This window comes from Kitasatospora sp. CM 4170 (assembly GCF_032110285.1).
Lineage (GTDB): Bacteria > Actinomycetota > Actinomycetes > Streptomycetales > Streptomycetaceae > Kitasatospora > Kitasatospora aburaviensis.
This window is the reverse complement of record NZ_CP134877.1, coordinates 4,571,375-4,685,461: the sequence shown is the minus strand read 5'-3', so window position 1 is coordinate 4,685,461 and position 114,087 is coordinate 4,571,375. Positions and strand designations below refer to the sequence as shown.

The following is a 114,087-nucleotide window of genomic DNA, read 5'->3' as shown; positions in this document are numbered from 1 at the left end:
GAGCTGGAGCGGTTGTCGCTGCCGTTCACCGAGGACTCCATCCCCACCGAGGCGGAGCTGCGGATCGCCCAGGCCCAGCTGGTGGGCTGGCTGGAGGGGCTGTTCCACGGCATCCAGACCGCGCTGTTCGCCCAGCAGATGGCGGCGCGCGCGCAGTTGGAGCAGATGCGCCGGGCGCTGCCGCCCGGTCTGCACGGCGGTGACCACGAGGGCGACGACGGCGCCGAGGGCCGCGGTATCCGGTCCGGCCCGTACCTCTAGGGCGAACCCGTACCTCCGGGGCGAACAGGGGAACCGGCCCGCGCCCGCACCCGCGGGCGGGGCGCCCCGGAGGGCGGCCGCCCGGCCTCCGGCGCCGGAGTTGGGACGTACCGCCACGACCCGGCGCCGGGCGGACCGGCGCCCGCACCACCACCGGGTGACGGGTTGCGGCCCGGACACAGTGTCGGCCCTGCGCCGATCACTGTCGCCGCGAGCCGATACCCTGGGCCCCTGTCGCAGGGCGGGCGAGCGCCGCGACGGGGACGGGCGGGCCAGGGGGCCCGGCCCGCACCACGCAGGACCAGACCGAACGTCACGGTCGCGGCGGCACGGCCGCGCCGAGGGGGAGCAGAGGACCATGAGCGAGCACGGCAACGCGGTCGAGGGCCACTCCCTGGGCAACGGCAGGTACGTGCTGCAGCGGGTGCTCGGCGAGGGCGGCATGGCCTCCGTGCACCTCGCCTACGACAACGTGCTGGACCGCCAGGTCGCGCTGAAGAGCATGCACGCCGAGCTGGGCCGCGACGAGACCTTCAAGGAGCGGTTCCGCCGCGAGGCCCAGTCGGTGGCCCGGCTGGAGCACGCCAACATCGTCACCGTCTACGACAGCGGCGAGGACGTCGCCGCGGACGGTTCCAGCACGCCGTTCATCGTGATGCAGCTGGTCGACGGCAAGGGCCTGCGCGACGTGATCAACGAGGCGGTCGCGCAGTACGGCGCGGTGCCCACCGCCGAGGCGCTGCGGATCACCGTCGGCGTGCTGAACGCGCTGGAGGCCTCGCACGACCAGGGCCTGGTCCACCGCGACATCAAGCCCGGCAACGTCATGTTCGACCGCAAGGGCACCGTCAAGGTCATGGACTTCGGCATCGCCCGCGCGCTGGACAGCGGGGTCACGTCGATGACCCAGACCGGGATGGTGGTCGGCACCCCGCAGTACCTCTCGCCCGAGCAGGCGCTCGGCAAGCCGGTGGACGCCCGCTCCGACCTCTACTCGGTCGGCGTGATGCTCTTCGAGATGCTCACCGGCCAGCTGGTCTTCGACGGTGACTCGGCGTTCTCGATCGCCTACAAGCACGTGCAGGAGGAGCCGGCCGCGCCCTCCACGATCAACCGGGCGGTCAACCCGGCGGTGGACGCCTTCGTCGCCCAGGCGCTGCGCAAGGACCCGGCGCACCGGTTCCCGAGCGCGGTGGCGATGCGCGACGAGGCCGAGCGGCTGATCGCGGCGGAGAAGGGCGGCAACGGCAACCAGCTGGCCGCCAGCACCCCGCTGGTGATCACCGACGGCCCGCGCTCGGTGCACGCGGCGCCGCAGGCCCCGCACACGCCGCAGACGCCGCAGCCGCAGTTCCTCCAGCAGGGCGGGCAGCAGGGCTTCCAGACCCCGCCGCCGGCCTTCCAGACTCCGCCGCCGGCGTTCCAGACCCCGCAGCCCTTCCCGCAGCAGGCGCACACCCCGCCGCCGGCCTTCCAGACCCCGCCGCCCGCGTTCCGGACGCCGCAGCCCTTCCCGCAGCAGGCGCACACCCCGCCGCCGCAGCCGATGCCGATGCCCGCGCCGCCGTTCCAGCCGGCTCCGGCGTCCAACAGCGGCGGCTGCTCCACGGCCCTGGTGATCGTCGGCATCATCATCGGCGTGATCGTGCTCGCGATCGTCATCATCGCCATCGTGGTGACCAAGGCGGAGAAGGAGGGCACCACGAAGAAGACCACGCGGAGCGCCGAGCGGCCCGCGACCGTCCTGTACCTGGACGCCCCGACCGACCGGAATGGCCTGCTCTGATGCGTTCCGCCCGGATCGGGCGTGCTACGGGGGAAGGCCGAAGGCGGTAGCGTTCGGGGATACGAAGCGACAGGGCACCGCGATCCGAGCGAAGGCCCGGGGCGAGGAGCGATGGCACAGACGCATCAGCCGGACGACGACGAGGGTGCCTGGACGGCCGGCCCGGTCGGCGAGCCCCCGAAGGCGGGCGAAGCCGGTGGCGACGGTGCGACCACCGCGCTCCCGCCCTACGGCGGCGGCCCCCGGACGCCCGGCCGGGGCACCGCGGCCCCGCTCGGCACGGTCGGCGACGGCCGCTACCGGCTGACCCACCGGCTCGGCCGCGGCGGCATGGCCGAGGTGCTCGCGGCCCAGGACATCCGGCTGGGCCGCACGGTCGCGGTCAAGCTGCTCCGCGGCGAGCTGGCCCAGGACGAGATCGCCCGGCTGCGGTTCACGCGCGAGGCACACGCCGTCGCGGCGCTCAACCACCACTCGATCGTCTCGGTCTACGACACGGGCGAGGAGTACGTCGGCGACGAGTCGACGCCGTACATCGTCATGGAGCTGGTCGAGGGCCGGACCGTCCGCGAGCTGCTGGTGGACGAGGAGGCGCCGCCGGTCGACCAGGCGCTGATCATCATCGCCGGGGTGCTGGAGGCGCTCGCCTACAGCCACCGGCACGGCATCGTGCACAGGGACATCAAGCCCGCCAACGTCATCATCACCACCACCGGCGCGGTGAAGGTGATGGACTTCGGCATCGCCCGCGCGCTCACCGGCACCGCCAGCACGATGACCCAGACCGGCATGGTCATGGGCACCCCGCAGTACCTCTCGCCCGAGCAGGCGCTCGGCAAGCCGGTGGACCACCGCTCGGACCTCTATGCGGCCGGCTGCATGCTCTACGAGCTGCTGACGCTGCGCCCGCCGTTCACCGGCGACACCCCGCTCTCGGTGGTCTACCAGCACGTGCAGGACATGCCGGTGCCGCCGTCGCAGGCGAACGGGCGGGTGCCGGCGGCGCTCGACCACCTGGTGCTGCGCTCGCTGGCCAAGAACCCCGACGACCGGTTCCAGGACGCCGACGAGTTCCGCGCCCACGTCCAGCACGCGCTGCGCGAGATGCACGGCGCCGGCGGGGCCTGGGCGGCGGGCGCCGCGGCGGCCGGACTGGCGGCCGCGGGCCAGGGCCACAGCGGGGCGACCCCGGTGATCGGCACGGACGAGACCGCCGTGCTCGGCTCCGGTGCGTCCGGCGACGCGACGACGATGATGCCGTTCCCGCCGTCCACGTCGTCGCAGACCCCGTCCACGCCCTACCCGGGTGCCGGCGGACCGTACGGCGGGGCCGCCGACGGCCCGGGCGGCGACGGCGGCGACGGGAACGGCTCCGGGCGGCGGCGCGGCCCGTGGGGCTGGGTGGCCGGCGCCGTGGCGGTGCTGGTCGCCGCCGGGGCCGGCATCGGGTTCGCGCTGAGCGGCGACGGCGGCGACGGCGGGACGAAGCACGGGCCGACGCCCAGTGCGACGGTGTCGACCGCCACCACGACCGAGGCCGGGACGCCCACCACGGGCCCGTCCCCGACCACGGCGCCGACCACGCAGGCCACGCGGCGGCCGCAGCAGCCGACCGACAACACCTTCGGCGGCAACCAGAGCCAGGCGCCCACGGTGCCCTCCGGCAAGCACACGCCGACCTCCAGCGCGACCGCCACCGGGACCAGGTCGTCGTCGCCGTCGGCGTCGGCGACCGGGACCCCGACGGGCGGTGCGACCGGGACCCCGACGGGCGGTGCGACCGGCACGCCCACCGGTGGGGCGACGGCGACCCAGCCGCCGCCGAAGCCGACCTCGACCAGTGGTGGTGGCGGTGGCGGCGGCGCCAGCCCCACCATCCCACCGCTCGGCGGCTGACCGCCCGGGTCAGTTGGCGAAGGCGTCCAGGACCTGCTCGTACTCCTGGCACCACCACGCCAACTGGCCCGCCGAGGCGGGGTAGAGCGGGTCGGCCCGGTGGTCGGCCCGCTGGTAGCGCCACTGGAGCATCCAGAAGTCGTTGAGCCGCTCCCACCAGACCCGGTGCACCGCGGCGGCCAGGTGCTCCGCGGTGGCGGCCCCGGTGGCCCGGTAGGCCTGCGAGTAGTGCCGGACCCGGACCAGGTCGAGGACCCCGGTCGTCCGGTCGTTGAAGACCAGCGTGGCGGCGCGGACGGCCTCCTCCGCGCGCGGCTGGGGACCGAGCTTGTCCCAGTCCAGGACGGCCGTGATCCGGCCGTCCTCGTGCAGCAGGTTGAGCCCGTGGAAGTCGCCGTGCGTCCAGCCGGTGGGCGGAGCGGCCGTCGGCTCCGGCCGGCGGTGGGCGTGTTCGGCCAGGAGGTCCAGCCGTTCGTCGAGGCGCCGTTCCACCAGGGCGTCCAGCTCGCCGTACGGGCGGTGGTCGCGGGCGCGCAGCTGCAGTTCGCGGGCGAGCGCCGCGCTGTCGAGCGGGTCGGCGCTGCGGTAGCCGGCGGGTTGTGCGGCCGGGGCGCAGACCTCGTCGAGTGCGCCGTGCAGGTGCCCCAGCAGCGCGCCCAGTTCGTCGCACTGCGGCAGGGTGAGGTCGCCACCGTGCCGGTGTCGGCCACTCACCCAGGGGAAGAGCGCGAACAGCCGGCCGCCGAACGCGGCCACCGTGCCGGAGCGTTCGGCGCAGCCCAGCGGAGGGGCGACGGGCAGTCCGCGCGCGTGCAGCGCGCCCATCGCGCGGTGGTGGTCGGAGATCGCCCCGCGGTTGGCGGTGGCGGCGTCGACGTAGCACTTCAGGAAGTAGGTGCCGGCCTCGGTGGTCACCTGGTAGCCGCGGTTCAACAGGCCCTCGGCGACCGGCTCGGCGGTCAGCAGCCGCCCCACCCGGTAGCGGCGCAGGACCTCGGCGAGAGCGGCGTGCGGGACGGGCGGGCTGAGCGTCCCTATCGGGGGTGCGGAGAGGTCGGGGCGGGCCGGGGCACAGGCGAGGGTCTGGCTGAAAGTCACAGCCCGAGGTTAGGGCCACCTGGTGAGGGTCCTTGACAAAGCGTCAGCTGTGTGTATGCGACGGGGCCGGGTGGCGCGACGGGACCGGCCGGTGCTCCGGCCGACGCCGCGTCAGTGTTGCTGGTCGGCCTGGTGCCGGGCCACGAAGGCCGCGGCCTGGGTGCGCCGCTCCATGCCCATCTTGGCCAGCAGGCTGGAGACGTAGTTCTTCACGGTCTTCTCGGCCAGGTGCAGTTCGTTGCCGATCTGGCGGTTGGTCATCCCCTCGCCGATCAGGTCGAGGATGCGCCGCTCCTGCCTGGTCAGCTGGGCCAGCCGTTCGTCCTCCTTCTCGCCGCCGTCGCGCAGCCGGGCCAGGACCCGGCTGGTGGCGACCGGGTCGAGCAGCGACCGGCCGGCGGCCACGTCCCGGACGGCGGTGATCAGGTCGGTGCCGCGGATCGCCTTCAGGACGTAGCCGGAGGCGCCCGCCATGATCGAGTCGAACAGCGCCTCGTCGTCCGAGAACGAGGTCAGCATCAGGCACTTGATCTCCGGCAGCCGGGAGCGGACCTCGCGGCAGACCTCCACGCCGTTGCCGTCCGGGAGCCGGACGTCGAGCACGGCGACGTCGGGGTGGGCGGCCGGGATCCTGATCATGGCCTCGGCGGCGGTGCCGGCCTCGCCGACCACCTCGATGTCGTCCTCGACCGAAAGCAGATCGTGGACGCCCCGCCGGACCACCTCGTGATCGTCGAGCAGGAATACCCTGATTTGTCCGTTATCAGTCACGCGCAAAGCCTCCCATATCACCCTACAAAAGACCTCTCGCCCGCACCGGGCCGGGATCGTTATCCGGCCAGAGCGGTCAAAACCGATGCCGGTAACCCCCTTACGCGGAGGCCTCCGCCCGGATAACGTGCGCTGGTGTCCTGAAGGCGACCGAATTGAGAGCTGCGCCACACCCGCAGTTGTCGGAGCCCAACAAGTAGGACGTCCTAGCGCAAGGGCGCCAAGGGCTGCCGCTGGGTAACGTTCTCGTGAGGGACGCCGTCGGAACAGGATCACCACCAGCCTCGCAGCCGGTGCGCACACCCACGCGCGCCCCGCAAGGCGGTGACCGGACCGGTCACCGGCGACCCCGGGCGGCCGGACAGACCGAGGAGTGAACGTGACCGTCAAAAGCACGGCGAGGGCTCGCAAGAAGGCGGCCCCCGGCGTCCCTGACACCCTCCGCGCCACGGGTACGGACGCCCAGCCGGAGCTCGTACAGCTGCTCACCCCGGAAGGGGAGCGGGTCGAGCACAAGGACTTCCCGCTCACCACCACCCCGGAGGAGCTGCGCGCCCTCTACCGCGACCTGGTGCTGGTGCGCCGGTTCGACGCGGAGGCCACCGCGCTGCAGCGCCAGGGCGAGCTGGGCCTGTGGGCCTCGCTGCTCGGGCAGGAGGCCGCCCAGGTCGGGTCCGGGCGGGCCATGCGCACCGGCGACTACGCCTTCCCCACGTACCGCGAGCACGGCGTGGCCTGGTGCCGCGACGTGGACCCGCTGAACCTGCTCGGCATGTTCCGCGGCGTGAACCACGGCGGCTGGGATCCGAACGAGAAGAACTTCCACCTCTACACCATCGTGATCGGTGCGCAGACCCTGCACGCCACCGGTTACGCGATGGGCATCTCCAAGGACGGCGCGGACGACGCGGTGATCGCCTACTTCGGCGACGGCGCCTCCAGCCAGGGCGACGTCAACGAGGCCTTCACCTTCGCCTCGGTCTACAACTCCCCGGTCGTGTTCTTCTGCCAGAACAACCAGTGGGCGATCTCCGAGCCCACCACCACCCAGACCAAGATCCCGCTGTACCGGCGGGCCTCCGGCTTCGGCTTCCCGGGCGTCCGGGTCGACGGCAACGACGTGCTGGCCTGCCTGGCCGTCACCCGCTGGGCACTCGACCACGCCCGCAGCGGCAACGGCCCGGTGCTGATCGAGGCGTTCACCTACCGGATGGGCGCGCACACCACCTCCGACGACCCCACCCGCTACCGGATGGCCGAGGAGACCGAGGCCTGGAAGGCCAAGGACCCGATCATCCGGCTCAAGGCGCTCCTGGAGAAGGAGGGCCTGGCCGACGAGGAGTTCTTCGCCTCGATCGACGCCGAGAGCGAGCAGCTGGGGCTGCGGGTGCGCGAGGGCGTGCGGAGCATGCCGGACCCGGACCCGACCCTGATCTTCGACCACGTGTACGCGGAGCCGCACGCTCTGGTCGATGAGGAACGGGCCGAGTACCTGGAGTACGCGGCCTCCTTCGAGGCGGGGGAGAACCTCTGATGGCCGGTCAGCTCAGCATCGCGAAGGCGCTGAACGAGGCGCTGCGCAAGTCGCTGGAGAACGACCCGAAGACCGTCCTGATGGGCGAGGACATCGGCAAGCTCGGCGGCGTGTTCCGGATCACCGACGGTCTGCAGAAGGACTTCGGCGACGGCCGGGTCATCGACACCCCGCTGGCCGAGTCCGGCATCGTCGGCACCGCGATCGGCCTGGCCCTGCGCGGCTACCGCCCGGTCGTGGAGATCCAGTTCGACGGCTTCGTCTACCCCGCCTTCGACCAGATCGTCTCCCAGCTGGCGAAGATGCACGCCCGCGCCCTGGGCCACGTGAAGATGCCGGTCACCGTGCGCATCCCGTACGCCGGCGGCATCGGCGCGGTGGAGCACCACAGCGAGTCGCACGAGGCCTACTTCGCCCACACGGCCGGCCTGAAGGTCGTCACGCCGTCCAACGCGCACGACGCGCACTGGATGCTGCGCCAGGCGATCGAGTCGGACGACCCGGTGATCTTCCTGGAGCCGAAGCGCCGGTACTGGGACAAGGGCGAGGTCGGCGACGCGGCCGACCTGGACCTGCACGCCGCCCGGATCGTGCGCCCCGGCGCCGACGCCACGCTGATCGCCTACGGCCCGATGGTCAAGGTCTGCCTGGAGGCGGCCGCGGCGGCGGAGGAGGACGGCCGCCGACTGGAGGTCGTGGACCTCCGCTCGCTCTCCCCGGTGGACTTCACCACCCTGGAGGAGTCGGTCAAGCGGACCGGGCGCGGCATCGTGGTGCACGAGGCTCCGGTGTTCCTGGGCATGGGCGCCGAGCTGGCCGCCCGCCTCACCGAGAAGTGCTTCTACCACCTGGAGGCGCCGGTCCTGCGGGTCGGCGGCTACTACGCGCCGTACCCGCCGTCCCGGGTCGAGGAGGCCTTCCTCCCGGACCTGGACCGCGTGCTCGACGCCGTCGACCGCGCGCTCGCGTACTGAACCGGGGAGCGACCATGACCACCGAAGTCCGCTCGCTCCGCGAGTTCAAGATGCCCGACGTGGGCGAGGGCCTCACCGAGGCCGAGATCCTCAGCTGGTACGTCAAGCCCGGTGACACCGTCACGGACGGGCAGGTCGTCTGCGAGGTCGAGACCGCCAAGGCCGCCGTGGAGCTGCCGATCCCGTTCAACGGGGTCGTGGAGCAGCTGTTCTTCCCGGAGGGCGCGACGGTCGACGTCGGCACCGTGATCATCTCGGTCGCGGTGGCCGGCGAGGCCGGGGCGGCCGCCCCGGCGGTTCCCGCGCCCGCAGCCGCCCCCGCGCCGGCCGAGGCCGAGCCCGAGCCGGCCGAGCCGGAGCGGCGCGCGGTGCTGGTCGGCTACGGCCCGCGCACCGGCGGCACCCAGCGCCGGGCCCGGCGCACCACCACCACCAAGGTCGCCACCACGGCTCCGGCCGCTCCGGTGGCGCCCGTCGCCCCCGTCGCCCCGGCCCCCGCGCCGGTGGTGCCGGAGCAGCCCTCGGGCGAGCGGCCGCTGGCGAAGCCGCCGGTCCGCAAGCTGGCCAAGGACCTCGGCGTCGACCTGCGGGCCGTCACCCCGACCGGCCCGGCCGGTGTGATCACCCGCGAGGACGTCCACGCGCACGCCGCGGCCGCGGCCGCGGCCGTCGCCCCGGTGGCGGCCCCGGCCGCGCCCGAGGCGTCGGTGGCCGTGCCGGTCGCGGCGTCCGGTGCCGGCGACGTCCGGGTGCCGGTCAAGGGCGTCCGGAAGGCGACCGCGCAGGCGATGGTCGCCTCGGCGTTCACCGCGCCGCACGTCACCGAGTTCGTCCAGGTCGACGTGACCCGGACGATGAAGTTCGTGCGCCGGCTGAAGGAGAGCGGCGAGCTGGGCCGGGACGTCCGGGTCAGCCCGCTGCTGCTGGTCGCCAAGGCGCTGCTGGTCGCGATCAAGCGCCACCCGGAGATCAACGCCCACTGGGACGAGGCCGCCCAGGAGATCGTCATCCGCGGCCAGGTGAACCTCGGCATCGCCGCGGCCACCCCGCGCGGCCTGATCGTCCCGAACATCAAGGACGCGGGCGGCAAGACGCTCTCGGGCCTGGCGGTCTCGCTCGGCGAGCTGATCGACACCGCCCGCCAGGGCAAGACCTCGCCGGCCGACATGCAGGGCGGCACGATCACCATCACCAACGTCGGCGTCTTCGGCGTCGACACCGGCACCCCGATCCTCAACCCGGGCGAGGCGGCGATCCTCGCCTTCGGCGCGGTCCGGGAGCTGCCGTGGGTGCACAAGGGCAAGGTCGTCCCGCGTCAGGTGACCACCCTCGCGCTCTCCTTCGACCACCGCCTGGTGGACGGGGAGCTGGGCTCCAAGGTGCTGGCCGACGTGGCCGCGCTGCTGGAGCACCCGAAGCGCCTCATCACCTGGGGCTGACCGGCCCGGGAGACCGAAGAGGGGCCCTTCCCCCGCACCGCCGTGCGGGGAAGGGCCCTTCTCTTGCCGGGACCGGTCAGCGCTGGGGACGCAGCCGGCGCACGGCGATCATGACGCCGGCGCCCAGGGCCAGGACGGCGGCGGAGGCGGCGGCGAGGAGGCCGGTGGAGGCGTCCGCGCCGGTCTGGGCCAGCTCGGCGGTGCCGGCCGGCGCCGCCGTGGCGGGCGCGGCGGGGGCCACGGGGGCGGCCACGGCCTTGCCGCCGGCGGCCTGCGCCGGCGCGGTCTTGGCGGCGGCCGGCTGGGCGGGCGCCGGCTTGGCGGCGGCGGTCGGCTTGGCCGCAGGGGCGGCGGCCTTCGGGTGGGTGACCTGGACGGTGCGGAAGCCCCAGCGGCCCTGCTCGCCGTTGCCCGAGGAGGCGTCCGTCACCACGGCCAGCTCGTTCAGGCCCTGCGGGGTGTTCGGCGAGAGGGAGACCCGGAACAGCAGGTTGGCCGCCCGGCCGTCGGCCAGGCTCGTCCGCAGCGAGTTCAGGTCGGCGTCGAGCCCGTTGCAGCCGTGGTGGAGCTTGAGCGGCTTCCACGCGCCCTGCGTCATGACCTCGACCCGGACGTCCTCGGCCCGCAGGGAGGTGCCCCGCGTCATGCTCGCCAGACCGAAGCTCGGCTCGACCTTCGGCAGCTCGGCGCCGGTGAAGTTGGCCATCCCCACACCGAATTCGGTCCACGAGCCGTCGGCGCCGATGGTGGCGGCGAGGGGGGCCCGGAAGTCCGCGACGGGCGCGACCGCCTTGTTCGCGGCGCTGGAGTCGATCGCCGGCGGGGTGCCGTAGCGGATGTCCCCGCAGGCCCACGCGGCGTCGGTGGTGAGGATCTGCACACCGCCGGCCACGACGACGGTGGTGGCCAGGGCGGCGAGGGTACGGCGGCCGGAGAAGGCGCGGTCGTTCTTCGCAAAACGGTTGATAACGGACGTACGCATGACGTGACTCCCCAGGGTCATCGTTCTGACGGTGTGGTGGTGAAGACGACCGGCCCCGCTCCTGCAGAGTGGAAGCGCCCCCCGGCTCTGCCGGTCTCGCTCTCCGTGCCTTCATCCGTAAAGACGTCCATCCCCGCCGGGGGTTGCAGGTGGGTTCGGAAGTTTTTCGAGATTCTTTCGAGCGGCCCGCCGAGGGGGTCCCTTCGGGATACTGCCGGGATGGCAGAGGAGCTGATAACCCGTTCGAAGGACCGTCGTACCGATCCCGGGGAACGCCGCTCGCTGCGCCGGGACGCCTCCGTCCCGGCGCTGCTGGCCGGGCTGGTGTGCATCGTGGTCTCGTTCTCCGGGCCGCTGGTGGTGGTGCTCGCGGCGGCCGCCGCGGGGAGGCTGGACGAGGCCCACACCGCGTCCTGGATCTGGGCCGTGGCGATCGGCAGCGGGCTGACCTGTCTGCTGCTCAGCTGGTGGACCCGGACGCCGGTGATCACCGCGTGGTCCACCCCCGGGGCGGCGCTGCTGGTCACCAGCCTCGGCGAGTACCCGTACCGGGAGGCCGTGGGCGCCTTCCTGGTGAGCGCGGTGGTGGTGGCCCTCTTCGGGGTCACCGGGCTGTTCGGCCGACTGATCGCGGCGGTCCCGGCCGGCATCGTCAACGCGATGCTGGCGGGCATCCTCTTCTCCTTCGGCGCCGGGATCTTCGGGGCGGTGCACGGTGCGCCCGTCCTGGTGCTCGGCAGCTTCGCGGCGTTCCTGCTGGCCAAGCGGCTGGCGCCGCGGTACGCCGTCCCGGCCGCGCTGCTGGCCGGCGGGGTGCTGGCGGCCGCCACCGTCGGGCTGCCGCTGCACCTGGGCCCGGGCGGGCCGACCCGGCCGGTGCTGACCGTGCCCGCCTTCTCCGGGCCGGCCATGGTCGGCCTGGCGCTGCCGCTCACCATCGTCGCGCTGGCCTCGCAGAACGCCCCCGGCCTCGGGGTGATGCGGGCCTTCGGCTACCGGCCGGACGACCGGCTGCTGATCGGGGCCACCGGCGGGCTCTCCGTCCTGCTGGCGCCCTTCGGTTCGCCGGGGGTCAACCTCGCGGCGATCACCGCCGCCATCTGCGCCGGCCCGGAGAGCCACCCGGACCCGCGCCGCCGTTATGTCGCCGGGATGTCGGCGGGCGTGCTCTACCTCCTGGTCGGCAGCTTCGGGGGTGTGCTGGTGAGCCTGTTCACCGGCCTGCCGAAGGAGCTGATCGCGGTGGTCGCCGGGGTGGCGCTGCTGGCCTCGCTCCAGGGCAGCCTGGCCACCGCGGTCGCCGAGGAGCGCGGCCGGGACGCCGCGCTGGTGACCTTCCTGGCCACCGCCTCCGGAATGAGCCTGTTCGGCATCGGCTCGGCGTTCTGGGGCCTGCTGCTCGGCCTCGCCACCCACCTGGTGCTGGAGGTGCGCCGGGGCGGCTGAGGTCACGGTCCGTGAGCGCGGTCCAGATGGTCGGACTCATCGGTATGACCGGGGTGATCCTGGTTGTTCGGCCAGGTCGGTGACTTTTTCGCCGGACCGGAGGGGAGACGCGCCGGGCCGGGTACGTCTTCGCGTCCACCACCCGGGCGACGCCGGGTGACCGGATCCCCGAGGACGCACCCCGTATGCCGCCTGGCAACCCTGGCCGTCTCGTCCGGAGTCTGGCCGCGCTCGTGCTGGTGTCCACCGCCGTACTCCCGGCCGCCCTGGAGCTGGCCGGTCCCTCGCCGTTCGGCGTGATCGGCCCCGGCGCCCCCGCCGACCGGGCGGTGCCGCCGCACACCGCCCAGCGCGCCGACCTGCGCGCCGGCGGGGCCGCCCCGACCGTCGACATAAGGCGGACCGGTGACCCGGCCAATCGCATCACCCTGGTCCTGCTCGGCGACGGCTACACCGCCGACGAGCAGGACCTCTTCCGCCAGCAGGCCGACCGGGCCTGGCGGGCGCTGATGGAGATCGAGCCGTTCCGCAGCTACCAGGGCTTCTTCAACATAAGGCGGGTCGAGGTGGTCTCCCCGGTCTCCGGCATCGCCGAGACCGAGAGCCGGGGCCGCCACCCGGACACCCCGCTCGGCATGCACTTCTGGTGCGAGGGCACCGCCCGGCTGCTCTGCGCCGACGAGTCCGCGACCGCCCGCTTCGCCGGCGACGGGGACGGCCCGCAGTACCTGATCGCGCTGGCCAACTCCACCGAGTACGGCGGTGCGGGCGGCACCGGCGTCACGACCCTGGCCGGCGGCAGCCAGGACGCCGGGCGGATCATCCAGCACGAGATAGGGCACACCGTGGGCGACCTCGGGGACGAGTACGACAGCGCCCCGGACGACGCCGACTACCCCAACCTCGCCACCGAGAACGCCGACGAGATGCGCCGCAAGCAGAACAAGTGGTGGCGCTGGCTCGGCGCGGAGTCCCCGGACGGCGGCGGGCCGATCGGCGCCTACCGGAGCGCGAACGGGATCTACCGGCCCACCCAGGACTCGGTGATGCGCACCCTCGGCGGCTCCTACAACCTGCCCTCGCGGGAGGCGATCATCGAGGAGCTCTACCGCCGGGTCCGGCCCACCGACGCCCCGGTGCCCGCCCCCGGCGAGGTGACCGGCCGGCCCCGCCTGGAGGTCCGCCCGCTGCCGCTGGCCGGCCCGCGACAGCTCAAGGTCGACTGGACGGTGGACGGCGTCCCGGTGGAGCCGCAGGCGGCGGACCGCAGCTGGCTCGACACCGCCCTGCTCAACCTGCCCGCCGGGCACGACGCCACCGTCACGGCCACCGTCCGGGACACCACCGACTGGGTCCGGGACGAGGCCTTCCGCGACCGCTACATGACCAGGTCGGTCTCCTGGACGGTGACCGGCTGAGGCGCTTCGTGCCCGACCCGTACCGCCCCGCTCTAGGCGTCCAATCATGGGATGACTAATCTGGGGCCACTATGCCCGTGGAGCCCGCCCGTTCAGCCCGTCCCCTGTCCGCCTCCGCTCCCCGTACCACCGCCGAGCCCGCCCCCCGGGCCGCCGCGGTCGCCCCGCCGCCCGGCGGCCGCGCCGCCTGGCTGGCCTGGGCCATCGGCGCCGGCGTCTACGTCCTCGCCGTCATCCACCGGACCAGCCTGGGCGTGGCCGGCCTCGACGCCGCCGACCGCTTCGGTATCGGCGCGTCCGCGCTCTCCACCTTCTCGATCCTGCAGGTGCTGGTCTACGCGGCCATGCAGATCCCGGTGGGCCTGCTGGTCGACCGCTTCGGCCCGCGCCGGGTGCTGCTGCTCGGCGTCGTGCTGCTCAGCGCCGGGCAGCTCGCCTTCGCCTTCTCCGCCGCCTTCGCCCCCGCGCTGGCCTCCCGGGCGGTGCTGGGCTGCGGCGACGCGATGACCTTCATCAGCGTGCTGCGCATCGCCGCGCGGTGGTTCCCGGCCGCCAGGAACCCGCTCGTCGCGCAGCTGACCGGCCTCGCCGGGATGGGCGGGAACCTGGTCACCACGGTGGTGCTCGCCCGGGCACTGCACAGCGAGGGCTGGACGCCGACCTTCACCGCGATCGCGCTGCTCGGTGCCGGGGTCTTCGCCCTGGTCGCGCTCTTCCTCCGGGAGTCGCCGGCAGGCGCTCCGGTCGCCCCGGTCGCGGCCGCCGCCGTGCCCCGGCCCGCCGTCGGCCGGCAGGTCCGGGAGGCCTGGGGCGAGCCCGGCACCCGGCTCGGGCTCTGGGTGCACTTCACCACCCAGTTCCCCGGCAACGCCTTCGGCCTGCTCTGGGGCCTGCCCTACCTGGTGGAGGCCCAGGGCCTGTCGCGGGAGGGGGCGGGCGGCCTGCTCACCCTGCTGGTGCTCGCCAACATGTCCTTCGGCCTGCTCTTCGGCCGGCTGCTCTCCCGGACCGCCCGGGCCCGGATGCCGATCGTCCTCACCGTGATCGCCGCCACCGCGGCCGGCTGGGCGGTCGTCCTCGCCTGGCCCGGCGGCCGTCCGCCGCTCTGGCTGGTGGTCGGGGTCATCCTGGTGATGGGCACCAACGGCCCGGCCTCCCTGGTCGGCCTCGACTACGCCCGCGCCCTCAACCCGGTCGAGCGCCTCGGCACCGCCTCCGGCATCGTCAACATGGGCGGCTTCATCGGCACGATGGTGACCCTCTTCGGGATCGGCGTCCTCCTCGACGCCCTCACCCCGGCCGACGCCGCCGGCTACTCCGCGGAGGCCTTCCGCTGGGCCTTCTGCTGGCAGTACGTGCCCATGGCGGTCGGCACGCTGATGATCCTGCGCCTGCGGAGGAAGGTCGACCCGGCCGGGGCGTAGGGTCTCCGACCAGGCAGAACGTTGCAACCCTCGCTGGAGGCGAGGGTTGCCCGAGGGGATCAGCCCCCGTACGCGCGCATCAGCTCGGCGATCTGCGGGGGCGATCCGTAGATCCGGGCGCCGTGCAGTTCCGCGTACACGAGCCCGCGATCGGGCGGCGGTGGCACCGGCTCCGCGACGGGTTCCGGCCCTGCCGCACGGCGCAGCCGGATCAGGTCCACCAGCCGCAGCTTCGGGCAGCCCGGGAGCACGCGGCTGCCCCGGATGCCGACCCGCTCCACCGCCGGGCAGGAGTAGTAGCCGCCGAACGGCGGCCCGCTGTCCTCCTCCCGGTCGGGCATGTGGAAGACCATCTCTCCGTGGTGGCAGTGCACCGTCCCGTCGGAGTGGACGGTCACCCCCGGCCAGTCCTCGTGGTCGATCTGCGCGACGATCCGGACCTGTCGGCCGATCGCGTCGGTCAGGGTCTCCGCCATCCGCCGCTGCTGGGTGGGGACGTCGGTGTCCCCACGGCGGACGGAGGGGAGGAGATCCTGTGTGACCCACTCCTGGAAGGGGCCGGCATTGGGCTTGTTCGACCGCATGATCAGCGTGTAGAGGCCGGCCTCGCTGATCACGTTGAGCATCGGGTTTCCGCGCTCGTAGGGTTTCCCACCTGCGGAATCGTGACTAACCTTCCCGAAGGTTAGGTTAATCGAGCGCGAGTTGATGACCTGGGTCTGCCCGTCGCCGAGCACCTGGCGAACGCGGCTCGGGTTGAGCCGGCCGAGCACCCGGCACACGTCCGCCGTGACGAACCACGGCTTCCCGTCGATCATCACCACCCTGATCGGCTGCCCCGTGACCGGGAAGCTGCACCGCACCAGCACCATCCGTTCCTGCTGTTCCTGTTCGTCGCCCATCGGGGCGCCCCTCCTTCTTCCGGGTGACACTCGGTCTGCCCGGAACAACGAGGTCGAACGGGTGAGGTGCTGGTGCCAAGCTGACGTACGGGAGCGCGAAGGGTGCCACCCGGCGTGCGGTGGTGTGTGTACGCCGGGTGGGTGACGCAGGGGCCGGCGTGGGGCTACAGCGTGACGGAGAAGTTGGCCAGGATGCGGGAGGCGAGCTCCTGGTCGCCCTCGACGGTGACCGGGCCGGGGCGGCCGCGGCCGCAGGCGAGGCGGACGTAGGTCTCCCAGTCGAGGGTGAGCTGGACGTCGGGGGCGAGGCTGATCGACTCGTCGACCGTGCCGAGGCCGCCCGCGTCCACCCGGACGGTGCGCAGGAACTCCACCGGGCCGGTGACGTCGACGACCAGCGCCGTCCCCGCCGGGGCCCCGGCCCGGTGCGCGACCGCCCTGGGCAGCAGCTCCAGCAGGACGTCCCGGGAGACCAGCGCGGCCGGGGAGTCCAGGTTGCCGGGCGCGTCGAGGGCGCGCCGGAGGTCCTGCTCGTGCACCCAGACGTCGAACGCCCGGCGGCGCAGCAGCTCGTGGTACGGCAGCTCGCGGCTGTGCGGACCGGCGGGCCAGCGGACCTGCTCGGTGGGGGTGTGCTTCGCGTTCCGCAGGGCGCGCGAGCGGCGGATCACCGTGTACTCCAGCTCGCCGACCAGCTCCACCGAGGTGTGGCAGCGGCGCTTGTCGACCGGCAGCTCGATGTAGCGGGCGAACTCGGTGGTGACGTGACGCAGGTCGCGGGGGAGCGAGTGGATCGGGCGCGGGTCGCCGAGCAGCTCCGACTCGATCGCGATGACGTGGGAGACGACGTCCCGGACGGACCAGCCGGGGCACTCGGTGGCCCGGTTCCAGGAGTCCTCCGGGAGGGGGGCCACCAGTTCCGATATCGATTCGATGGACTGCGTCCACGCCTCGGTGTAAGCCTGCACGGTCTGGTTGTCCGTCACGGGAATCTCCGGCCCTCCGTCAGCTGCCTTGCCATGTGCGCCCTGGCTCCGGCACCGGGCGGGTTGCTCGGCTTCCGGGCGCGCACGCTAACCGCACGTTACGCTGCCGGGTGAGAGCAGGGCAGTGCTTTCGGGTGACGATCGTAGGACTCTTGCCGTGGACGGTGGTACTGTGCGCGCTTCATTGATCCAACTCGCGGTCTCCGACACCGAGCCGCCCGCCGAGCGGCGGGCCCGGGCGGCCGCCCTGGTACGTGCCCAGCAGGGCGCCGACCTGGTCGTCCTCCCGGAGCTGTGGCCGTTGGGCGGATTCGCGTACGACCTCTGGTCGGACGGTGCCGAGGCGCTGGACGGGCCGACCTCCGACGCGATGGCGGCGGCCGCCAAGGCGGCCGGGGTCTGGCTGCACGCGGGTTCGATCGTCGAGCGCGACCCCGACGGGCCGATCTACAACACCTCGCTGCTGTTCGCCCCGGACGGCGAGCTGGTGCACACCTACCGCAAGATCCACCGCTTCGGCTTCGACAGCGGCGAGGCGGTGGTGATGGGGGCCGGCCAGGAGATCGTCACCGCCGCCACCGACTTCGGCACGCTGGGCCTGGCCACCTGCTACGACCTGCGGTTCCCGGAGCTGTTCCGGGCACTGCTGGACGCGGGCGCCCAGCTCCTGGTGGTCCCGGCCGCCTGGCCGGCGCGGCGGCGCGAGCACTGGACGCTGCTGGCCCGGGCCCGCGCGGTGGAGGAGCAGGCGTTCGTCCTGGCCTGCAACACGGCGGGGACGCACGGCGGCGTGGAGCAGGCCGGGCACAGCATCGTGGTGGACCCGTGGGGCCGGGTGCTGGCCGAGGCGGGCGACGGCGAGGAGGTGCTGGCGGTCGAGCTCGACCCGGCCGAGGTGGCCAAGGCCCGCGCCGACTTCCCGGTCCACCGGGACCGGCTGCTGGGGATCCCGGCCCCGGTCCAGCGGTGACCCGCGGGGGCGCCCGTCGACGCCCGCTGGCGGCGGCGGGCGCCCGGCGGCCCGCGGTGGCACCCGGGGCCGGGTGACGGGGCTTGCGGCGGTCCGGCGGCATCTTTGAGAAGATGAGCGTTCGTCGTGTTCCCCGCCCTTCACCGGCCGGTCCGCCCCGGGGCCGGTCGTAGAGCCCGCCCGAGGAGGTCGCGCGCATGTCCGGCACCGGCGCAGGCGACACCCGCCCCGTGATCCACCGCAATAGCCTCCGCGAACAGATCGCGGGCGCGCTGCGCGAGGAGATGATGGCCGGCCGGCTGGCGGCCGGGCGCAACTTCACCGTCAAGGAGATCGCCGACCTGTACGGGGTCTCGGCGACGCCGGCCCGCGAGGCGCTGGTCGACCTGGGCGCGCAGGGGCTGCTCCGGACCGAGCACCACCGCGGGTTCACCGTGCCCGAGCTCGGCTGGGACGACTTCCTGGAGATCTTCGAGGCCCGGGTGCTGCTCACGGACAGCTACGTCCGCCAGCTCGCCCTGCGCCCCGAGACCTCGGACACCGACGCCCGGCTGCCCTCGCTGCGGCGGCGGGCGGACGCCGCGGTCCGGGCCGCCCGGGCGGGGAACCTGGACGTGATGGTGGGCTGCGACCGCCGGTTCTGGCAGGAGGTGGCCGGGCTGCTCGGCAACCGCCGGATCGGCGACTACCTGGACTGGCTGCGGGTGCAGTCCTGGATGTTCGCCGCGCCCTACCTGCGCGGGATGCCGAGGCTGGACGGGGTCTGTTGGGACCGCCACCTCGACCTGGTCGACGCGATCGCCGTGCGGGACCTCACGGGTGCGTACCGGATCATCTGCGAGTACAACCTGTTCACCGTCCGGCTGCTGGCGGAGCTGACCGGGCGGCCGCTGGAGTCGGTGGGCGTCCTGCCGCTGCTCACCGCGGGGCTCGGCCCGGCGGAGCCGGCACCGGCCGCCGGGTCGGACGCCGGGCCGGACGGGCCCGCGGCGGACGGCTCCGGGCCGGGGGCGCCCGCCGCGGGCGCCGTCGCGTCCCCGGCCGGGAGTTCCGCCGGTGAGGACACGGACACCGGCGGGAGCGCCGGCGGGAGCGGTGGACCGGCCCGGCCGGAGCCGCCGCACTCCGCCGACGCCACCGCCGGCCGCGCCCGCCTCCGGGACCGCGAGCTGGGCCTGGAACTCGGCCGCGAACTCGGCCTGGGCCTGGGCCTGGTGCCGCAGCCGCGCTCGGTGGCCTTCACCCGCTTCGGCCGCCGGCCGGCCGACCCGCCGTCCGGCCACCTGCCCGAGGGGCGGCCCGATCCGCACCGCGCGCCGGGCCGGTAGGGTGGGCGGTCGTCGTCCCGCGGTTCCCGTACCGACCGTCCGGACCCGACCCGCCCATCCGTCGCCCGCCCCGCGAGCGACCTCCGCCGCCCGGAGAGGAAGAGCCGGCCCATGGCCTGCGACCTCTGGCTCGTCCCGCTCGTGGACGTCCTGAGCCACAGCCCCGAGAACCCCTTCCGGGACGACCTCGCGCTCTACAACACCGCGCTCACCGCCCGCGGACTGCCCGAGGTACCGGTCTTCCAGTACGTGCCGGGGCTGAGCGGGGCGGTCGAGCCGATAGCCGCCTTCGACTACGACTCGCTGCACTTCCTGCGCCGCGCCTACCTGTTGGGGCTGACCGGCCTGGACATCACGCCGGTGGACGCGCTCGGCGGCGACTACGAGCAGCTGCTGGAGATGTTCGAGACCAACGCCGAGCAGTCGCACCTGGTCTGGCACTTCGACCACGCCGGGGCCTACGTGCCGATCGAGTTCGCCGTGCCGCTGGTGGACGACGTGCTGCTCGCCTCGGGCGGCCCGCTCGGCTCCAGCTACGGCCTGCTGCGCGAACTGCAGGCCGTGGCACCGGCGCTGGGCATCGACCCGGTCAACCCGCCGAGCCCGACCCGGCCGCTCGGCCCGACCGGCCTGGAGCAGCCGTTCGGCCCGCCGCTGGACGACCTGCACCCGTTCGCCCGGGAGCGGCACGCCTGGGCGGGCCTGTACGCGGCGGCCACCCGCAGCGTCACCCAGGGCTCGATGATCGTCTTCGCCTGACTGGGGGCCGCCTGCCCGCCCCGGTGGTCCGGCGGCGGGCCCGGCAGCGCCGCCGGCCTCAGCGCAGCGGGCCCTCCGGCGGCCGCTGGCGCGGCATGGTGGGCCTCGCCCCCGGCGGCGGCAGGATCCGCACCTGCGCCCCGCCGACCGTCTCGCTCCGCCCGCCCCAGCTGCCGGCCGCCTGGGTGGGCAGCTGGGTCATCCCGGCGCGGAACTCCAGCATCCACTCCGAGGTCTCGGTGCGGACCATGTCCGAGATGTCCTCGCAGAACCGCCGCAGCACCCCGAGGCAGCGCTCGGCCGCCTCGCCGGCGGTGCCCTCGGTGGGGCCGAGCACCTCGCGCACGCACTCCGACGCCCAGTCGAACTGGAAGGCCTCCAGCCGGCGTTGCAGCGCCTGTGCGGTGGAGACGTCCCGCATCCAGCCGGAGGTCAGCCCGAACACCCGGTCCGCGCCGTAGCAGGCCGCGGCGAGGGCCAGGCCGACGTAGCCCCAGCTGGTGGCGTGGGCGACGGCACCGGTGAGGTCCACCAGTGGGGCGGTGACGCCGCCGACCGCGAAGCCGGCCGCGCCGAACCGCAGCAGGCGGGCCCAGCGGCGCTTCCAGACCCGGTCCCGGCGGTACCAGTCGATCGCCTCCACCGCCCGCTCCTCGGACCAGCGGTAGAGCTCCTCCAGCCGCTCGGCGGGCTCGCCCCAGTCCCCGAGCGGGAACTGTCGGGTGCTCAGATCGGCCCGGCGCCCGGTGGAGGACCGGTGCGCGACGGTCGCGGCGGGCGGGTCCTCCTCGCCGATCTCCTTGCCCCAGGCACTCTCCTCGGGCTGCATTTCCGGCTGGCTCACCTGTGGGGCTCCCTGTGGCGGGCGGACTGCTTGGTCTGGCGGTGCGCCCCCTGACGCGCCATCGGCCTGGCCGGCCGTGGAGCGTCGGGCGACGCGGTCGGACGCGCGACACCCCGGGCAGTGTGGGCACCCGGGGCGGCGCACCGGCCGCGGCCGGCGGTGGTCCAACAGCACTTCTTACCGCCAAATGGCTGACCGTGGGGGCGCTTCGCCAATGATCGTTATCTGATCCGGCCACCGGACGCCGAGGTGAGGGGGGTGCGGCGGCCGACGGGATTTCACCCGTCCGAGCGAGTCCCCGGTGACCCGCCGTTCTGACCCGGACACCCAGGGCATCCGAACCGGGGGCCGGTTTGGAGGAATCTCCTGCTCCGGCAGCGTACGGACGGATTCCGTTGGTGTGTTCCGACGGGACCGGCGGACGGCTCGAACCGGTCAGCGACTACCCTTGCCCTCCGTGAAGGTCCTCGTCATCGGCGGCGGCGCCCGCGAACACGCCCTGTGCCGCTCTCTGTCCCAAGATCCCGCCGTGACCGAGCTGCACTGCGCCCCGGGCAACGCCGGGATCGCGCAGGTGGCGACGGTCCACCCGGTCGACCAGCTGGACGGCGCGGAGGTCACCGCGCTCGCCCGGCGGCTCGGCAGCGAGCTGGTCGTGGTCGGCCCGGAGGCCCCGCTGGTCGCGGGCGTCGCCGACGCCCTGCGCGCGGCCGGCGTCCCCGTCTTCGGCCCGTCCGGCCGGGCCGCTCGGCTGGAGGGCTCCAAGGCGTTCGCCAAGGACGTGATGGCCGCCGCCGGCGTGCCCACCGCCCGTTCCTACGTCTGCTCCACCCCGGCCGAGGCGGCCGAGGCGCTGGACGCCTTCGGCGCCCCGTACGTGGTGAAGGACGACGGTCTGGCGGCCGGCAAGGGCGTCGTGGTCACCTCCGACCGCGAGGCCGCGCTGGCCCACGCCGCCTCCTGCGTGGGGGCACCTCCCGGCCGTCAGGGCCGGGGGAAGGTGGTCGTCGAGGAGTTCCTCGACGGCCCCGAGGTCTCGCTCTTCGCCGTCACCGACGGCACCACCGTCCTCCCGCTCCAGCCCGCCCAGGACTTCAAGCGCGCGCTGGACGGCGACGAGGGTCCCAACACCGGCGGCATGGGCGCGTACTCCCCGCTGCCCTGGGCCCCCGAGGGCCTGGTCGAGGAGGTCCTGGAGACCGTCCTGCAGCCCACCGTGGACGAGCTGCGCCGCCGCGGCACCGAGTTCTCCGGCCTGCTCTACGCCGGCCTGGCGCTGACCTCGCGCGGCACCCGGGTGATCGAGTTCAACGCCCGCTTCGGCGACCCGGAGACCCAGGTCGTGCTGGCCCGGCTGCGCACCCCGCTGGCGGGCGTGCTGCACGCCGCCGCCACCGGCACGCTGGACCAGCTGGAGCCGCTGCGCTGGGACGACGGCGCCGCCGTCACCGTGGTGGTCGCCTCCGAGGGCTACCCGGCCGCGCCGCGCACCGGCGACCCGATCGAGGGCCTGGCCGAGGCCGAGGCCGCGGACGGCACCGCGTACGTGCTGCACGCGGGCACCAGCGCGGACGAGGACGGCCGGGTGCTGAGCGCCGGCGGCCGTGTCCTCTCCGTCACCGCCACCGGGGCCGATCTGGCCGAGGCGCGCGACCGGGCGTACCGCGCGGTGGGCCGGATCTCCCTCAAGGGCGGCCAGCACCGGACCGACATCGCGCTCAAGGCCGCCCAGTAGCAGGTGGGTTAGGCGTTCCGCAGGGCGCTGCTCCAGGTGGGAAACAACCCCCATGGACGCAGCGCCCTGCGGCGTTTCCGGGGGCGGCGGGGTCGGAGCGCCTGCACCGGCCGCCACACCGTTCGGCGGCCGGAATCCAGCCCATCGAGTGACAGCACCCGCATCCGGCTGACGTAACCGGGCGCACGGCCTTATGGTGCGCTGGTCCGCAGCACCACGGGCCGGGTCGTCCGTGGTCGCCGCCGGGTAGCGGCGGTCGCGCGGGGGGATGCTGGACGGCGTCCGGCCGGGTCGACACGCCCGGGTCGCTTCGCGCGGGCCACGACGCGTCGTCCGGAATCCGGGCGCCGTCACCGGGACGAGTGGAAACCGGGAGAACCGGAACACCCGCCCGGAGACGGGCGTCGAAAATGTCAGAAGCGCCACGCAGCATGTACTACCGGGGATCGGACGCCGCCGTTTCCCAGTCGGAACTGATCGTTTCGAGTCGGCTCAGGGCCCGTCGCCGGGCGCCCGAGGACTCCGAAGGGGGTGCCGCACCGTATGGCCGCTGTCGACACCGCGCGCGCTCACGCCCAGGCGGTCCTGCGGGTCCGAGGCCTCGCCCTGGCCGTCGCCGCGCTGCCCGCCGCCGCCGCGGTGGTCCTGCTCGCGGGCCGGATCACCGGTCGGATCGGCGCACCGGGTGCGGCCGACGCCGTGGCCTGGGACGCCGCCCGGTGGGCGGTCTGCGCCGTCGCCGCCGTGACCCTCCTGGTCGCCGGACTGGCCGCCCGGACCTACCGCCGCGCCGTACCGCCGCAGACCCCGGTCGTCCCGCTGGAGCGCGCCGAGGCCCCCGAGCTGTACCGGCTGATCAACGAGCTGGCCGACCGGCTGGACGTGCCCGCGCCCTCCGCGATCGCCCTCACCCCGGACTGCGACAGCTGGCTGGAGGACGTCCCGGCCGCCCCGCCGGTCCGCCGCCACCGCCCGGCCCGCGGCGCGGAGCCGCCCGCCCCGGTGCTGGTGATCGGCTCGCCCTTCCTCTGGTGGATGCGGGCCGGCGAGCTGCGCGCCCTGCTGGCCCCCGTGGTGGCCGGCACCGCGGCCGCCGCCGACCCGGAGATCGCCGCCGCCCGCCGCTTCCTGCGCTCCCTGGACGCCAGCCTGGCCGACGCCCCGCCGCCCGGCCTGGGCGGCGCTCCGGCGCCCCCCGCGCCGCGCACCGCCCGCCGCGGCCCGGCCGCCCTCACCGACCGGATCACCCGCCGGCTGCTCCGCGCCTGCCGCGGGCACTCCGCCGAGCTGGAGCGGGCCGTCGCCGGCCGGGCCTCCGAGCAGGCCAGGGCGGTCGACTACGGGCTGCGGATCGCCGCCCAGGAGCAGGTCGGCCTCGCCTACGCCGGCTGGGACCGGCTGCTCACCCGGGTCGCCCTGCCCGCCTGGCGGCTCGGCCGGCACCCGGCGCACCTCAACGCCGGCGTGGTCGCCGCGCTCACCGAGCTGTCCCGCCGCGACCGGCTGGCCGACGGATACGGCAGCCGGCTCGGCGACCGCCCCGCCTGCGACCTGCTGGAGGAGCCCGGCACCGTCGACGCGGCGGTCTCGCGGCTCGCCGCCGAGCTGTTCTTCGGCCGTCCCGCCTCCGGCGGCTGGCGCGAGCTGGAGTGGTCGGACTACCCGGCCGAGGTGGTGGACGCCGGCTGGCGGGCCCGCGCCGCGGCCCTGCAGTCCGCCCTGGACGGCCCGGCCCCGCAGGCCCGGCCCGGCGCCCCGACGCTGACCCGGCTGCTGGTCCGGCTCGCCGAGGGCGACGGCGAGCAGCTGGCCGCGGCACTGACCGCCCAGCTGGCCCGCACCACGGCCCCCGCGCCGCTGCTGGAACCCGTCCGCACCGGGCGGGACCTGCTGGTCGACCACGTCACCGCGATGGTCTGCTGCGCCGCCGTCGACACCGCCGGGGCCACCCCCGGCCTGGACTGGCTGGACGGCCCCGTGCTGCTGATCGGCGGGGTGCGCCGCACCGACCTGGCCGGCCCGGTCGCCCAGGCCGTCGAGCAGGGCCAGGACGGCCCGCTGCGGGCCTGGCTGGACGCGGCCGGCGTCCGGCTGGAGAAGCCGGTACGGCTCTGACCGGCGGCCGGACCGCACGGTGGGGGAGGGCGCTCGCGCCTGGGTGCGCGCCCCCGGCCGGACCGCCGGCGGCAGGTCTTCGCAGGCCGGGGGCCCTGCCGGGGCGGAGCGGAAGATTCCCCGCCACTAGTTGCTACCGTTGGGTGACGCAGCGCCAGCGCTCTGTGGTGTATTAGACCGCACGCACATCCGGTGGGCACGTGCCATCCGGCGGAGGGTGCACCAGTGGGAGGGGCGCGTGGGGACGGAACTCAACCGCCGATGGGAGTCCGGAACGCACGCGTACAGCGTCTCCGACCCCTTCGGCCAGGGCCCGCTGCCCTGGCTGCGCAGTCCGGACCAGTACCTGGCGGGTGCCGGGGGCGCCGTCCCCTGGTACGTCTCCGTCGACGCCCCGGGGCAGCGGCCGCTGACCGCGGGTGCCAGGCCCAAGCCGTCGGTCGGCACCCCGCAGGGCGCCAACGACGTGGTGCAGCAGATCAAGGGCTTCGCCTCGGCCGGGGTGGTCCGCCCCGGCGGCTCGGTGGACTTCCGGGTCACCGTCAACCCGCCCCGCGAGTTCACCGTCGACGTCTTCCGGATCGGCCACTACGGCGGCGACGGCGCCCACCACATGACCTCCAGCCCGCTGATCGCCGGCATGCTCCAGCCGGCCCCGCTGGTGGCCGGCCGGACCGTCTCCTGCCACCACTGGTGGCACACCTGGCGGCTGCAGATCCCCACCCACTGGCGCCCCGGCGCCTACGTCGCCGTGCTGACCACCGGCGACATGCTGCACCGCAGCCACATCCCCTTCACGGTCCGGGACTTCGAGGACCGGATGCACGCCGCCGAACTGCTCCTGGTGCTGCCGGACGTGACCTGGCAGGCGTACAACCTCTTCCCCGAGGACGGCCGCAGCGGCGCCAGCCTCTACCACGCCTGGGACGACGCGGGCCGGCTGGTCGGCGAGCCGGAGGCGGCCGTCACCGTCTCCTTCGACCGCCCGCACGCGACCGCCGGGCTGCCGCTTCACGTCGGCCACGCCTACGACTTCATCCGCTGGGCCGAGCGCTACGGCTACGACCTCTCCTACGCCACCGCCACCGACCTGCACGCCGGCCTGGTCGACGCCTCCCGGCACCGGGCGCTGGTCTTCCCCGGCCACGACGAGTACTGGTCCGAACCGATGCGCCGGGCCGCCGAGCGGGCCCGCGACGGTGGCACCTCACTGGTCTTCCTCTCGGCCAACACCATGTACTGGCGGGTCGAGTTGTCCGCCGCCGCCTCCGGCGAGCCCAACCGGCTGCTCAACTGCCGCAAGCGGCAGAAGGTCCCGGCCGGCAGCCCGGCGGCCGGCGCGCCCGGCGCCGCCAGCGCGCTCTGGCGGGACGCGGGCGAGCCCGAGCAGCACCTGCTCGGGCTGCAGTACTCGGGCCGGGTCGCGGCACCCGTCCCGCTGGTCGCGCGGCACACCGCGCACTGGCTCTGGGCCGGCACCGGCCTCCAGGAGGGCGACGAGCTGCCCGGCCTGGTCGCCGGCGAGGCCGACCGCTACTACCCCCGGGTGGCCCTGCCCGAGCACACCGAGCGGGTGCTGCTCGCGCACTCGCCGTACCGGGACCTCGCCGGCCGCACCCGCTTCCAGGAGACCTCGCTCTACCGGGCGCCGAGCGGCGCGTACGTCTTCGCCTCCGGGACTTTCGCCTGGTCGCCGGCGCTGGACCGGCCAGGGCTCACCGACGAGCGGATCCAGCGGGCCACCGCCAATCTGCTGGACCACCTCTGCAAGAACGGCTGATGGCGGACCACCCCGGCGGGAGCGGCCGGTGCGGGAGCGGCCGGTGCGACAGCGGCCGACCCGCCCCGGTCCGGCCGGCACCGGCGTCCATGACAGACTCGGGACACTGACCTCCCCTTTCGCGCCGCCCCACGCCCGCGAACGACCCCTGAGGACTGAGACGACCGTGAGTGGATTTGTCACCAAGCCCGAGCCCGTTCAGGTACCCGGCCTGGTCCACCTGCACACCGGCAAGGTGCGCGACCTCTACCGCACCGGGTCGGGCGACCTGGTGATGGTCGCCAGCGACCGCACCTCCGCCCACGACTGGGTGCTCCCGAACGAGATCCCCGACAAGGGCCGGATCCTCACCCAGCTCTCGCTGTGGTGGTTCGAGCGGATCGCCGACATCGTTCCCAACCACGTGGTCTCCACCGAGGTCCCGGCCGGTGCACCCGCCGACTGGAAGGGCCGCACCCTGGTCTGCCGCAGCCTGGAGATGATCCCGGTCGAGGCCGTCGCCCGCGGCTACCTGGCCGGCTCCGGCCTCACCGAGTACGAGGAGAGCCGCACGGTCTGCGGCATCGCCCTGCCCGAGGGCCTGGAGAACAGCTCCGAGCTGCCCGCCCCGATCTACACCCCGGCGCTCAAGGCCGAGGTCGGCGAGCACGACGAGAACGTCACCTACGAGGAGACCGCCCGCCGGATCGGCGCCGAGCTCGCCAACCGGCTGCGCCGCACCACCCTGGACGTCTACGCCCGGGCCCGTGACATCGCCCGCGAGCGCGGCATCATCCTGGCCGACACCAAGTTCGAGTTCGGCCTGCTGGACGGTGAGCTGGTGATCGGCGACGAGGTGCTCACCCCGGACTCCTCCCGGTACTGGCCGGCCGACCTGTGGCAGCCGGGCCGCTCGCAGCCGTCCTTCGACAAGCAGCTGATCCGCGACTGGCTGGTCTCCCCGGCCTCCGGCTGGGACCGCTACAGCGAGGAGCCGCCGCCGGCGCTGCCCGCCGAGATCGTCGAGCAGACCCGGGCCAAGTACATCGAGGTCTACGAGCGGCTGACCGGCACCACCTGGGCCTGACCCCGGCCCCGCCCGCGGGCGCGGCGGATCTCAGATCCAGCCGTGCTCGCGGGCGATCCGCACCGCCGCGTGGCGGTTCTCGGCGCCCAGCTTGCCGGCGGCCGAGGAGAGGTAGTTGCGGACGGTGCCCTGGGAGAGCGACGCGCGCTCGGCGATCTCGGCGATCGAGGTGCCGTCGGCGGCCAGCTCCAGCACGTCCGTCTCGCGCGGGGTCAGCGGCGTCTCGCCCGCGCTGATCGCGTCCGCCGCCAGCTCGGGGTCGACGTAGCGGCCTCCCGCGCGCACGGTCCGGATGATCCCGGCGAGGTCGGCCGCCGAGACGGTCTTCGGCAGGAAGCCGCGGATGCCGACCTCCAGCGCCCGCTTCAGGTAGCCCGGGCGGCCGTGACCGGTGACGATCATGCAGCGGCAGTCCGGCAGCAGCCGGCGCAGTTGCGACGCCACCTCGATGCCGTCCAGCCCCGGCATCTGCAGGTCCAGCACGGCGATGTCCGGGAGGTGCGCCTGCGCCATCGCCAGCGCCTCCGGGCCGGAGGCGGCCTGGGCGACCACGGTGATGTCCTCCTCCAGCGAGAGCAGCGCGGCCAGCGCCCCCCTGATCAGGTGCTCGTCGTCGGCGAGCAGGACGCGCACGGGGGCGGTGTCGGTCATCGGGCGGGCCTTCCTGCGGGGCGGGCGGCGGAGCGGGTCAGAGCGGGACGGTCGCGAGCAGCCGGAACCGGCCCGGCCCGGCGTCCGGGACGGTCAGCTCGCCGTCGTGGGCGGCGAGCCGCTCGCGCAGCCCGCGCAGCCCGGTGCCGCTGCCCTGGGAGGGGATCGGCACGGCGGGCACCCCGTCATTCTCCAGCTCCAGCACCGCCCGGTCGCCCGCCCGGGAGAGCCGGATCGCGCAGTGGTCCGCCTCGCTGTGCCGCAGCACGTTGGTGGTGGCCTCGCGGATCACCCAGCCCAGCACGGACTGCACCGGCAGCGGCAGCCGGTCGGCGTCCTCGCCGAGGTCGATCACGCAGTCCACGTCGGCCGAGCGGAGCACCGCCCGGGCTCCGATCGCCTCGGCGTGCAGTCCGGCCGTGCGGTAGCCGCGCACCACGTCCCGGACCTCGCGCTGGGACTCCTGGGCGATCTTCTGCACCTCGGCCATCTGCTCGGCGGCCTCCGGGCGGCCGCGCCGGGCCAGCTGGACGGCGAGCTCGCTCTTCAGGGCGATGGTGGTGAGGTTGCGGCCCATCACGTCGTGCAGGTCGCGGGAGAAGCGCAGCCGCTCCTCGGCGACCGCCAGCCGGGCCTGCGCCTCGCGGGCCGCGTCCAGCTCCCAGACCACCGACTGCAGCCAGGCGAAGCTGCGGCAGCTGCAGCCGACGAAGGTCATGACGATCGCGGTGAAGGTGAGCGCCCCGCAGGCGGCGACCGGATTGATGCCCACCAGGAACATGGGCGGCGCGGCGGCCAGCAGCCCGGCCAGCCCGGCCGGGGCCGACCAGCGCGGCGGCAGCCCGACGGCGACCGGACCGAAGGCCGAGAACAGGATGGTGCTCGTGTAGGCGGCGCTGAACGGCAGCGGGTCCGCCCCCGTGTCGCCCCGTGGTCCGAGCAGCAGGACGGCCCAGCAGCCGGCCACCGCGACGCCGCTGTTCAGGGCGAGCCAGCGCAGGTGGTCGGAGGGCCGCTTGAGGTAGTGGTCCAGCGAGGTGCGGTAGGCACGCAGGGTGGTGAGGGTCAGGAGGAGGCCGATCACCAGCGCGACCCGGGCGGCGTCCCCGTAGCCCTCGTTCTCCGCGGTGGAGGTGTTGCTCAGCAGGCTGATCGGCAGCGGGGCGAGCGCCATCAGGTAGAGCGACCAGCGGAGGTAGAGCTCGGAGCGCTGCGGCTTGCTGTAGCCCCGCCACTTGCGCACCGGATTCACGACGCCCATCTGTTCCGCTCCCCGTCCGTTCATGATCGTGCTGCTGTCTTCCTATCAGAGGTCGGATCAGAGGCCGGATCAGAGGCCGGACGGGGGGCGGACCTTCGGTGCTGCCGCCGGCCGGTCAGCGGCGCGGCTCCCAGCGGAAGTAGCGGACGGCGCCCCAGACGGCCAGCGCGAACCAGGCGGTGCCGGTCAGCAGGTGCGGGGCGGCGGTGGCCCAGGTGCCGGCGAAGCCGGTGGGGGCGGCGGAGCCGTCGGTGCCGAACCAGCCGAGACGGAGCAGCTGGAAGGCCGGGGTGGTGGGCAGCAGCCGGCAGGCGTCGGCCAGCCGGTCGGGCATGATCTCCAGCGGGAAGAACAGGCCGGAGCCGAACTGGGTGACCAGCAGGACCGGCATGGTGGTGATCCCGGCGCTCTCGACGGTCCTGGTGAAGGCGCTGGAGAGGGCGGCCAGCGCCATCAGGGTGCCGACGGCCAGGACCAGCCCCGCGGCCATCAGCAGCGGGTTGACCGGCGCGGCCAGGTCCAGCGCGAAGGCGCCCACCCCGCCGATCACGGTGCACATCAGCAGGGCCAGCCCGACCGAGGGCACCGCGGTGCCGGCCAGGATCTCCGCGTCCCGGGCCTCGCCGGTGCGCAGCCGCTTGAGCACCAGCTCGCCGCGGCGGGCCACGTAGGCGGCGGTGAGGTTGTAGTAGACGACGAAGGCGAGGACCATCCCGACGGCGCCGTTGACCAGCAGGGAGTCGACGTCCAGGCCGGGGTTGCCCTTGGCCTGCTCGGTGAGGGCGTTCTTCAGCCCGAAGACCAGCAGCAGCGGCAGCAGCAGGGCGGTGAAGAGGGCGGTCCGGTTGCGCAGCAGCAGAACGGCCTCGGCCCGGCCGAGGGCGAGCAGCCGGCGGGCGGTGGTGCTGGGGCGGCCGGCGCCCTGCGGGACGGCGGTGGTGGCGGCGGTGCTCATCGGGCGAGTCCCATCAGGCGGCGGCGGGCGGGGCGGTCGGCGGGGGTGTCGGTGGGGGGCCGGGGTGCCTCCAGGGCGGCCTCGGAGGCGATGGCCAGGAAGGCCTCCTCCAGGGAGGCGCTGCGGGCGTCCAGGCCGCCGAGCTCGATGCCGTGGCGGTCGGCCCAGCCGAGCAGCTCGGTGAGGGTGGCCTGGAGGCGCGGGGTCTGGACGGTGACCTTCCGGCCGTCCACGGCCACGTGGGCGCCGGCCAGCGGCGGGAGCGAGGTGCCGGCGAAGGCGGGGAGCTCGAAGCCGATCCGGGAGGGGCGGCCGGCTATCACCTCGGCCACGGTGCCGGTGGTGACGACCCGGCCGCCGTGCATGATGGCCAGCCGGTCGGCCAGCTCCTCGGCCTCCTCCAGGTAGTGCGTGGTGAGCAGCACGGTGGTGCCCTGGGCGCGCAGGTCGCGGACCAGCCGCCAGACGGCGGCGCGGGCCTCCGGGTCCAGGCCGGTGCTGGGCTCGTCCAGGAAGAGCACCTCGGGCCGGCCGAGCAGGGCCATCGCCAGGTCGAGCCGGCGGCGCTCGCCGCCGGAGAGCTGCTTGACCCGGACGTTGCGGCGGCCGTTGAGGCCGACCAGCTCCAGCGCCTCGTCGACCGGGCGGGCGCCGCTGGTCATGCCGGCCCAGCTGCGGCCGGTCTCGGCGACGGTGAGGTCCCCGGGGAAGCCGCCCTCCTGGAGCATGATGCCGATCCGGGGACGGACGGCGGCGCGCTCGCGGTGCGGGTCGCTGCCGAGCACCCGGACCCGGCCGCCGGTCGGGGCGGCGAGGCCCTCGATCAGCTCCATCGCGGAGGTCTTGCCGGCCCCGTTGGTGCCGAGCAGGGCGAACAGCTCGCCGCGGCCGACGGTGAGGTTGATCCCGCGCACCGCGTGGTAGCCGGTGGTACCGGATCCGTAGTGGCGGTGGAGGTCGGTGACCTCGATCACGGGGTCGCCCGGGGCGAGGGGCTGGCGCGTTTCCATGGCTCAAGCCTTCCGCCGGGAAGGCCTCGCGGGCAGTGCACGGCCTCATCGGACGGCGGTGCGGATCCACGGGTCGGCGATGACAAATGTCATCGGCCCGGTCGGGGAGTGCGCGGGGGAATGCCGAAGGGCCCCCTCGATCGAGGGGGCCCTTCGTGCTGGAGCGGACGACGAGATTCGAACTCGCGACCCTCACCTTGGCAAGGTGATGCTCTACCAACTGAGCCACGTCCGCATGGTCAAACTATTGAGTTGTGCTGTGCTCGCGCACTGCGAGCGGACGACGAGATTCGAACTCGCGACCCTCACCTTGGCAAGGTGATGCTCTACCAACTGAGCCACGTCCGCACGGTGCCTGGTGGGGCACCGGCCGCCTCTTCGGATCTCTCCGTTGCGGCGACGAGGAATACTCTACAGCATCCTTCGGGGTGGTCGTCCCACCCTCCTGTGGCGGATGGGACGACCGGGCCGGGAAGCGGTCAGTTCGCCTCGGCGAACGCCTCGTACACGTGCTTGGGGATGCGGCCCCGGGCCGGCAGCTCCATGCCGCGGGACTGGGCCCAGGCGCGCACGGCGGCCGGGTCCGGGGTGAGCGCGGTGCGGCGGAAGGACTTTCCGGTGCGGCTCTGGCGGCGGCCGGCCGCGACGAACGGAGCGAGGGCCTCCCGCAGCTTTTCCGCGTTGTCCAGGGACAGGTCGATCTCGTACGACTTCCCGTCGACGCCGAAGTGGACGGTTTCCGCGGCGGCGCCGCCGTCCAGGTCGTCGGAGAGCGTGACGACTACACGCTGAGCCATGGGTGTCAATCCTCTCGGGCAATTCGGCCGAAGGGCGCGGGGTGCGTTCCCCAGGCCTGATGTGCACCACTCGCGCAAGCGCATGCGGGCAGGCCTGATGGCGTGCCGGATACGCGGCGCTTGCCGCGGCAGGTGGCCCTATTCTGCACCCGAAGGGGGTCGAAATCGAAGAGTCCGGCTTTCTTTTCCGGATATTCACGTGTCTTCGCCGGAGTGCCGGATACCCGCGCACTCGGCCGGTCGATCTGTCCCGGAGTGCCGGTATTCGGGTGCTCTTCGGGCGTTCTCCTTCGGGGCGCCGAATCCACTGAAATCGGATGCCGCGGGGGGCGCTCCGCGGGGCTGGAACCCTTGCGGCGTAAGGGTCTCGGGTCTACGCGCGTCGCCCTCCCCGGCCAGCAATCCCGCCCGAAACCCCCGGTAGTCTGGAGTTCCCCCGCCTCACGAAGACACCACCGGGAGTGCCAGTGGCACGCGTCGTAGTCGACGTCATGCTCAAGCCGGAGATCCTCGACCCCCAGGGACAGGCGGTGCAGCGCGCACTGCCCCGTCTCGGATTCACCGGGATCGCCGACGTCCGCCAGGGCAAGCGTTTCGAGCTGGAGCTGGAGGGCCCGGTCGACGACGCCGCGCTCGCCCGTATCCGCGAAGCCGCCGAGACCTTCCTCGCCAACACCGTGATCGAGGACTTCACCGTCCGCATCGAGGAGGAGGGCAAGTGACCACCCGAGTCGGCGTCGTCACTTTCCCCGGTTCCCTCGACGACCGCGACGCCCAGCGCGCGGTCCGCCTGGCCGGCGCCGAGCCGGTCGCCCTCTGGCACCGTGACAAGGATCTCCACCAGGTCGACGCGGTCGTCCTGCCCGGCGGATTCAGTTACGGCGACTATCTGCGCTGCGGCGCCATCTCCCGCTTCTCGCCGGTGATGGAGACCGTCATCGAGCAGGCGAAGCAGGGAATGCCGGTCCTCGGTATCTGCAACGGCTTCCAGGTGCTCTGCGAATCGCACCTGCTGCCCGGCGCGCTCACCCGCAACGACTCGCTGCACTTCATCTGCCGCGACCAGAAGCTGCGGATCGAGAACGCCGGCACCGCGTGGACCCGGGATTACTCGGCCGGCCAGGAAATCGTCGTGCCGCTGAAGAACGGCGAGGGCCGCTTCGTCGCCGACCAGCACGTCCTGGACGAGCTGGAGGCCGAGGGCCGGGTCGTCGCCCGCTACCTGGACGTCAACCCGAACGGTTCGTACCGCGACATCGCCGGCATCACCAACGCCGCCGGCAACGTCGTCGGCCTGATGCCGCACCCGGAGCACGCCGTGGAGCCGCTCACCGGTCCGACCACCGAGGGCCTGGGCTTCTTCACTTCCGTCCTGAAGCAGCTGGTGAACGCCTGATGAGCCTCGACACCGTCAAGAACGCCGAGCAGACGCCGGACGCCGCCCAGCCCTGGGCCGAACTCGGCCTCAAGGAGGACGAGTACGCGCGCATCCGCGAGATCCTCGGCCGCCGTCCCACCGGCGCCGAGCTCGCGATGTACTCCGTCATGTGGTCGGAGCACTGCTCGTACAAGAGCTCCAAGGTCCACCTGAAGCAGTTCGGCGAGAAGGCCCCCGAGAACGACGCCATGCTCGTCGGCATCGGCGAGAACGCCGGCGTCGTCGACGTGGGCCAGGGCTACGCGGTCACCTTCAAGGTCGAGTCGCACAACCACCCGTCGTACATCGAGCCCTACCAGGGCGCGGCCACCGGCATCGGCGGCATCGTGCGCGACATCCTCGCGATGGGCGCCCGCCCGGTCGCCGTGATGGACCCGCTGCGCTTCGGTGCGGCGGACCACCCCGACACCCGGCGCGTGCTGCCCGGCATCGTCGCCGGCATCGGCGGCTACGGCAACTGCCTGGGCCTGCCGAACATCGGCGGCGAGGTCGTCTTCGACTCCTGCTACCAGGGCAACCCGCTGGTCAACGCGCTCTGCGTGGGTGTCATGAAGCACGAGGACATCCACCTGGCCAAGGCCTCCGGCCCGGGCAACAAGGTCATCCTCTACGGCGCCCGCACCGGCGGCGACGGCATCGGCGGCGTCTCCGTGCTCGCCTCGGAGACCTTCGACGCCACCGGCCCGGCCAAGCGCCCCGCCGTCCAGGTCGGCGACCCGTTCCAGGAGAAGCTCCTGATCGAGTGCACCCTGGAGATCTTCAAGGAGGACCTGGTCGCGGGTATCCAGGACCTCGGCGGCGCCGGCCTCTCCTGCGCCACCTCCGAGCTGGCCTCGGCCGGCACCGGCGGCATGCGGATCGAGCTCGACACCGTCCCGCTGCGCGACAACACGCTCTCGCCGGAGGAGATCCTCATGAGCGAGTCGCAGGAGCGCATGTGCGCCATCGTCGAGCCGGCCAAGGTCGCCCGCTTCCTGGAGATCTGCGAGAAGTGGGACGTCATCGCCACCGTCATCGGTGAGGTGACCGACGGCGAGCGCCTGGAGATCTTCTGGCACGGCGAGCAGGTCGTGGACGTGCCGCCGCGCACCGTCGCCCACGAGGGCCCGACCTACCAGCGCCCGTTCGCCCGCCCGAGCTGGCAGGACGCGCTGCAGGCCGACGCCCCCACCGGCGAGCGGCTGGCCCGCCCGGCCACCGGCGAGGGCCTCAAGGCCGACCTGCTCAAGGTCGCCGCCCACCCGAACCAGGCCTCCAAGTCCTGGATCACCGACCAGTACGACCGCTACGTGCTCGGCAACACCGTGCTCTCCGTCGGCGAGGACTCGGGCATGATCCGGATCGACGAGGAGACCAACCTCGGCGTCTCGGTCGCCACCGACGGCAACGGCCGCTACGCCAAGCTGGACCCGTACACCGGTGCCCAGCTGGCCCTGGCCGAGGCGTACCGCAACGTCGCGGCCGGCGGTGCCAAGCCGCTCGCCGTCTCCGACTGCCTCAACTTCGGCTCCCCCGAGGACTCCGACGTGATGTGGCAGTTCGCCGAGGCGACCCGCGGTCTGGCCGACGCCTGCCAGGTGCTCGGCACCCCGGTCACCGGCGGCAACGTCTCGCTGTACAACCAGACCGGCGACGTCGCCATCCACCCGACCCCCGTGGTCGCGGTGCTCGGCGTCATCGACGACGTCACCCGGCGCACCCCGGTCGCCTTCGCCGAGGAGGGGCAGCTGCTCTACCTGCTCGGTGACACCGAGGACGAGCTCGGCGGCTCGGCCTGGTCGCAGGTGGTCCACGACCACCTCGGCGGTCTGCCGCCCAAGGTCGACCTGCAGCGCGAGCGGCTGCTCGGTGAGATCCTGATCGCCGCCTCGCGCGACGGCATGATCGACGCCGCGCACGACCTCTCCGACGGCGGCCTCGGCCAGGCCCTGGTGGAGAGCTGCCTCAAGGGCGGCCACGGTGCCCGGATCATCGTGCCCGAGGGCACGGACCCGTTCGTCTTCCTGTTCTCCGAGTCGGCCGGCCGTGCGGTCGTCGCGGTGCCGCGCAGCGAGGAGCTCCGGTTCAACGACATGTGCACCGCCCGTGGCCTGCCGGCCACCCGGATCGGTGTGGTCGACGGCGATGTCCTGGACGTCCAGGGCCAGTTCACCGTCTCGCTGGCCGAGCTGAAGGACGCCCACACCGGCGTCATCGAGGCCCTGCTGGCCTGATGCGCGCTTCGCCCCGGGCCGAGCCCGGGGCGAGCGGTCACGCCGAGTGCCGCCGAGGGGCGGACGGTTCTGCCGAACCGTCCGCCCCTCGGCGTATGTTGGGGCCATGCCTGCCAAGTCCCGTACGTACCAGCCTGCCAAGGTCCGCACCGCGCTCGCCGGGCAGACCGAGGCGCTGCGCGCCGCCGTCCGGCAGCTCTGCGCCCGCCCGGACGCCGCCGACCTGCTGGAGCGGCCGGCCGGCCTGGGGGAGTGGCGGGTGCGTGAACTGCTGGCGCACCTGGCCGTCCAACTCGACTGGGTGCCCGCCCACCTGGACGACCCGCTGGAGGGCCGCCCCCCGCTGGACCTGCTGCGCTGGGTGGCCCGGGTCGCCGAGTCCGCTCCGCTCCTGGACGCGGCGGCGCGCGAGCACGCGGCGGGCGGGTTCGGCGGCGGCCCGGCTGCGGTGGCGGCCGCCTTCGACCGCGCCGCGGACGCGCTGCTCGCCGCCCTGGCCGGCCGCGAAGTCGCGGACCCGGAGCGCAGGTTCGAGATCCGGCTCGGTTCGATGCTGCTCTCCGACATGCTGGTGACCCGGCTGGTCGAGACCGTCGTGCACGCCGACGACCTGGCCCGGGCGCTCGGCCCGGAGCCCTTCCCGCACGACCGGCAGGCGCTCGCCGCCGTCACCCGGCTGCTCGCCGACGCGCTGGCCGACCGGGCCCCCGGCGGCGCGGTCGAGCTGCGGGTGCCGCCGTACGCGGTGGTGCAGGCCGTCGAGGGCCCCCGGCACACCCGCGGCACCCCGCCGAACGTCGTCGAGACGGACCCGCTGACCTGGATCCGGCTCGCCGCCGGCCGCACCGGCTGGGCCGCCGAGGTGGAGGCCGCCGCCGTCTCGGCCAGTGGCGAGCGGAGCGACCTGCGGGCGTACCTCCCGCTCCTGGGCTGATCCCGGAACAGGTCGGCTCAGGGCACCGAGGGGCCGCCGAGGTAGGTGCCGTCCGCGGTGTAGGGCCAGGCGTTGGGCTCGCACCCCTTGAGGCCGTAGATCTGCTGCATCATCGCCGGCGCGGGCTTGCCCTTGCCCGGACAGGTCTCGTGCCCGTGCCCGATCCGGTGGCCGACCTCGTGGTTGACGATCAGTGCCCGGTACTCCTCGATCGGGCCGCTGAACTGGGGTGAACCGGTGTTCCAGCGCTTGACGTTGACGAGCACCTGGCTGCCGACGTTGCAGTTCACCTCGCCGTGGGTGTCCAGCCCGGACGCCGCGCAGATCCGGTCCACGGTGGCCGGTGAGGCGATCTTCACCGTGAAGTCGTAGGAGCCGCTCGCGACCAGCTGGAAGCCGTTCTTGCGGTCGTTGGTCCAGCCGCGCTTGTCGGCGAGGATCCCCTGCACCTGCGCCGCGGCCGACGCCGGGTCGATCCCGATGCCGTCCTCGACCTCGACCCGGTACCGGCGGACGGGGCCCTTGCCGACCGGGGCCGCCGCGCCGGGGGCGACGGTGAAGGTGCCCGCGCCCTTGGTCGGGCCGGGGTCGGGCGCCGTCGGCGTGGGGGTGCTCGGCTGCGGGGCGGGCTGGGCCGACGCAGTGGTGGGTGTCGGTGTCGGGGTGGCGGTCGGGCCGGTCGCCGCGGCGGTGGCGCCGACGCCGGACGGCGCGACCCGGCCCTGGGCGGTCTGCCCGCCGTCCGGCAGGACGTCGGGGCGGTTCAACACGAAGACCGTGCCGCCGAGTATCGCCAGGGCGGCGACCAGGGCCGCGACCATCGCGGGCCCCGGTCTGCGGCGCTGTCTGCGCCGCCGGCCGGCGGCCGACCGCGGGCCGCTGCCGTGGGGCCCCGAGCCCCGCGCCCGGCCGGTGCCGGAGCGGCCGGCGCTGCGCGCGCGGGAGCCGCGCTGGTCGGATCGGGCTGGGGGCACGGTGGGGCTTCCTGTCGGGACCGGTTGGGGCCGCGGAGCCGTCGAACTGCCGTGTGTTGCGTCCCCCTCGCTCGCACACCCTGGCACGGCGGACGGGTGACTGTCCACATACCGGGTATGCAGGGCGTACGGAGCCCCGCCGCCCGGGCGGGCGGCGGGGGCGGTCGGGTCGGGCCGGGTCGGCCCGCAGGCGGGTGGGGCCGGTCAGCCGAGGGTGGCGGCGGCGGTCGGCGAGCTGTCCCGGAGGAACTGGGCGCAGCGCTCCGCCTCCTCCTTCTCCTCGATCGCGGCGGCGGCCCGGCCGAGCGCGTGCAGCGCCCGCAGGAAGCCGCGGTTCGGCTCGTGCTCCCACGGCACCGGGCCGTGGCCCTTCCAGCCGGCCCGGCGCAGCGCGTCGAGGCCGCGGTGGTAGCCGGTGCGGGCGTACGCGTAGGACTCGACGGTGCGGCCGGCCGCGAAGGCGTCGTCGGCGAGCTGGGCCCAGGCCAGCGAGGAGGTCGGGTACTTCGCGGCGACCTCGGCCGGGGAGGCGCCGCCGGCCAGCAGCTGCAGCGGACCGGGCTCCGCGGGAAGCTGCGTCGGGGCCGGGCCGCCGAGGAGGTTCTGTCCCTGGAAAGGAGTGGGGTCTGTGGTCATGCCCCCCAGTGAACCACTGAGGGGCATGACGGCAGGACCGGTCCGGGGACCGGGTTGCTACTTCAGGCGGTTGCCGGCCGAGCGCAGCTGCTGGGCGGCCTCCAGCACGCGGGCGGCCATGCCGGCCTCGGCGAGCTTGCCCCAGGTGCGCGGGTCGTAGGTGTTCTTCTTGCCGACCTCGCCGTCGACCTTCAGCACACCGTCGTAGTTGCGGAACATGTGGTCCGCGACCGGGCGGGTGAAGGCGTACTGGGTGTCGGTGTCGAGGTTCATCTTCACGACGCCGTTCTCCAGCGCGGTGGCGATCTCCTCGGCGGTCGAGCCCGAGCCGCCGTGGAAGACGAAGTCGAACGGGTCGGCCTTGCCGTACTGCTTGCCGATCGCGTCCTGCAGCTCGCGCAGCAGCTCCGGCTTCAGCACGACGTTGCCGGGCTTGTACACGCCGTGCACGTTGCCGAAGGAGGCGGCCAGCAGGTAGCGGCCCTTCTCGCCCAGGCCCAGGGCCTCGGCGGTGCGGACGGCGTCGTTGACGGTGGTGTACAGCTCGTCGTTGATCTCGTGGGTGACGCCGTCCTCCTCGCCGCCGGTCGGGGTGATCTCGACCTCAAGGATGATCTTGGCGGCGGCGGCCTGGGCCAGCAGCTCCTGGGCGATCTCCAGGTTGTCGCTCAGGGTCTCGGCGGAACCGTCCCACATGTGCGACTGGAAGAGCGGGTTGCGGCCGGCGGCCACGCGCTCGGCGGAGATCGCCAGCAGCGGGCGGACGTAGCCGTCCAGCTTGTCCTTCGGGCAGTGGTCGGTGTGCAGCGCGACGGTGACGTCGTACTTGGCGGCGACGACGTGCGCGAACTCGGCGAGGGCGACGGCGCCGGTCACCATGTCCTTGTTGTGCTGGCCGCCCAGGAACTCCGCACCGCCGGTCGAGATCTGGATGATGCCGTCGCTCTCGGCCTCGGCGAAGCCGCGCAGGGCGGCGTGCAGCGTCTGCGACGAGGTGACGTTGATGGCCGGGTAGGCGAACTTGCCCGCCTTGGCCCGGTCCAGCATCTCGTTGTAGACCTCGGGGGTTGCGATGGGCATGAGATCCGCTCCTGTCGGGTTTGCGGCGTACGGACGGTGCTGTCCGACGCTGTGTACGCCTTCGTTACGACTCCGGGGTACCGGTCGCCGATGCGCGGCACTGCGGTGCGACTCCCGGTACCAAGGTTCGCGGCGGCCACCGCGGTACGACATGAGGGTGGTGCGACCGCGGTCCGGACGCCGGGGCCATCCTCCCAGACTCGTGCTTCCAGGTCAGCATGTGGCCCGCCAGTCGGGACGGCGGCCCCGGGGCCGTCCGGCGCCCCTCGTCCCGGCCCCGGTCGGCCCTCGCGTGCGACGAAGGGATGAGGCCCGGCTCGACCCCCGGGGCGAGGCTCCCGTCAAGGAACGCCCGCTATTCTGCGCGAGTGGACTACAACCAGCTGGCCGTCAACCTGCTCGACGCCAAATCACTGATCTCGTCCCTCGGTGCCATCGGGCTGATCGCGATCATCTTCGCGGAGACCGGCCTCCTGGTCGGGTTCTTCTTCCCGGGTGACTCGCTGCTGATCATCGCCGGTGTCGCCGCCTCCAACGCCGCCTCGTCGGTGCTCGGCGACGGCACCAAGCTGCCGATCGCCGCCCTGCTGATCGGGGCGCCGCTGGCGGCCATCGCGGGCGCGCAGCTCGGGCACCTGATCGGGGTGAGGGTCGGACCGAAGATGTTCGACAAGCCCGAGTCGAAGATCTTCCGCCGCGAGTACGTGATGAAGGCGGAGGAGTACTTCAACAAGTTCGGGCCCGGCAAGGCCGTGGTGCTGGCCCGCTTCATGCCGATCGTGCGCACCTTCCTCAACCCGGTCGCGGGCACCCTGGAGATGCCGGCCCGGACGTTCTTCCTGTGGAACGTGGTCGGCGGTGTGCTGTGGACCGAGTCGATGCTGCTCATCGGCTACTTCTTCGGTGACGCGCTCGCCCCGGTGATCGACAAGTACCTGATCCCGGCCGTGCTGCTGATCGTGCTGCTCTCGATCTCGCCGATCCTGGTGGAGGTCGTGCGGGAGCGCCGGAAGAAGAAGGCCGGCGGTGCCGAGGAGCCCGCCGCCGGCGAGGCCGTCCAGGCCGGCGGGCGCCACCGCCGGGCCTGAGCGCCGGGCCCGAGCGCCGGGGACGCGACGACGAACGGCCGGGGCCGGTGGTGTTTCACGTGAAACACCACCGGCCCCGGCCGTTCGCATCGGTTCCCCGGGGCGCGTCCGACCCGCCCCGGGGAACCGGACGATCAGAGACCCAGGTCGTCGAGGTTGTAGGCGGTGACGTAGGGCAGGCCCTCCGCCTCGACCGCGCCGGCGCCGCCGCGCTCCACGATCACCGCGACGCCGACCACCTCGGCGCCCGCCTCGCGCAGCGCCTCGACGGCGGTGAGCACCGAGCCACCGGTGGTGGAGGTGTCCTCGACGGCCAGCACCCGGCGGCCCTTGACCTCCGGGCCCTCGATCCGGCGCTGCAGGCCGTGCGCCTTGCCCGCCTTGCGGACCACGAAGGCGTCCAGCTCGCGGCCGCGCGCGGCGGCGGCGTGCAGCATCGCGGCGGCGACCGGGTCGGCACCCAGGGTCAGACCGCCGACGGCGTCGTACTCCAGGTGGGCGGTCGCGTCCAGCATCACCCGGCCGACCAGCGGGGCGGCCTGGCCGTCCAGCGTGATCCGGCGCAGGTCGACGTAGTAGTCGGCCTCCTTGCCGGAGGAAAGGGTGACCTTGCCGTGGACGACGGCCTTGTCCTTGATCTGTGCCAGCAGGGCGTCGCGGTCGTTGCTCATGAGCGTCCAGTCTAGGGCCTGTGACCTGTCGGGTCAGCGGCGGCGCAGTGCGCGGGCCAGCACCACGGCGCCGCCGAGCAGGGCGACCCCGCCGCCGATCACCCAGGGCATGGCGTTGCGGCCGCCCGGGCCCGGCACCACGATGCCGCCGGCCTCGCCGCCCCAGCGGGACGCCGCACGGGCGCGGGCGCTGCGGGCCGGCAGGGCGGGGGCGTAGCGGCCGCGCGGCGGGGCGTGGTCGACCTCCTCGGCGGAGCGGCCGACGATGCTGCGGCGGACCGGACCGCCGAGCACCGGCTCCTGCTCGTACTCGAAGGGCAGCTCGGCGGGGAGCTCGGTGGACGGCTCCGGCTCCGCCTCGGCGGCCGGGCGGTCGTCCTCGGCGGGCTCGGCGAGGTCGTCGTCCTCCTCGTCGTCGTGGCCGCCGGTGGGGAGGCCGAAGCGCTCGGCGTCGGCGTCGGAGAAGGCGATCAGGTCGGAGAGGTCGTCGTCCACGTCCTCGCCGGGGGAGCTCTGGTGGTCCTCCAGGAACAGCACGGTGGCGCTGGGTTCCTCGGCCTCGGCCTCGGTCTCCTCGGCGCCGTCCTCCTCGGCGGCACCGGCCTCGGCCTTGTCGGCGGCCTCCTCCGAGTCCTCGGCCTTCTCGGCGTCGGGGCCGGCGTCCTCGCGTCCGGCGTCCTCGGAGCCGGCTTCCTCGGCGGCCTCCGGAGCGGCCTCCGAGCCGGTGGCAGCCTCGGCCGCGGCGTCCGCCGCGGTCTCGACGTCCGCTTCCGCCGCGACGTCCGCGTCAGCGTCCGCTTCCGCTTCCGCCTCCGCCGCACCGTCCGGCGAGGCGAGCGCGGCGGCGAAACGGTCCAGCAGGCGGCGGCCGGTCGCGGCGAGGGTCTCCTCGTCGAACTCGGTCAGCCGGCCGGTCGCGTCCAGCTCACCGGTGAAGCGGACCACCGTGCTGCCGTCCCCGGAGCCCTCGCCGACGCTGACCCGGACGGTGGCGGTCGCCTCGCCGCTGCCGCGGGCCTCCTGGCCCTCGGCCAGGACGGTGAGCACGCCCTGTCGGCCCTCGATCAGCGACAGCACCCCGCGGTAGGTGATGGTGGAGGTGCCGATCCGCAGCTTCAGCCGCCCGTCGATCTCCTCGGCGGGGCCGCTGCCGGCGGTGGCGGGTTCGGTGCTCAGCCCCGGCACGCAACGGGCCAGCAGAGCCGGATCCTGCAGGGCCTGCCGGACCTGCTCGGCCGGCATCGGGACGACAACCTCATGCTCCATGGCACGGAGCCTACCGACCGAACCCCCGCCGGTCCCCGCTGCGGCCCCACCTTTTGCGCGGGCCTCCCCGGTCGGCCCCGCGGTCGCGCCCCGCCGGCCCGGCGGAGCACGCCCGGCCCGGCGGAGCGCGCCCGGTCCGCCGTCACCGCGGCCCCAGCAGGGTGAGTGCGGCCGGCGGCCGGGCCGGGCGCAGGACGGTGAGACGGGCGGCGGAGGCCCGCAGGCCGTCCGCGGTGAACGCGCGCGGCGGCGGGGCGTCCGGGGCGAGCCCGAGCGGGGGCTGGGCCGCCGACGCGAGCAGGAAGGACTGGCCGGGCTCCGTCTCCGCCACCGTCTCCGCCACCGCATCAGCCGCCGTGCGCCCCGCCGCGTTCTCCGCCGGGCCGGGCGGGCAGCTCGCGGTGGCGCTGCCCGCCACGGCGTACGGGATGGTCCGCAGCCCGGCGGCGCGCAGGCCGGACTCCACCTGCCAGAGCTCCTCCCGCTCGCCGCCGGCCCGGACGGCGAGCCGCCCGCCGGGGGAGAGCAGCCGGGTGGCGAGGCCGTAGAACTCCTGCGAGTGGAACTTCACCGTCCCGCTGTCGGCCGGCACCGGCAGGTCGGCGAGCACCACGTCGAAGGTCCGGTCGGAGGGGCGGACGCTGCGCAGCCACTCCAGCGGGTCGGCCTCGGCGACGCGGACCCGCGGGTCGTCCAGCGAGCGGCCGGAGAGCGCGGCCAGTCCGGGGTCGGTGCGGGCCAGCCGGGTGAGCGCCGGGTCGGCGTCGACGACCAGGACCGAGTGGACGCCGCCGTGGCGCAGCACCTCGCGCAGGGCGAGCCCGTCGCCGCCGCCGAGCAGCAGCACCCGGGCGTCCGGCCCGGCCGCCATCGCGGGGTGGACCAGCGCCTCGCTGCCCCGGTACTCGTCCGGGCCGCAGACCGCGAGCCGGCCGTCCCGGTAGAGCCGCAGCGGCCCCTCGGCGGGGCCGGTGAGCACGATCTCCTGGTACCGGCTGTGGGTGGCGACGCGGACCTGCGCGCCGTACAGGGCGCTGCGTGCGGAGCGTTCGATCGCGCCGGACCACGCGGCGGTCGCGGCCAGCAGGGCCAGGACGAGGGCGCAGCAGCCCCAGAGCAGCAGCCGGACCCGGGGGGGCGGCTCCTCCCGGAAGAGCCAGAGCACCACGGCGGCCCCGGCGACGGCGTTGACCGCCCCGGTGACCAGGGCGCCGGTGCCCGGGCCGAACGCGGGCAGGATCAGGAACGGGAAGGCGAGCCCGCCGATCAGCGCGCCCACGTAGTCCGCGGCGAACAGGTCGGCGGCGGCCCGCCCGGCGTCCTCGCGCCGGATCCGCTGGATGAGCGTCATCAGCAGGGGGATCTCGGCGCCGATCAGGACGCCGATCAGGCAGGTCAGGCCGACCATCGCGGCCTGGTAGCGGCCGATCCAGGCCCAGCACGAGTACAGCGCGAGGACGGAGAGCCCGCCGGTGAGCGCGAGCGCGCACTCGACCAGGGCGAAGGCGGTGGCCGGGCGGCAGGTGAAGCGCTTGGCGAGCAGCGAGCCCAGCCCCATCGCGAACACCATGACGGAGAGCACGACCGAGGTTTGGGTGACCGAGTCCCCGAGCAGATAGCTGCCGAGCGCCACGAGTTCGAGCTCGTAGACGAGTCCGCAGGCCGCGCAGACGAACGCGGCCAGCAGGACGGTGAGCCGGGCGAGCCTCGGGTGAGCGCGCAGCCGGGACGGGCGGCGGGCGGGCAGGGGCGTCAGGCTCCGCCCGAGCCGGGGTGGGTTGCCGTCGTCGAGTTCGAGCCCCTGTGCGGGTGGACCGGCCGGATGGTTGATCACGAACAAACGCTAGGGGACGTTCGGTACGGATGGCTGCGTCCATTCGACGGACAGTGCGATGCGCCTGGTTGACGAACCGTTCCTGCGTGCGATTGGGCGGTGGATCCGCGGTCTAAGGCGGCATCGGCGTCGGTGGGCGGCCTCATCGCGCCAACACCAGCGAGGAGCGGGTGCAGACCAGCTGTCCCTCCTGCGGGTAGGCGTGCCAGGTCCGCCAGAGCAGCCGGTCCGTTCCGCCCTGGGTGACCAGCGCGGTGAACGCGCTCGGATCGCCGGGGAAGACGCCGGCCAGCCCGCGCGGGTGCCCCTCGACCAGGGCCAGCAACTCCTGGGCGCGGGCGGCGAACTCGTGCGGCGGCATGACCTCGATCCGGGCGGCGAACTCGTACTCCCAGCCGTCCACCTGCTTGGCCACCCGGGCCGGCAGCGGGGTCCGCCGCCCGGGCAGGCAGGCGACGGTCTCCAGGCACTTGCCCGGCCCGGCGGCGATCACCACCTGGTGGGAGGCCCCGAGCAGGCGCAGCTGGACGGTGCCGGGCGGGCCGGGGCGCCCGGCACCGTCCAGTCTCAGGTCACGGACCGCGAGAGCGGGCAGCGGTTCGCCGCCCAGGCACCAGGCCAGGTCGCCCGCGCGGGTGTCCGTGTAGGAGGTCTGCAGTGTGGTGAGCATGCTCGGCTCCGCGTTTCAGCTCCGTGCGCGCCCGCCGATCAGCAGCGATTAGGCCCAGGCAAAGGCGAGGCTGTTCGTGGCTGTGCGGTCCAGGGCGCGGCCGACCGTGGAAGGAAGGATTCCGGCTGGAGATTCAGCAGCAGAGAAGCATGAATACGCCGGGTCCGTCGGTGATTTACCCAACTTTGTCAAGCATTCACCGGTTCGAGCACACCCGCTTCCCCGCTCTGATCGACCCGGTGTGCGACTCTGCACCGCGCGCGCCCCTGGCCCCGGCCTGCGCGCCGTGCACGCGGGTCGTGCGCTGCTCGCGAGACCTGCACGCCCCCTGCCGTCGGAGTGCCGCACGAGCCGTGGCACGCGAAGGAGCGAGCCCTGCCAAGCAGGCATGCGAGATGCCCGGCTGGCAGCAAATGCCCTACTGGTCGGGCAAGTTGACGATGCGTTGGAACGGTCGGCCGAAGCCGGGTCGAGGCCAGGTGTGGCGTCGGGGTCCGGGCCGGGTGCGGTGTCGGGGTTCGGACCGGACCGGACCGCGCGTCAGATCCGGGCGAGCCGGGAGACGGCCTCCTGCAGCACCTCGTCCTTCTTGCAGAAGGTGAACCGCACCAGCGAACGGCCGGCCTCGGGGTCGTCGTAGAAGACGGCGTTGGGGATGGCGACGACGCCGCAGCGCTCCGGGAGGGCTCGGCAGAACTCGACGCCGTCCTTCTCGCCGAGCGGGGTGATGTCGGTGGTGATGAAGTACGTGCCCTCGGGGTTGAAGACGCGGAAGCCGGCCGAAGTCAGGCCGTGGGCGAGCAGGTCGCGCTTGCGCCGCAGGTCGGCGCGGAAGTCCTCGAAGTAGGCGTCGGGCAGGCGCAGGGCCTCGGCCACGGCGTACTGGAAGGGGCCGGCGCTGACGTAGGTGAGGTACTGCTTCGCCGTGCGGAGGGCGGCGACCAGCGGCGCGGGAGCGGTGACCCAGCCGACCTTCCAGCCGGTGAAGGAGAAGGTCTTGCCGGCCGAGGAGATGGAGACGGTGCGCTCGCGCATCCCGGGCAGGGCGGCGATCGGGTGGTGGGCGCCGGCGAAGACCAGGTGCTCGTAGACCTCGTCGGTGACGACCAGCAGGTCGTGCTCGACGGCGAGGGCGGCGATCGCGGCCAGCTCGTCGGGGGAGAGCACCAGGCCGGTGGGGTTGTGCGGGGAGTTGAGCAGGAGCAGGCGGGTGCGCGGGGTGACCAGGGCGCGCAGCCGGTCCAGGTCGGGGCGGAAGTCGGGGGCGCGCAGGGTGAGCGGGACGCGGACCGCGCCTGCCATCGCGATGCAGGCGGCGTACGAGTCGTAGAAGGGTTCGAGGGCGATCACCTCGTCGCCGGGCTCCAGCAGCGCGAGCAGGGCGGCGGCGATGGCCTCGGTGGCGCCGGCGGTCACCAGGACCTCGGTGTCCGGGTCGTAGGCCAGGCCGCGGAACCGCTGCTGGTGCTCGGCGATCGCGGTCCGCAGCTCCGGGATGCCGGGGCCGGGCGGGTACTGGTTGCCGCGGCCCTCCAGCACGGCCCGGGCGGCGGCCTCGGCGATCCCGCGCGGCCCGTCGGTGTCGGGGAAGCCCTGGCCGAGGTTGATCGAACCGGTGGCGGTCGCGAGCGCGGACATCTCGGCGAAGATCGTCGTGCCCAGCCCGTCCAGCCTGCGGTTCAGCAGCGGCCTCGTACCCATAGCGGCTCCTCACGCCTCGGTGTCGGGCCCCATCCTCGGGCCGGGCGGGGGCCGCGGACAAGGACGGCCCGCCACCGGGTGTGCCGGTGGCGGGCCGTACGGACGCGCGGGGCCGGGAGCCGGCCGCCCGGGGCGGCCGGCCGGGCCCGCGGGGCGGGGCTCAGGCCTCGTCGGTGCCCTCGGGGGCCTCGCCCTCGCCCTCCTCGCCCTCGATGTCCTTCTGCAGGCCGAGGCGCTCGATGATCCACTGCTCGAAGCCGACGGCGGCCTGGGTCCAGTTGGCGGTGGTGGTCACGAAGTAGTCCAGGTTGACGCCGGTGCCGACGATCATCTGGGCCTCGCCGATCAGGCGGACCACGCCGTCCTCGTGGGTGTGGGTGTAGACCTTGGGCCAGAGGGTCTCGCGGTTCCACTCGTCGATCAGGTCGAGGATCTCGCCCTTGGCATCCAGCGGGTACGGGCGGTCGTAGAACGCCCGGACCGCGAAGAGCTCCTTCTGCTCGCCGCGGAACATGTAGTAGACGCGGAAGCCCTCCCAGGGGGCGGTGAGGTCGCCCTCCTCGTCCACGACGTGCTTGAGCTGCATCTGGTCCAGCAGCTGGGTCACCAGCGCCTGGTCCGGAACGACGATCGGCGGCGGGCCGGCCGGCTGCCCGCCCTGACCGCCGGGCTTCCCGCCCTGCGGCAGGCCGAACGACGGGATGGACGACGGGTCGATGCTCATGGGGGTCCTCTTCCTCAGTGCACGTGGTGGCCGGCAATGAGAGGCCGCCCTTTCCACCTCCCATCCTGCCTCATTCGGGCCCTGCCTCACAGGGGCGGCCCGCACCCGGAGGGATCTTGGCCGGGGCGTTCCGGGAGGCTCCGGCGAGCCGGAGCGGGGCCCGATCCACGGGGCGGCTCCGGCCCGCGGGCGGCCGTCGGCGCGCGGGCCGGGCCGCCCCCGGGGAGGGGCGGCCCACCGGGGCGGCAGGCCCCGGATCCCTACTTCTCCAGCGGCCCGCGGGCACCGACGGTGAGGCTGTCGGTGGCCTCGTCCCGTTCGACCAGAACGGTGTCGCCGTCGTGCACCTGACCGGAGAGGATCGCCCGGGCCAGCTGGTCGCCGATCGCCGACTGCACCAGCCGCCGCAGCGGGCGGGCGCCGTACGCCGGGTCGTAGCCGGTGAGCGCCAGCCAGTCCCGGGCGGCCTCGCTGACCCGGAGGGTGAGCCGGCGGTCGCGCAGCCGCTCGCCCAGCCGGGCCACCTGGATGTCGACGATCCGGCTGAGCTCGGCGGTGCCCAGCGGGTCGAAGACCACGATGTCGTCCAGCCGGTTGAGGAACTCCGGCTTGAACGCGGCCCGGACGGACTCCAGCACCAGCGCCTTCTTCCGGTCCTCCGGGGTGGCCGGGTCCACCAGGAACTGCGAACCCAGGTTGGAGGTGAGGATCAGGATCGCGTTGCGGAAGTCCACGGTGCGGCCCTGGCCGTCGGTGAGCCGGCCGTCGTCCAGCACCTGGAGCAGCACGTCGAAGACCTCGGGGTGGGCCTTCTCCACCTCGTCGAGCAGCACCACGCTGTACGGGCGGCGGCGGACCGCCTCGGTGAGCTGGCCGCCCTCCTCGTAGCCGACGTACCCGGGCGGGGCGCCGACCAGGCGGGAGACCGAGTGCTTCTCGCCGTACTCGCTCATGTCGATGCGGACCATGGCGCGTTCGTCGTCGAAGAGGAAGTCGGCCAGGGCCTTGGCCAGCTCGGTCTTGCCGACGCCGGTCGGGCCGAGGAAGAGGAAGGAGCCGGTCGGGCGGTCCGGGTCGGCGATGCCCGAGCGGGTGCGCCGCACCGCGTCCGAGACGGCCTGCACGGCCTCGCTCTGGCCGATCAGGCGCCGGCCCAACTCGTCCTCCATGCGCAGGAGTTTGGCGCTCTCGCCCTCCAGCAGCCGGCCGGCCGGGATGCCGGTCCAGGAGGCCACCACATCGGCGACGTCGTCCGGGCCGACCTCCTCCTTGACCATCGAGGCGGAGGGGTCCTCGTCGGCGGCGCGAGCCTGGGCCTCGGCCAGCTCCTTCTCCGCGGCCGGGACCTCGGCGTACATCAGCTTGGAGGCGCGCTCGAAGTCGCCGTCCCGCTGGGCGCGTTCAAGCGCGCCGTGCAGGTCGTCCAGCCGCTCCTTGAGCTCGCCGACCCGGTTGAGGCTCTTCTTCTCCTGCTCCCAGCGGGCCGTCAGCACGCTCAAGTGCTCGTTCTTGTCGGCGAGATCGCGCCGCAGCCGGGCCAGCCGGTCGACCGAGGCCGGGTCGGACTCCTTCTCCAGGGCCAGCTCCTCCATCCGCAACCGGTCGACGGCGCGCTGGAGTTCGTCGATCTCGACCGGGGAGGAGTCGATCTCCATCCGGAGCCGGGAGGCCGCCTCGTCGACCAGGTCGATCGCCTTGTCGGGCAGGAAGCGGGAGGTGATGTAGCGGTGCGAGAGCGTCGCCGCGGCTACCAGGGCGGCGTCCGAGATCTGCACCTTGTGGTGCGCCTCGTAGCGGCCCTTGAGTCCGCGCAGGATGGCGATCGAGTCCTCCACGCTGGGCTCGCCGACCAGCACCTGCTGGAAGCGGCGCTCCAGGGCCGGGTCCTTCTCGATCCGTTCGCGGTACTCGTCCAGGGTGGTGGCGCCGACCATCCGCAGCTCGCCGCGGGCCAGCATCGGCTTGAGCATGTTGCCGGCGTCCATCGCGGAGTCGCCGCCGGCGCCCGCGCCGACCATGGTGTGCAGCTCGTCGATGAAGGTGACGACCTGGCCGTCGCTCTGCTTGATGTCGTTGAGGACGGCCTTCAGCCGCTCCTCGAACTCGCCGCGGTACTTGGCGCCGGCGACCATCGCGCCGAGGTCCAGCGCGACCAGGCGCTTGCCGCGCAGCGACTCCGGGACGTCGCCCGCGACGATCCGCTGCGCCAGCCCCTCGACCACGGCGGTCTTGCCGACGCCGGGCTCGCCGATCAGCACCGGGTTGTTCTTGGTGCGGCGGGAGAGCACCTGGACCACCCGGCGGATCTCCTGGTCCCGCCCGATCACCGGGTCGAGCTTGCCGTCCCGGGCGGCCTGGGTGAGGTCGGTGCCGTACTTCTCCAGGGCCTTGTAGGTGCCCTCCGGGTCCGGCGAGGTCACCCGGCCGCTGCCGCGCACGTCCTTGAACGCGGCGAGCAGGGCCTTCGGGGTGGCGCCCTGCTGCACCAGCAGCTCGGCGACCGGCCCGCCCTCGTGCGCCAGGCCGACCATCAGGTGCTCGGTGGAGACGTACTGGTCGTCCAGGTCGTCCGCGCGCCTGCCGGCCTCGGTGAGCACCGCGAGGGTGTCGCGGGCCAGCTGCGGGGCGGCGACCGTGGAGCCCATCGCGCTGGGCAGCGCGGCCAGCTGCCGGCGGGCCTCGGCGTCGATCCGGGCGGCGTCCGCGCCGACCGCCTCCAGCAGGGGTTTGGCGATGCCCTCGGGCTGTTCCAGCAGGGCGATCAGGATGTGCACCGGCTTGACGTCCGGGTTGCCCGACGCGCCGGCCTGCCGGATCGCGGCGGACAGGGCGTCCTGCGTCTTGGTGGTGAACTTGCTGGCGTCCACTGCTGGGGTGTCCTCCTCGCTCGTGCGGAGCGCTGTTTCTGGCGCCTGTGCGCGCGGCCGTTCTCGTGCCGCTGCCCGTGGTTCTGGTCGTCGGCTGCCCGTCGGCCGCTCGTGCGTCGTGCCGCCGGGCGATGCTGCCAAGTACAGCATGCACTAAGTTGAGTCTATTCCGCTCAACTTTCGGAGACCTTTCGGTGAACGGCTCCGGAGCGGTGCGGGCGCAGCGGACCGGCCGTCCGCCGGGTCAGCGTCAGCAGCTCCCGGGCCGGTCCGCCGGGCCGCTGTCCGGCCGGCCAGACCGCCCGGAGCGGGCGCCGCAGGTCCAGCCCCTCCGCGAGCGGCACCGCCACCAGCCGCCGGGTCGCCAGCTCCTCCACCACCGCCAGCTCGCTCAGGCAGACCGGTCCGGCCCCGGTCATCGCGGCCGCCTTGAGCGCCGTCGACGAGGCCAGCTCCAGCCGCGGCCTCGCCGCGCCCCCGAACGGCGCCAGCGCCATCTCCAGCACCTCGCGGGTGCCCGAGCCGGGCTCGCGCAGCACCAGCGGGGTCGCGGCCAGTTCCTCCCCGGTCAGCGGGGCCCGGCGGCGGGCCCAGGGGTGGTCCGGGGCGACCACGACCACCAGCCGGTCGGCGGCCACCACCGCGCCGGCCAGGCCGGCCGGGGTGGACGGGCCCTCGACGAAGCCGAGGTCCGCCTCGCCGGCCAGCACGTGCCCGGCGACGTCCGCCGAGTTCGCCGTCCGCAGCGTCACCGCGGTGCCCGGGCTGGCCTCGTGCAGCGCCAGCAGCCAGCCGGGCATCAGGTACTCGGCGACGGTCAGGCTGGCCACCACCACCAGCCGGGCGTCCCGGCGCTCGCGCAGCGCGTCGATCCCGGCGTCCAGCGACTGGGCGGCCTCCACCACGTGGCGGGCCCACTCGACCACCAGCCGGCCCGCCTCGGTCGGCCGGCTGCCGCGCGGCGAGCGGTCCAGCAGGGGCACGCCGATCTGCCGCTCCATGCCCTTGATCCGGGCACTGGCGGTGGGCTGGCTCACGCCCAGCTCGGCCGCCGCCCGGCCGACGCTGCCGAGCCGGGCCACCGCGAGCAACAGCTCCAGCGCACCGAGTTCGGGGACGCGCGGGGAGAGGGCCATAGGTTCAGCCTATGCCGTCATAGAGCGCCGGGCGCTACCGGCATCCGGCTCCGGCGGCGACGGTGGATGCCATGGCCACCCTGATCAGCGTCCGACCGCTCGCCCGCACACCCCGTCTCGACCTCGCCCAGCTGGGCCCCAACTGGTACGCGGTGGTCATGGGCACCGCGATCGTCGGCAACGGGGCGGCCGCCCTGCCGGTCCGGGTGCCGGGGCTGACCGGGTTCGCCGAGGTGATGTGGGCGCTCGGGCTGGCCGGGCTGCTGGTGGTCGGCGCGGGGCGCCTGGTCCACCTCACCCGCTACCGCGCCGCCGCCCGGGCCCACCTGCTGGACACCCCGGCCACCGCGGTCTTCTACGGCTGTCCGCCGATGGCCCTGATCTCGGTCGGCCTCGGGACCCTCGCGGTCGGCTCGCGGGTGATCGGCACCGGTCCCGCCGTCGCGCTGGACGCCGTGCTCTGGAGCGCCGGCACCCTGTACGCGCTGACCGTCGCGGCCGGCATCCCGTTCCTGATGATCACCCGGCACCGGGTCTCCCCGCTGGAGGCCGATCCCACCTGGCTGCTGCCGGTGGTCGCCCCGCTGGTGGCCTCCGCCGCCGGTCCCGCGCTCGTCCCGCACCTGCCGGCCGGCACCGCGCAGCAGGCCATGCTGTACGGCTGCTGGGCCCTGTTCGGCGTCGGCCTGCTGGCCACCCTGGCGCTGCTGCCGGTGGTGTTCACCGGCCTGGTCCACAGCAAGCTGCCCGTCCTGGCGCTCACCCCGTCGCTCTTCCTGGTGCTCGGCCCGCTCGGCCAGTCCACCACCGCCCTCCACCAGCTCGCCGACGCCGCCCGCCCGGTCACCCCGCAGCTCGCACCCGCCGCGCTCGCCCTCGCCGAGCTGTACGGCGTCGCGGTGACGGGCGTCGCGATGCTCTGGCTGGCCGTCGCCGTCGCCGCCAACCTGCGGGCCCGGCGGGCCGGGATGCCCTTCGCGATGACCTGGTGGGCGTACACCTTCCCGATCGGCACCTGCGTCACCGGCACGGCCGCGCTCGCCCGGCACACCGGCTTCCCGGGCTTCACCGGCCTGGCCGCCGGGCTCTACGTGCTGCTCGTCGCGGCCTGGGCGGTCGCGGCCGCCGGCACCGCGGCCGGGCTGGCCGGCGGGCGGCTGCTGGGGCGCGCCCAGACGCGCTGACGGATCGCCGGACCGACGGATCGCCGGGCCGACGGATCGCCGGGCCGGTGCGCCGACCTGCGGCCGGCGGTCCACGACCGAATGACCGGACGGTCGGACTCCACGGGCCGACCTCGCTGACCAGCCCCTTTACCAGCGGCCGCGGCCCGGCGCGGGAAGACGCTCCGATCCGCCGGTGCAGGTTCCTGCAATTGCGGGAACCTGCACTCTGGCGGCACTTGTTCACCGGCCGTCACGCTGTGAGGGTGGAGTCACGCCAGGTCGACCGGGCACCGCAGCCCGATGGTGGCGACTTGCTCTTCAGTACTGGATGCGAGAGGTACTCCGTACCTGCATATCGGGGGGAAGAGCGCCGGCCGGGACGCCATGTGTGGTGATGGCCCCCGGGACCGGATCCGGCGAGGCGTTGCTGCTCCGCCTCGCCGGAAGCGTCCTGACCCTGGCGTGGCACCGGCGGCCCCCGGCCTCCCGGCGTGCGACGGCACCCGGGACCCGGGGGCCCGCCGGCGCCCAGTACCGTGATCGCGTGCGGCGTGCGGTGCCGGGATCACGACCGGAAGGCGCGTGGGCACGCGTGGCGCCGGCCCGCCCGACCGCGGCCCGGCCGAAGCACAGGCACATCCGCGATCCATTCGGCAGGGAGTGTTCCAGGTGACGGCGGAGCCGACGGCCGCCCCGGGCCCCGGCGGCGAACCGGACGAGGCCGCCCGGCAGCTCTACCTGGCCGTCCTCGCCGACGGCGGGCGCCTCCCGGCCGCCGACGTCCCGGAGTCCGAGCAGGACGCCCTGCGCCAGCTGGTCGACCTCGGCCTGCTGATGCCCAATCCGATCGACGCCTGCTACGTCGCCGTCAGCCCCCGCTCCGTCAGCGACCGGCTGGGCGCCGAGCTGCGCAGCGAGGCCACCCGGCTGCTGGTCCGCGCGGAGAACCTCCCGGGCGCCCTGGACGGCCTCACCCGGGCCTACGACGCGATGCCGCCCCGCCCGCCCGAACGCTCGGGCGGCGCGGTCTACATCGAGGGCCACGTCCACATCCGGCACCGGATCTCGCAGCTGGTCTCGGACTGCCGCACCGAGGTGCTCACCGCCCAGCCGGGCCACCGCCCGCCGGACGCCCTCAAGATCGCACTGCTGCAGGACGTCCAACTGCTCCAGCGCGGCTGCTCGCTGCGGACCATCTACCAGCCGATCGCCGTCTCGGAACCGGCCGCCCGCGCGTACGCGGCCGAGGTCACCCGGCGCGGCTCGGCGATCCGGACCCTGGACGAGCCGTTCCAGCGCCTGTTCGTCTTCGACCGCTCGGTCGCGGTGATCTCCGCCGCCCAGGACCACAGCGCCGCGGCGTTCCTCTCCGACCCGTCCGCGGTCGCCTTCCTGGTCAACGCCTTCGAACGGGACTGGGCCCGTGCCGAGAGCACCGACTGGGCCGCCGCGCACGCCCACGGCACCAGCCGGGACGGGCCCGACCGGGTCGGCCGGCTGCTCGCCCGCGGCCTCACCCAGCGCGCCGTGGCGACCCGCCTCGGGCTGAGCGAGCGCACCGTCGCCGCCCACATCTCCCGCCTGCGGGACCGTCACGGCGCGCAGACCCTCTTCCAGCTCGGCTGGTTGATGCGGGGTGAGCAGGACGGCGACGCCGGGTGAGCCGGGGCGCCAGGGCCCCGCACGGACGGCCGCGTACGGGGCCCTGGCGCCCGCTCAAGGGCGTTCCCTCGGGGCGGTCGGTGCGGGCCGCCGGGGTCAGCCGGTGGCCGCGCCGGTGGGCCAGTAGCCGTTCGGGCCGACGGTCGGGGGCTGCTGGCGCGGGACGGTGAACTGCTCGCCGGGGGCGGTCCAGAAGCCCTCGCGCAGCGAGAGCGCCATGCCGGCCCAGTCCAGGGCGGTCTCCACGGTGTGGTGGAGGGCCTCCTGCGACCAGGTGTCGTCGAAGACCAGCGGCAGGACCGGGGCGACCTGCTCGATGGTGGCGATGAGCGGGTTGTGCGTGATCGCCTCGTCCACCAGCAGCACGATGGGCTTGCGCAGGGCCGAGGCCCAGCCCAGCTCCAGGCTGACGCCCGCGGAGAGCGGCGCACCGACGTAGGCGAAGACCAGGTCGGCGGACTGCAGCGCGCGGAAGTCCGAGGGGACCCGGGGCTCGGGGGCCCGGCCGGACACGGTCCACGCGTCGCTGTGGTGGGCGCTGTACACGGCGGCGCCGCTGCGGAGCAGGGTGGTGCGGAGCGTCGTCAGCCGCGTCCGGCTGGCCAGGGTCACCACGCTGTCGGCCGGGCCGGTCAGCCGCATCAGCGGTGCGGCCAGGAAGACCCGTGCACGCCGGCCCTCGGGGGCCTGGCTGTCGTGGTGACGCAGGTAGGGCTCGGTCATTGTCGACTCCGGGGGAAGGGCGTCGGCTCGGCTGCTCCTGGCCGACGCCGGGTGTGGAGATCAGGGCGTGACAATCGCAGGGATTATTCGCTGTTCCACGCCGGGAAGAGGCGTTAGTTGATCGTCCACCGAGTAGAGTCACCAGTCCACTGATGCCTGGTGGCATCCGTCTGCATGGCAGAGAGATGACACCCCCCGACGTGAGTGCGCCCGTGACAGTCAGAACTGCCGTGTGGCACCATCTGATCGTTTGACGGTGCGTCGCGCGTGTATTCGATCGGACGCGCCACTAGAGGATGAGGTGCGCGCATGTCTCGTATACGTCGGGCTGCTCGGACGGTCATGGTGACGATGGCCGCCGGCGTCCTCGTGATGCTTGGCGCCGGTGCTTTTGCCACTGGCCATGATGCTGATCGTTCCGTTCATGTCAATTACTCGGTTTCCGAGGACGGCGCGAACGGTGTTTCCGATCAGGCTTCCGCTCTGCTGCTGGACCAGGACCACTCCTGGACCTGACAGTCGGTTGGGCTGCGAATCTCGCCGCTTACCCGCCCCCGGGTGCGGCGGGATTGGCAGGCCCCTGGTGGGACTCCCGTGACGACCGCGCCAGCGCGTACCCCAGCTGGAACAGCGATTCCACGTTGTAGTCCTCCCGCATCTCGGCGAGGTGGCGGGCCAGGGTGCGTTCGCTGATGCCCAGCCGGCGGGCGATGACTCTGTGGTTGGTGCCGTCGAGCAGCAGGTCGATGATCGTCTGCCGCATCCGCGACACCACCTGCTGGGGGACGGTCCGCCCGCCGCTGAAGTCGAGCCCGCGGTTCCAGTTGCGCTCGAACACCTCGTGCGTGAGGAAGTGGATGACCGCCGGGTCGTGGATGAACGCGGCCAGGTTCAGGTCCTCGGCGACCGGGATGACGGCCAGCGCCCGGTCGACGATGATCAGCCGGGTGTACGGCTCGTCCAGGGTGCGGAACCTCCCGCCGGCCTCGGTGAGCGTCGCCACGTAGTCTCTGGTCGGCGCGTGGTACCGGGTGCTCGGGTGGTAGATGGTCCGCGCGGAGATTCCCCGCCGCAAATCCTCGATGTCCTCGGCGAGGGTTTGGGAGAGGACCTCAGGTGGCCGGGGACCGCCGGGCTGGGCGGCGAGCACCTCTTCCTTCGCCGAGGCGACCGCGTGATTGATGCGCTGATTGATGATCGCCTTCCCGCGGACGTATTCGACCGTCCCCCCGGTGGCGTCCGGGTTGTGAAAGGCGTCGGCGAGCCCCTGGAGGTCACCGGGTATGGCTATTGCGCGGGCCAGGAGTTCCAGCGCCTGGCGCTGCCAGGTGGCGCTCAGACCGGACGAGAGCTGCTGCGGATCGGCGGCCAGCAGAACGTGCGGATCATCCGTGTCGGGGACGAGAAGGCCGATGTCCAGCAGTTCGCTGAGATAGCTGTACTCGGATTCCGCTACTTCCTTGCGGGCGATACGGCCGTGCGTGCGGATAACCGCGAGATAGAGATCGTGGGCGCCCGCGGACAGGGTGCCCTGCGTGCCGACGCCCGCGGTGGAGTCGTCCCTCCCGCTCATTCGCGGCTCCTTCTCGACGACAGACTGGCTCCAGGACTGTACGCGCCCCCGCCGGCGATCTTAGGTCGTGGGTCGGGTTCGGGATCAGGCATTGTTCCACCGGCCCGCGGCGGGGCTGTCGAGTGGCAGCCTCTCATCAAACACCGAGCCGCCGGCACCCCCCGTTCAGGAGGGAACCGGCGGCCGTCGGTGTGTGGGCCGGTCAGCGCTTCGGCCGCCAGACGACCAGCGCGCTCGACTGGGTCGGCGGCTGGTACGGGACGAGATCGCGGCGGTAGGAGGCGTGCACGGCGGCCTCGCGCTGCTGGAGCGCGGTGGCGGCGCCCTCCAGCGAGTCGATCAGTTCCGCGATGCGGGACTGGAGCGCGGTGACCTGGTTCTCCAGCTCGATGATCCGCTTGATGCCGGCCAGGTTGATGCCCTCGTCCTGGGAGAGCCGCTGGACCTCGCGCAGCTGCTGGATGTCCCGGGCCGAGTAGCGGCGCCCGCGGCCGGCGGTGCGGTCCGGGCAGACCAGGCCGAGCCGGTCGTACTGGCGCAGGGTCTGCGGGTGCAGGCCGGAGAGCTCGGCCGCGACCGAGATCACGTACACCGGGGTGTCCTCGGTGAGGACGTACTGCGGCGGCGGCGCGGTGCGGCGGGCGCGCGGTGCGGCGGCGCCGGGCAGGCCCTCGCCGATCCCGGGGCCGATCGGGCCGCGCGCGTTGCTGTCGGGGGTCATCTGGTCGTCACGCTCCCTCCGCCGCCTTGAAGAGGGCGGCACGCGGGTCGTCCGAGGCGGTGGCCTCGCGGTACTGCTCCAGGGCCGTCAGCGCGTCGCCGGTGACGTGCTGGGGCACCACGACCTCCACGGTGACCAGGAGGTCGCCACGGGTGCCGTCCTTGCGGGTGGCGCCCTTGCCGCGGGCCCGCAGGGTGAGACCGTTGGCGCTGCCCGGGGGCAGCTTGAGCTTCACCGAGGGACCGTTCAGCGTCGGTACCTCGATGGTGCCGCCCAGAGCGGCCTCGGGGAAGGAGACCGGGACGGTCACGGTGAGGTTGTCGGCCTTGCGGCCGAAGACCGGGTGCGGGTCGACGTGCACGGTGACGTAGAGGTCGCCGGGCTGGCCGCCGCGCTCGCCCTGGGCACCCTTGCCCTTGAGGCGGATGCGCTGGGCGTCCTGGACACCGGCCGGGATGCGCACCTGCATGGTGCGGGCCGAGCTGGCCCGGCCGCTGCCGTGGCAGTCGGTGCACGGGTCGTCGACGATCATGCCCCGGCCGCGGCAGTCCCGGCAGGGCTCGGACAGGGCGAAGGCGCCCTGGCCGCGGCTGACGGTGCCGGCGCCGACGCAGGTCGGACAGACCCGGGGGGTGGTGCCGGCCTTGGCGCCGGTGCCGCTGCAGGTGCGGCAGGGGGCCTGGCTGGTCATCCGCAGCGGAACGGTGGCGCCGTCGACGGCCTCCTCGAAGGAGAGCGTCACCTCGGTCTCGACGTCGGCGCCGCGCCGCGGCTGGGCCTGCCGGCCGCCGCCGCCGCGGTTGAACAGGCCGCCGAAGACGTCGCCGAGGCCGCCGCCGGAGCCGCCCTGGCTGCCGCTGAAGAGGTCGCCGAAGTCGAAGCCGTAGTTGCCGCCGCCGGGGCCGCCGGCGCGGAAGCCGCCGTTGGCGAAGAGGGCGCGGGCCTCGTCGTACTCCTTGCGGCGCTTCTCGTCCGACAGGACGTCGTAGGCCTCGGAGATGTCCTTGAAGCGGTCCTCGGCCTTGGTGTCGCCCTTGTTGGCGTCGGGGTGGAACTCGCGCGCCAGCTTGCGGTAGGTCTTCTTGATCTCGGTGGCGGAGGCGTCCTTGGGCACGCCGAGGACCTTGTAGTAGTCCTTCTCCACAAAATCCTTGCCGCTCATGGCTCCCGCCACCTCCCGGAGTCAACAGTTACGGGCCCACGCGATGTGGAGTCAACGGATACGGCGCTGCGGAGCCGGCCGCCGTACTGGCCGGCGTACGACTCCGCAGCGCACAGGGTCTCAGCTGTCACGGGCGGTCAGCTGTCCGCGCCACCGTCAGCCTCGTCCGAGTCCGCGGACTTCGCGGACTTCCCGGACTCGGCGTCCGGGGCGGAGGTGGTCTGGGTACCCGGCTGGGGCTCCGCCACCGCCACCATCGCCGGGCGGATGATCCGCTCGCCGATCCGGTAGCCGGGCTGGAGGATCTGGACACAGGTGTCCTCGGTGACGTCCGAGGAGTAGCTGTGCATCAGCGCCTCGTGCATGGTCGGGTCGAAGGGCTCGCCCTCCTTGCCGAACTGCTGCAGACCCAGCTTGGCGACGACCGTCTCCAGGGACTCGGCGACGGACTTGAAGCCGCCCGTCACCTCGCCGTGCTCGCGGGCCCGGCCGATGTCGTCCAGGACCGGGATCAGGGACTCCAGGATGTTGGAGACCGCGATCTCGCGCACCGTCAGCCGGTCGCGCTCGACGCGCTTGCGGTAGTTCTGGTACTCGGCCTGGAGGCGCTGGAGGTCCCCGGTCCGCTCGGCCAGCTCGCGCTTGGCCGTGGCGACGTCGTCGTCGGAGCCCGCCGCGGCGGCCTCCTCGGCCGCCTTGACCACGGCCTCCTCGGCGGCGGAGTCGTCGCCGGGCTCAGCACCCTGCGGCTTCTCCGTCATGCCGCACCGCCCTTGGGCTTCTCGTCGTCCACGATCTCGGCGTCGACGACGTCGTCGTCCTTGGCGCCCGCGGCGTCGCCGGCCGGCGCGGCACCCGCGGCGTCGGCGTTGGCGTAGAGGGCCTGGCCGAGCTTCTGGGCGGTGGTGGAGACCTTCTCCGAGGCCTCGCGGATCTTCGCGATGTCCTCGCCCTTCAGGGCGTCCTTGAGCTCGCCGATGGCGGTCTCGACCTCGGTCTTGACCTCGGCCGGGAGCTTGTCGGCGTTGTCGGCGATGAACTTCTCGGTCGAGTAGACGAGCTGCTCGGCCTGGTTGCGGGTCTCGACGGCCTCGCGGCGCTCGTGGTCCTCCTGCGCGTACTGCTCGGCCTCGCGCATCATGCGCTCGATGTCGTCCTTCGGCAGCGCGGAGCCGCCGGTGACGGTCATCTTCTGCTCCTTGCCGGTGCCGAGGTCCTTGGCGCCGACGTGCATGATGCCGTTGGCGTCGATGTCGAAGGTGACCTCGATCTGGGGCAGGCCGCGGGGGGCCGGCGGCAGGCCGGTCAGCTCGAACATGCCGAGCTTCTTGTTGTACGCGGCGATCTCGCGCTCGCCCTGGTAGACCTGGATCTGCACGGACGGCTGGTTGTCCTCGGCCGTGGTGAAGATCTCGGAGCGCTTGGTCGGGATCGTGGTGTTGCGCTCGATCAGCTTGGTCATGATGCCGCCCTTGGTCTCGATGCCGAGGGACAGCGGGGTGACGTCGAGCAGCAGGACGTCCTTGACCTCGCCCTTGAGGACACCGGCCTGGAGCGAGGCGCCGATGGCGACGACCTCGTCCGGGTTGACGCCCTTGTTGGCCTCCTTGCCGCCGGTCAGCTCGCGGACGAGCTCGGCGACGGCCGGCATGCGGGTCGAGCCACCGACCAGGACGACGTGGTCGATCTCGGAGAGCGAGATGCCGGCGTCCTTGATCACGTTGTGGAACGGGACCTTGCAGCGCTCCAGCAGGTCGGAGGTGAGCTGCTGGAACTGGGCGCGGGTGAGCTTCTCGTCCAGGTGCAGCGGGCCCTCGGCGGAGGCCGTGATGTAGGGCAGGTTGATCGAGGTCTCGGAGGACGAGGACAGCTCGATCTTGGCCTTCTCGGAGGCCTCGCGCAGACGCTGGAGGGCCATCTTGTCCTTCGACAGGTCGACGCCGTGGCCGGCCTGGAAGGTCTTCACCAGGTGGTCGACGACCTTCTGGTCCCAGTCGTCACCACCGAGGTGGTTGTCACCGTTGGTGGCCTTCACCTCGACGACCCCGTCGCCGATCTCCAGCAGGGAGACGTCGAAGGTGCCGCCGCCGAGGTCGAAGACCAGGATGGTCTGGTCGTCCTTGTCCAGGCCGTAGGCCAGGGCGGCCGCGGTCGGCTCGTTGACGATGCGCAGGACGTTGAGGCCCGCGATCTCACCGGCCTCCTTGGTGGCCTGGCGCTCCGAGTCGGAGAAGTACGCCGGGACGGTGATGACGGCGTCGGTGACGGTCTCGCCCAGGTAGGACTCCGCGTCGCGCTTCAGCTTCTGCAGGATGAAGGCGCTGATCTGCTGCGGGTTGAAGTCCTTGCCGTCCAGGTTGATCTTCCACCCGGTGCCCATGTGGCGCTTGACCGAGCGGATCGTCCGGTCGACGTTGGTGACGGCCTGGCGCTTGGCCACCTCACCGACGAGGACCTCGCCGTTCTTGGCGAAGGCCACGACGGACGGCGTGGTCCGCGCACCCTCGGCGTTCGTGATGACGGTGGGCTCGCCACCCTCAAGGACGCTGACGACCGAGTTCGTCGTACCGAGGTCGATGCCGACCGCGCGTGCCATCGTAGATACCTCCACGGAAGAGTTGAGCTTTACGGGCTCAAGGATGCACGACTCCCCGGGGAGCGTCAACAGCATTGAGCCCGGCGCGCTCAACTTTGCTGAGCTCGCGCCGGGCGGGGTGTGCGGCGGGCGCGGGGACGGCCCGGGGCGGGCGCGCGCGGGTCGATTCGAAGTGCCGAGGGTGGACTTACGTGACTGCCGCCATACCTTGAGCATCTTCAGGAGAAGAGTTGACAAACGGTATTGTCCCGGCCGTCGGGCCTGTAAGTTACCGACGAGTACACTGGCCTCGGAGAGACTTCACCCAAGGAAAGCCGCAGGAGACGGAGAGCCGATGCAGCTAGCAGCGATCGTCATCTCGCTGGTCACGTTTGTGATCGGCACCGCGCTCGCCGCCCGTGCGGCGATGTACATCTTCAGAGTGGTGCGGACCGGCCAGTCCGACCCCACCAGGTTCGGCCAGCCCGCCCAGCGCGTGAAGACCGTGGCGGTCGAGTTCGTCGGCCACACCCGCATGAACAAGTGGGGCGTCGTCGGCGTCGCGCACTGGTTCGTCGCGGTCGGCTTCTTCAGCCTGGTGCTGACCATCGTCAACGCCTTCGGCCAGCTCTTCGACGCCGAGTTCGCGCTGCCGGTCATCGGCCACTGGATGCTCTGGCAGCTCTTCGTCGAGCTGCTCGGCACCCTGACCACCCTGGGCATCCTGACCCTGATGGTGGTCCGGCTGCTCAGCCTGCCGTCGAAGTCCGGCCGCAAGTCGCGCTTCGCCGGCTCGATCGCCTGGCAGGCCTTCTACGTCGAGTACACGATCCTCGGCATCGGCCTCTGCATCACCATGCTGCGCGCCCTGGAAGGCGCCCTCGCCGGCGTCGACTCGTACGGGCCGGAGCACCTGGTCTCGTACCCGATCGTCTCCGCGCTGAGCGGGCTGTCGCACGGGACGCTGGAGAACCTGGTCTACTTCTTCGCGATGCTGAAGATCTGCATCTCCTTCGCGTGGGCGACCACCATCGGCCTCAACCCCTCGATGGGTGTGGCCTGGCACCGCTTCCTCGGCTTCTTCAACATCTACTTCAAGCGCGAGGAGGACGGCGGCACCGCGCTCGGCGCCCTGCGCCCGATGACCAGCGGCGGCCAGCCGATCGACTTCGAGGACCCGGCCGACGACGCCGTCTTCGGCGTCTCCCAGGTCGAGCACTTCTCCTGGAAGGGCATCCTCGACTTCTCCACCTGCACCGAGTGCGGCCGCTGCCAGTCGCAGTGCCCGGCCTGGAACACCGGCAAGCCGCTCTCGCCCAAGCTGCTCATCATGAGCCTGCGCGAGCACGCCTTCGGCAAGGCGCCGTACCTGCTGGCCGGCGGCGGCAAGGACATGGAGGGCGAGGAGCGGGCCACCGCCGAGCAGCTCAAGGACGTCCCGGCGGCCGCCCTGGCCGAGGCCGAGCGCCCGCTGATCGGCACCGCCGAGGAGAACGGCGTCATCGACCCGGACGTCCTCTGGTCCTGCACCACCTGCGGCGCCTGCGTCGAGCAGTGCCCGGTGGACATCGAGCACATCGACCACATCGTCGACATGCGCCGCTACCAGGTGATGATCGAGTCCTCGTTCCCGACCGAGGCCGGGACGATGCTCAAGAACCTGGAGAACAAGGGCAACCCGTGGGGCATGGCCACCAAGGCCCGCCTGGACTGGGTCAAGGAGCTCAAGAAGGAGACCGGCATCGAGGTGCCGGTGATCGGCGAGGACATCGACCCCGCCGAGGTCGAGTACCTCTACTGGGTCGGCTGCGCCGGCGCCCTGGAGGACCGCGCCAAGAAGACCACCAAGGCCTTCGCGGAGCTGCTGCACACCGCCGGCGTGCAGTTCGCGATCCTCGGCAAGGAGGAGTCCTGCACCGGTGACTCCGCCCGCCGCCTGGGCAACGAGTTCCTCTTCCAGATGCTCGGCGCGCAGAACGTCGAGACGCTGAACGCGGCGCTGGAGGACGCGCCGAAGAAGCGGATCGTCGCCACCTGCCCGCACTGCTTCAACACCATCGCCAACGAGTACCCGCAGCTGGGCGGCCACTTCGAGGTCATCCACCACACCCAGCTGCTGCAGCACCTGATCGACGAGGGCAAGCTCGTGCCGGTCAACCCGGTCGAGGGCCTGATCACCTACCACGACCCCTGCTACCTGGGCCGCCACAACAAGGTCTACAGCCCGCCGCGCGAGATCATGGACAAGGTCCCGGGTCTGCGCCAGCAGGAGATGCACCGCCACAAGGAGCGCGGCTTCTGCTGCGGCGCCGGCGGCGCGCGGATGTGGATGGAGGAGCGCATCGGCAAGCGGATCAACACCGAGCGCGTGGACGAGGCGCTGTCCCTCAACCCGGACATCGTCTCCACCGCCTGCCCGTTCTGCCTGGTGATGCTCTCCGACTCGGTCAACGGCAAGAAGAACGAGGGCGCGGCCAAGGAGCACCTGAAGGTCGTCGACGTGGCCCAGCTGCTGCTCGACTCGGTCAAGGCGACCCCGCCCGCCGGGGCGGAGCAGCCGGAGACCGTGGACGCGTAGCGTTCCTGTTCGACAGTTCTGCTACAACTGCCCGGCCCGGTGGACGCCGCGAGAGCGCCCGCCGGGCCGGGCTTTTGGGCCCGCGGGGGCGCCCTCGGCGCACGCCCGCGGAGGGCGGGACCCGTGAGGGGCCGCTGCCAATGGCACGGCCGCCTGACCGCGCCCGCGTTGGAAGGAAATACAGTAGGCGCCTGACCGGCCCCGTGCCGGTCGCCCCGTTCCGGCCCACCGGGCGGGTGACCTGACCACTGACGGAGGTATCGGCCCGCCGGGCCGGGCCGCAGAGACCACAAGGGGAACAGCGCAGACCATGACCGAGGCGATCATGCTGGTCGGTGGTAAGGGCACGCGACTGCGCCCGCTCACCACCCACACCCCCAAGCCCATGCTGCCGGTGGCAGGCGTTCCGTTCATCGCGCACCAGTTGGCCCGCGCGGCCGCGGCCGGGGTCACCCGCGTGGTGCTCGCCACCTCCTACCTCGCCGAGGTCTTCGAGGACCACTTCCAGGACGGCACCCCGTACGGGATCGAGCTGGTCTACCTCACCGAGCGCGAGCCCCTCGGCACCGGCGGCGCGATCCGCAACGCCGCCTCCGGGCTCACCTGCGGCCCCGACGAGCCGGTCCTGGTCTTCAACGGCGACATCCTCTCTGGCGTGGACATCGCCGCCCTGCGCGACGGCCACGTGGCCGCCGGGGCCGACGTCACCCTGCACCTCACCCGGGTCGAGGACCCGCGCGCCTTCGGGCTCGTCCCCACCGACGAGAACGGGCGGGTGCTGGAGTTCCTGGAGAAGCCGGAGACGCCGGAGCAGATCGTCACCGACCAGATCAACGCCGGCTGCTACGTCTTCACCCGCTCCGTGATCGACCGCATCCCGGCCGGCCGGGAGGTCTCCGTCGAGCGCGAGACCTTCCCCGAGCTGCTGGCCACCGGCGCGCTGCTGCGCGGCGTGGTGGACACCTCGTACTGGCTGGACCTCGGCACCCCGGCGGCCTTCGTCCGCGGCTCGGCCGACCTGGTGCTCGGCAAGGTCGACTCCCCGGCCGTCCCCGGCCCGACCGGCGACGCCCTGCTGCTGCCCGGCTCGACCGTCCACCCGGGCGCGGTGCTCAGCGGCGGCACGGTGATCTCCGAGGGCGCGGTCGTCGAGGCCGGCGCGATCGTCGAGGGCAGCGTGATCCTGCCGGGCGCGGTGATCGGCCCGGACAGCCTGGTCAAGGACTCGATCGTGGGCGCCTACGCCGCCATCGGCGACCGGACCGCGCTGGACGGCGCGGTCATCGGCGACGGCGCGATCGTGGAGGCGGACAACGAGCTGCCGAGCGGCATCCGGATCGCCTGCGGCACGCTGCTGCCGGTCGGTGCCGTCCGCACCTCGGCCGGTCCGGGCGGCTGCCCGGCGGGCACCTCGGCGGCCGCGGCGGTGCACGGCCCGAAGGTCTCCGCGCAGCGCTGAGCCCCGACCGGGCCCGGCCCGTCCGCGGGCGCGGCGCCGGCGGCGGGCCCCCGGCGGCCGTCACAGGCTCGCTGCAAAGCTGCCCCGGCCCGGTTCCCGGCCGACGCGGAGTCAGCCGGACGGGTACCTTCGGAGCGTGGCTGGTAATCGATACGACAGCGGTCAGGGCGCCGATCCCCGTGGCGGGTGGTCGGCCCCTCCGCCCTCGGCGGGTGCACCCGGTGGGTACGGGCAGACGGACGGGCCGGAGTACTTCACCGCCCCGCACCGGGGTGCGCCCGGCTCCGCGCCCGGCGGCCCGGCCGGCGGGGCGCCGGCGGGCCCGCCCGGGGGGCCCGACCCGTACGCCGCCGACCGGCCCGGCCACACCCGGGCCTTCCCGGTCGGCAGCGACCCCTACGCGGGCGAGCCGCCGTACCCGTACCCCGACCAGGGGTACCCGCCGCAGTACGGCGAGGGGTACGGGGCCGAGTACGGCGGGGAGTACGGGCCGGGGCCGTACGGCTACGGCCCGGACCAGGGCCACGGCCCGGCGTACGGCCAGGAGCAGGGCTACGGCCAGGAGCAGGGCTACGGTCAGGACAACGTCGCCGTCTACCGGGCCGGCGGGCAGTCCGCCCCGCACGCCACCGGGCCGCGCCCGACCTGGCGCGAGCTGCTGGTCGGCATCTTCCGCAGCCCCGCCGCGACCTTCGACCGCACCCGCGACCACCAGGTCTGGCTGCCCGCGCTGACCGTCTCGCTGATCTACGGCGCCCTGGCCGTGCTCGGCATCGGCATGACCCGCGACGACGTCTTCAACTCGACCTTCGCCGTCGCGCTCACCTCGATGCTGGCCGCCGCGATCGGCTTCACCCTGGCCGGCGCCACCCTCGGCGCGGTCACCTACACGCTGGCCCGCCAGTTCGGCGGGGACGGCCCGTGGAAGTCGACGGTCGGCCTGGCCGTGCTGATCGGCTGGACGACGGACGCGCCGCGGCTGCTGCTGGCCCTGGTGCTGCCGTCCGACAACGTCGTCGTCCAGGCGGTCGGCTGGGCCAGCTGGCTGTTCTGCGCCGTCCTGCTGACCACGATGGTCCGCCGGGTGCACGACCTGCCCTGGGGCAAGGCGGCCGGCGCGGCCGCACTGCAGCTCGCCGCGCTGCTGGTGCTGATCAAGCTGCCGACACTGGGCTGAGCCCGCTCCCGGCCACCCACCGGGGCCCGGGGGAGAATGGTCGACGGGCCCCGCCTGCGGGGCCCGTTCCGCTTCCGCCCACCCTCACCCGCACGGAGCCAGGCATGACCCTCCCCACCACCCACGTCAGCTTCCCGGCCGGGGCGGTGACCGGCGAGTCCCCGGTGCTCGCGGTGCACCCGCTGGACGGCGGCCGGTTCGCGGTCGTCACCGGGGCGACCCCGTTCCACCCGCTCGACCACACCTGGCCCGACCAGCCGGCCGACCTCGGCACCCTCACCGTCGACGGCACCGAGCTGGCCGTGGTGGACTGCCTGACCGGCGCCGTCGGCCCGGACGGCGGCGCCCCGCTGGTCGGCGCCGACATCCCGGTCCGCCGCGGCGACGAGGAGTGGTCCTGGCTGGTCCTGCACGTCCTGGCCGCCGACCCCGGCGACATCGTCGGGCGCACCGCCGCGCTGGCCGTCGACGCCGACCGCCGGGGTGCCCTGTCCGCCTCGCACAGCGGCTGCCACCTGCTGGCCCTGGCCCTGAACGAGGCCCTCGCCCCGCGCTGGCGCAAGGACCCGGGCCGGGCCGACGCCTTCGGCCACCCGGACTTCGACAGCCTCGCCATGGCGAGCTCGGTGATGGACACCGAGGCGAGCACCGACACCTACCGGCTCGGCAAGTCGCTGAAGAAGAAGGGCTTCACGGTGGACGCCACCGAGGAGTTCCCGGCCCTGGCCGACGCCCTGCCGGCCCTCACCGAGGCCGTGAACGGCCGGCTGGCCACCTGGGTCGCCGCCGACGCCCCGGTCCGCATCGACGTCCCCGGCCCGGAGCTCACCGCCCGCCGCCAGTGGCACTGCGAGCTGCCGGAGGGCGCGGCGCAGATCTTCTGCGGCGGCACCCACCTGCACCACCTCGGCGAGCTGGCCGAGCTCCGCACCGAGCTGCGGCTCTCCGAGGACGGCAGCGAGCTGGTCGCCGTCACCCGGCCCAAGCGGGCCTGAGGCGCCCGCGGAGGCCCCTGCACGGGGGCCTCGGGGCGCGCGCGGCCCGGGTGGGGCCCGCGTGCGCCCAGCAGCGCCCCGGACACGGCTGCGGGCGGCCGCCCCTCACGAGGGAGGGACGGCCGCCCGCTGTGCGTGCGCTCTGCCGCGGTCGGGCCCGGAGGCCGCCGGGTGCCGCGGTGATCAGATCCGGGTGCGGTGGAAGTTCAGGAAGGAGCGGGACGGCGTCGGGCCGCGCTGGCCCTGGTAGCGCGAGCCGTACCGCTCGGAGCCGTACGGGTGCTCCGACGGCGAGGAGAGCCGGAACAGGCAGAGCTGCCCGATCTTCATCCCCGGGTACAGCTTGATCGGCAGCGTCGCGACGTTCGACAGCTCCAGCGTGACGTGGCCGCTGAAGCCCGGGTCGATGAAGCCGGCCGTGGAGTGCGTCAGCAGGCCGAGCCGGCCGAGGCTGGACTTGCCCTCCAGCCGCGAGGCGACGTCCTCGGGCAGCGTGATGACCTCGTAGGTCGAGGCCAGCACGAACTCGCCCGGGTGCAGGATGAAGGCGTCGTCGCCCTCCGGCTCGACCAGCCGGGTGAGGTCCGGCTGCTCCTCGGAGGGGTCGATGTGCGGGTAGCGGTGGTTCTCGAAGACCCGGAAGAAGCGGTCCAGTCGCACATCGATACTGGAGGGCTGGATCATCGCGGGGTCGAACGGGTCGATCACGACCCGGCCCTTGTCGATCTCGGCCCGGATGTCCTTGTCAGAGAGCAGCACGCTTCGAGGTTACGTGCAGAGCGCGGCCCCGGACGAATCGCCCGGGGCCGCGCCCGTCACCACTGTTCCGTCCTCGCCCCGGTCAGGCCAGGAACTCCGCCGCCTCCAGCCGCATCGCGCGGGCCAGTTGCGGTTCGGACAGCTCCCGCGCGTCCGCCAGCACCGAGCTCCGCAGCCGTCCGCACTGCGGACAGCGGATCAGCCGGCCGGGCCCCAGCCGGCCGGGTCCGAGGTTCTGCATCGGGAACGTGGTGGTGCTGAACAGGTGCCCCTCGGCACAACGAACGACGGCGCGCTGCTCCATCGGTCCCCTTCCCATCCTTACCCCAGTACTCACCCGTACTCATCGCGCCCCGAACGGCGGAGGCCCCTCGGGACAGCGTCACATTAGGGGATGTTCCGGACATTCCACACCGCGGCTCGCCGCCCCGCACCCCACCCGCCGGCGCGCTCTCACGCGGGCCACACAGTACGCCTCCCGCCCCGCTCCGGGCGGCTCCGCCACGGCCCCCCCGTCACCTGTGCAACCGGCGTCACGGATGGGGTACAGTGAGAGCGGATTGAGCGGTCTCTGACGGCTCGTCAGGCGGGCGTAGTTTAATGGTAGAACATGAGCTTCCCAAGCTTAGAGCGCGAGTTCGATTCTCGTCGCCCGCTCCGTACGGCAAAGCCGCAGGTCACCGACCTGCGGCTTCTGCTTTTGCCGGGGCGGTGCAGGCCCCGCGGACGGCCGGGCGGGCCGGTGGCCGGGATCACAGCGGGCGGTCGGGGCGCCTTCGCCGTCGGCCTTATGGGGGAGCCGACCGCCGGGTACGGTTTGGCCCATGGATGTTTCCGGAGCAAGCGTCGCCGACCAGGACGGGCTGACGGCGGCCATCAAGGCCAGTGCGCGTGAACTGCTCGTGAAACTGGGGGCCGGGGGGCTTTCCCTCGACGGCGTTGCCAGAGCGGGCGGGTTCGCCGTCGCCGAGGTGTCGGCCGTCTTCCCGGAGCGGGACGATCTGCTGACCGCGCTGATCATCGACGCCTACAACGAGTCGGCCGCCGCGATGGAGCGGGCCGACCTGGCCGCCCGGGAGGCGGGCGCGTCGTCGGGTGCGCGGTTCCTCGCGGTCACCCGGGCACTGCGCGAGTGGTCCTTCGCGAACACCGGTGAGTTCACGCTGATCTACGGCTCGCCCGTGCCGGGGTACCACGCGCCGCAGGACACCGTCCCGGCCGCCGCGCGGACCCCCGCGGTGATGGCCGGCATCGTGCGCTCGGCGCTGGAGGCCGGTGAGCTCACCCCGCCGCGCCGCCCGCTGCCCGGGCCGTCGCTGCTGCTGCCGGAGGCCGTGCAGCTCTTCGGGGGCGCGCCCGGGGCTCCGTTCGCGGACGTCATCGAGCGCGGCATCGTGCTGTGGAGCAACCTCATCGGGCTCCTGGTGTTCCAGGTCTTCAGCCGCACCCACGACAGCGTCCGGGACGAACCGGCGTTCTTCGACTTCGCCATCGCCGTGGCGGCCGAGAGCATCGGGCTCGACGTGCCGCTGGGCGACCACAACGACTAGACCGTCCGTCGGCCGCGGGTGCGGCAGTGGCGGGGAATCAGGCCGTGAATACCACTAGAACCCTCTGTTTCGTCATCGCGGCGCTCTCCTCCTACGCCGCGCTCGCCTACCGGTTGGGCCAGGTCCGGCGCAGCTGGCGGGACGCCGGCTACCGCGTCCTGGTGATCACGCTGCTGCTGCAGTGCCTCACCTTCACGATGGGTGCCGTCGCCATGGGGAGCGGGAGCTTCCTCGGCGTCGGCAACCTCGCGATCCTGCTGATGCACCTGTCGGCGGTCGCCTACTGCGTCTGCGCGCAGATCATCCTGCTGGGGTGGGCGGAGACGGTCGCCGAGGAGGCGGCCCGGAAGACCCGCTACTGGGTGATCACCGGCATCGCCCTCAACGTGCTGCTGGTGGTGCTCTTCCTGGTCGCCGACGGCACCCGGCGGCCGGCCACGGACTTCAACACCGGCAGCGGCCAGCCGCTGGTGCTGACCTACCTCCTGGTGTTCATCGTCTCCCAGGCGGTTCCGTGCGTCACCATCTTCCTGCAGTGCGGCCCGTACGCCCGGATGACCGACAACGCCTCGCTGCGGCAGGCCCTGCAGACGCTCTCCGTCGCCACGGTGATCCTGTTCCTCTACTGCACGGCGCGGACGGTCAACATCCTCACCTCCGCGGCGGGGGTGGACATCGGCGTCTGGCAGCTCGCCTCCAACGTCTTCAGCGCGCTGGGCATCGTCACCCTCTCGCTCGGCCTGACCATCACCTCCTGGGGGGCGTCGGCCGCCAAGCTGCTGGAGTGGGCTCGGAGTTACCGGTCCTACCGGGCGCTCTACCCGCTCTGGCGGGACCTCTACGAGTCCTCGCCGGACATCGCCCTGGAGCCGCCGCGGCCGGGGGCCTCGGTCTCCGACCTCAACTACCGGCTGCACCGGAGGGTGGTCGAAATACGCGACGGCTGGCGGGAGTTGCGGCCCTACATCGACCGTGCGGCGGGCGGTGCCGACCGCTCCGGCGCGGGCACGACCGAGGAGGCCCGGCAGGCCCTCGCCGAGGCGGCCCAGATCCGCCAGGCGCTGCGGGCGAAGAGCACCGGCACCATCCCCGCCGACAACAAGGACGCGGGCGACTTCGAGGACCGGGACACCGTCAGTTTCACCGCGGAAGTGGCCTGGCTCACCAAGGTCGCGTCCGCCTACAGTAGACTCCGCACCGCGGAACGATAGAGCTCCCGCCCGGCCTGAACCCCCGTCAGACCGGGCGGGTTTCTTCTTTGTTGCCCCCGTTCCGGCGGCTTCCCCGCATCCCCCGCGGGTCGACCGCCCCACCCCCCGACCGGCCTCTCCGTCCCCCGTTCCCCCCGGTGGATCGGCCGCTCGTCCTTGCCGGCCCGGCGAGGACGTCTCCCCCGCCGGGCCGTACCTGGTCCGGCCCGTCCCCCGAGGGTCGGACCAGGTGGCAGGCCGCAGCCAACTCGGCTACCCCCGTGAGCAAAGTTAACTGGCAGCTATCTGCGAGGTCCACGTTGGCGGAGTCTCGGCTGATTGTCAACTAGCGGCTAATCTGCGAAACTGACGGATAGCTGAGAGCAATACTGGGAGGTGACGGGGGGAGAATCGCAATGTCCGAGACCGACGACCGGCCCGTGTTGGCGGTGCGTCTGGACGACCTCTTCAGAACGGTTCGGCCCAAGGGCCGGCACTGGACCAACGCCGAGGTGGCGGAGGAGCTGAAGCGGGTCAACCCCGAACTCAAGGTCGGGGGTGTCTATCTGTCGCAGCTTCGGACGGGCAAGCGCTCCAACCCTTCACCCGACCTCCTGGCCGCCCTGGCGAAGTTCTTCGGGGTCTCGGTCGCGTACTTCTTCGACGAGCAGGTCGCCGAGTCGGTGCTCAGCCAGGTCGCCGCCATCGAGGCGCTGCGGCAGGCGGGGGTCCGCGCGGTGGCGATGCGGGCCGCCGGCATGAAGAAGGAGAACCTCCAGGCCATCACGGCCATCATGGACCAGTACCGCCAGCTGCAGGGCCTGCCGCCCGTCACGGACCCCTCGAACCCCGAGTGAGGGCCGGCAGGAAGGCCTCGGGGGCGGGTCAGGACCGCCGCAGTCAGCTCAAGCGGCTCCGGAAGGCGGGCGCCAAGAAGATCGCCGAGCTCGGCCTCCCCGAGGTGGCCGACGTGGCCGAACTCTGCCACTACCTCGGGGAGATCCGCGAACGCCCGATCACGCTGGTCCCCATGCACATGCCGGCCTCGCACCCGTGCGGCATGTGGGTCGCCGCACGCGACGAAGACCTCATCTTCTACGACGCCAACACGACCAGCACGCATCAGGAGCACATCATCTTGCACGAGCTGGGTCACATCATCTGCTGCCACCGCGGGGCCGGTTGGCTGGACGAGGCGACCGCCCGCCTCCTCTTCCCCAACCTCGACCCCGACCTCGTGCGGGACATGCTCCTGCGCGCGACCTACGACGACGTCCAGGAGCAGGAGGCGGAGATCATCGCCTATCTGCTCTCCCAGCGGGTGGGCGGTGCCGGGGAGCCGAGCAGCGCGACCCCGGCCGACGGGGGCGGGCCGAGCACGGTCCTCAGCCGGATGGAGCGCACGCTGATCTGAACGCGCCCCGGCCGGAGCTCGCCGCGGTCCTGGCGTACCCCGGCCGGAGCTCGCCCCGGTCGGAAGCCGCTCGGGCCGGAACGGACCCGGCCCGAGCGGGGCCAGTCAGACGTGGACGGCCGCCACCTCCTCGGCGAGGATCGCCACGGCGCGGCGGATGTCGTCCTCGCGGTGCTCGCAGGTGACGAAGAACCGCAGTCTGGAGAGCCCTTCCTCCACGGCGGGGTGGAAGATCGGGTCGGCGATGACGCCCCGCGCAAAGAGCCGGTCCGCGACGCGCAGGGTGTGCGCCGAGTCGCCCAGGATGCACGGCACGATCGGGGTGGCCGCGCTGGATCCCGTCGCCAGGCCGGCAGCCCGGGCCAGTCCGAGGAACAGCTCGGCGTTGCGCCGCAGGGAGCCGACCCGGTCGGGCTCCGCGGTGATCAGCTCGGTGGCGGCCAGCGCCGCGGCCGCGTTGGCCGGGGTGAGACCCACGCTGTAGACGAAGCCCGGCAGCGTGTGCCGCAGCCACCGGACCATCCGGGCCGAGCCGCCGAGGTAGCCGCCGCAGCTGGCGAAGGCCTTGGAGAGCGTGCCCATCCACAGGTCCACGTCGGCCCGGTCGACGCCGAAGAACTCGCCCACGCCGCGGCCGCGTGCGCCCACGGTCCCGATGCTGTGCGCCTCGTCGACCAGCAGCAGGGCGCCGTACCGTTTCTTCAGGTCGATCACGGCGGGCAGGTCCACCAGGTCGCCGTCCATGCTGTACGCGCCCTCGACGGCGATCAGGACCCGCCGGAACCGCGAGCGGTTGAGCCGGAGCATGTGCTCCAGCTGCCCCGTGTCGTTGTGGGCGAACGGGCGCCGTGCGGCCCCGGAGAGCGTGCAGCCCTGGAGGATGCTGTCGTGGGCGAGCGCGTCGTGGATGACGAGGTCGCCCGGCCCGACGAGGTGCCCGATGGCGGTGACGTTGGTGGCGTGGCCGCTCACCAGGGTCAGGCAGTCCTGGACGCCGAGGAAGCCGGCCAACGCCCGCTCCAGCCGTACGGTCAGGTCCCGCTCGCCGGAGAGCACCCGGCTTGCCGAGACCGACGTGCCGTACCGCTCCACCGCCTCGTGCACGGCCCGGTTGACCGCCGGGTGGCCGGACAGGCCCAGGTAGTTGTAGCTGCCGAAGGACAGGTACGGCCGGCCGCCGATCACCGTGGTGTCGCGGATGTTGCCCTGGTGGACGCGGAAGTACGGCCACTGCGCGCCGCTCGCGGTGATCGCACCGAGGCGCTCCTCGAACTGTCGCAGCTCGGGGAAGTCGTCGACGCTCGCCGTTCCCGGCGCCCAGCCCGGCTGCGCCGGCGGTTCCGGCCGCCGGGGCTGCGGCACCCGCATCAGCCGCGGCCGCGGCTCCGGCAGCGGATCCGGCCGCAGCTCGGCCGGTGGTTCGCCCGCGGCCGACGGCAGGTCGGGGTACGGCCGGGCCGGGTGCGGCACTGCCCCGTGCGGCACGGCCGGCTGCACACCCTCCAGGTGCGGGCCGACCAGGTGCGGGCCGACCAGGGCGGACAGGCCCTCGACGGTGACGCCGGGCTCGTAGAGCTCCTCGCTGCGGAAGCCCGGGACGCGCTTGCCGAGGTTGACCTCCAGCTCCTGGAGCATCAGGGAGTCGAAGCCGAGATCGGCCACCAGCGTCATCCGCCCCTCCAGGTCGGTGAGCGGGAAGACGCCGGTCCGCGACACCTCCTCCAGCACGATGGCCACGGCGGTGGCGTCGGCGGCCCGCACCGGGGCACCGGCCGCCGCAGCCGCGGACCCCGCCGCCGCGGGCGGCTCCGCCAGGTCGCGCCCGGCCTCCGCCACCACCCAGTGGTGGCGCGGGGCGAGCGGGCTCGGCGGCAGGGTGCTCGGGGGCGTGCGCTGCATCAGCGGCCGCAGCCCGGGGCCGGTGACCGCGCGCCCGGCGAGTCCGGCCAGCGCGGAGATCCGGGCCTCGGCCGGGAGCGAGCCCGGCGCCGGGACGGCCGCCTCGGCCGGCTCGCCGTCCGCGACCGTGCCGGCCAGCTGCCCGGGCCCGAACTCCCCGCTCCGGCCCGCCGCCACGGCCTCGGCGGCCGCGACCAGCTTGGCGGCGGCGTCCTCGGTGTCCCGTGCCACCAGGGCCAGCCGCTCCGCGAGCGGCGTGCGGCGGGCCAGGGTGTCCGCCACCGCGGCCAGCGGCGGCCGGTCGGCGGTCAGGGTGTCCGCCAGCTCGCGGGCGTAGCGGGCCAGCCCGGCCCGGTCGCGGCCGCTGAGCACCAGCAACTGCGGCTCGCCGTCCGGCACCGCGGGCACCGGGGCGGTGGCGCACTCCTCCACCACCAGGTGCACGCCGGTGCCGCCGAAGCCGAAGGCGCTCACGCCCGCCCGGCGCGGCCCGTCGGTGGCCGGCCAGTCGCTCGGGGCCGTCGCGACGCGCAGCCCCGCGGCGTCGAGCGCGGAGCGGTCGGCCAGGCCGAACTCCGGCTGCGGCGGGACCACGCCGCGCTGCACGGCCAGCACGGTCTTGATCAGCCCGGCGATCCCGGCCGCGTTGAGCGAGTGGCCGAGCACGGCCTTGACCGCGCCGAGGTAGGCGGGCGCGCCGGTGTCGCCGCGCAGTTCGCGCAGGACGCCGATCTCGACCGGGTCGCCGACCGCGGTGCCGGTGCCGTGCGCCTCCAGGTAGCCCACCGAGTCCGGGGACAGGCCGGCGTCGCGGTAGGCCCGGCGCAGCGCGCGGAGCTGGCCGGCGGCCTGCGGGTGCAGACCGCCCTGCACGGTGCCGTCGTTGGCCGTGCCGACCCCGCGGATCACCGCGTAGACCCGGTCGCCGGCCGCCAGGGCGTCGGCCAGTGGCCGCAGCACCAGGACCCCGGCGCCCTCACCGAGCACGAAGCCGTCGGCCTCGGCGCCGAACGGCAGGCACCGCCCGCTGCGCGAGACCGCGCCGATCCGGCAGAGCCCGATCAGGAGGTCGGGGGTGAGCATCAGCTGGGCGCCGCCCGCGAGGGCGATCCGGCTGCGGCCCGCGCGCAGGGCGTACACCGCGTTGGCCACGGCCATCAGCCCGCCGGAGCAGGCGGAGTCCAGTGCGTAGCTCTCGCCGTGCAGGTCGAAGACCGAACTGACGGTGTTCGGGCCCATGTTGAGCAGCAGCCCGGCCACCGAGGAGCCGTGCAGGCCGTCGACCGCGCGGACCGCCTCGGGCAGCCCGGGATCGGTCGCCCGCGCCCCGAACTCGCCACCGGCCAGCTGGCGCATCCGGATCCGCATCGCGCTGATGTCGCGGTAGCCGCTCTCGGTGAGCGAGGTGATCACCGAGGTCTCCTCGCGGTCGAAGCCCTCGGCCTCCCACCCCGCGTCCTGGAGCGCCTCGCGGGCGAGGTCGATCAGCAGCCGGTGCTGCGGGTCCATCGACCGGGCCCGGCGCGGCGGGATGCCGTAGTGCGCCGCGTCGAAGTGGCCCACGTCCGGCAGCAGCGCCATCCGGTCGGTGTAGGCCGACGACGCGTCACGGAAGTCGTCGCTGAGGAAGGCGCCGGCGCGCCACCGGCTGTCCGGGACGCCGGCGAACTGCGCCTGCGGGGCGGTGAGCAACCGCCAGTACTGGTTCAGGTTCCGCGCACCGGGGAACCGGCAGGCCATCCCGACGATCGCGACGTCGTCCCGCCGCGGCGCCGCGGCGCCCGCCCCCTCGCTCGCCGTCGCGCTGCTCATCGGGCGCCGGCCAGACGCTGTCGCCACCACGCCACGGTCGCCTCGACCTGCTCGGCGACCGGGGTCGCCCGGACCGCGAACTCGGCCCGGTAGGCGGTGGAGTCGACGACGAAGGGCGCGTCGAACTGGTAGCGGATCTCCTTGAGTTCGCGCAGCAGCGCGGAGACGAGCCCGCCGAGGCCGAGGACGGCCGACGGCAGCCGGCGGACGGCCACCGGTCCGGTGCCCGCCTCGGCGGTGAGGCGGCCGACCATCTCCCGGGTGGAGAGCGGGGGTTCGGTCGGGACGTGCCAGGCCCGGCCCCAGGCCCGCTCCTCGCCCGCGATCTCGACCAGGGCGGCGGCGACGTCGGGGAGGTAGGTCCAGCTGTGCGGGGCGTCCGGATCCCCGAGCGTGGAGACCGGCTTGCCGTTCAGCAGCCGGGGCACGACCCGCGCGGCCAGGTGGCCGCCGTCGGTCACGCCGGGCCCGAAGAAGTCGGAGGCCCGCACCTCGACCGCGTTGATCCGGCCCTGTTCGTGCAGGCTCCGCGCCTGCTCCCAGACGGCGGCGCGCACCCGGCCCTTGGTGCCGGTGGCCGCGAGCGGCAGCTGTTCGGTGATCGGGCCGGTCACCGGGCCGTAGCCGTAGAGGTTGCCGAGCATGACCAGGACGGCCCCGGTCCGCTCGGCCGTCGTGCAGAGGGAGGTGGCGAGCGGCGGCCACTCGTCCGCCCAGCGGTGGTAGGGCGGTGCGGCGCAGCTGTGGATGGCGGTCGCGCCCTGCGCGGCCGCGACCAGCCGCTCGGTGTCGGTCGCGTCCACCGCGACGTGTTCGATTCCGGGCTCGGGGCTGCGGCCCGACCTGGTGACGACCCGTACCGAATGACCCTGTTCGGCCAGCAGCCGAGCGGTGGCCGCTCCGGCGGGCCCGAATCCAATGACGACATGAAGGCTCACGCCCGCACACTAACCCGGTCATGTACAGCTCTTGTCGCAGATGCGTCGGGGCTGTGCGACGGGCTTCCGGCGGGTTTCCGGCGGGCTCTTGACGGTCTTTCGACGGAACCTTCGCCGGGTGGTGGGGCCCGGCGGCGGCGCCGGTCCGGGGGTGCCGCGCGGCCGGGTTCACGCCGCGGCGAGGAAGTCGCGAACGGTGCTGGTGAAGGCCTCGGCCTGTTCGAACACCACGACGTGGCCGGTGTCGAACTCGGCGTACTCGCTGCCGGCGATGGCCGCGTGCAGGCGGCGGGTGTTCTCCACCGGGATGGTGGCGTCCTGGCCGCAGCCGATCACCAGGGTCGGGGCCTGGACGCGGGGGAGCAGGTCGGTGATGTCCAGGCTGAGGTCGAGCGCGATGTGCCGCAGGGTGCCGGGGGTGGGCTGCATGAAGGCGGCGTTGGCCTCGACCGCCTCGCGGCCGATCCGGTTGAGGAAGCCGCGGCTGAACGCGGTGAGGGTGGCGTAGCGGCCGAAGGCGGCCGGGTCGCCAGCCATGGCCAGCCAGACGGTCATCATGTTGCGCAGGTACTCGTCGTCCGCGTTGATCCAGCCCGCGGCGGCGACCAGCCGGCGGACCTGCTCGGGGCGGCGGGCCGCGGCGGCGGTGGCGACGACCGCACCCAGCGAGAAGCCGACCAGGTGGACGGGGCCGCGGCCGGCGTCCTCGATGACGGCGTTGACCTGGGCGGCGAGGGTGTCGACGGTCAGCTCGGCGCCGTCGTCCTCGGCGGTCTCGCTGCCGGACAGCTCGGGGAGCAGCACGGTGTAGCGGTCGGTGAAGCCGTCCAGCAGGTGGTCCCACATGCCGGAGCCGGGGCCGGTGCCGTGGACGAGGAGCAGGGTCTCGGGGCCGTCGCCCACGATGCGGTAGGGGATGCGGGCGGTGTCGACGGTGACGGCGGGCATGGCGGGTCCTCCCGGAGCGGTGGGGCGGGGTGTTCGGCGGGGTTCCGCCGATAGAAAGTAAACTACACGGTGCAGGTTATTGAATCAACTACACCGTGCAGTGCACTTTGGGGCGCGGTGAGGACCGGGGTGTCGAGGGGTGGGGCGGCGGGGCCCGGAGGTGCGGCGAGGGCCGGCCCCGGGGGTGGGGCCGGCCCTCGCCGTGAGCGCTGCGGTGCGGTTCCGTCCTCCCGGCTTCAGCCGTAGAGGCGCAGGAAGGCCTTGATGCCGGCGGTGATGCCGCTCCTCAGGTCCTCCTCGGCGATCGGGACGGCCCCGAAGAAGGTGGCGTCGGCGGCGCCGCTGAAGGTCAGCAGGGTGAACTGGGTCGCGGCCAGCGCGGCGTCCTCGATGTTCAGCAGTCCCTGGTCGGCGAGCCGGCCGAAGTGCGCGGCGAGGTCGCGCTGGGAGGCGAGCGGCCCGGCGTCCAGCCAGGCCCGCAGGACGTCGGGCGGGATGTTCGCGGCCTCGGCGCGGATGGTCCGCCCCAGGGCGTAGTGGTCGCCGGCCGTCAGGACGGCTCGGGCGCGGTCGACGGCGAAGGCGGTGAGGTCGGCCTCCAGGTCGACGATCTTGTGCAGGTGCCGGTCGGCCAGGCCCGCGATGACCTCGGTCAGCTCGTCGGCGGTCTCCAGTGCGACGGAGAGGAACAGCTTCTCCTTGTCGCCGAAGTGGTTGTAGATGGTGCGCTTGGACACCCCGGCCTCGGCGGCGATCGCGTCCACGCTGGCGCGGGTGTAGCCCTCGCGGCCGAAGACCGTGCTCGCGGCGCGGGTGATCGCCTGCCGCTTCTCCGGCATCCGGCGGGAGCCCGCGGTCGGCGCCGGGGTGGCGGGGGTGGTCGGGGCCGCTGAGGCCCCTGAGGTCCCTGGGGTCATCCGGAGATCGCTCCTTCATCGTTGATTGCACTACTCGGTGCAGTTTACTCTCGGGTCCGGCCGACGGACGGGTCACGCGCCTGCGCGGGTGGTGGAACTGGCGCCGGGGGCGGGACCGTCCAGGGATCAGAAGGAACCGCATGCCGCCCGGGGGTGAACGCCGGGAGAACCACGGAGGTCCCGGTGCAGCCAGGTGGCGCCGAAGCGAACGTCGAGATCCACACCGGCCCTCCGCGGCGGCCGCTGCGGACGGCCCCCGTGCCGGCCGCCGAGCCGGTCCACGGCGGGCAGGCCGAGCGCGCCGAGGCCGCCGCCCGCTGCGACCGCCTGCTCCGGGACACCCTGGACGCGGTCCGGCCCGAACTGGCCTGGCGGCACGGGCCCACCCGGACGGGCACGCGGCTGCTCGCGCCCGGCTCCGGCCCGGACGGCGGGGCCGTGCACTGGTACGTCTCCCGCAGCCTGGACATCGTCACGGTCATCTCGCCCGCGCGCCGGCCGGAGCTGCCGGGCATGGTGGCGGCCGCCTGGCAGCGCCGGGGTTGGAGGCTCACCTCGGTGAACGCCGGCCGCCCGCTGCCCGGCCTGGCCGCGGTGACCCCGGACGGCTACCGGCTCGGGCTGGAGTTCGGCCCGCTGGGGCAGGCCCGGCTGACGGCGGCCTCGCCGGGGACGGCGGCCCGGCCGGGGTGGTCGGCCGAGGCGGCCGACGCGGCTCCGCTCCCGGGAGCCGGTGGTGGCACGGCGGCGCTGCCGCGGATCCGCTGCGCGTTCTGGAGCGCCCTGGGGTGAGCCGGGCGGCGCGGGGACGGCCGTGCGGGGTCAGCGCAGCAGCCGGCGCTCCTTGGCCACGGCCACCGCGCCCGCGCGGGTGTCGACGCCCAACTTGTCGTAGATCCGCCCCAGATGGGTCTTCACCGTCGCCTCGCTGATGAACAGCGCCCGGGCGATCTCGCGGTTGCCCAGCCCCTGCGCCAGCTGCGCCAGGATCTCCTGCTCCCGGTCGGTGAGCTGCGGCAGCGGGGCCCGCATCTGGGCCATCACCCGGGAGGCGACCGGCGGCGAGAGCACGGTGCGGCCGCGCGCCGCCGCGTGCACCGCCGCGAACAGCTCCTCCGGCCGCTCGGCCTTCAGCAGGTAGCCGGTCGCGCCGGCGCCGATCGCGCGGGTGATGTCGGCGTCGGTGTCGTAGGTGGTGAGCACCAGGACGTGCGGGGCGTCGGGGGCCGCGGTGATCCGCCGGGTCGCCTCCACGCCGTCGATGCCCTCACCGAGCTGCAGGTCCATCAGGACGACCTGCGGCGCCAGCCGGGCGGCCAGTGCCACGGCCTCCTCGCCGCTGCTGGCCTCGCCGACCACCTCGATGTCGCCGGCGCTGGCCAGCAGCGCGAGCAGGCCGGCCCGGACGACGGCGTGGTCGTCGCAGACCAGCAGGCGGACGGGCGGGGTCGCGGGCGCGGTGCTCATCGGGGCTCCAGGGGTTCTCGTCGGGGCTCCAGCGGGATGGCGGCGGAGACCACGGTGCCCTCGCCGGGGGCGCTCTCCACCGTGAGGGTGCCGCCGAGCTGGCGCAGCCGGGCCCGCATCGCGGGCAGCCCGTGCCCGCGTCCGGGTGCGGGTGCGGGTGCGGGCGCAGGTGCCGCCGGGTGCGGCCCGCCGCCCGGCGCACCGGCGCCGTCCCCTGCTGCCGCTCCCGCTCCTCCGGCTGCTCCGGCGACGCGGAACCCCCGGCCGTCGTCGGCGATGTCCAGCACGGCCTGGTCGCCGAGGAAGGAGAGGGTCAGCGCGGCCGCCGAGGCGTCCGCGTGCTCCCGGACGTTGGCCAGCGCCCCCTGGGCGATCCGCAGCAGCGCGGACTGCGCGGCCGCCGGCAGCGGCACCGGGGCGCCGTCCAGGTGGAAGCGGACCGGCAGGCCGCTCTCGGCGGACTCCCGTTCGGCGAGCGAGCGCAGCGCCTGGTCCAGCGTCCGGCCGTCGGCGAGCTCGGCCGGGGCGAGGTCGTGGACGAAGCGGCGCGCCTCGGCGAGGTTCCGGGCCGCCACGTCGGCGGCGGTGCGGACGTGCGTGCGGGCCGTCGCCGGGTCGGCGTCCCAGGTCCGGTCCGCGGCCTGGAGCAGCATCTGCTGGCTGGAGAGCCCCTGCGCCAGGGTGTCGTGGATCTCCATCGCCAGCCGCTGCCGCTCGGCCAGGGTGCCCTCCCGCCGCTCGGTGGCGGCGAGCTCGCGCCGGGTGCGGCGCAGGTCGGCGATCAGTGCGCGCTGCCGTTCGGACTGCCGCTCCATGTAGAGGAAGACGGCCGTGGCCAGCGCGGCCACCGCGGGCGGCAGCAGCACCAGGTTGGCGTCCACCGGGCCGGGCAGCCGGATCTCGCCGACCACCACCAGCAGGGTCAGCGCCGCCACCAGCGGGATGGCCGCCCGGGCCGGGAGCGTGCGCAGGCCCGTGTAGACCAGCGGGACGGCGCACCAGGCGAAGCTGGGCGCCAGCAGGACCAGCACCACCCAGAGCCCGACCACCAGGGCCAGCGGCCAGAGCCGCCGGTGCTGCCCGGGGGCGGGCGGGCGGCGGTGGGCCAGCCAGGAGCCGGCCGGCTGGGCGAGGGCCAGGGCGAGGCTCAGCCCGAGCACCCAGGGGATGCGCGGGTTGTCGGGGTGGTGGCTGAGGAAGCGGCTCAGCGAGGTGGCGAGCAGCAACAGGAAGGCGGAGTCGAGCAGCACGGCCAGCCGGCCCGCGTCCGGGTCGGCGGCGGGCACGTCGCCGCTCGCGGCGGCGGTGCGGGGCGGCTGCTCCACGGGGTCGTTCCTCACTCTGCTGTCCGGTGCTGCGCGGCCGGTGCTGCGCTTCCGGTGCCGCGGAGGCGTCCGGCGGCCCGGGCGCGTCCGGTATGCCGATGCCGGTGCCGACCTGCGCCGACCTGTGCCGATCCTCGGTCGACCTGCGCCGATCCCTCGATGGTGACCCGGTCGGCCGGGCCGCGCATCAGCCGATCGGTTGACGGGACCGTCATCCATCATGCGCGCCGGCGGCGGCCGGACCGTCGATGTGGCCGAGGGGGTACCGGCCGGAGGATCGACACCGAAGCCGCCGAGCCCGATCCGGCCCCCTGGTTCCGGCCGTGGCCCCCGACCGATCCGACGAGGAGCAGGACCATGAAGAAGACCTCCGTGCGCACCCGTGTGCTGACCGGTACCGTCGCCGCCGCCGCGCTGGCCGCCGCCACCGTCGGCGCCGTCTCGGCCAGCGCCGACACCGCGGAGACCCCGGCCGTCGCCGCAGCCGCGGTCAAGGCCGACACCCAGAACAAGAACCTCGCCCAGACCACCGGTCTGACCATCGAGGCCGCCACCAGGGCCGCCCAGGCCACCCTGGACGCGGCCACCAAGGCCGGCCAGCACGTCTCGGTCGCCGTGGTGGACCGCGACGGCGTGACCCGGGTCCTGCTCAAGGGCGACGGCGCCGGCCCGCAGTCGCCGGAGTCCGCCCAGCGCAAGGCGTTCACCGCGGTCTCCTGGAACGCTCCGACCTCCGAGCTGGCCAAGCGCCTGGCGCAGGCGCCGAACCTCAAGGACATCCCGGGCACGCTCTTCCTGGGCGGCGGTGCGCCGGTGCAGTCGAAGGGCGCCCCGGTCGCGGGGATCGGCGTCGCGGGCGCGCCCAGCGGCGACCTGGACGAGCAGTTCGCCCAGGCCGGTGTCGAGGCGCTCTCGAAGTAGCGGTTCGGCCGGGCGGCGGCCGGGCGGTCCGGGACGTCCGGTCCCGCCCGGCCGTTCCCGCATCCCGGCCCCGCCCCGGCCCCGCCCCCGGCGCGCGGGCGGGGGCGAGCGCCGGGACGGGCCCCCGACCGCCCCGGCGCGCGGGGTCAGCCATCGGCGCACGGGACCGCCGTGCTCCGGCACGCCGCGCCGCCCCGGATCCTGCCGCCGGAGCGCCGCAGCGGCCAGGATGGGCCCATGGCACACATGACCGAGTCCGAGTGGCGGGCCTTCCTCTCCGCCGGCACCCGCACCGCCAAGATCGCCACCACCCGGGCCGACGGCCGCCCGCACGTCGCGCCGGTCTGGTTCCTGCTGGACGGTGACGAGATCGTCTTCAACACCGGTGCCGCCACCGTGAAGGGCCGCACGCTGGCCCGTGACGGCCGGGTGATGCTCTGCGTGGACGACGACCGGCCGCCGTTCTCCTTCGCCCTGGTGCAGGGCACCGCGCGGCTCAGCGACGACCTGCCCGAGGTGCGCGCGTGGGCGACCCGGATCGCCGCCCGCTACATGGGCGAGGACCTCGCCGAGCAGTACGGCGCCCGCAACGGCGTCCCGGGCGAACTGCTGGTCCGGGTCGGCATCGAGAAGGTCACCGCGGAACACGGGGTCGCGGGCTGAAAACCCGTGCCGCTGTCGGTGGCGCGTGGCAGGCTTCCCGGTATGACGGCGTGGACCCTCAACGACATCGAACGTGCGATCCGCTCCTCCTGGGGTGTCGACACCTGTGCGCCCGAGGACCTGGCCCACTGGCGTCCCGACAATCCCGCCCGCGGCCAGTGCGGGGTGACGGCGATGGTGCTGCACGACCTGCTCGGCGGCGAGCTGATGATGGGCGAGGTGCACGTCGACGGGGTCCGGACGGACCTGCACTGGTGGAACCGGTTCGCGACCGGTTTCGAGGTCGACCTGACCCGGGAGCAGTTCGGCCCGGAGGAGCACGTCGGCCCGGGCCGCCCGGTCGCCCGCCCGCAGCGCCCCGGCCGGCTCCAGGCCCAGTACGAGCTGCTGAGCCGCCGGGTGGTCGCCCAGCTGGAGGCCGCCCGGCCGGGCGCCGCCCCCGCCGCCGTTCCGCACGCCGTCGCCCTCGCCGGACGGGCCTGCGCCTGAGCCGGTGGGCCGGCCGTAAGGGCACCCGGCTCCGGGTCGACGCGCGCCGGGGTCGGAATTGCGCCACCGGACGGTGTTCGCGTACCGTCCCGCGGACGTGTACCGGTCATGCCGGGGTCACCTGGCGGTGGTGATCAAAAGCCTTGTACCGTAGCAGAGTTGGGCCAAACGGACAGGCCCGGGGGCGAGGGCGGGAAGCAAGAGGGGGACCCGCCTTCCGGAGTGGCCGATTCCTTCGGTAGTCTCCGTCGGACTTTCAGCTTCGCGGGGGGTTTGCTGCTCGGGCAGCCGTGCCCGCCGCTTCCCGGGCCGCGCCCGGACTCTCTCGTGAGGTCTCCTTGTCCAAGTCCATACGCCGCAGTTTCGCCCTCGCCGGCGCCGCCGCGCTCGCCTCCTCGATGGTGCTGGCCGGCGCCCAGGGCGCCGTGGCCGCCGGCACCACGGGTTCGCCGTCGGCCGCCGCCGCGCCGCAGGCTGACAAGGCCGCGCACCGCGCGCTCGACCTGTCCGTCGCCGGGGTGCCGAGCACCTTCATCGCGGGCGGCGAGCCCAAGCAGTTCACCTTCAAGGTCGACAACGCGACCAAGCACGACTTCGTGTTCTACCCCTTCCTCAAGTTCAAGAACCGTGAGGGCAGCCTGGAGGCCGACCACCTCAAGGTCGAGTACCAGCTGCCCGGCGGCTCCTGGCTGCCCGCCACCGTCGCCCCCGGCGGCGGCGACACCGACGACGACGCGGTGCTCATCATGCTCGGCGGCGTGGACGGCGACGGCAACGCCGACGGGGGCGCCCTGCTCGCGGTCAACCGCGGCAAGAGCCTGAACATCAACGTCCGCGCCTCGTTCACCAACGACGCGCCGCTCGGCAAGGCCGGTGTGGTGCCGGTGGTCTTCTCCGCGGAGCTCGACGACAAGAGCGGCGAGGCGGTCGACAACGGCCACTTCAGCTGCGACGGCATCAAGGGCGCCGGCTTCACCATCAAGGCCGGCGGCTCGGGCAAGCCGAGCCCGACCGCGAAGCCCACCACGGCGAAGCCGACCACCGGCAAGCCGAGCCCGACCGCGACGAAGCCGACCGGCAGCCCGACGACGAGCCAGTCGCCGACCGCCACGCCGACCGCGACCACGTCGCCGAGCGCCACCGCGACCGCCACCCCCACGGCGACCACGACGGCCACCCCGTCGGCCACGGCGACCCCGTCCACCACGGCCTCGCCGTCGGCGACCACCTCGCCGACCACCGCGCCGACCGAGACCGCCAAGCCGACCGGCCCGACCACCTCGGCCCCGGCGACCTCCCCGGCCGCCACCGCCCCGGTCGACACCACCTCGGCCGGTCCGCAGGAGCCGATCGACTTCCCGGTCTCCGTGCCGAACGTGACGCCGCCGAAGCTCACCCCGGCCGCCGTCTCCGGGGCCAAGACCGCCGCGGACAAGGCGCTGGCGACCACCGGTGGCGGTGACAACACCACCGCCATCGCGATCGCCGGCGGCGCCGTGCTCGCGGCCGGTGCCGGCACCCTCCTGGTGCTCCGCCGCCGCAAGTCGGCCCAGCAGGGCTGAGCCCGAGCCAAGTGCCCCTGGTGCGTCCGTCCGACGGACGCACCAGGGGCACGGTCGTTCCTCCGTCAGGCGGACGCGGGGGGTTCCCCGTCCTGACCCAGGCCCTCTCCTCCGGATCTTGCCGGGCGCACGGCGCGACATCCGAACGAGAGGACCTAGGATGACCGACCGGAGGGGGCGGAACGGCGCGGAGAGGTACAGGGTGCGGGGAGCACGTTCGGCACGGGCCACCACCGACTACGAGGCGGCCACCGGCCGGATCGCGGGCCTCCCGGTCCGCAGACACCACGTCCTCCTGGTGGCCTGGACGGTGCTCTGGTTCCTGCTGGTCGAGCCCAGCGGGGGCTTCTCCTGGCACTACCTGCGCCAGGGCGAGGAGCTGCTGTTCAGCGGGCGGTCCGACGGCGGCCTCTCGCTCTACGCGCACCACCCAGAGCTGCAGATCGGCCCGGTCAGCCTGGGCGTGGCGCGGCTGTTCGACCCGTTCCCGCCGCACACCGGGCAGGTGCTCGCCGAGGCGGTGATGTCCGGGCTCGGGCTGGTGATGCTGGTGCTGATCGGCCGCACCGCCGCCTGGTACTACCTGGGCACCGGGACCAACCACCGCCGGCTGCAGCAGCGGCTGCTGATCGCGGGGCTGGCGTTCATCCCGATGTGGGTGGAGGTCTCGGTCCGCTTCGCGCACCTGGACGACGTACTGGCGCTCTTCTTCACCACCCTGGCGGCGTACGAACTCAGCCGCGGCCGGGCCACCCTGGTCGCCGTCCACCTGGCGCTCGCGGTGGATTCGAAGCCCTGGGCGCTGGCCTTCGCCCCGCTGGTCCTCGCCCTGCCCAGACCGGCCTGGCTGCGGACGGCGCTCTGCTTCGCCGGGCTGGTCGCGGTCGCCTGGCTCCCGTTCTACCTGGGCAACCTGGACACGGTGGCCGCCGCCAAGTTCACCATCCCCAACCAGCCGGCCTCGTCGCTGCGCTGGTTCGGGGTCACCGACCCGGCCACTCCCTGGTGGGACCGGCCGACCCAGTTCGCCCTCGGCCTCGGACTGGGCTCGCTGGCGGTCTGGCGCGGCCGCTGGCCGGCCGTCGTCCTGCTCGGCGCCGACGCCCGGATCCTGCTCGATCCCAGCGTCTACACGTACTACACCGCCTCGATCCTGCTCGGCACGCTGCTCTGGGACGCGGTCGGCCAGCAGCGGCTGGTGCCCTGGTGGAGCTGGATCGCGCTGGCCGCCCTGTACGGGGGCACGCTGCTGATCCCGTCCGATTCGGGCCGCGGGTTCGTCCGGCTCGCCTTCGTCGTGCTCTCGGCGGCGTACGTCCTGCTCTGGCCCACCCGGCGGACGCGCCGGCCGCGGGCCGGGGGCGGCGACCCGCGGGGCCGGCGGACGGCCCGGCGGCGGGAGCGCACCCTGGTGGGTGCGGCGGGCTGACCGGCCGGGCCGGGCGCCCGGGGGCGGTGGCTGTCCGCGCGCGGCTACCGGGGGCCGGGGACGAGGTCGCGGGCGTCCTCCGGCACGACGGCCGTCCGGTCGGACCGGCCGAACAGGAGCCCGGCCAGCGCCACACCGCCCGCCGCACCGGCCGCCTGGGCGAGCACGAACCCGGGGACGGAGCCGGCGGCGATCCCGGTGTAGCTGTCGGTCAGGGCCCGCCCCACGGTGACCGCCGGATTGCCGAACCCGCCCGAGGAGGTGGCCCAGCAGGCCGCACCGACCCAGAGGCCGACCGAGGCCGGCACCAGGGCGCCGCGCCTTCCGCGGGCGAGGCCGGACACCACCAGGAGCAGCGTGCCGGTGGCCACCACCTCGCCGAGCCAGAGCGCACCGCCGTCCCGGGCCCGTCCGGACGGCTCGGCGAACGGCCGCTCGAACATCACGTTGGCCAGGCCCGTCCCGACCACCGCGCCGGCGGTCTGCGCGGCGGCGTAGGCACCGAGCTCGCGCAGGCCCGGCCCGTCGCCGCCGCGCCGGCCGGCCCACCACGCGCCCGCCGTCACCAGCGGGTTGAAGTGCCCGCCGGAGACCGGACCGAGCAGCCGGATCAGTACCGTCAGGGCGATTGCCGAGGCGCCGACGTTGGCGAGGAACCGCACCCCGCCGTCCTCGGTGAGCGCGGCGGCCCGGACGCCCGAGCCGACCACCACGGCGGCCAGCGCCGCCGTGCCGACCGCCTCCGCGGCCAGCCGTCGTCCCAGGGGCGGAGAGATCGTGGTCATGGCGACATGGTCGCGGTCGCCGTCCGGCCCGGCAATTGGCGGCTTCGTCCAACCCGCGCCCGGCCCGGGCACCCCCGCTCGGAGACTCGCACGGGGCTGTCGACCGCCGCGGCGGACGGGACCGGTGAAACTGGCTTGACCCTCACGCAGCGGGAGGGCGGAGGCTCGTGGTCAGCACGAAGGGAGCCCCGGATGAGGGAGCGGATCGTCGGAGGACGCGCATGAGCGGCGGCTACACGGTGGGGCAGGTGGCGGGGATCGCCAAGGTGACCGTCCGGACCCTGCACCACTACGACGAGATCGGACTGCTGTCCCCCGAGGGGCGTACCCGGGCCGGCTACCGCCGCTACCGGGACGCCGACCTCGACCGGCTGCAGCAGATCCTGTTCTACCGCGAGCTGGGGTTCCCCCTGGAGGAGATCGCGGCCATCCTGGACGACCGCTCGGTCAGCCCGAGCGAGCACCTGCGGCGCCAGCACCGACTGCTGAGCGACCGCATCGCCCACCTCCAGGAACTGGCCGCGGCCGTCGAACACGCCATGGAGGCACAGAAGATGGGTATTCAGCTGACCCCGGAGGAGAAGTTCGAGGTCTTCGGCGAGGCCTACCGCGAGGAGTGGGAGGACGAGGCCGAGCAGCGCTGGGGCGACACCGAGGCCTGGGCGCAGTCCCAGCGGCGCACCGCCGGCTACGCCAAGGCGGACTGGCAGCGGATCAAGGCCGAGGCGGACGCCCTGAACGACCGCCTGGTCGCCGCCTTCACCGCCGGGGAGCCCGCCGACGGCGGCCCGGCCATGGACCTCGCCGAGGTCCACCGGCAGCACATCGTCGACAACTTCTACGACTGCACCTTCGAGATCCACCGGGGCATCGCGGGGATGTACGTCGCCGACCCCCGGTTCACCGAGGTCTACGAGCAGCTCGCGCCCGGGCTCGCCCGGTGGCTGCACGACGCCATCCTCGCCAACGCGGCCTTCCGCACCGGCGAGCGGGGCTGACGCGCCCCGCCGTCGCGGGGCCGGGCCGCTGTGGGGCTCGGGCCGCTGTGGGGCCCGCCACCTGGCGGGCTCAGGCGACGCCGCGGCCGAACGAGCGGCGGTAGGCGGTGGGGGAGGTCCGCATCACCCGGCCGAAGTGGTGGCGGAAGGTCGCGGCGCTCTCGAAGCCGACGGCCACGGCGATCTCCTCCACCGAGCCGTCGGGCGATTCCAGCAGGGGGAGGCTGGCCGCGATGCGCTGGGTGACGACCCAGCGCATCGGGCTGGTGCCGTTGCGCGCGGTGAAGTGGCGCAGGTAGGAGCGGTCGGACATCTGCGCGGCCCGGGCCAGCACGGAGATGGTCAGCGGCGAGGAGAGGTGGTCCAGCGCCCACTGCATCGAGCGGGCGACACCGTCGTCCTCCTCCTCGACCGGTCGGATCGCGGCCTCGATGAACTGGGCCTGCCCGCCGTCCCGGTGTGCCGGTACGACGAAGCGGCGGGCGACGCTGTTGGCCACCTTGGCGCCGTGGTCGCGGCGGACCAGGTGCAGGCAGAGGTCGATCCCGGCGGCGCTGCCGGCGCTGGTCAGCACCGAGCCGTTGTCCACGTAGAGCACGTCCGGATTGACCCGCACCGACGGGTACCGCTGCTGGAGCAGCTCCGCGTACCGCCAGTGGGTGGTGGCCTCGCGCCCGTCCAGCAGCCCGGCGGCGGCCAGGGCGAACGCGCCCGAGCAGATCGACACGATCCGGGCGCCGCGCTCGTGCGCCGTCCGCAGGGCGGCGACCAGCTCGGCGGAGACTCCCCCGGCCGGGCGGCCGGGAGCCGCTCCCACGCCGCCGAAGGCGTTCGGCACCCCGGGGATCACCACGGTGTCGGCGGCGGCGAGTTCGTCCAGTCCGTACCGGGCCGTCAGGGAGAAGCCGCCGACCGCGTCGAGCTCGGTGCCGGGCCGGTCGGCGCAGACCTTCAACCCGTACCAGGGCGCCGCCAGCAGCCCGGCCAGCTCCGGCCTGGCCAGCCCGAACACCTCCACCACCACGCCGAGTTCGAACGGCGCCATGCCGGCGAAGGCGTACACCGCGACGTCGTGCACCGGTTCGGGCCGCCGGCCGATGGCGACGGCCACCGGTCCGGACTGGCTCTGCTGGGCCATGGGAACCCCCTGCTGACGGGTGGCGGAATGTCGGTGAGTGTAGCCCTTCCGGCCAACGTGGATTTCCCCGGAACCCGCCTGCAACCCCCGCGCCGCCCACACGTCCATCACTACGGGGGCGGAACCGGTCGGAGATCCTGGCGCTGGCATGATTCCGCTGATCGCGAACTTGATCACGGTTCCTGACGGGGCGGCAGAACGCCGATCACGTCCTGGGGGAAAGCAGAACGTACATGTCCATGGCCATCGGGCCGATAGCGGGACCAGCGAGAGGGCGGGGCGTCCTCGCCGGAGTGGTCGGGCTGCTGTTCGGCGTCCAGGAGGCCGGCCGGTCGGCCGACCTCCCGGGCGCGGAGCCGGAGGCGGCCCAGCGCCGCTCCGGCTTCCGGCTGTTGCGCGGTGGCCGGAAGCCGGCCGAGGACCGGCCCACGCTGACCGACCTCTACCACGCCCACCGGCTCGGTCTGGTGCGGATGGCGGTGCTCCTGGTCGACCATCAGGATCTCGCCGAGGACGTCGTGCAGGAAGCTTTCACCCAGCTCTACCAGCGCCACGGAGAGCACCTCGACGATCTGGACAACGCCCTCGGGTACCTGCGGACCTCGGTGGTCAACGGTGCCCGGTCCATGCTGCGCCGCCGCAAGACCGCGCGTGAGTACGTTCCGCCGCACGAGGCGGACGCGCCGTCCGCCGAGGACCACGCCGTCCTCAACGACGAGCACCGGCGGGTGCTCGTGGCGATGCAGGAGCTCACCCCGCGCCAGCGGGAAGTGCTGGTGCTGCGCTACTGGTCCGACATGTCGGAGGCGCAGATCGCCGAGACCCTGGGGCTGTCCCGGGGTGCCGTGAAGTCCACCGCCAGCCGGGCTCTGGACGCCTTGGAGAAGCACCTGGAGAAGGTTCGATGACCAACGAGAATTCCCGCCTGCCCGGCGGTGGTGCCGATCCGGGCGAGAGCCCGATGGAGCAGCTGCTGCGTGAGGCGATGAACGCCCGCGCCGCGCAGATCACGGCGCACGACCTGCGCCCGGCCGACCCTCCCAGCCGAAGAATGCGCAGGCTGCGGCCGGTCTACCTGGCCGCGGTGCCGGCGTTCGCGCTGGCCGCGGCGCTGGCCGTCGGCGTGCTCGGCTTCCGCGCCGACGACGTCGCCGACCACCGGACGCCGAACCCGGCCGCCACCCTGACCACCGAGCCCGCCAGCCCGTCCCCCACGGCGACCGCGACCCCGTCCCCCACGGCGACCACGAGCGGCTCCCCGTCCCCGTCCTCCACGGCCGACGACGAGCCGGACGTCCCGGCCGGCCGGCCCAGCGGCGCCCCGACGGCCGGCCCCTCGACCAGCGCGCCCACCACCTCCGGGACGGCGACCCAGGTCACCTTCCGCGGCGTGAAGTTCAAGGCCCCGGCGGGCTGGCGGGTCCTGGATCCCCAGCAGGGCTCCCCGAACGTGTGTGTGCTGAGCCCCGGAGCACCGCAGCCGGGCACGGAGGAGGACTGCACGCCCTACGGGGTGCTCGTGACCTCCTACAACACGGCGGACGAGGTCGCTCACGCGCTGTGGCCGTCCCAGCAGTTCCTCGATTCGGACTCCGGATGGTCCCCCCAGCCGAGCTGCCCGGTCTGGGGGAAGCCGTACGTGCCCACGGCCGCGGACAAGATCACCAGTACCGCTGTCCGCACCAGGGACATCGTGGCCGGCCGACCCGTCTACAAGACGCAGTGGCAGGTCACCTGCAACGCCACGGACAAGTTCACGGCCCAGATGTGGGGCCTGAAGGAAGACCAGGTCTTCGTCTCCGCGGTCGGCCTCAAGTCCGAGTACCAGGCCGGCCTGGTCTCGATGCTCGACAGCATCGACCTGAGCGGGCGCCAGGCGCCGTCGGCGCGCACCAACCAGAACGACATCGGCATCACCGTGGAGGGCCTCGGTACGGGCCAGCAGGTGCCCAACAACGGGACGCCGGTGACCTTCTCGGTGACGTACAAGAACACCAGCCAGACCAACTACGCCAAGGTCCAGCCGTTCGTGATCACCGAGCACTACGCGGGCACGCCGGTCTCCAACGCTCCGGTGGAGTCCAACTCCGGCGAGCTGGAGCGCCTGGACGGCGAGACCTGGACGCAGGTGGCGATCTCCGAGGGCAGCGACACGGGTTACGCCACCGCCGATCCGAAGTCGCTGTTCCCGCTGGCCCCCGGGCAGAGCAGGACGGTCAAGTTCCGCCTCACGATGGACAGGGGATCCGGGCCCGGCGTGATGCCGGTGACGGTCAAGGCCACGCTGCCCTACAGCGGCAGCGGTGAGTTCACCACGATCGGTGAGCGCAGCATCCCGGTCCGCGTGGTGGCCAAGTAGCGGACGACGCCGGAGCCCGGCCCCCCACGAGGGGAGCCGGGCTCCGGCGTGTCCCGGTCGGGACGGGCGACGCGTGACGGGCGCCGGGCTCAGGCGAGCGAGGCCATCCACGCCTCGACGTCCTCGGCGCGGCGCGGCAGGCCGGCCGAGAGGTTCTCGTTGCCGTCCGCGGTGACCAGGATGTCGTCCTCGATCCGGACGCCGATGCCGCGGTACTCCGCCGGCACGGTCAGGTCGTCCTCCTGGAAGTACAGGCCGGGCTCGACGGTGAGCACCATGCCCGGCACCAGCAGGGCGTCGACGTGCTCCTCCCGGCGGGAGTGGGCGCAGTCGTGGACGTCCAGGCCGAGCATGTGGCCGGTGCCGTGCAGGGTCCAGCGGCGCTGCAGGCCGAGCTCCAGCACCTTCTCGACGTCGTACAGCGACGGGTCCAGCAGGCCCCAGGCGAGCAGGCGCTCGGCGAGCACGCGCTGGGAGGCGTCGTGGAAGTCGCGGAACCGGGCGCCGGGCTTCACCGCGGCGATGCCGGCCTCCTGCGCGTCGTAGACCGCCTGGTAGATCTTCCGCTGGAGCTCGTCGAAGCGCCCGTTGATCGGCAGGGTGCGGGTGACGTCGGCGGTGTAGAGGGTGTGCGTCTCCACGCCGGCGTCCAGCAGCAGCAGCTCGCCCGGGCGGACGGCGCCGTCGTTGCGGACCCAGTGCAGCGTGGTGGCGTGGGCGCCGGCCGCGCAGATGGAGCCGTAGCCGACGTCGTTGCCCTCGACCCGCGCGCGGCGCCAGAAGGTGCCCTCGATCCAGCGCTCGGAGGTGGCGACGGCCTGGCCCAGCTCGCGGACCACGTCGGTGAAGCCGTTGACCGTGGCGGTGCAGGCGGCACGCAGCTCGCCGATCTCCCACTCGTCCTTGACCAGCCGCAGGCCGCTCAGGAACTCCTTGAACTCGGCGTCCTTGTCGGCGTCCAGCACGTCGGCGAGCGCGGCCTCCAGGCCGGCGTCGTGGCCGCGCACGATCCGGGTCGGGACGGTGCCGGACTTCGCCCGGTCGGCCAGCTCCTCGGCGGCCCTGCGGACGTCGCGGGCCGGCAGGCCGAGCAGCTGCTCCTGCTCGGCGAGGCTGTGCCGGCGGCCGACCCAGAGCTCGCCGTAGCCGTCCAGCCAGAACTCGCCGTTCTCGCGGTCGGAGCGGGGCAGCAGGTAGAGGCCGAAGACGTGGCCGGAGTCGCCCGTGGGCTCGGCGACCAGCACCGCGTCCTCGGTCTGGTCGCCGGTGAGGTGCACGTACTCGCTGGCGGCGCGGAAGCTGTAGTCGGAGTCGTTGGCGCGGACCTTCAGGTTGCCGGCCGGGACCACCAGGCGCTCGCCGGGGTAGGCGGCGGAGAGCCGGGCGCGGCGCTCGGCCGCGTACGGGGCCTGGGCGACCGGCTCCAGGCCGTGCAGCTCGGTGTCGGCCCAGCCGGACTTCATCGAGGCGGCCAGTTCGTCGGAGACCCCGGAGTACAGGCCGTTCTTGCGGCCCTTGAACTCCTGCGGCTGCTCCTCGCCCCCGGCCTCGGGGTTCTCGGCCACTGCCGGGGTGCGGTCCTCGGTCACGTACGTCGCCTCCTTGCGCGTGCGGCCGCCCCATGGGGGTGTCCCGGGGGCCGGAGCCCTGGGGCGCGTCGGATCGCGACACGCACGGGCGGCCGTGCGTCCATGGTACGGACGTCCGCCGGCGCGCCCGGGCGGGGGAGCGGCGGGCGGTACGCGGACGGCCCGCGCACCGTCCGCGTACCGCCCGCCCGGGGCCCGCGCACCGCCCGCCCGGCCTCCGCCCGGCGGGCTACTCGAAACGGGCGGCCAGCAGCATCAGGTCGTCGGTGGCGGCTCCGGCGGCCGGGTCCGGGCAGACGGCCAGCAGGTGGGCGCAGAGCCGGTCCGGGTCGATCCGCACGTCGCGCGGGGCGTCGGCGGCGGCCCGGCGCAGGTTGGCCTGTCCGGCGTGCAGGGTGGGCCCGCAGCGGCGGGCCAGTCCCTCGGTGTAGAGCAGCAGGGTGTCGCCGCGGTCTGCGGTGAGCTCGACCCCGGGCGCCTCCCAGCAGGAGAGCATGCCGAGCGGGGCGGAGAGCGAGGTCTCCACGAACTCGGCGCCGTGCCGGGTGACCAGCACCGGCGGGCAGTGCCCGGCCCCGGCCAGGGTGATCCGGCGGTCCTCCGGCTCCACCCAGGCGTACACGGCGGTGGCGCTGCGGGTGGGCTCGGTGGTCTTGAGCAGCAGTTCGAGGTCGCCGAGGACGGAGACCGGGTCCTCGCCCTCCAGCACCGCGTACGCCCGCAGCGCCGCCCGGACCCGGCCCATCGCGGCCGCCGCGCCGGGCGCGGAGCCGGGCCCGGCACCGGGGCCGTCACCGGAGACGCTGCCGACGGTGAGGCCGACGGTGCCGTCCGGCAGCGGGATGGCGTCGTACCAGTCGCTGCCGGCGGAGTGGTCCAGGCCGGCCGGGACCAGCCGGGCGGCGAGCCGCAGGCCGGTCGGCCGGGGGAGCCGGTCGGGCAGCAGGCCGCGGCGCAGCGCCTCGGTGGTGCGGCGGACCTTCTCCGCGTCCAGCTGCTTGGCCAGCAGCGGGGCGGCGACCTCGCAGTAGCGGTGGGCCAGCTCGCGCTGGCGCTCGGTGGGACCGGCGGGCTCGTCGTAGAACCAGAGCGCGGCGGCCAGCGGGCCGTCCTCCTCGGTGGCGAGCGGCAGGCCGTAGCAGCCGCCGAGGCCGAGGGAGGCGGCGAGCTCGCGCAGCCGGGCGCCGACCGCGGGGTCGTGGGCGAGGTCGCGGCACTCCAGCTGGTCCGGCCGGTCGCGCTCGCGCAGCAGCCGGGCCACCGGGCTCTGGTCGGCCGGCACCGTCTCCAGGGAGCCGAGGCTGGCACGGTCCAGGCCGTGCCCGATCGGCCGGCCGGGGCCGCCGCCGGGTGCGGCGGTGACCAGCAGGGCCCGGTTGGCGCCGAGCAGCGCGGTGCCGGACGCCAGCAGGGCGTCGACCGTGGCGTCCAGGCCGCGGGCGCGGGCGAGCCGCTCGGTGTGCTCGTGCAGGCTGGTGAAATCGGACAGCCGTCCGGCCAAACGGTCCTGCAGCCCGGCCGGGGGTGCGCTCCGGCCGTCGTCGGGGGCCGGCTCGCCGGCGGCCGCGGGCCGTCCGTCGCCGGCTCCGGCCGGGTCGGCCTGCTCCTCGGCCGGTCCGGCGGCCGGGCCGGGGAAGCCCGGATGGTCGAGCACCGAGAGGCCGCTGGCGCTGCCGGGCTCGCCCGGCTCGGCGGACGTCGACGATGCGTGGGACTCGGTCATGCCGCCACTCCTGACGCGGTACGTGTCATACGGAACCCCCCAGGTACGGCCGATTGGAGCGAGGACGGCCAAAGGGCGCGTTCCGCCTCGATTCGCTACTACTCGTCATTGATCGTCAGCAATGCCACCACTTCTACACAGGCCATTCGGGGCATGTCCAGATCCGTACCGGTGCCGGTCTCCGGGTCCGCCGCCCACGGGCCGCCCCCGGAGCCGGTCCCGGAGCAGGCCCCGGTGTCGTGCCCGGCGGCGGGCCCGACGGGTGCCGGAGTGCGCCCGGGAACCCGCGCGGGGGCGCGTTCCGATCGAGCGCGCGCCGGGTGCTGCCGCGGGCCCGGCCGGGGTGTTCCCGGTGGCCCGACGGTGGCGTGCGGAGGGCATGGACCGGCCGGAGAACGGGCAGAACCGTCAGGACGGCCCGGATGGCCGTCCGGATCGTATGCTTTCGCCGCCCGGTGGGCCGGGCCGGCCGGAGGTCACTCACTCGTACGGTGGAACCAACCGCGCCCGGGCGGCGTCCATCCGGTCGCATGCGGGATTCTCGTTCCAAGGGCTGTTCTAATCCGCGGCCCTTCTCAGGTCGTGCTCCACACCGTGCTCCACCCCTGCCCACGCCGTTCGCCATGCCCGCCGCCCCGATCCGGGCCGGTGCGGCGCTCCCCGACGCGGGCCGCGGGCCGGGAGCGAACCGAGCGGTCACGGAAAGGAACGAGTGCCATGCGCGAGAACCCGAGCAACCCTCCGGCGGCCCGTTCGGCCCGGCTGGCCGCGGCCCTGGCGGCCGCCGTCGACCACCGCTGGCCCGTGGTGCCCGGCACGCTGCTCCGCGGCGGGCGGTGTTCCTGCGGGGACCAGGACTGCCCCGTCCCCGGTGCCCATCCGCACGATCCGCCGCTGCTCGCGGCCACCACCGATGCCCGGATGGTGCGTTGGTGGTGGGAGCGGCAGCCGGACGCGCCCGTGCTGGCCGCGACCGGCCGGACCGTCTCGGCGGTCAGTCTGCCCGCGGCGGCCGGCGCCCGGGCGCTCGCCTACCTCGCCGCGCTGCGGCTGCCGCTCGGCCCGGTGCTGGCGCTGCCCGGCCGCTACGCGCTGTTGGTCGCCCCGTACTCGCTGGAGGTGTTGGGTGAGATGCTCGCCCAACTGCCGTGGGTACCGGGGTCGTTGCGCTACCACGGGTCGGGCGGCTTCCTGCCGCTGCCGCCCGGCGGCGGGACGGGGAGCCGGGTGCGCTGGGTGCTCGCGCCCCGCCCGGCGGCCGACGGCGGGGTCTGGCTGCCCCAGGTGGGGCCGCTGCTCGGCGAACTGGTCGAGGCGGCGGTCCGGTTGGACAGCGGCCGCTCGGCGTACTGACGGCCGCGGACGGGCCGTGCCGGCGCGGGGCGTACGGGCTGCGGCCACGGTGCCCGGAAAGTTGATCGGACACGGTGCAACCGGGGCGGCCCCGGCGGAAAACAAAAGATCCGGCCGCTGGCGACGGGGGATGCACCAGCGACCGGACTCTTTAGACAGTAACAAGGATCCGCGGCTACGCCAATTTCCAAGATGCCCTGGCCGTCCGGAAATTGCCGTTCGGACGGACAATGTGACGCGTATCACCCGGATCCCGGTCGCCTTTAGTTCAAGGTGACCTGACGGTTCACCAGGTTCGCGCGGGCGCGGCGCTCCTCGGCGGTCAGCGGCTGCTCGTCGGCGAGGGTCTCGGCGAGCCGCTCGGCGAACTCGGCGGCGGGCTTCTCGCAGTCGGCGGCCGTCATGGCGAGCGGCAGGTCCCAGACCGGAACGGTCAGGCCGTGCGCGCGGAACGAGCCGACCAGGCGGGTGTCCGGGCCGAGCGAGGACTTGTCGGCGGCGGTCAGCCGGGCCAGCGCGTCCAGCAGTTGCTCCTCCGGCACGGTCATCACCCAGCGGAGGTGGTTCTTGTCCGGGGTGCCGCACCAGTAGGCGGAGTCGACGCCGCTCAGCTTCTCGGTCGGGATGGCCGAGGCGTTGGCGCGCTCCAGGGACGCGGCCACCTCGCCGGTGGCGGTCTCGGCGTCCTCCAGCCAGAACTCGAAGCCGGTGTGCACGGCGGGCGCGAACTCGGCCTGCAGGTCCAGCAGGTCCTGCAGGCGGCGGCCGCCCGGGACGGTACGGCGGGCGGGCACCGGCGAGCCCGGCTCGGCGGCCAGCGCCAGCTCCAGCGCGTCGGCCAGGTCGCGGCTGAGGTCGCCGGAGGACGACTGGGTCTGCAGGCCGAGCAGGATCGAACCGTCCTGGCGGCGCAGGGCCGGCCAGGCCAGCGGCAGGACGGTGGCCAGCGTCACCGACGGCACCTCGCCGGTGGCGGTCTCGGCGACCCCGGCGGCCAGCGTCAGCGGGACGGTCGCGGCCGGCACCAGCTCGCGCAGCGCCACCCAGTCGGCCTCGCCCGGCAGGCCCTCGAACGGGCGGTGCACCAGCTCCTGCACGGCGTGCGAGGCCTCGCGGCCGTGGCACGCCTTGTAACGGCGGCCCGAACCGCAGGGGCAGTTCTCGCGGGCCCCGACCACGGGGATCTCGCCCGTGACGGCGGTGGTGGACTGGCTGCGCTGCGGCGCCTTCTTGGCGGCCTTCTTGCCCATGGTGCGGCTCTCCCGGGGACGGTGGTGTTGTGCTCCGGGCAGCCTACTGACGTTCCACCGGCGCGTGGGCACACGCCGGGGCCTGGGGCGGTGGGGCGCGGTGGGCAGCTCCGCGGGCCGGTTCGGCCTGCGGGCCCGCTCGGCCTGCGCCTGCGGGCCGCGGGGCCGGCGGCTCCCGGGGCCTGCGGATCGCCCTGGCCGCGGGCCGGGAGAGGCCCGGGCCGGCGAACCGGTCGGCCGTCAGGCGCTGCGGGCATCACCGCCGGTGCGGCGGGCGTGGCGGGCCCGGGCGGGCAGCGCCGCCCACACCGTCACCTCGCCGGGCGCGTCGCGCACGCCCCAGTCGCTCGCCAGCTGGTCCACGATGCTCAGGCCGCGGCCGCCGCGCGAGGTCAGCGACGGGCTGGCCGGGGACGGCCGGGTCTGTGCCCCGCCGTCGGTCACCTCCAGGGTGAGGACGCCGTCCGCGTGCATCTGCCAGCGGACCAGGATGCCGCCGTCGTCGGCACCCACGTCCTCGACGTCCCGGGACCGCTCCTGCGAGCGGTCGTCCGATCTGCCGGGTCGGGCCGCACCGCCGGCCGCCCCGGAGGGGACGCCGACCAGCACCTGGCCCACGGCCTCGGCGCGGGCACTGCGGCCGAGCACGGGCAGCGGCCCGAGCGGCCGGGCGTAACGACAGGCATTGCTCAACAGTTCGGAAAGGATCAGAACAGCATCATCAATGACCGGTTCCGGTATCTGCCGGTCACCCAGATCTCGACGCAGTCGGCGCCGTGCGACCCCGACACTCGCTGGGCCGTGCGGCACTGCCATGGTCGATGAAGTCGGCACTTCACGCGCCACCATCAACGCCACCCCCGGACCTCCTTCAGCGTATGCCGAGGGATGGATGCCCCTTGGTAATGCGTCGGAAACGACCGCACGGCGATCCCGGTCGGACATTTCGAGCCGGGCGACACACGGTGCGCGACAGGTGATTCACCGCTCACCCTCTGTCGTGAAACGCAGAATCCACGGCAGAAAAGCGACAGCGGAAGGTTTGAGTCCCTACCAAGACGATCAACTGAAGCGCCGCGCGACGGCCCGGTGGACGGTGGCCGAAGCGGCCGTGGCGGCCGTGGCGGCCGTGGCGGCCGTGGCGGCCGGGGCAGGCGTGGCAGCCGGGGCAGCCGGGGCAGGCGGGGCGATCGGGGCGCCCGCCGGGCCGGACCGTCACCGGCCGAGCGGGCCGGACCGTCACCGGCCGAGCTGGGCCAGCACCTCCGCCGGGCGGTTGGTGATGATCGCCGACACGCCCAGCTCCAGGCAGAGCTCCACGTCGTCCGGCTCGTCGACGGTCCAGACGTGCACCTCGTGGCCCAGCTCGCGCAGCCGGGTGACCAGCCGGGGCTTGGCCCGCACCAGGTCGATGCCGGGGCCGGCGATCCGCGCGCCGCCCGGCAGCGCCGCGCCCGGCCGCAGCCGGCCCTGCAGCGGCAGCATCCGCTCGAACAGGAACACCCGCGGGTACTGCGGTGCGGCGGCGGCCACCCGGGCCAGGGCCAGCGAGGAGAAGCTCATGATGCGTGCCCGCGGACGGTCGCCCCCGGGGCCGTCGGCCTGCGCAGCGGCTCCCGGCGCACCGGCTCCGTGGGCGCCGCCGATCCCGAACCGGTCGAGCATCCGCAGCAGCTCGCTCTCGACCCGGCCGCGGAACCGGACCGGGTGCTTGGTCTCGATCGCCAGGTCCACCGGCCGGCCGCAGTCCGCGACCAGCTCCAGCAGGCTCTCCAGCCGCAGCACCTCGCGCAGCTCCGGGTCCCGGCTCGGCACGCCGGTCTTCCAGGCGCCGAAGTCGTGCGCCTCCAGCTGCGCCAGCGTCATCGCGGAGACCGTGCCGCGGCCGTCCGACACCCGGCCGATCCGGCGGTCGTGGACGCAGACCAGCCGGCCGTCGGCGGTCACCCGGACGTCGCACTCGACCGCGTCCGCGCCCTCCTCCAGTGCCCGGCGGTAGGCCGCAAGGGTGTGCTCGGGCAGGGCGTGCGAGGAACCGCGGTGGGCGATCACCTGGACGGGCGGCGCGGTGCGCGCCGCCGCAGGCGAGAGATCAGGGCTGGTCACGGCGTCAACGATAAGCGTCGGAAGTGAAGCGGAAGCGAAGACGGCCCCAATCCGCGGGGCCGTCTTCGGGTGCGGGCGGGCGGTCAGCGCCGGCCGCGGGTCAGCGGCGTGAGCGCCCAGGTGGCCAGCGCGGGCACCAGGAAGCCGAACAGCGAGGCCGAGGTCCACTCCTGCGGGGTGAAGTGCAGGGCCTCCTGGACGGAGGTCCAGAAGTCCGTCCACCAGCCGGCGATCGCGGTCGGCGCGATCAGCTGGTACACCGCGAAGCCGAGCGCCCACGGCAGCAGCATCAGCCAGCGGGACGGCGCGTCGGCGGCGAGGTTCCAGCCGCGCCGGCCGGCGCCGAGGAAGTAGTCCACCGCCAGCACCGCGAACATCGGCACGAAGACCGAGCCGATCAGGCCGAGGAAGGCGTAGTACGAGTCGGTGAACTCGGTGATCTGCAGCGCCAGGACGGTGATCAGCAGGCCGGTCGCGCCGGTCAGCACCCGGCGGTCGACCTTCGGCAGCAGGTTGTGGACCGACATCGCGGTCGAGTAGACGTTGGCGAAGGACTGGTCGGTCTCGCGCAGCACCAGCACCAGAAGGAAGAGCCAGCCGGCCCAGACGCCCAGGAACGAGTCGAAGATCCTGGTCGCGTCACCGTCCGCCTGCAGCAGCGCGAACAGGCCGAGCACGTAGCACCAGACCTGGGCGATCGTGTAGCCGGAGAAGCTGCCCCAGAACGCCGCCCGCGGGGTGCGGGAGTGGCGGGTGTAGTCGGCGGCCAGCGGCACGAAGGAGATCGAGACGGCGATCATCGCGTCGGTGGCCCTGAGGAACCCGTGCCAGTTGCCCGCGCCCGGGTCCGGGACGCCGTGGCGGCCCAGCTGGACGGTGAAGTACACCATCGCGACCGCCACGGCCGCGGCGACGAAGCGGCGCAGCACCGCGATCGCCCCCAGCGGCCAGATGGTCAGCGCGGTGGTCACCGCGCCGGCCAGCACCACGAACACCCAGCGGTAGCCCTCGGTGTGCGCCACGGTCTGCGCGCCCATCGCGATGACCAGCAGCTCGTACACGCCCCAGCCGATGCACTGGACGATGTTCAGCACCGTGGGCACGTACGAGAGCCTCGTCCCGAACAGCCCGCGCAGGTTGGCCATCGCGGGCGCGCCGGTGCGGGCCCCGATCAGCGCGGCGACGCCGAGCATCGCGGTGCCGACCACCGTGCCGGCCACGATCGCGGTCACCGCGGCGGCCAGCGACAGCTCGCTGCCGGGGGCGCCGAGCACGGTGGCGGCGGTGGTGAAGCCGATCAGGCTGACGCCGAGGTTCATCCAGAGCGCGAAGTGGTCCCGGAAGCGCAGGGTGCGCGGCGGCTCGGTGTCCAGCACGAGCGGGGCCTCCACCCGCTCGCCCCGGCCGTCCCGCTCCGGGCGGTCCAGCACCGCGGTGGAACCGCCGGCGGAGGCCGTGGCGTCGGAGTGAACGGTCGTGGACGACTCGGGGAGATTCTTGGACGCGGGCGCGCCCGAAGAAGAGGATGGCGAAGCAGACGGCATGGCCGATACTCCCTACGCCGGCATTACCCGGACAGGTTCCGGCGGTCTGCGCCCCCTCGACGGTCCGGCCACGGAGCCCGTGGCGTACGGTCGACCGGCGCACTCTCAGCCTGGTGGGTCCAAGCTCCCGCGTGTCAGTTTGGAGCGACAGGCTAACCGCCCAGGTGGGGAACGCCAAGGCCGTGGTCCCGGCGGTCCGCATCGCGGGACGGCGCGCCGTCGGCGCGGGGGCGCGGCAGGGGGTTGCGCGGGGGGCGCCGCGGTGGCTCCGGCACGTGCTGTTGGACCGGGCTAAGGATTCTTATGAGTTCTTCAGAAGGGTCCTTACGACAATCGAATCGGGTGTGCGAAAAACTATGGTTGTTGGTCCTGTCAGCTATGGAGGTCGTCCGTGAGCACCGAGCGCGAGGTTGGGTCCACCGGGCCGCAGGGGGAGCAGCCCTCCGGCCAGGGGGTGGTTGGTCCCGTTCCTGACGGTTCGGCGCAGTTCGCGCCCGCCCCCGCAGCGGCGCCCGAGGCCGACTACACGCTGGCCGAGGCCGCGCCCGCCGCCCCGGCGGCCGGCGGGTCCACGCCGACGCTGGCGTTCAGCAAGGTCAGCGCCCCCGAGCCGGCCGTCCCGGCCGCTCCGGCCGCCGCCCCGGCCGTGGCCGACACCGGGTACATCGACGCCCCGCCGCCGGTCCTGCCGCCCGCCGCGCCGGCCGGCTACCCGTACGCGGCGCCCGCTGCCGCGGCCCACGACCCGTACGCCGCCCCGGGTGCGCCCGCCGCCCCCGGCGCGACCGGTCAGCACCACCCGTTCGGCGCCGGCCAGCCGCTCGGCGGCTGGGGCGCGCACGACGTCACCCCCGGTGCCCCCGGTGGCCCCGCCGGCCCCGGCTACCCGGGCGGCCCGCTCGGCTACCCGTCCGACCTCCCCGGCGCCCCCGGGCCCGGCGGCCCGCGCAAGAAGCGCGGCGGCCTGGTGGCCCTGATCGCCGCCGTCGCCCTCGTCGCCGGTGTGGCCGGCGGCGCGGTGGGCGTGACCGTCGCCGACCGCGACGGCAGGAGCGTCGCCTCCGCGGACGACCACCGCAGCACCACCGTCCAGGCCAGCAGCCCGCAGAAGAACGAGCCCGCCCCCGGTTCGGTGGCCGGCATCGCGCAGAAGGCGCTGCCCAGCGTCGTCACCATCAAGGCCCAGGGCAACGGCGAGTCCGGCACCGGCACCGGCTTCGTCTTCGACACCGAGGGCCACATCCTCACCAACAACCACGTCGTCGCGCCCGCCTCGAACGGCGGCAAGCTGACGGTCAAGTTCGCCGACGGCAGCTCCTACGCCGCCTCCGTGCTCGGCCGCGCCGAGGGCTACGACGTCGCCGTGGTGAAGCTGGACACCCCGCCCAAGGGCAAGCTGACGCCGCTTCCGCTGGCCGACTCCGACAAGGTCAACGTCGGCGACTCCACCATCGCCATCGGCGCCCCGTACGGCCTGGAGTCCACCGTCACCACCGGCATCATCAGCGCCAAGGACCGCCCGGTCGCCTCCGGCGACGAGACCGGCGCCCAGTCCTCGTACATGAACGCCCTTCAGACCGACGCGTCGATCAACCCCGGCAACTCCGGCGGCCCGCTGCTCGACTCCACCGGTGCGGTGGTCGGCATCAACTCGGCGATCCAGTCCAACACCTCCAGCACCGGCCGGGCCGGCAGCATCGGCCTCGGCTTCGCCATCCCGATCAACCAGGCCAAGTGGGTCGGCGAGACCCTGATCAAGACCGGCAAGCCCGTCTACGCCAAGCTCGACGTGCTCCGCAACGACGACTACAAGGGCGAGGGCGCGCAGATCCAGACCCGCGACATCCAGGGCACCCCCGCCGTCACCCCCGGCGGCGCGGCCGACAAGGCCGGCCTCAAGCCGGGCGACGTCATCACCAAGCTCGGCGGCGTCCCGATCGACAACGGCCCCGCCCTGGTGAGCCGCATCTGGACCCACAAGCCCAACGAGACCGTCGACGTCGAGTACACCCGCAACGGCCAGACGTTCACCACCAAGGTCACCCTCAGCGAGCGCGTCGGCGACAACTGACCGCCGCCTCCGAAAACCGTGTGCACCGAACCCCGCCGAAACCGTTAGGCTGACCTCCGCCTGGAGAGCTGCCCGAGCGGCCTAAGGGAACAGTCTTGAAAACTGTCGTGGCGTGACCCGTCACCGTGGGTTCGAATCCCACGCTCTCCGCTGGTAGGAGAAACCACCTGCTCAAGGCGGGTGCCGGAAGGATCCGGCACCCGCCTTTTGCGTTCCCTGGGGCGGGGCGGGGGGCGGAATTCACCTGAACGGGGGGTTTGGGGCGGAGGTGTCCTCGGGGTGGAGGCGGGGTCTCGTGTGTCGGGGGTAAGGGGCGGACTGCCCTGGGCCCGGCGAGGAGAGACAGATGGCCTGGTACCCCGGCGCGGAGAAGATGGAGCTCCAGCCCGAGTCGGACGCGCAGCCGGCGATCGTGCCGACGCAGGTGATCTTCCACAGCATCGCGGCGCCGTGGACGCCGCGGCGGATGTACGAGTACTGGCGGGACTCCACGAACCTGGAGTCGCACTTCGGGGTCGGCTACGACGGGGCGGTCGGCCAGTTCGTCGGGACGCAGACGCGGGCCGACGCCAACTACCGGGCCAACCGGCGGGCGGACGGGACCGGGGCGGTGAGCGTCGAGTCGGCCAGCAACGACCAGCACACCGACCCGTGGACGGACGCGCAGGTGGCGGCAATGGTCGCGCTCGGAGCCTGGCTGCACCGGCAGCACGGCATCCCGGTGCGGGTCTGCCGGAGCACGGACGACCCCGGCTTCGGGTACCACCGGCTGTTCCCGGACTGGTCGGACGGCGGCACCGCCTGCCCCGGTGACGCCCGGGTGCGGCAGTTCCACGACCTGGTGCTGCCCGGCATCGACGCCTTCGTGGGCGGCGGGGGCGGGACGGGCACCCCGCTGCCGCCGCCGCGGTCGGACGGTGCGCCGGCCCGGTACCGGGTGACCGTCAACGGGCTGGAGTACGGGTACGGCGCGCACGGCCCGCAGGTGCGGGAGGTGGGCGAGGCGCTGGTGGCGGCGGGCCACGGCTCGCACTACACGGCCGGTCCGGACGAGGAGTGGCGCGACGCCGACACCCTCAACTACCAGGACTACCAGCACGGTCTGGGCTACACCGGGTCCGCCGCGGACGGCGTACCCGGGGAGGAGTCGCTGCGCCGGCTGCTCGGGCGGCTGCCCTCGCCGCGCCGGGTCTCGCTGGCCCACGTCGTCGCGGCGGCCCGTACCGACCCCGGCGCGGAACAGGGGCACCAGACCTACGGCGGCGAGGTCCGGATCGTCGAGCAGGCGCTGGCCGACGAGGGGTTCCTGGAGCAGCGCTGGGTCGACGGCTCGCTCGGCACCAGGACGGTGCAGGCGTACGCCGCCTTCCAGCGCAGCCTCGGCTACTCGGGGACGGACGCGAACGGCATCCCCGGGCAGCGCAGCCTGCGGGAGCTGGGCCAGCGACGGGGGTTCGACGTGATCGACTGAGCCGGCCCCGGGGAGCCCGGCCCCGGGTGCGGATCCGGCGCTTGACCATGACACCGTGTCAGGGGCTGCACTGGAGGCATCATGTTCAACATCGGAGACTTCGCCAAGCACGGCCGGGTGTCGGTCCGCATGCTGCGCCACTACGACGCGATCGGCCTGCTGCGCCCGGCCCGGGTCGACCCGGTCAGCGGCTACCGGTCCTACGAGGCCGCCCAACTCGCCCGGCTCAACCGCGTCATCGCGCTCAAGGACCTCGGCTTCACGCTGCAGCAGGTCCTGGACGTCCTGGACGACCGGGTGGACGCGGGTGAGCTGCGCGGGATGCTGCGGCTGCGGCGGGCCGAGCTCGCCGCGGCGATGGCGGCGGACGCCCAGCGGCTGGCCCGGGTCGAGGCGAGGCTCCGGACGATCGAGAGCGAGGGAAGCATGCCTGAGCACGATGTCGTGGTGAAGCGGGTGCCGCCGGTCCGGGTGGCGGAGCTGACGGCCGTGGCGGCGAGCTACGAGCCGGAGGACATCACGCCGGTGATCGGCCCGCTGTTCGCGGAGCTCTGCCGGCGGGTGGCGGAGGCCGGGGTGGCCGGGACCGGCCCGTCGGTGGCCCGGTACGAGGACACGCCCGAGGGGGACGGCTCGGTGCTGATCCGGGTGGCGATCCCGGTCGGTGCGTCGGTGGAGTCCGCGGTGGAGCACGGCTTCGCCGTGGTCGACCTGCCGGAGATCGAGGAGGCGGTGACCGTCGTGCACCGCGGCTCGATGGACGACGCGCTGGGCGCCTTCCAGACGCTCGCCCGGTTCATCGACCAGAACGGTTACCGCTCGACGGGGTACGCGCGGGAGCTGTACCTGGAGTGCCCGGAGTCCACGGCGGACTGGGTGACCGAGCTTCAGGAGCCGGTGGTCCGCGCCGGGTAGGGCGCGGGCGGGCGGGGCCGTGCTGCCGCCGCCGTGAGGCGGTCGGCGGCGGCCGGTCCGGGCGGTGGTCGCTCCGGGCGCGGTAGGTCGGCGGCTTGCCCTCGACCAGGTCGAGGGTCCTACCGTCGGCGGGCATGGCGACGAGCACCGACCCCGGTCCACGCACCCCGTCCACCGGCACCCCGTCCAACGGGCCGGTACCCAACGGCACCCCGTCCAACGGCACCCCGTCCACCGGGCCGGTACCCGCCGGCCCGGCATCCGACGCCGGCGGGCCGGCCCGCCCCGGGGCACCCCGCCCCGGGGCACGGCCGGCCGCGCTGCCGGGCCGGTACCTGCTCTGGCTGGGCGGGGTCCAGGTCGGCCTGCTCGGGGACGCCGCGCTCTACTTCGCCCTGGGCTGGGCCGCGTCCGCGCACGGCGGCGGCGCGGCCGGCCTGGTGCTGACCGCGATCACGCTGCCCCGGACGGCCCTCGTCCTGCTGGGCGGCGCCGTGGCGGACCGGTTCGGGGCGCGCCGGGTGATGCTCGCCGGGGACACCGTGATGCTGGCCGCCACCCTCGTGCTCGCGGGGGCCGCGTCCGGCCGGGACGTCCCGTTCGGGCTGTTGGTGGCCGCCGCGGCGGTGATCGGCACCGTCGACGCGTTCTACCTCCCCGCGAGCGGCTCGATGCCGCGCCGGCTGGTGGGCGCCGAGCGGCTGCCCCGCGCGCTCGCACTGCGCCAGGCGGGCGGCCAGGTGGCGGCGCTGTTCGGGGCGCCGCTCGGCGGGGTGCTGGTCGCCCTGGGCGGGCTGTCCGGGGCGGCGCTGGCGGACGCGGTGAGCTTCGGCGTCGTCCTGCTGGTGCTGCTGCGGGTCCGCCCGGCGGAGGCGGCTCCGGCGCGGTCGGCCGGCGCGTCGGGGCTGCTCCGGGAGGCGGCGGCCGGTGTCCGGCTGGCGGCGGGGGACCCGCTGCTGCGGGCCTCCCTGCTGTTGACCGGGGCCGCCGCCGGGGCGCTGCTGCCGGTGGTGTCGCTGCTCGTGCCGCTGCTGGCCCGGGCGCACCACTGGGGCGCCGGCGCGGCCGGCCTGGTGGGCGGCGGTGAGGGGGCCGGGGTGCTCGTGGTGGCGGCCGTGGTCGCCTGGCGGGGCGGCCTGCGGCGGGCCGGGGTCGGGGCGGCGGCCGGGCTCTGCACGGCGTCGGCGGGGATCGCGGTGCTGGCCTGGGCGCCCGGCGGGCCGGTCGCGGACGCGCCGGTGCTCGGCGGCGCCGTGCCGGGTGCGCTGCTTGCGGTCGCGGGCGGGGTGGTGCTCGGGGCGGGCGCGGGCCTGTTCGCCTGCCACCTGGGGCCGCTGGTGCTGGGGGCCGCGCCGACCACCCACCTCTCCCGGGTGCAGGCCCTGCTGACGCTGGTGCAGAGCGGAGCGCTGGTGCTCTCCACCGGTCTGCTCGGGGTCCTCGCGGACACGGCGGGCGCTCGCCTGCCGGCCCTGCTCTGCGCGCTCGCCACCGGCGCGGCGGGCCTGGCGGCGCTCGCCTCCCCGACGCTGCGCCGGGCCTGAACCGTGGCCGGGCGGACCTCCGGTCGGTCCCGGGCGGAGCACCGGTCGCCGGCGCAGCACCCGCCCCGGGCGCCCCGCCCCGGTCACCCGCCCCGGGCGCCCCGTCCGGGACGGCGTACTTGCCGGTCGTGCACCCGCCGGGCAGAGTGCCACCGAAGACGATGGGCCGCGTACGACCGGGCCGCGCACGAGTGGCGCGCCCGCGGCCCGACGGCGTACGGACTGGGCGGTGCCGGCCCGGGCGATCACCGGGTTCCGCGGCGCCGGACGAGCGGAGGCGGCGATGAGTGATCTGACGGACCGGCTGGCACAGGGCCTCCCGCACGGTGGGCTGGTGGTGGACCCGGACGTGATGGCCGCCTACAGCCACGACATGGCCGGCTTCTGCACTGCCGGCACCCCGGCGGTGGTGGCGTTCCCGGAGACGGTCGAGCAGGTGCAGCACATCCTGCGGACGGCGACGGACCTGCGCGTCCCCGTGGTGCCGCAGGGCGCCCGGACCGGGCTCTCCGGCGCGGCCAACGCCGTGGACGGCTGCATCGTGCTCTCCATGGTGAAGATGAACCGCATCCTGGAGCTCGACCCGGTGAACCGGATCGCGGTCGTCGAGCCCGGTGTGGTGAACGCCGAACTCTCGCGGGCCGCAGCAGGGTTGGGCCTCTCCTACCCGCCGGACCCGTCCAGCTGGGAGTCCTGCACGATCGGGGGCAACATCGGCACCGGCGCGGGCGGGCTCTGCTGCGTCAAGTACGGCGTCACCAGCGAGTACGTGCTCGGGCTGGACGTGGTGCTGGCGGACGGGCGGCTGCTCTCCACCGGTCGCCGGACGGCGAAGGGCGTGGCCGGCTACGACCTGACCCGGTTGCTGGTCGGCTCGGAGGGCACGCTGGGCGTGGTGGTCCGGGCGGTGGTGGCCCTGCGGCCCGCTCCCGCACCGCAGCTGGCACTGGCCGCGGAGTTCCCGAGCGCGGACGCGGCCGGGGCGGCGGTCTGCGAGGTGATGGCGCGGGGCCTCACGCCGTCGCTGATGGAGCTGATGGACGCGGTGACCGTCCGGGCGGTCAACGAGCTCGGGCAGATGGGCCTGCCGGAGTCGACCCAGGCGCTGCTGCTGGTGGCCTTCGACGGACCGGACCCGGCGGGCGAGTTGGCCGCGGTGGGGGAGATCTGCCGGGCGGCGGGGGCGACCGAGGTGGTGCCGGCCGAGGACCAGGCGGAGTCGGAGCTGCTCCTGGAGGCGCGGCGGCTGGCGCTGCCGGCGCTGGACCGGCTGGGCACCACGATGATCGACGACGTGGCGGTGCCGCGCTCCCGGCTGGCCGAGATGCTGGCCGGGGTGGCGGAGATCGCCGAACGGCACGCGCTGACCATCGGGGTGGTGAGCCACGCCGGCGACGGCAACACCCACCCGATCGTCATCTTCGACGCGGACGACCCCGAGGAGTCGGCCCGGGCCCAGCGCTCCTTCGACGAGATCATGGCGCTGGGGCTGGAGCTGGGCGGCACGATCACCGGGGAGCACGGGGTCGGCCTGCTGAAGCGGGAGTGGCTGGCGCGCGAGCTGGGGCCGGTGGCCCTGGAGCTGCAGCGGCAGCTGAAGGCGGTCTTCGACCCGCTGGGCATCCTCAACCCGGGCAAGGCGGTCTAGGCCCCTTTCTCCGGTGGGATGAATGTGATGGTGGAACAGTCGCAGAATGGCTGGATTTATCGACATGGGAAGGTGACTCACCCTTGAGGGGGCGCATTCGCCGGTGCTCTGCGCCGCGATGGTGCGCCCGGTGGTGCGTGTGCCCTCCGTGCGCCGCCTCCCGAAGCTCCTCCGTGTCCGACCGTTCGGGCGAAATCCCTGGTGGGCGGCGGTGTGTCGGCGCGTTCTCCGCCCCGGGTCCCGTTATTCGCCGGCGCCTTGGATATCACGCTAAAGGGCGAAGATGCTGCGGCGTGGTGGCGCTTTGTCGATTTGTTGCGGAAGTCTGTCTCTCGGCGTCGCAGCCCGCAGGTGTTCGTCTGGCCGGCGAACTCCCGCACCTCATGCAGGAACGCACCACCTTGCACGATCGAACGATCACGAAATCATGATGTACAGCTTTTTGGAGGGCACCCATGGCTCGCATCCGGACCCGCCGGCTGGCCGGTCTTCTGTGCGTCGCACCACTCGCGGCCGGTCTGCTGCTCGCGGGAGCCGGCTCCGCCGCCGCCGACAACGGCGCGGCGGCCAACGACGGCTCCAATAGCAGCGTGGTGTCGAACGTCGGGACGGGCAACGTCTTCGGCCCGGTCGACGGCAACTACGTCTCCACCCAGCAGACGGCCACCGGCTCCGGTGCCTCGAACCAGGCCAACACCCTCGCGGTGAAGGACAACTCGGGCGCGATCCTGGTCGGCCAGGCCAACAAGAACGTCAACATCGTCTTCGCCCCGGTCTTCAACTGACCGGCCCGGGTCCCACCGACGGCGGGGGCGCCTGAGGTGGAACGGCCGCGGGTGGGCTGAGCATCCGCGGTGGGCCCGGGGCGGCTCCGAGCGGCCGGAAGGCGCTCGCACGGCCGCAGCAGGGGACGATCCGACGCAGGGAACGATCCGGGTCAGCGGAAAGGGTCACCGCGAAACCGGCCTCGTGGGCGGTGCCGTCGACGGCACCGCCCACGAGTGCGTCCGGGGTCCGTGTGTTCGGACCCGAACGCCCGGCGCCGCTGGGCGGGTGCGCCACCCGCGGCCGACCGGCCAGGGTGGCCGCGGCGCCGTCACCCCGCGGCGGTACGGTTGCGCTCCGACAGCGCAAAACCCGCGCCCGGGGCCCGACGGCCGGGCCCGCGCGGGGCTGCGGCCGCGGCAACCGGAAGGAAGGGCGCGATGGCAGCGGAGGAGGCGGGCCTCAACGGTCCGGGCGAGGCCAGGCCTGCGCCGGGACCCGACCCGAGGTCCGGGGCGAGGTCCGAGACCAAGCCGGAGGCGAGGCCCGAAGCCAGGTCCGTGCCCGAGCTGTTGCTCGGCCGCCCGCCGATGGCCCGTCCACTGCCCTCCTTCGACGCCGAGGCGGCGCCCGGCGAGCCCGGCCCGCTCTTCGTCGACTGGCTGGCCACCGCCCTCGCGGCCGGTGCGCTGGACCCGCAGGTCGCCACGCTCTCCACGGTCGACGCCGACGGCATGCCGGACGCCCGCGTCCTGGTGCTGCGCGACGTGGACGCCGCCGGCACGGGCTGGGTCTTCTCGGCCGCCGCCGACAGCCCGAAGGGGCGGCAGCTGGCCGACCACCCGGCCGCCGCGCTCACCCTCTACTGGCCCCAGCTCGGCCGCCAGGTGCGGGTCCGCGGGACGGTCGAGCGGGCCGCGGACCAGGTCGCCGGGGCGGAGTTCGCCACCCGCTCCCCGGCCGCCCGGGTCGGGGCGCTGGTCGGCCGGCAGAGCGAGCCGCTGGGCTCGCTGGCCGAGTACGACGAGGCGGTCGCGGTCGCCCGCCGCCGGCTGGAGGCCACCCCGGACGCCGTGGCGGCCGGGCACGCGGTGTACACGCTCTGGGCGAACGAGGTGGAGTTCTGGCAGGGCGACGCGGACCGCCGCCACGTCCGGCTCCGTTACACCCGGACGGGACCGGTGCGCGCCCCGGAGTGGTCGCGCACGCTGCTCTGGCCGTAGGGCGCGCCGACCGCAGGGCCGGGCGGGCCGAGGTGGCCGGGCGGGGCGGGGTGCTGCCGGGCGGGGCCGGGGTACGAGGGGTGGGCGTTCCGGCGGACCCGCCCCGCCCAGGTCCCCACCGGGCGTCAGCGCCGTCCGGTCAGCGCCGTCCGGTCAGCGTGGCGCCCACACTGGCGGCCACCACGCAGCCGATCCCGGCCAACTGGGCCGCGCCCAGCAGCTGACCCAGCACCACCAGGCCGACCAGCGCGCTGACCGCCGGCTCCAGGCTGACCAGCACGCTGAACACCCGCTGCGGCATCCGCCGCAGCGCCGTCATCTCCAGCGCGTACGGGATCACCGGCACCAGCAGCGACACGCCCGCGACCGAGAGCAGCAGCACCAGCGGCGAGGCGCCCGGCGCGGTCAGCCCGTCCCAGGCCTGGCCGAGCCCGAACGGTGCCAGCGCGAGCGCTCCCACCGTCATCGACACCGCCAGCCCCTGGAAGCCCTGGAACGCGGCGCCGACCTTGTCGGTGAACAGGATGTAGGCCGCGTAGCAGGCGGCCGCTCCGAACGCGTACGCCAGTCCGACCGGGTCGAGCGACGACCCGCCGCCGTCCTCGCCGAGCAGCGTCAGCAGCGCCACGCCGCCGGCCGCCAGCAGGGCCCAGACCAGATGGCTGGCCCGCCGGGCGAAGACCAGCGCCACGGCGAGCGGGCCGAGGAACTCGATGGTCGCGGCGGTGCCCATGGGCAGCCGGTCGATCGCCCCGGCGAACAGGAACGTCATCCCCGCGGAGGCCACCCCGAGCAGGGCGGCGGCGGCCAGGTCGCGCGGGCGGCGGCCGCGCAGCGTCGGCCGGGTGGCGGCGAGCAGCACCACCGCGGCGAAGCCCAGCCGGAGGAAGGTCGTGCCGCTGACCCCGAGCGGGCCGAACAGCGGCTTGGACAGGGCGATGCCGAGCTGGACCAGCAGCATCGCGGCCAGACAGAGAAGCGGCGCCGGGATTCGCTCCGGGCGCCGCAGGAACTTCGGGGACCGCCGGCCGGTCGGCACGGCGGACGGTGCTTCCGGTGGCAGCTCCGAGCCGGGCGCCCCGCCTCGTCGCCAGCCACCGCGCTCGCCGGCGGGCTCGCCCTTGGGAGCGGGCGGCATGGCAAGGGCCTCGGCGGCGGAGGCCGGCGCCGGAGCGGTGGTTTCGCTGAGGTTGGGCGTGGGCATGCTGGCGAGTTTGCCGTAAGGAGTCAGCCAGGGGCAAGCTCGTTACAATTATCGGGACGGATGCGGACGGGTGCCCCCGAAAGGGTGGGCTTCCCCGGTGGTCGCGGCGCGGTTGCCGCAGCGGCCCGACGGTCCGTCAGTATCAAGGCCGGGTGCGCTATCTCCGCTCGACGGCCATGGCCGCCGCCTCCCTCGTCCTGCTGCTGGCCGTCGACGGACCGGGTGCGGGCGCCGCGGAGACCGTCACGATCGCCGCCGCCGTCCCGCGCGTCCGGGCCACCGTCCTGCCGGACCGGGCCGGTCCCCCCGCCGGCCGCGACACCTACCGCGGCGCCGCCTTCGACGCGTGCACCGCACCGCCGCTGGAGACGCTGCGGGCCTGGCGCGGCGCCTCCCCGTACGGCGCACTCGGCATCTACACCAGCGGGAGCCAGCGCGCCTGCGCCCAGCCGCAGCTGACCGCCGGCTGGGTCCGCCGGGCGCGCGCGACGGGCTGGCGGTTCCTCCCGGTGCACGTCGGGCTGCAGGCGCCGTGCAGCGAGCTCGGGAGCAAGCCGTTGCGGATCGACCCGGCCCGCGCCGTCCAGCAGGGGCGCCAGGAGGCCGCCGAAGCGGTGCGCGGCCTGCGCGCCCTCGGACTGGGCGGGGGCAGCCCGGTCTTCCTCGACATCGAGGCCTACCCGCTGCGCGATCCGGCCTGCGGCCAGGCCGTCGTGGACTTCGCGCTCGGCTGGACCCAGGGCCTGCACGGCGCGGGCTTCCGGTCCGGCTTCTACTCCAGCCTCGACTCCGGCATCGCCGATCTCGCCGCCGCGGCCCGCGCCGGGAGCTCCCCACTGCCGGACACGCTCTGGTACGCGCGCTGGAACGACCGCGCCGACACGGTCGGCGAGGGCCCGCTCACCCCGGACCTCTGGGCGAACCACCAGCGCGTCCACCAGCACCACGGCAACGTCGAGGAGACGTACGGCGGCGCCACGCTCGTCATCGACCGGAACGAGGTCGACACCCCGCTGGCGAGTTGACGCACCGACGGGGCCGGGTCGGGTCCGGCGGGGCGGATAGGGTGGCCCGTCGACCCGATCGAGGTCGGCTCGGTCAAGGACGGGGGACGGGCATGACGGACCAGGGGTACGGCGGGAGAGCGGGCGGGAACGGCGGCGCGCCGCCACCGAACCCGTACGCGCAGGGCGGCTCCTACGGCCAGGGGGCGCCGAACCCGTACGGCGGGTCCGCTCCGAACGGGCAGGGCGCGCCGAACCCGTACGCGCAGGGCGGCCCCTACGGTCAGGGGGCGCCGAATCCGTACGGCCAGCCGTACCCGGCCCCGGCCCCGGCCCCGGCCAACCCGTACGCGCAGCCGCTCCCGCCGCAGCCGATCCCCTCGCAGGCGGCGCCCGTCGCCCAGCCCGCGCCGGCGCAGCAGCCCGCGCCTGCGCACCGGCCGACGCCCGCGCCGCAGCACCCGGCTCCGGTCGGTGCGGGTGGCCCGATCGGCCACTACCCGGGCCCGGCGCCTCGGCGCAACCCGGTCGCCGTGCTGCTGCAGTTCACCCTGCAGTGGATCTACGCGCCGCTCTGGATCGCCGCCCTGGTGGCGCTGTTCGCGCTCCTGCTCTGGAGCGGCGGCGGAGGCCCGTCCGCGCCCAACTCGGACGCCTGGCTGAAGGTCAACCGCACCTTCATCCCGCCGCGCCGACTCAAGGCCGAGCTCACCGGCAAGCCGGAGGACTGGGAGCGCTACGTCACCCCGATCCTGGAGCGGCGGATCCGCGACGCCGAGCAGAAGCACGCGTTCGGCGCCGGCGATGTCGCGGAGGACTTCTCCCGGGTGATGCACGTCAAGCTCGCGGTGCGCCTCTACCGGGGGCTCGGGGCGGCCGGCGTGGTGCGGATCGCCGAGCGGT

95 protein-coding genes, 4 tRNA genes, 1 pseudogene and 1 riboswitch (2 of these 101 only partly in view) are annotated in these 114,087 nt (G+C 74.0%); of the genes and pseudogenes, 53 read left to right on the top strand and 47 right to left on the bottom strand.

The features are described from left to right. From RMN57_RS19860 to RMN57_RS19850, 3 genes are all read left to right on the top strand, one after another. On the top strand, positions 1-261 hold the 3' end of the coding sequence (locus RMN57_RS19860) for a bacterial proteasome activator family protein (protein ID WP_313767888.1). The gene continues 297 nt to the left of window position 1, outside the view; 261 of the gene's 558 nt are visible here — the last part of the coding sequence; its start codon lies off the left edge, out of view; the stop codon is at positions 259-261. A gap of 358 nt (positions 262-619) precedes the next feature. Then, positions 620-2,047, top strand: coding sequence for a protein kinase domain-containing protein (locus RMN57_RS19855; protein WP_313764691.1), 1,428 nt, complete (start codon positions 620-622; stop codon positions 2,045-2,047). 111 nt (positions 2,048-2,158) lie between these two features. Next, positions 2,159-3,943 carry a protein kinase domain-containing protein gene (locus tag RMN57_RS19850; protein ID WP_313764690.1) on the top strand — a complete coding sequence of 595 codons (1,785 nt, stop codon included), beginning with the start codon at positions 2,159-2,161 and terminating at the stop codon, positions 3,941-3,943. Between the two features lie 9 nt (positions 3,944-3,952). On the opposite strand, the gene RMN57_RS19845 is transcribed toward RMN57_RS19850, so the two are convergent. Then, the gene (locus RMN57_RS19845; RefSeq protein WP_313764689.1) at positions 3,953-5,041 is read right to left on the bottom strand and encodes a phosphotransferase; all 1,089 of its coding nucleotides are present in this window, start codon (positions 5,039-5,041) and stop codon (positions 3,953-3,955) included. Positions 5,042-5,152: 111 nt separating this feature from the next. Then, entirely contained in the window at positions 5,153-5,812 is a 660-nt protein-coding gene (locus RMN57_RS19840; RefSeq protein WP_313764688.1) for a response regulator transcription factor, read from the bottom strand. A gap of 379 nt (positions 5,813-6,191) precedes the next feature. Here RMN57_RS19840 and pdhA point away from each other — a divergent pair, with 379 nt between their 5' ends. The 3 genes from pdhA to RMN57_RS19825 are packed head-to-tail and all read left to right on the top strand — an operon-like array spanning position 6,192 to position 9,759. Continuing rightward, on the top strand, positions 6,192-7,346 hold the full coding sequence (gene pdhA, locus RMN57_RS19835) for a pyruvate dehydrogenase (acetyl-transferring) E1 component subunit alpha (protein ID WP_380234828.1): 1,155 nt from the start codon (positions 6,192-6,194) through the stop codon (positions 7,344-7,346). Further along, a complete protein-coding gene (locus RMN57_RS19830) occupies positions 7,346-8,320 on the top strand; it encodes an alpha-ketoacid dehydrogenase subunit beta (RefSeq protein ID WP_380234830.1) in 975 nt (324 codons plus the stop codon). The genes pdhA and RMN57_RS19830 overlap by 1 nt, the downstream gene beginning before the upstream one ends. A 14-nt stretch (positions 8,321-8,334) precedes the next feature. Then, positions 8,335-9,759: a dihydrolipoamide acetyltransferase family protein gene (locus RMN57_RS19825; RefSeq protein ID WP_313764686.1), complete on the top strand. Its 1,425-nt coding sequence runs from the start codon at positions 8,335-8,337 to the stop codon at positions 9,757-9,759. Between the two features lie 76 nt (positions 9,760-9,835). Here the strand turns inward: RMN57_RS19825 and RMN57_RS19820 are convergent, their stop codons facing one another. Beyond that, positions 9,836-10,741 carry a hypothetical protein gene (locus RMN57_RS19820; RefSeq protein ID WP_313764685.1) on the bottom strand — a complete coding sequence of 302 codons (906 nt, stop codon included), beginning with the start codon at positions 10,739-10,741 and terminating at the stop codon, positions 9,836-9,838. A 219-nt stretch (positions 10,742-10,960) separates the two neighbouring features. Between RMN57_RS19820 and RMN57_RS19815 the strand changes: the two genes are divergently transcribed. From RMN57_RS19815 to RMN57_RS19805, 3 genes are all read left to right on the top strand, one after another. Then, positions 10,961-12,187, top strand: a complete 1,227-nt coding sequence (locus tag RMN57_RS19815; protein WP_313764684.1) for a benzoate/H(+) symporter BenE family transporter — start codon at positions 10,961-10,963, stop codon at positions 12,185-12,187. A 239-nt stretch (positions 12,188-12,426) separates the two neighbouring features. Beyond that, a complete protein-coding gene (locus tag RMN57_RS19810) occupies positions 12,427-13,605 on the top strand; it encodes a M64 family metallopeptidase (protein WP_313764683.1) in 1,179 nt (392 codons plus the stop codon). A gap of 71 nt (positions 13,606-13,676) precedes the next feature. After that, positions 13,677-15,029, top strand: coding sequence for an MFS transporter (locus tag RMN57_RS19805; RefSeq protein WP_313764682.1), 1,353 nt, complete (start codon positions 13,677-13,679; stop codon positions 15,027-15,029). 59 nt (positions 15,030-15,088) lie between these two features. Here the strand turns inward: RMN57_RS19805 and RMN57_RS19800 are convergent, their stop codons facing one another. Together RMN57_RS19800 and RMN57_RS19795 are read right to left on the bottom strand one after the other, a co-directional pair. Then, positions 15,089-15,931, bottom strand: a complete 843-nt coding sequence (locus tag RMN57_RS19800; RefSeq protein WP_313764681.1) for a Bro-N domain-containing protein — start codon at positions 15,929-15,931, stop codon at positions 15,089-15,091. A 164-nt stretch (positions 15,932-16,095) separates the two neighbouring features. Beyond that, positions 16,096-16,917 (bottom strand): maleylpyruvate isomerase family mycothiol-dependent enzyme, encoded by an 822-nt coding sequence (locus RMN57_RS19795; RefSeq protein WP_313764680.1) that lies wholly within the window; start codon positions 16,915-16,917, stop codon positions 16,096-16,098. Between the two features lie 172 nt (positions 16,918-17,089). On the opposite strand from RMN57_RS19795, the gene RMN57_RS19790 reads away from it, so the two are divergent. The 3 genes from RMN57_RS19790 to RMN57_RS19780 all read left to right on the top strand — a co-directional run bounded on the left by RMN57_RS19790 (position 17,090) and on the right by RMN57_RS19780 (position 19,974). Next, positions 17,090-17,887 carry a carbon-nitrogen family hydrolase gene (locus RMN57_RS19790; protein ID WP_313764679.1) on the top strand — a complete coding sequence of 266 codons (798 nt, stop codon included), beginning with the start codon at positions 17,090-17,092 and terminating at the stop codon, positions 17,885-17,887. A gap of 197 nt (positions 17,888-18,084) precedes the next feature. Further along, positions 18,085-19,215, top strand: coding sequence for a GntR family transcriptional regulator (locus RMN57_RS19785; protein WP_313764678.1), 1,131 nt, complete (start codon positions 18,085-18,087; stop codon positions 19,213-19,215). A 111-nt stretch (positions 19,216-19,326) separates the two neighbouring features. After that, on the top strand, positions 19,327-19,974 hold the full coding sequence (locus RMN57_RS19780) for a hypothetical protein (protein ID WP_313764677.1): 648 nt from the start codon (positions 19,327-19,329) through the stop codon (positions 19,972-19,974). A 58-nt stretch (positions 19,975-20,032) separates the two neighbouring features. Here RMN57_RS19780 and RMN57_RS19775 read toward each other — a convergent pair whose 3' ends face one another. Then, positions 20,033-20,818 carry an SLATT domain-containing protein gene (locus tag RMN57_RS19775; RefSeq protein ID WP_313764676.1) on the bottom strand — a complete coding sequence of 262 codons (786 nt, stop codon included), beginning with the start codon at positions 20,816-20,818 and terminating at the stop codon, positions 20,033-20,035. 457 nt (positions 20,819-21,275) lie between these two features. On the opposite strand from RMN57_RS19775, the gene purD reads away from it, so the two are divergent. The 4 genes from purD (at position 21,276) to RMN57_RS19755 (ending at position 27,514) form a co-directional block, all read left to right on the top strand. After that, positions 21,276-22,553, top strand: a complete 1,278-nt coding sequence (purD, locus tag RMN57_RS19770; protein WP_313764675.1) for a phosphoribosylamine--glycine ligase — start codon at positions 21,276-21,278, stop codon at positions 22,551-22,553. Between the two features lie 543 nt (positions 22,554-23,096). Continuing rightward, positions 23,097-24,668 carry a hypothetical protein gene (locus RMN57_RS19765; RefSeq protein ID WP_313764674.1) on the top strand — a complete coding sequence of 524 codons (1,572 nt, stop codon included), beginning with the start codon at positions 23,097-23,099 and terminating at the stop codon, positions 24,666-24,668. 238 nt (positions 24,669-24,906) lie between these two features. Further along, entirely contained in the window at positions 24,907-26,448 is a 1,542-nt protein-coding gene (locus RMN57_RS19760; protein WP_313764673.1) for a N,N-dimethylformamidase beta subunit family domain-containing protein, read from the top strand. A gap of 166 nt (positions 26,449-26,614) precedes the next feature. After that, positions 26,615-27,514, top strand: coding sequence for a phosphoribosylaminoimidazolesuccinocarboxamide synthase (locus tag RMN57_RS19755; RefSeq protein ID WP_313764672.1), 900 nt, complete (start codon positions 26,615-26,617; stop codon positions 27,512-27,514). 30 nt (positions 27,515-27,544) lie between these two features. Here the strand turns inward: RMN57_RS19755 and RMN57_RS19750 are convergent, their stop codons facing one another. The 7 genes from RMN57_RS19750 to RMN57_RS19720 form a co-directional block, all read right to left on the bottom strand. Next, complete coding sequence (locus tag RMN57_RS19750; protein ID WP_313764671.1) at positions 27,545-28,165, bottom strand: response regulator transcription factor; 621 nt, start codon at positions 28,163-28,165, stop codon at positions 27,545-27,547. Positions 28,166-28,202: 37 nt separating this feature from the next. Next, positions 28,203-29,426, bottom strand: a complete 1,224-nt coding sequence (locus tag RMN57_RS19745) for a sensor histidine kinase (RefSeq protein ID WP_313764670.1) — start codon at positions 29,424-29,426, stop codon at positions 28,203-28,205. 115 nt (positions 29,427-29,541) lie between these two features. Continuing rightward, positions 29,542-30,381 (bottom strand): ABC transporter permease, encoded by an 840-nt coding sequence (locus RMN57_RS19740; protein WP_313764669.1) that lies wholly within the window; start codon positions 30,379-30,381, stop codon positions 29,542-29,544. After that, positions 30,378-31,391, bottom strand: coding sequence for an ABC transporter ATP-binding protein (locus tag RMN57_RS19735; protein WP_313764668.1), 1,014 nt, complete (start codon positions 31,389-31,391; stop codon positions 30,378-30,380). The genes RMN57_RS19740 and RMN57_RS19735 overlap by 4 nt, the downstream gene beginning before the upstream one ends. Before the next feature lie 159 nt (positions 31,392-31,550). Continuing rightward, positions 31,551-31,626: transfer RNA gene (locus RMN57_RS19730), tRNA-Gly, on the bottom strand. A gap of 40 nt (positions 31,627-31,666) precedes the next feature. Next, positions 31,667-31,739 (bottom strand) — tRNA-Gly (locus tag RMN57_RS19725). A 131-nt stretch (positions 31,740-31,870) separates the two neighbouring features. Beyond that, a complete protein-coding gene (locus tag RMN57_RS19720; RefSeq protein ID WP_238860361.1) occupies positions 31,871-32,188 on the bottom strand; it encodes an Lsr2 family protein in 318 nt (105 codons plus the stop codon). A 467-nt stretch (positions 32,189-32,655) separates the two neighbouring features. Here RMN57_RS19720 and purS point away from each other — a divergent pair, with 467 nt between their 5' ends. The 4 genes from purS to RMN57_RS19700 all read left to right on the top strand — a co-directional run bounded on the left by purS (position 32,656) and on the right by RMN57_RS19700 (position 36,773). Then, the gene (gene purS, locus RMN57_RS19715; RefSeq protein WP_209415641.1) at positions 32,656-32,910 is read left to right on the top strand and encodes a phosphoribosylformylglycinamidine synthase subunit PurS; all 255 of its coding nucleotides are present in this window, start codon (positions 32,656-32,658) and stop codon (positions 32,908-32,910) included. Further along, positions 32,907-33,584, top strand: coding sequence for a phosphoribosylformylglycinamidine synthase subunit PurQ (purQ, locus tag RMN57_RS19710; protein ID WP_313764667.1), 678 nt, complete (start codon positions 32,907-32,909; stop codon positions 33,582-33,584). The genes purS and purQ overlap by 4 nt, the downstream gene beginning before the upstream one ends. Then, positions 33,584-35,839: a phosphoribosylformylglycinamidine synthase subunit PurL gene (gene purL / locus RMN57_RS19705; RefSeq protein ID WP_313764666.1), complete on the top strand. Its 2,256-nt coding sequence runs from the start codon at positions 33,584-33,586 to the stop codon at positions 35,837-35,839. The genes purQ and purL overlap by 1 nt, the downstream gene beginning before the upstream one ends. A 106-nt stretch (positions 35,840-35,945) precedes the next feature. Then, complete coding sequence (locus RMN57_RS19700) at positions 35,946-36,773, top strand: sterol carrier family protein (protein ID WP_313764665.1); 828 nt, start codon at positions 35,946-35,948, stop codon at positions 36,771-36,773. Between the two features lie 17 nt (positions 36,774-36,790). Here the strand turns inward: RMN57_RS19700 and RMN57_RS19695 are convergent, their stop codons facing one another. The 3 genes from RMN57_RS19695 to fbaA form a co-directional block, all read right to left on the bottom strand. Next, the gene (locus RMN57_RS19695; RefSeq protein ID WP_313764664.1) at positions 36,791-37,747 is read right to left on the bottom strand and encodes a DUF3152 domain-containing protein; all 957 of its coding nucleotides are present in this window, start codon (positions 37,745-37,747) and stop codon (positions 36,791-36,793) included. 204 nt (positions 37,748-37,951) lie between these two features. Continuing rightward, complete coding sequence (locus RMN57_RS19690; protein ID WP_313764663.1) at positions 37,952-38,383, bottom strand: DUF3151 domain-containing protein; 432 nt, start codon at positions 38,381-38,383, stop codon at positions 37,952-37,954. 57 nt (positions 38,384-38,440) lie between these two features. Further along, positions 38,441-39,463: a class II fructose-bisphosphate aldolase gene (gene fbaA, locus RMN57_RS19685; RefSeq protein WP_313764662.1), complete on the bottom strand. Its 1,023-nt coding sequence runs from the start codon at positions 39,461-39,463 to the stop codon at positions 38,441-38,443. A 368-nt stretch (positions 39,464-39,831) separates the two neighbouring features. Here fbaA and RMN57_RS19680 point away from each other — a divergent pair, with 368 nt between their 5' ends. Continuing rightward, complete coding sequence (locus RMN57_RS19680; protein ID WP_313764661.1) at positions 39,832-40,551, top strand: VTT domain-containing protein; 720 nt, start codon at positions 39,832-39,834, stop codon at positions 40,549-40,551. 134 nt (positions 40,552-40,685) lie between these two features. Here the strand turns inward: RMN57_RS19680 and pyrE are convergent, their stop codons facing one another. The 8 genes from pyrE to RMN57_RS19640 form a co-directional block, all read right to left on the bottom strand. After that, positions 40,686-41,222 carry an orotate phosphoribosyltransferase gene (gene pyrE, locus RMN57_RS19675; RefSeq protein WP_313764660.1) on the bottom strand — a complete coding sequence of 179 codons (537 nt, stop codon included), beginning with the start codon at positions 41,220-41,222 and terminating at the stop codon, positions 40,686-40,688. Positions 41,223-41,255: 33 nt separating this feature from the next. Then, positions 41,256-42,488 carry an SRPBCC family protein gene (locus tag RMN57_RS19670; RefSeq protein ID WP_313764659.1) on the bottom strand — a complete coding sequence of 411 codons (1,233 nt, stop codon included), beginning with the start codon at positions 42,486-42,488 and terminating at the stop codon, positions 41,256-41,258. A gap of 142 nt (positions 42,489-42,630) precedes the next feature. Next, positions 42,631-44,322, bottom strand: coding sequence for a polyamine aminopropyltransferase (locus RMN57_RS19665; protein ID WP_313764658.1), 1,692 nt, complete (start codon positions 44,320-44,322; stop codon positions 42,631-42,633). Positions 44,323-44,464: 142 nt separating this feature from the next. Then, positions 44,465-44,992 (bottom strand): DUF2617 family protein, encoded by a 528-nt coding sequence (locus RMN57_RS19660; RefSeq protein ID WP_313764657.1) that lies wholly within the window; start codon positions 44,990-44,992, stop codon positions 44,465-44,467. A gap of 540 nt (positions 44,993-45,532) precedes the next feature. Then, positions 45,533-46,693 carry a pyridoxal phosphate-dependent aminotransferase gene (locus RMN57_RS19655; protein ID WP_313764656.1) on the bottom strand — a complete coding sequence of 387 codons (1,161 nt, stop codon included), beginning with the start codon at positions 46,691-46,693 and terminating at the stop codon, positions 45,533-45,535. Positions 46,694-46,853: 160 nt separating this feature from the next. Continuing rightward, on the bottom strand, positions 46,854-47,417 hold the full coding sequence (locus RMN57_RS19650; RefSeq protein WP_313764655.1) for a YbjN domain-containing protein: 564 nt from the start codon (positions 47,415-47,417) through the stop codon (positions 46,854-46,856). A gap of 260 nt (positions 47,418-47,677) precedes the next feature. Beyond that, positions 47,678-50,284: an ATP-dependent chaperone ClpB gene (gene clpB / locus RMN57_RS19645; RefSeq protein WP_313764654.1), complete on the bottom strand. Its 2,607-nt coding sequence runs from the start codon at positions 50,282-50,284 to the stop codon at positions 47,678-47,680. 173 nt (positions 50,285-50,457) lie between these two features. Continuing rightward, entirely contained in the window at positions 50,458-51,420 is a 963-nt protein-coding gene (locus RMN57_RS19640; RefSeq protein WP_313764653.1) for a LysR family transcriptional regulator, read from the bottom strand. A 71-nt stretch (positions 51,421-51,491) separates the two neighbouring features. Between RMN57_RS19640 and RMN57_RS19635 the strand changes: the two genes are divergently transcribed. Both RMN57_RS19635 and RMN57_RS19630 read left to right on the top strand, forming a co-directional pair. Next, positions 51,492-52,604, top strand: a complete 1,113-nt coding sequence (locus RMN57_RS19635; RefSeq protein ID WP_313764652.1) for a TDT family transporter — start codon at positions 51,492-51,494, stop codon at positions 52,602-52,604. A 651-nt stretch (positions 52,605-53,255) separates the two neighbouring features. Then, positions 53,256-54,248 (top strand): LuxR C-terminal-related transcriptional regulator, encoded by a 993-nt coding sequence (locus RMN57_RS19630; protein ID WP_313764651.1) that lies wholly within the window; start codon positions 53,256-53,258, stop codon positions 54,246-54,248. A 96-nt stretch (positions 54,249-54,344) separates the two neighbouring features. Here the strand turns inward: RMN57_RS19630 and RMN57_RS19625 are convergent, their stop codons facing one another. Then, positions 54,345-54,971 carry a hypothetical protein gene (locus RMN57_RS19625; RefSeq protein ID WP_313764650.1) on the bottom strand — a complete coding sequence of 209 codons (627 nt, stop codon included), beginning with the start codon at positions 54,969-54,971 and terminating at the stop codon, positions 54,345-54,347. 342 nt (positions 54,972-55,313) lie between these two features. On the opposite strand from RMN57_RS19625, the gene RMN57_RS19620 reads away from it, so the two are divergent. Further along, positions 55,314-55,487, top strand: a complete 174-nt coding sequence (locus RMN57_RS19620; protein WP_313764649.1) for a hypothetical protein — start codon at positions 55,314-55,316, stop codon at positions 55,485-55,487. 28 nt (positions 55,488-55,515) lie between these two features. On the opposite strand, the gene RMN57_RS19615 is transcribed toward RMN57_RS19620, so the two are convergent. The 5 genes from RMN57_RS19615 to dnaK all read right to left on the bottom strand — a co-directional run bounded on the left by RMN57_RS19615 (position 55,516) and on the right by dnaK (position 61,023). Next, positions 55,516-56,544 (bottom strand): helix-turn-helix domain-containing protein, encoded by a 1,029-nt coding sequence (locus RMN57_RS19615; RefSeq protein ID WP_313764648.1) that lies wholly within the window; start codon positions 56,542-56,544, stop codon positions 55,516-55,518. Positions 56,545-56,746: 202 nt separating this feature from the next. Then, a complete protein-coding gene (locus RMN57_RS19610; RefSeq protein WP_313764647.1) occupies positions 56,747-57,265 on the bottom strand; it encodes a heat shock protein transcriptional repressor HspR in 519 nt (172 codons plus the stop codon). Positions 57,266-57,272: 7 nt separating this feature from the next. Further along, positions 57,273-58,427 carry a molecular chaperone DnaJ gene (dnaJ, locus tag RMN57_RS19605; protein ID WP_313764646.1) on the bottom strand — a complete coding sequence of 385 codons (1,155 nt, stop codon included), beginning with the start codon at positions 58,425-58,427 and terminating at the stop codon, positions 57,273-57,275. A 137-nt stretch (positions 58,428-58,564) separates the two neighbouring features. After that, on the bottom strand, positions 58,565-59,188 hold the full coding sequence (gene grpE, locus RMN57_RS19600) for a nucleotide exchange factor GrpE (protein WP_313764645.1): 624 nt from the start codon (positions 59,186-59,188) through the stop codon (positions 58,565-58,567). After that, a complete protein-coding gene (dnaK, locus tag RMN57_RS19595; RefSeq protein WP_313764644.1) occupies positions 59,185-61,023 on the bottom strand; it encodes a molecular chaperone DnaK in 1,839 nt (612 codons plus the stop codon). Before dnaK ends, grpE begins: the two co-directional genes overlap by 4 nt. A 334-nt stretch (positions 61,024-61,357) precedes the next feature. Between dnaK and RMN57_RS19590 the strand changes: the two genes are divergently transcribed. The 4 genes and pseudogenes from RMN57_RS19590 (at position 61,358) to RMN57_RS19575 (ending at position 67,211) form a co-directional block, all read left to right on the top strand. Next, a complete protein-coding gene (locus RMN57_RS19590) occupies positions 61,358-63,580 on the top strand; it encodes a (Fe-S)-binding protein (RefSeq protein ID WP_313764643.1) in 2,223 nt (740 codons plus the stop codon). 310 nt (positions 63,581-63,890) lie between these two features. Continuing rightward, positions 63,891-64,964 (top strand): annotated as a pseudogene (locus RMN57_RS19585) (sugar phosphate nucleotidyltransferase); the annotation flags it as partial. Between the two features lie 211 nt (positions 64,965-65,175). Beyond that, positions 65,176-66,216, top strand: a complete 1,041-nt coding sequence (locus RMN57_RS19580; protein ID WP_313764642.1) for a Yip1 family protein — start codon at positions 65,176-65,178, stop codon at positions 66,214-66,216. Between the two features lie 104 nt (positions 66,217-66,320). Further along, positions 66,321-67,211 (top strand): metal-dependent hydrolase, encoded by an 891-nt coding sequence (locus RMN57_RS19575; RefSeq protein ID WP_313764641.1) that lies wholly within the window; start codon positions 66,321-66,323, stop codon positions 67,209-67,211. A gap of 183 nt (positions 67,212-67,394) precedes the next feature. On the opposite strand, the gene dcd is transcribed toward RMN57_RS19575, so the two are convergent. Together dcd and RMN57_RS19565 are read right to left on the bottom strand one after the other, a co-directional pair. After that, positions 67,395-67,970 (bottom strand): dCTP deaminase, encoded by a 576-nt coding sequence (dcd, locus tag RMN57_RS19570; RefSeq protein ID WP_313764640.1) that lies wholly within the window; start codon positions 67,968-67,970, stop codon positions 67,395-67,397. A gap of 82 nt (positions 67,971-68,052) precedes the next feature. Next, positions 68,053-68,274 carry a hypothetical protein gene (locus RMN57_RS19565; RefSeq protein WP_238860297.1) on the bottom strand — a complete coding sequence of 74 codons (222 nt, stop codon included), beginning with the start codon at positions 68,272-68,274 and terminating at the stop codon, positions 68,053-68,055. Between the two features lie 282 nt (positions 68,275-68,556). Here RMN57_RS19565 and RMN57_RS19560 point away from each other — a divergent pair. From RMN57_RS19560 to RMN57_RS19540, 5 genes are all read left to right on the top strand, one after another. After that, positions 68,557-68,627, top strand: a tRNA-Gly gene (locus RMN57_RS19560). 167 nt (positions 68,628-68,794) lie between these two features. Then, positions 68,795-69,520: a WHG domain-containing protein gene (locus RMN57_RS19555; RefSeq protein ID WP_313764639.1), complete on the top strand. Its 726-nt coding sequence runs from the start codon at positions 68,795-68,797 to the stop codon at positions 69,518-69,520. A 44-nt stretch (positions 69,521-69,564) separates the two neighbouring features. Then, positions 69,565-70,731, top strand: a complete 1,167-nt coding sequence (locus RMN57_RS19550) for an MAB_1171c family putative transporter (RefSeq protein WP_313764638.1) — start codon at positions 69,565-69,567, stop codon at positions 70,729-70,731. Between the two features lie 395 nt (positions 70,732-71,126). Next, on the top strand, positions 71,127-71,567 hold the full coding sequence (locus RMN57_RS19545) for a helix-turn-helix domain-containing protein (RefSeq protein ID WP_313764637.1): 441 nt from the start codon (positions 71,127-71,129) through the stop codon (positions 71,565-71,567). Further along, positions 71,564-72,124 carry a toxin gene (locus tag RMN57_RS19540; RefSeq protein ID WP_313764636.1) on the top strand — a complete coding sequence of 187 codons (561 nt, stop codon included), beginning with the start codon at positions 71,564-71,566 and terminating at the stop codon, positions 72,122-72,124. Before RMN57_RS19545 ends, RMN57_RS19540 begins: the two co-directional genes overlap by 4 nt. 105 nt (positions 72,125-72,229) lie before the next feature. On the opposite strand, the gene RMN57_RS19535 is transcribed toward RMN57_RS19540, so the two are convergent. The 4 genes from RMN57_RS19535 to RMN57_RS19520 all read right to left on the bottom strand — a co-directional run bounded on the left by RMN57_RS19535 (position 72,230) and on the right by RMN57_RS19520 (position 78,638). After that, a complete protein-coding gene (locus tag RMN57_RS19535; RefSeq protein ID WP_313764635.1) occupies positions 72,230-75,835 on the bottom strand; it encodes an aminotransferase class I/II-fold pyridoxal phosphate-dependent enzyme in 3,606 nt (1,201 codons plus the stop codon). After that, positions 75,832-76,773: an NAD-dependent epimerase/dehydratase family protein gene (locus tag RMN57_RS19530; protein WP_313764634.1), complete on the bottom strand. Its 942-nt coding sequence runs from the start codon at positions 76,771-76,773 to the stop codon at positions 75,832-75,834. Before RMN57_RS19530 ends, RMN57_RS19535 begins: the two co-directional genes overlap by 4 nt. A 168-nt stretch (positions 76,774-76,941) precedes the next feature. Then, entirely contained in the window at positions 76,942-77,721 is a 780-nt protein-coding gene (locus tag RMN57_RS19525) for an alpha/beta hydrolase (protein ID WP_313764633.1), read from the bottom strand. 236 nt (positions 77,722-77,957) lie between these two features. Beyond that, positions 77,958-78,638: a TetR/AcrR family transcriptional regulator gene (locus tag RMN57_RS19520; RefSeq protein ID WP_313764632.1), complete on the bottom strand. Its 681-nt coding sequence runs from the start codon at positions 78,636-78,638 to the stop codon at positions 77,958-77,960. 183 nt (positions 78,639-78,821) lie between these two features. Between RMN57_RS19520 and RMN57_RS19515 the strand changes: the two genes are divergently transcribed. Next, complete coding sequence (locus tag RMN57_RS19515) at positions 78,822-79,430, top strand: hypothetical protein (RefSeq protein WP_313764631.1); 609 nt, start codon at positions 78,822-78,824, stop codon at positions 79,428-79,430. A 30-nt stretch (positions 79,431-79,460) separates the two neighbouring features. Here the strand turns inward: RMN57_RS19515 and RMN57_RS19510 are convergent, their stop codons facing one another. Together RMN57_RS19510 and RMN57_RS19505 are read right to left on the bottom strand one after the other, a co-directional pair. Next, positions 79,461-80,105 carry a response regulator transcription factor gene (locus tag RMN57_RS19510; protein ID WP_313764630.1) on the bottom strand — a complete coding sequence of 215 codons (645 nt, stop codon included), beginning with the start codon at positions 80,103-80,105 and terminating at the stop codon, positions 79,461-79,463. Then, positions 80,102-81,430: a sensor histidine kinase gene (locus RMN57_RS19505; protein WP_313764629.1), complete on the bottom strand. Its 1,329-nt coding sequence runs from the start codon at positions 81,428-81,430 to the stop codon at positions 80,102-80,104. Before RMN57_RS19505 ends, RMN57_RS19510 begins: the two co-directional genes overlap by 4 nt. Before the next feature lie 357 nt (positions 81,431-81,787). Here RMN57_RS19505 and RMN57_RS19500 point away from each other — a divergent pair, with 357 nt between their 5' ends. The 5 genes from RMN57_RS19500 (at position 81,788) to RMN57_RS19480 (ending at position 86,494) form a co-directional block, all read left to right on the top strand. Further along, the gene (locus RMN57_RS19500) at positions 81,788-82,351 is read left to right on the top strand and encodes a heme-binding protein (RefSeq protein ID WP_313764628.1); all 564 of its coding nucleotides are present in this window, start codon (positions 81,788-81,790) and stop codon (positions 82,349-82,351) included. Between the two features lie 246 nt (positions 82,352-82,597). Further along, positions 82,598-83,014, top strand: a complete 417-nt coding sequence (locus tag RMN57_RS19495; RefSeq protein WP_313767886.1) for a PPOX class F420-dependent oxidoreductase — start codon at positions 82,598-82,600, stop codon at positions 83,012-83,014. Between the two features lie 42 nt (positions 83,015-83,056). Further along, positions 83,057-83,503, top strand: a complete 447-nt coding sequence (locus tag RMN57_RS19490) for a hypothetical protein (RefSeq protein ID WP_313764627.1) — start codon at positions 83,057-83,059, stop codon at positions 83,501-83,503. 338 nt (positions 83,504-83,841) lie between these two features. Beyond that, positions 83,842-85,065 carry an LPXTG cell wall anchor domain-containing protein gene (locus RMN57_RS19485; protein ID WP_313764626.1) on the top strand — a complete coding sequence of 408 codons (1,224 nt, stop codon included), beginning with the start codon at positions 83,842-83,844 and terminating at the stop codon, positions 85,063-85,065. 202 nt (positions 85,066-85,267) lie between these two features. Further along, complete coding sequence (locus RMN57_RS19480) at positions 85,268-86,494, top strand: hypothetical protein (RefSeq protein WP_313764625.1); 1,227 nt, start codon at positions 85,268-85,270, stop codon at positions 86,492-86,494. A gap of 44 nt (positions 86,495-86,538) precedes the next feature. On the opposite strand, the gene RMN57_RS19475 is transcribed toward RMN57_RS19480, so the two are convergent. Then, positions 86,539-87,279: an aquaporin gene (locus RMN57_RS19475; protein WP_313764624.1), complete on the bottom strand. Its 741-nt coding sequence runs from the start codon at positions 87,277-87,279 to the stop codon at positions 86,539-86,541. A 221-nt stretch (positions 87,280-87,500) separates the two neighbouring features. Between RMN57_RS19475 and RMN57_RS19470 the strand changes: the two genes are divergently transcribed. Next, complete coding sequence (locus tag RMN57_RS19470) at positions 87,501-88,277, top strand: MerR family transcriptional regulator (RefSeq protein ID WP_313764623.1); 777 nt, start codon at positions 87,501-87,503, stop codon at positions 88,275-88,277. A 70-nt stretch (positions 88,278-88,347) separates the two neighbouring features. On the opposite strand, the gene RMN57_RS19465 is transcribed toward RMN57_RS19470, so the two are convergent. Continuing rightward, complete coding sequence (locus tag RMN57_RS19465) at positions 88,348-89,415, bottom strand: helix-turn-helix domain-containing protein (protein WP_313764622.1); 1,068 nt, start codon at positions 89,413-89,415, stop codon at positions 88,348-88,350. A 233-nt stretch (positions 89,416-89,648) separates the two neighbouring features. Here RMN57_RS19465 and RMN57_RS19460 point away from each other — a divergent pair, with 233 nt between their 5' ends. Together RMN57_RS19460 and RMN57_RS19455 are read left to right on the top strand one after the other, a co-directional pair. Further along, positions 89,649-90,323, top strand: a complete 675-nt coding sequence (locus RMN57_RS19460; RefSeq protein WP_313764621.1) for a SigE family RNA polymerase sigma factor — start codon at positions 89,649-89,651, stop codon at positions 90,321-90,323. Then, positions 90,320-91,774, top strand: a complete 1,455-nt coding sequence (locus RMN57_RS19455) for a hypothetical protein (RefSeq protein WP_313764620.1) — start codon at positions 90,320-90,322, stop codon at positions 91,772-91,774. The genes RMN57_RS19460 and RMN57_RS19455 overlap by 4 nt, the downstream gene beginning before the upstream one ends. A gap of 89 nt (positions 91,775-91,863) precedes the next feature. Here the strand turns inward: RMN57_RS19455 and RMN57_RS19450 are convergent, their stop codons facing one another. After that, positions 91,864-93,363 carry an aminopeptidase P family protein gene (locus tag RMN57_RS19450; protein WP_380234864.1) on the bottom strand — a complete coding sequence of 500 codons (1,500 nt, stop codon included), beginning with the start codon at positions 93,361-93,363 and terminating at the stop codon, positions 91,864-91,866. Positions 93,364-93,592: 229 nt separating this feature from the next. Next, a complete protein-coding gene (locus RMN57_RS19445; protein WP_313764619.1) occupies positions 93,593-95,086 on the bottom strand; it encodes a PP2C family protein-serine/threonine phosphatase in 1,494 nt (497 codons plus the stop codon). A 717-nt stretch (positions 95,087-95,803) separates the two neighbouring features. Between RMN57_RS19445 and RMN57_RS19440 the strand changes: the two genes are divergently transcribed. Next, positions 95,804-96,439, top strand: a complete 636-nt coding sequence (locus RMN57_RS19440) for a bifunctional DNA primase/polymerase (protein WP_313764618.1) — start codon at positions 95,804-95,806, stop codon at positions 96,437-96,439. 263 nt (positions 96,440-96,702) lie between these two features. Here the strand turns inward: RMN57_RS19440 and RMN57_RS19435 are convergent, their stop codons facing one another. The 4 genes from RMN57_RS19435 to RMN57_RS19420 all read right to left on the bottom strand — a co-directional run bounded on the left by RMN57_RS19435 (position 96,703) and on the right by RMN57_RS19420 (position 101,339). Then, positions 96,703-97,689, bottom strand: a complete 987-nt coding sequence (locus RMN57_RS19435; protein WP_313764617.1) for a DUF5926 family protein — start codon at positions 97,687-97,689, stop codon at positions 96,703-96,705. A gap of 240 nt (positions 97,690-97,929) precedes the next feature. Next, on the bottom strand, positions 97,930-98,505 hold the full coding sequence (locus RMN57_RS19430) for an ATP-binding protein (RefSeq protein ID WP_313767884.1): 576 nt from the start codon (positions 98,503-98,505) through the stop codon (positions 97,930-97,932). Between the two features lie 423 nt (positions 98,506-98,928). After that, positions 98,929-99,795, bottom strand: coding sequence for a glycerophosphodiester phosphodiesterase family protein (locus tag RMN57_RS19425; RefSeq protein ID WP_313764616.1), 867 nt, complete (start codon positions 99,793-99,795; stop codon positions 98,929-98,931). A gap of 83 nt (positions 99,796-99,878) precedes the next feature. After that, positions 99,879-101,339 carry a cytosine permease gene (locus tag RMN57_RS19420; RefSeq protein ID WP_313764615.1) on the bottom strand — a complete coding sequence of 487 codons (1,461 nt, stop codon included), beginning with the start codon at positions 101,337-101,339 and terminating at the stop codon, positions 99,879-99,881. Continuing rightward, positions 101,332-101,480, bottom strand: a riboswitch (TPP riboswitch). Its footprint overlaps the gene before it by 8 nt. 250 nt (positions 101,481-101,730) lie before the next feature. Here RMN57_RS19420 and RMN57_RS19415 point away from each other — a divergent pair. The 8 genes from RMN57_RS19415 to RMN57_RS19380 all read left to right on the top strand — a co-directional run bounded on the left by RMN57_RS19415 (position 101,731) and on the right by RMN57_RS19380 (position 110,976). Continuing rightward, complete coding sequence (locus RMN57_RS19415) at positions 101,731-103,410, top strand: trypsin-like peptidase domain-containing protein (RefSeq protein ID WP_313764614.1); 1,680 nt, start codon at positions 101,731-101,733, stop codon at positions 103,408-103,410. Between the two features lie 62 nt (positions 103,411-103,472). Continuing rightward, positions 103,473-103,560 (top strand) — tRNA-Ser (locus tag RMN57_RS19410). A gap of 196 nt (positions 103,561-103,756) precedes the next feature. After that, positions 103,757-104,881 (top strand): peptidoglycan-binding protein, encoded by a 1,125-nt coding sequence (locus RMN57_RS19405; RefSeq protein WP_313764613.1) that lies wholly within the window; start codon positions 103,757-103,759, stop codon positions 104,879-104,881. An 81-nt stretch (positions 104,882-104,962) separates the two neighbouring features. Further along, positions 104,963-105,796, top strand: coding sequence for a MerR family transcriptional regulator (locus RMN57_RS19400; RefSeq protein ID WP_313764612.1), 834 nt, complete (start codon positions 104,963-104,965; stop codon positions 105,794-105,796). A 134-nt stretch (positions 105,797-105,930) separates the two neighbouring features. Next, positions 105,931-107,340 carry an MFS transporter gene (locus RMN57_RS19395; RefSeq protein WP_313764611.1) on the top strand — a complete coding sequence of 470 codons (1,410 nt, stop codon included), beginning with the start codon at positions 105,931-105,933 and terminating at the stop codon, positions 107,338-107,340. A 283-nt stretch (positions 107,341-107,623) separates the two neighbouring features. Beyond that, on the top strand, positions 107,624-108,988 hold the full coding sequence (locus RMN57_RS19390) for an FAD-linked oxidase C-terminal domain-containing protein (RefSeq protein ID WP_313764610.1): 1,365 nt from the start codon (positions 107,624-107,626) through the stop codon (positions 108,986-108,988). Positions 108,989-109,443: 455 nt separating this feature from the next. Then, positions 109,444-109,773 (top strand): hypothetical protein, encoded by a 330-nt coding sequence (locus RMN57_RS19385; protein ID WP_313764609.1) that lies wholly within the window; start codon positions 109,444-109,446, stop codon positions 109,771-109,773. A gap of 420 nt (positions 109,774-110,193) precedes the next feature. Next, positions 110,194-110,976: a pyridoxal 5'-phosphate synthase gene (locus RMN57_RS19380; RefSeq protein WP_313764608.1), complete on the top strand. Its 783-nt coding sequence runs from the start codon at positions 110,194-110,196 to the stop codon at positions 110,974-110,976. 139 nt (positions 110,977-111,115) lie between these two features. Here the strand turns inward: RMN57_RS19380 and RMN57_RS19375 are convergent, their stop codons facing one another. Further along, positions 111,116-112,180, bottom strand: coding sequence for an EamA family transporter (locus RMN57_RS19375; RefSeq protein ID WP_313764607.1), 1,065 nt, complete (start codon positions 112,178-112,180; stop codon positions 111,116-111,118). Between the two features lie 152 nt (positions 112,181-112,332). On the opposite strand from RMN57_RS19375, the gene RMN57_RS19370 reads away from it, so the two are divergent. Beyond that, entirely contained in the window at positions 112,333-113,205 is an 873-nt protein-coding gene (locus RMN57_RS19370) for a DUF1906 domain-containing protein (RefSeq protein ID WP_313764606.1), read from the top strand. A gap of 92 nt (positions 113,206-113,297) precedes the next feature. Further along, a protein-coding gene (locus RMN57_RS19365) for a hypothetical protein (RefSeq protein WP_313764605.1) crosses the window boundary here: on the top strand, positions 113,298-114,087 show its 5' portion. It continues 581 nt past the right edge of the window; only the first 790 of its 1,371 coding nucleotides appear in the window; the start codon lies at positions 113,298-113,300; its stop codon lies off the right edge, out of view.

What these genes read in the sequence shown, in the direction of transcription:
- RMN57_RS19825 (WP_313764686.1), top strand. Translation starts at nt 8,335, where the DNA reads ATGACCACCGAAGTCCGCTCGCTCCGCGAGTTCAAGATGCCCGACGTG.
- RMN57_RS19650 (WP_313764655.1), bottom strand. Translation starts at nt 47,417, where the DNA reads ATGAGCATCGACCCGTCGTCCATCCCGTCGTTCGGCCTGCCGCAGGGC.
- RMN57_RS19640 (WP_313764653.1), bottom strand. Translation starts at nt 51,420, where the DNA reads ATGGCCCTCTCCCCGCGCGTCCCCGAACTCGGTGCGCTGGAGCTGTTG.
- RMN57_RS19435 (WP_313764617.1), bottom strand. Translation starts at nt 97,689, where the DNA reads ATGGGCAAGAAGGCCGCCAAGAAGGCGCCGCAGCGCAGCCAGTCCACC.
- RMN57_RS19555 (WP_313764639.1), top strand. Translation starts at nt 68,795, where the DNA reads ATGGATGTTTCCGGAGCAAGCGTCGCCGACCAGGACGGGCTGACGGCG.
- RMN57_RS19405 (WP_313764613.1), top strand. Translation starts at nt 103,757, where the DNA reads ATGGCCTGGTACCCCGGCGCGGAGAAGATGGAGCTCCAGCCCGAGTCG.
- dnaJ (WP_313764646.1), bottom strand. Translation starts at nt 58,427, where the DNA reads ATGAGCGGCAAGGATTTTGTGGAGAAGGACTACTACAAGGTCCTCGGC.
- RMN57_RS19445 (WP_313764619.1), bottom strand. Translation starts at nt 95,086, where the DNA reads ATGACCGAGTCCCACGCATCGTCGACGTCCGCCGAGCCGGGCGAGCCC.
- RMN57_RS19380 (WP_313764608.1), top strand. Translation starts at nt 110,194, where the DNA reads ATGGCAGCGGAGGAGGCGGGCCTCAACGGTCCGGGCGAGGCCAGGCCT.
- RMN57_RS19690 (WP_313764663.1), bottom strand. Translation starts at nt 38,383, where the DNA reads ATGACCACAGACCCCACTCCTTTCCAGGGACAGAACCTCCTCGGCGGC.
- RMN57_RS19535 (WP_313764635.1), bottom strand. Translation starts at nt 75,835, where the DNA reads ATGAGCAGCGCGACGGCGAGCGAGGGGGCGGGCGCCGCGGCGCCGCGG.
- RMN57_RS19465 (WP_313764622.1), bottom strand. Translation starts at nt 89,415, where the DNA reads ATGGCCCAGCAGAGCCAGTCCGGACCGGTGGCCGTCGCCATCGGCCGG.
- RMN57_RS19475 (WP_313764624.1), bottom strand. Translation starts at nt 87,279, where the DNA reads ATGACCACGATCTCTCCGCCCCTGGGACGACGGCTGGCCGCGGAGGCG.
- RMN57_RS19635 (WP_313764652.1), top strand. Translation starts at nt 51,492, where the DNA reads ATGGCCACCCTGATCAGCGTCCGACCGCTCGCCCGCACACCCCGTCTC.
- RMN57_RS19525 (WP_313764633.1), bottom strand. Translation starts at nt 77,721, where the DNA reads ATGCCCGCCGTCACCGTCGACACCGCCCGCATCCCCTACCGCATCGTG.
- RMN57_RS19390 (WP_313764610.1), top strand. Translation starts at nt 107,624, where the DNA reads ATGAGTGATCTGACGGACCGGCTGGCACAGGGCCTCCCGCACGGTGGG.
- RMN57_RS19575 (WP_313764641.1), top strand. Translation starts at nt 66,321, where the DNA reads ATGACCCTCCCCACCACCCACGTCAGCTTCCCGGCCGGGGCGGTGACC.
- grpE (WP_313764645.1), bottom strand. Translation starts at nt 59,188, where the DNA reads ATGACGGAGAAGCCGCAGGGTGCTGAGCCCGGCGACGACTCCGCCGCC.
- RMN57_RS19735 (WP_313764668.1), bottom strand. Translation starts at nt 31,391, where the DNA reads ATGGAAACGCGCCAGCCCCTCGCCCCGGGCGACCCCGTGATCGAGGTC.
- RMN57_RS19440 (WP_313764618.1), top strand. Translation starts at nt 95,804, where the DNA reads ATGCGCGAGAACCCGAGCAACCCTCCGGCGGCCCGTTCGGCCCGGCTG.
- RMN57_RS19510 (WP_313764630.1), bottom strand. Translation starts at nt 80,105, where the DNA reads ATGAGCACCGCGCCCGCGACCCCGCCCGTCCGCCTGCTGGTCTGCGAC.
- RMN57_RS19430 (WP_313767884.1), bottom strand. Translation starts at nt 98,505, where the DNA reads ATGGCAGTGCCGCACGGCCCAGCGAGTGTCGGGGTCGCACGGCGCCGA.
- RMN57_RS19545 (WP_313764637.1), top strand. Translation starts at nt 71,127, where the DNA reads ATGTCCGAGACCGACGACCGGCCCGTGTTGGCGGTGCGTCTGGACGAC.
- RMN57_RS19660 (WP_313764657.1), bottom strand. Translation starts at nt 44,992, where the DNA reads ATGCTCACCACACTGCAGACCTCCTACACGGACACCCGCGCGGGCGAC.
- RMN57_RS19765 (WP_313764674.1), top strand. Translation starts at nt 23,097, where the DNA reads ATGGCCGCTGTCGACACCGCGCGCGCTCACGCCCAGGCGGTCCTGCGG.
- RMN57_RS19385 (WP_313764609.1), top strand. Translation starts at nt 109,444, where the DNA reads ATGGCTCGCATCCGGACCCGCCGGCTGGCCGGTCTTCTGTGCGTCGCA.
- RMN57_RS19745 (WP_313764670.1), bottom strand. Translation starts at nt 29,426, where the DNA reads ATGGGCGTCGTGAATCCGGTGCGCAAGTGGCGGGGCTACAGCAAGCCG.
- RMN57_RS19855 (WP_313764691.1), top strand. Translation starts at nt 620, where the DNA reads ATGAGCGAGCACGGCAACGCGGTCGAGGGCCACTCCCTGGGCAACGGC.
- RMN57_RS19565 (WP_238860297.1), bottom strand. Translation starts at nt 68,274, where the DNA reads ATGGAGCAGCGCGCCGTCGTTCGTTGTGCCGAGGGGCACCTGTTCAGC.
- RMN57_RS19740 (WP_313764669.1), bottom strand. Translation starts at nt 30,381, where the DNA reads ATGAGCACCGCCGCCACCACCGCCGTCCCGCAGGGCGCCGGCCGCCCC.
- RMN57_RS19750 (WP_313764671.1), bottom strand. Translation starts at nt 28,165, where the DNA reads ATGACCGACACCGCCCCCGTGCGCGTCCTGCTCGCCGACGACGAGCAC.
- RMN57_RS19395 (WP_313764611.1), top strand. Translation starts at nt 105,931, where the DNA reads ATGGCGACGAGCACCGACCCCGGTCCACGCACCCCGTCCACCGGCACC.
- RMN57_RS19590 (WP_313764643.1), top strand. Translation starts at nt 61,358, where the DNA reads ATGCAGCTAGCAGCGATCGTCATCTCGCTGGTCACGTTTGTGATCGGC.
- RMN57_RS19500 (WP_313764628.1), top strand. Translation starts at nt 81,788, where the DNA reads ATGAAGAAGACCTCCGTGCGCACCCGTGTGCTGACCGGTACCGTCGCC.
- RMN57_RS19400 (WP_313764612.1), top strand. Translation starts at nt 104,963, where the DNA reads ATGTTCAACATCGGAGACTTCGCCAAGCACGGCCGGGTGTCGGTCCGC.
- RMN57_RS19785 (WP_313764678.1), top strand. Translation starts at nt 18,085, where the DNA reads ATGTCCGGCACCGGCGCAGGCGACACCCGCCCCGTGATCCACCGCAAT.
- RMN57_RS19805 (WP_313764682.1), top strand. Translation starts at nt 13,677, where the DNA reads ATGCCCGTGGAGCCCGCCCGTTCAGCCCGTCCCCTGTCCGCCTCCGCT.
- RMN57_RS19420 (WP_313764615.1), bottom strand. Translation starts at nt 101,339, where the DNA reads ATGCCGTCTGCTTCGCCATCCTCTTCTTCGGGCGCGCCCGCGTCCAAG.
- RMN57_RS19520 (WP_313764632.1), bottom strand. Translation starts at nt 78,638, where the DNA reads ATGACCCCAGGGACCTCAGGGGCCTCAGCGGCCCCGACCACCCCCGCC.
- RMN57_RS19460 (WP_313764621.1), top strand. Translation starts at nt 89,649, where the DNA reads ATGTCCATGGCCATCGGGCCGATAGCGGGACCAGCGAGAGGGCGGGGC.
- RMN57_RS19720 (WP_238860361.1), bottom strand. Translation starts at nt 32,188, where the DNA reads ATGGCTCAGCGTGTAGTCGTCACGCTCTCCGACGACCTGGACGGCGGC.
- RMN57_RS19820 (WP_313764685.1), bottom strand. Translation starts at nt 10,741, where the DNA reads ATGCGTACGTCCGTTATCAACCGTTTTGCGAAGAACGACCGCGCCTTC.
- RMN57_RS19375 (WP_313764607.1), bottom strand. Translation starts at nt 112,180, where the DNA reads ATGCCCACGCCCAACCTCAGCGAAACCACCGCTCCGGCGCCGGCCTCC.
- RMN57_RS19620 (WP_313764649.1), top strand. Translation starts at nt 55,314, where the DNA reads ATGGTGACGATGGCCGCCGGCGTCCTCGTGATGCTTGGCGCCGGTGCT.
- RMN57_RS19470 (WP_313764623.1), top strand. Translation starts at nt 87,501, where the DNA reads ATGAGCGGCGGCTACACGGTGGGGCAGGTGGCGGGGATCGCCAAGGTG.
- RMN57_RS19615 (WP_313764648.1), bottom strand. Translation starts at nt 56,544, where the DNA reads ATGAGCGGGAGGGACGACTCCACCGCGGGCGTCGGCACGCAGGGCACC.
- RMN57_RS19455 (WP_313764620.1), top strand. Translation starts at nt 90,320, where the DNA reads ATGACCAACGAGAATTCCCGCCTGCCCGGCGGTGGTGCCGATCCGGGC.
- RMN57_RS19850 (WP_313764690.1), top strand. Translation starts at nt 2,159, where the DNA reads ATGGCACAGACGCATCAGCCGGACGACGACGAGGGTGCCTGGACGGCC.
- RMN57_RS19800 (WP_313764681.1), bottom strand. Translation starts at nt 15,931, where the DNA reads ATGGGCGACGAACAGGAACAGCAGGAACGGATGGTGCTGGTGCGGTGC.
- RMN57_RS19700 (WP_313764665.1), top strand. Translation starts at nt 35,946, where the DNA reads ATGCCTGCCAAGTCCCGTACGTACCAGCCTGCCAAGGTCCGCACCGCG.
- pyrE (WP_313764660.1), bottom strand. Translation starts at nt 41,222, where the DNA reads ATGAGCAACGACCGCGACGCCCTGCTGGCACAGATCAAGGACAAGGCC.
- RMN57_RS19670 (WP_313764659.1), bottom strand. Translation starts at nt 42,488, where the DNA reads ATGGAGCATGAGGTTGTCGTCCCGATGCCGGCCGAGCAGGTCCGGCAG.
- RMN57_RS19490 (WP_313764627.1), top strand. Translation starts at nt 83,057, where the DNA reads ATGACGGCGTGGACCCTCAACGACATCGAACGTGCGATCCGCTCCTCC.
- RMN57_RS19495 (WP_313767886.1), top strand. Translation starts at nt 82,598, where the DNA reads ATGACCGAGTCCGAGTGGCGGGCCTTCCTCTCCGCCGGCACCCGCACC.
- RMN57_RS19610 (WP_313764647.1), bottom strand. Translation starts at nt 57,265, where the DNA reads ATGACCCCCGACAGCAACGCGCGCGGCCCGATCGGCCCCGGGATCGGC.
- RMN57_RS19655 (WP_313764656.1), bottom strand. Translation starts at nt 46,693, where the DNA reads ATGGGTACGAGGCCGCTGCTGAACCGCAGGCTGGACGGGCTGGGCACG.
- purL (WP_313764666.1), top strand. Translation starts at nt 33,584, where the DNA reads ATGAGCCTCGACACCGTCAAGAACGCCGAGCAGACGCCGGACGCCGCC.
- RMN57_RS19815 (WP_313764684.1), top strand. Translation starts at nt 10,961, where the DNA reads ATGGCAGAGGAGCTGATAACCCGTTCGAAGGACCGTCGTACCGATCCC.
- fbaA (WP_313764662.1), bottom strand. Translation starts at nt 39,463, where the DNA reads ATGCCCATCGCAACCCCCGAGGTCTACAACGAGATGCTGGACCGGGCC.
- RMN57_RS19625 (WP_313764650.1), bottom strand. Translation starts at nt 54,971, where the DNA reads ATGACCGAGCCCTACCTGCGTCACCACGACAGCCAGGCCCCCGAGGGC.
- RMN57_RS19780 (WP_313764677.1), top strand. Translation starts at nt 19,327, where the DNA reads ATGGCCTGCGACCTCTGGCTCGTCCCGCTCGTGGACGTCCTGAGCCAC.
- dnaK (WP_313764644.1), bottom strand. Translation starts at nt 61,023, where the DNA reads ATGGCACGCGCGGTCGGCATCGACCTCGGTACGACGAACTCGGTCGTC.
- RMN57_RS19830 (WP_380234830.1), top strand. Translation starts at nt 7,346, where the DNA reads ATGGCCGGTCAGCTCAGCATCGCGAAGGCGCTGAACGAGGCGCTGCGC.